83 protein-coding genes, 2 pseudogenes and 1 riboswitch (1 of these 86 only partly in view) are annotated in these 86,361 nt (G+C 44.2%); of the genes and pseudogenes, 74 read left to right on the plus strand and 11 right to left on the minus strand.

What is annotated here, in order from left to right:
• The 50 genes from CARFE_RS0100935 to tsaD form a co-directional block, all read left to right on the plus strand.
• On the plus strand, positions 1-2,028 hold the 3' portion of the coding sequence (locus tag CARFE_RS0100935; protein WP_028051411.1) for an adenosylcobalamin-dependent ribonucleoside-diphosphate reductase. The gene continues 1,275 nt to the left of window position 1, outside the view; 2,028 of the gene's 3,303 nt are visible here — the last part of the coding sequence; its start codon lies beyond the left edge, outside the window; the stop codon is at positions 2,026-2,028.
• Positions 2,029-2,378: 350 nt separating this feature from the next.
• Positions 2,379-3,203 (plus strand): cupin domain-containing protein, encoded by an 825-nt coding sequence (locus tag CARFE_RS15405; protein WP_051250078.1) that lies wholly within the window; start codon positions 2,379-2,381, stop codon positions 3,201-3,203.
• A 58-nt stretch (positions 3,204-3,261) separates the two neighbouring features.
• A complete protein-coding gene (gene allB, locus CARFE_RS0100945; RefSeq protein WP_011343609.1) occupies positions 3,262-4,677 on the plus strand; it encodes an allantoinase AllB in 1,416 nt (471 codons plus the stop codon).
• A gap of 51 nt (positions 4,678-4,728) precedes the next feature.
• Positions 4,729-5,304, plus strand: a complete 576-nt coding sequence (locus CARFE_RS13805; protein ID WP_011343610.1) for a cysteine hydrolase family protein — start codon at positions 4,729-4,731, stop codon at positions 5,302-5,304.
• A gap of 67 nt (positions 5,305-5,371) precedes the next feature.
• Positions 5,372-5,923, plus strand: a complete 552-nt coding sequence (locus CARFE_RS0100955; protein WP_028051412.1) for a UbiX family flavin prenyltransferase — start codon at positions 5,372-5,374, stop codon at positions 5,921-5,923.
• Positions 5,924-5,944: 21 nt separating this feature from the next.
• Positions 5,945-7,297, plus strand: coding sequence for a UbiD family decarboxylase (locus CARFE_RS0100960; RefSeq protein ID WP_028051413.1), 1,353 nt, complete (start codon positions 5,945-5,947; stop codon positions 7,295-7,297).
• A gap of 13 nt (positions 7,298-7,310) precedes the next feature.
• Entirely contained in the window at positions 7,311-7,583 is a 273-nt protein-coding gene (locus tag CARFE_RS0100965; RefSeq protein ID WP_028051414.1) for a BMC domain-containing protein, read from the plus strand.
• A gap of 14 nt (positions 7,584-7,597) precedes the next feature.
• Complete coding sequence (gene pduB, locus CARFE_RS13810; protein ID WP_210432915.1) at positions 7,598-8,572, plus strand: propanediol utilization microcompartment protein PduB; 975 nt, start codon at positions 7,598-7,600, stop codon at positions 8,570-8,572.
• Positions 8,573-8,586: 14 nt separating this feature from the next.
• Positions 8,587-8,940, plus strand: coding sequence for a BMC domain-containing protein (locus CARFE_RS0100975; RefSeq protein WP_011343615.1), 354 nt, complete (start codon positions 8,587-8,589; stop codon positions 8,938-8,940).
• Positions 8,941-8,961: 21 nt separating this feature from the next.
• Positions 8,962-9,249 (plus strand): BMC domain-containing protein, encoded by a 288-nt coding sequence (locus CARFE_RS0100980; RefSeq protein ID WP_226986737.1) that lies wholly within the window; start codon positions 8,962-8,964, stop codon positions 9,247-9,249.
• A gap of 48 nt (positions 9,250-9,297) precedes the next feature.
• Positions 9,298-10,107: an ethanolamine utilization protein EutJ gene (eutJ, locus tag CARFE_RS0100985; protein ID WP_028051415.1), complete on the plus strand. Its 810-nt coding sequence runs from the start codon at positions 9,298-9,300 to the stop codon at positions 10,105-10,107.
• 10 nt (positions 10,108-10,117) lie between these two features.
• A complete protein-coding gene (gene pduM, locus CARFE_RS0100990) occupies positions 10,118-10,879 on the plus strand; it encodes a microcompartment protein PduM (RefSeq protein ID WP_028051416.1) in 762 nt (253 codons plus the stop codon).
• Between the two features lie 11 nt (positions 10,880-10,890).
• The gene (locus tag CARFE_RS0100995; RefSeq protein WP_011343619.1) at positions 10,891-11,163 is read left to right on the plus strand and encodes a EutN/CcmL family microcompartment protein; all 273 of its coding nucleotides are present in this window, start codon (positions 10,891-10,893) and stop codon (positions 11,161-11,163) included.
• Between the two features lie 14 nt (positions 11,164-11,177).
• Positions 11,178-12,989: an adenine deaminase gene (ade, locus tag CARFE_RS0101000; protein ID WP_028051417.1), complete on the plus strand. Its 1,812-nt coding sequence runs from the start codon at positions 11,178-11,180 to the stop codon at positions 12,987-12,989.
• Positions 12,990-13,003: 14 nt separating this feature from the next.
• Complete coding sequence (locus tag CARFE_RS0101005) at positions 13,004-13,864, plus strand: FAD binding domain-containing protein (protein WP_028051418.1); 861 nt, start codon at positions 13,004-13,006, stop codon at positions 13,862-13,864.
• A gap of 11 nt (positions 13,865-13,875) precedes the next feature.
• On the plus strand, positions 13,876-14,343 hold the full coding sequence (locus CARFE_RS0101010; protein ID WP_028051419.1) for a (2Fe-2S)-binding protein: 468 nt from the start codon (positions 13,876-13,878) through the stop codon (positions 14,341-14,343).
• Positions 14,344-15,609, plus strand: coding sequence for a xanthine dehydrogenase family protein molybdopterin-binding subunit (locus CARFE_RS16645; protein ID WP_028051420.1), 1,266 nt, complete (start codon positions 14,344-14,346; stop codon positions 15,607-15,609). It abuts the gene before it with no gap.
• Between the two features lie 13 nt (positions 15,610-15,622).
• Positions 15,623-16,624 (plus strand): xanthine dehydrogenase family protein molybdopterin-binding subunit, encoded by a 1,002-nt coding sequence (locus CARFE_RS16650; RefSeq protein WP_028051421.1) that lies wholly within the window; start codon positions 15,623-15,625, stop codon positions 16,622-16,624.
• On the plus strand, positions 16,617-17,297 hold the full coding sequence (gene yqeC / locus CARFE_RS0101025) for a selenium cofactor biosynthesis protein YqeC (RefSeq protein ID WP_028051422.1): 681 nt from the start codon (positions 16,617-16,619) through the stop codon (positions 17,295-17,297). The genes CARFE_RS16650 and yqeC overlap by 8 nt, the downstream gene beginning before the upstream one ends.
• A gap of 14 nt (positions 17,298-17,311) precedes the next feature.
• Positions 17,312-18,604, plus strand: coding sequence for a selenium-dependent molybdenum cofactor biosynthesis protein YqeB (gene yqeB, locus CARFE_RS15845; RefSeq protein ID WP_161625126.1), 1,293 nt, complete (start codon positions 17,312-17,314; stop codon positions 18,602-18,604).
• 28 nt (positions 18,605-18,632) lie between these two features.
• Complete coding sequence (gene ftcD, locus CARFE_RS0101035) at positions 18,633-19,550, plus strand: glutamate formimidoyltransferase (RefSeq protein ID WP_011343625.1); 918 nt, start codon at positions 18,633-18,635, stop codon at positions 19,548-19,550.
• A gap of 56 nt (positions 19,551-19,606) precedes the next feature.
• Positions 19,607-20,230 carry a cyclodeaminase/cyclohydrolase family protein gene (locus tag CARFE_RS0101040; protein WP_028051424.1) on the plus strand — a complete coding sequence of 208 codons (624 nt, stop codon included), beginning with the start codon at positions 19,607-19,609 and terminating at the stop codon, positions 20,228-20,230.
• 274 nt (positions 20,231-20,504) lie between these two features.
• The gene (locus CARFE_RS0101045) at positions 20,505-21,833 is read left to right on the plus strand and encodes an NCS2 family permease (RefSeq protein ID WP_011343627.1); all 1,329 of its coding nucleotides are present in this window, start codon (positions 20,505-20,507) and stop codon (positions 21,831-21,833) included.
• Positions 21,834-21,955: 122 nt separating this feature from the next.
• Positions 21,956-23,290, plus strand: coding sequence for a 5'-deoxyadenosine deaminase (locus tag CARFE_RS0101050; RefSeq protein ID WP_028051426.1), 1,335 nt, complete (start codon positions 21,956-21,958; stop codon positions 23,288-23,290).
• 9 nt (positions 23,291-23,299) lie between these two features.
• Complete coding sequence (ade, locus tag CARFE_RS0101055; RefSeq protein WP_011343629.1) at positions 23,300-25,012, plus strand: adenine deaminase; 1,713 nt, start codon at positions 23,300-23,302, stop codon at positions 25,010-25,012.
• Positions 25,013-25,030: 18 nt separating this feature from the next.
• Positions 25,031-25,687, plus strand: a complete 657-nt coding sequence (sdaAB, locus tag CARFE_RS0101060) for an L-serine ammonia-lyase, iron-sulfur-dependent subunit beta (protein WP_028051427.1) — start codon at positions 25,031-25,033, stop codon at positions 25,685-25,687.
• A gap of 11 nt (positions 25,688-25,698) precedes the next feature.
• Entirely contained in the window at positions 25,699-26,598 is a 900-nt protein-coding gene (gene sdaAA, locus CARFE_RS0101065) for an L-serine ammonia-lyase, iron-sulfur-dependent, subunit alpha (RefSeq protein WP_028051428.1), read from the plus strand.
• The gene (locus CARFE_RS0101070) at positions 26,582-27,262 is read left to right on the plus strand and encodes a cyclase family protein (protein WP_028051429.1); all 681 of its coding nucleotides are present in this window, start codon (positions 26,582-26,584) and stop codon (positions 27,260-27,262) included. The genes sdaAA and CARFE_RS0101070 overlap by 17 nt, the downstream gene beginning before the upstream one ends.
• 170 nt (positions 27,263-27,432) lie before the next feature.
• Positions 27,433-28,020 carry an ANTAR domain-containing response regulator gene (locus CARFE_RS0101075; RefSeq protein WP_028051430.1) on the plus strand — a complete coding sequence of 196 codons (588 nt, stop codon included), beginning with the start codon at positions 27,433-27,435 and terminating at the stop codon, positions 28,018-28,020.
• Between the two features lie 13 nt (positions 28,021-28,033).
• A complete protein-coding gene (glnA, locus tag CARFE_RS0101080) occupies positions 28,034-29,362 on the plus strand; it encodes a type I glutamate--ammonia ligase (protein WP_028051431.1) in 1,329 nt (442 codons plus the stop codon).
• Positions 29,363-29,458: 96 nt separating this feature from the next.
• The gene (locus CARFE_RS15410; RefSeq protein ID WP_051250080.1) at positions 29,459-31,420 is read left to right on the plus strand and encodes a sensor domain-containing diguanylate cyclase; all 1,962 of its coding nucleotides are present in this window, start codon (positions 29,459-29,461) and stop codon (positions 31,418-31,420) included.
• Between the two features lie 194 nt (positions 31,421-31,614).
• A complete protein-coding gene (locus CARFE_RS0101090) occupies positions 31,615-32,706 on the plus strand; it encodes a class II glutamine amidotransferase (protein ID WP_011343636.1) in 1,092 nt (363 codons plus the stop codon).
• Position 32,707: 1 nt separating this feature from the next.
• Complete coding sequence (locus CARFE_RS0101095; RefSeq protein WP_028051432.1) at positions 32,708-34,210, plus strand: glutamate synthase-related protein; 1,503 nt, start codon at positions 32,708-32,710, stop codon at positions 34,208-34,210.
• Between the two features lie 10 nt (positions 34,211-34,220).
• The gene (locus CARFE_RS0101100) at positions 34,221-34,955 is read left to right on the plus strand and encodes a GltB/FmdC/FwdC-like GXGXG domain-containing protein (protein ID WP_034541399.1); all 735 of its coding nucleotides are present in this window, start codon (positions 34,221-34,223) and stop codon (positions 34,953-34,955) included.
• A gap of 73 nt (positions 34,956-35,028) precedes the next feature.
• On the plus strand, positions 35,029-35,601 hold the full coding sequence (locus CARFE_RS0101105) for an ANTAR domain-containing response regulator (protein WP_028051434.1): 573 nt from the start codon (positions 35,029-35,031) through the stop codon (positions 35,599-35,601).
• Positions 35,602-35,757: 156 nt separating this feature from the next.
• Positions 35,758-36,822: a type I glutamate--ammonia ligase gene (locus CARFE_RS0101110; RefSeq protein WP_028051435.1), complete on the plus strand. Its 1,065-nt coding sequence runs from the start codon at positions 35,758-35,760 to the stop codon at positions 36,820-36,822.
• Positions 36,823-36,861: 39 nt separating this feature from the next.
• Positions 36,862-38,442, plus strand: coding sequence for an FMN-binding glutamate synthase family protein (locus CARFE_RS0101115; protein WP_028051436.1), 1,581 nt, complete (start codon positions 36,862-36,864; stop codon positions 38,440-38,442).
• A 160-nt stretch (positions 38,443-38,602) separates the two neighbouring features.
• Entirely contained in the window at positions 38,603-39,934 is a 1,332-nt protein-coding gene (glnA, locus tag CARFE_RS0101120; RefSeq protein WP_028051437.1) for a type I glutamate--ammonia ligase, read from the plus strand.
• A 117-nt stretch (positions 39,935-40,051) separates the two neighbouring features.
• Positions 40,052-41,422 carry a dihydrolipoyl dehydrogenase gene (gene lpdA / locus CARFE_RS0101125; protein ID WP_028051438.1) on the plus strand — a complete coding sequence of 457 codons (1,371 nt, stop codon included), beginning with the start codon at positions 40,052-40,054 and terminating at the stop codon, positions 41,420-41,422.
• Between the two features lie 20 nt (positions 41,423-41,442).
• Entirely contained in the window at positions 41,443-42,738 is a 1,296-nt protein-coding gene (locus CARFE_RS13825; RefSeq protein ID WP_051250082.1) for a heterodisulfide reductase-related iron-sulfur binding cluster, read from the plus strand.
• A 71-nt stretch (positions 42,739-42,809) separates the two neighbouring features.
• A complete protein-coding gene (locus CARFE_RS0101135) occupies positions 42,810-43,064 on the plus strand; it encodes a CopG family ribbon-helix-helix protein (protein WP_011343645.1) in 255 nt (84 codons plus the stop codon).
• Complete coding sequence (locus CARFE_RS0101140) at positions 43,064-43,414, plus strand: type II toxin-antitoxin system PemK/MazF family toxin (protein WP_011343646.1); 351 nt, start codon at positions 43,064-43,066, stop codon at positions 43,412-43,414. Before CARFE_RS0101135 ends, CARFE_RS0101140 begins: the two co-directional genes overlap by 1 nt.
• A gap of 42 nt (positions 43,415-43,456) precedes the next feature.
• Positions 43,457-44,122, plus strand: a complete 666-nt coding sequence (locus CARFE_RS0101145; RefSeq protein WP_028051439.1) for a gamma-glutamyl-gamma-aminobutyrate hydrolase family protein — start codon at positions 43,457-43,459, stop codon at positions 44,120-44,122.
• Positions 44,119-45,249 carry an amidohydrolase gene (locus tag CARFE_RS0101150; protein WP_028051440.1) on the plus strand — a complete coding sequence of 377 codons (1,131 nt, stop codon included), beginning with the start codon at positions 44,119-44,121 and terminating at the stop codon, positions 45,247-45,249. The genes CARFE_RS0101145 and CARFE_RS0101150 overlap by 4 nt, the downstream gene beginning before the upstream one ends.
• 109 nt (positions 45,250-45,358) lie before the next feature.
• Positions 45,359-45,742 (plus strand): response regulator, encoded by a 384-nt coding sequence (locus tag CARFE_RS13830; RefSeq protein ID WP_011343649.1) that lies wholly within the window; start codon positions 45,359-45,361, stop codon positions 45,740-45,742.
• Between the two features lie 49 nt (positions 45,743-45,791).
• Positions 45,792-45,977: a hypothetical protein gene (locus CARFE_RS0101160; protein WP_011343650.1), complete on the plus strand. Its 186-nt coding sequence runs from the start codon at positions 45,792-45,794 to the stop codon at positions 45,975-45,977.
• 98 nt (positions 45,978-46,075) lie between these two features.
• On the plus strand, positions 46,076-46,537 hold the full coding sequence (gene tsaE / locus CARFE_RS0101165) for a tRNA (adenosine(37)-N6)-threonylcarbamoyltransferase complex ATPase subunit type 1 TsaE (RefSeq protein WP_028051441.1): 462 nt from the start codon (positions 46,076-46,078) through the stop codon (positions 46,535-46,537).
• On the plus strand, positions 46,528-47,181 hold the full coding sequence (gene tsaB, locus CARFE_RS0101170) for a tRNA (adenosine(37)-N6)-threonylcarbamoyltransferase complex dimerization subunit type 1 TsaB (RefSeq protein ID WP_028051442.1): 654 nt from the start codon (positions 46,528-46,530) through the stop codon (positions 47,179-47,181). Before tsaE ends, tsaB begins: the two co-directional genes overlap by 10 nt.
• Positions 47,182-47,183: 2 nt before the next feature.
• The gene (rimI, locus tag CARFE_RS0101175; RefSeq protein ID WP_245570738.1) at positions 47,184-47,633 is read left to right on the plus strand and encodes a ribosomal protein S18-alanine N-acetyltransferase; all 450 of its coding nucleotides are present in this window, start codon (positions 47,184-47,186) and stop codon (positions 47,631-47,633) included.
• Entirely contained in the window at positions 47,634-48,635 is a 1,002-nt protein-coding gene (gene tsaD / locus CARFE_RS0101180; protein WP_028051444.1) for a tRNA (adenosine(37)-N6)-threonylcarbamoyltransferase complex transferase subunit TsaD, read from the plus strand.
• Positions 48,636-48,716: 81 nt separating this feature from the next.
• Here tsaD and CARFE_RS0101185 read toward each other — a convergent pair whose 3' ends face one another.
• A complete protein-coding gene (locus CARFE_RS0101185) occupies positions 48,717-49,337 on the minus strand; it encodes a beta/alpha barrel domain-containing protein (protein WP_210432918.1) in 621 nt (206 codons plus the stop codon).
• A gap of 143 nt (positions 49,338-49,480) precedes the next feature.
• On the opposite strand from CARFE_RS0101185, the gene CARFE_RS0101190 reads away from it, so the two are divergent.
• The 17 genes and pseudogenes from CARFE_RS0101190 to CARFE_RS0101275 all read left to right on the plus strand — a co-directional run bounded on the left by CARFE_RS0101190 (position 49,481) and on the right by CARFE_RS0101275 (position 65,764).
• Complete coding sequence (locus CARFE_RS0101190) at positions 49,481-50,779, plus strand: radical SAM protein (RefSeq protein WP_028051446.1); 1,299 nt, start codon at positions 49,481-49,483, stop codon at positions 50,777-50,779.
• 85 nt (positions 50,780-50,864) lie between these two features.
• On the plus strand, positions 50,865-52,145 hold the full coding sequence (locus tag CARFE_RS0101195) for a phenylacetate--CoA ligase family protein (RefSeq protein ID WP_028051447.1): 1,281 nt from the start codon (positions 50,865-50,867) through the stop codon (positions 52,143-52,145).
• Between the two features lie 14 nt (positions 52,146-52,159).
• Positions 52,160-52,591 carry an ACT domain-containing protein gene (locus CARFE_RS0101200; protein WP_011343659.1) on the plus strand — a complete coding sequence of 144 codons (432 nt, stop codon included), beginning with the start codon at positions 52,160-52,162 and terminating at the stop codon, positions 52,589-52,591.
• Positions 52,592-52,725: 134 nt separating this feature from the next.
• A complete protein-coding gene (locus CARFE_RS0101205) occupies positions 52,726-53,304 on the plus strand; it encodes a 5-formyltetrahydrofolate cyclo-ligase (protein ID WP_028051448.1) in 579 nt (192 codons plus the stop codon).
• 173 nt (positions 53,305-53,477) lie between these two features.
• On the plus strand, positions 53,478-53,963 hold the full coding sequence (gene nuoE, locus CARFE_RS0101210; protein ID WP_011343661.1) for an NADH-quinone oxidoreductase subunit NuoE: 486 nt from the start codon (positions 53,478-53,480) through the stop codon (positions 53,961-53,963).
• 10 nt (positions 53,964-53,973) lie between these two features.
• Entirely contained in the window at positions 53,974-55,752 is a 1,779-nt protein-coding gene (nuoF, locus tag CARFE_RS0101215; protein ID WP_028051449.1) for an NADH-quinone oxidoreductase subunit NuoF, read from the plus strand.
• 13 nt (positions 55,753-55,765) lie between these two features.
• A complete protein-coding gene (gene fdhF, locus CARFE_RS15850) occupies positions 55,766-58,447 on the plus strand; it encodes a formate dehydrogenase subunit alpha (protein WP_084138684.1) in 2,682 nt (893 codons plus the stop codon).
• An 82-nt stretch (positions 58,448-58,529) separates the two neighbouring features.
• A complete protein-coding gene (locus CARFE_RS0101230) occupies positions 58,530-58,718 on the plus strand; it encodes a 4-oxalocrotonate tautomerase (RefSeq protein ID WP_011343664.1) in 189 nt (62 codons plus the stop codon).
• Between the two features lie 131 nt (positions 58,719-58,849).
• Positions 58,850-59,335 carry a 4Fe-4S dicluster domain-containing protein gene (locus CARFE_RS0101235; RefSeq protein WP_028051452.1) on the plus strand — a complete coding sequence of 162 codons (486 nt, stop codon included), beginning with the start codon at positions 58,850-58,852 and terminating at the stop codon, positions 59,333-59,335.
• A gap of 4 nt (positions 59,336-59,339) precedes the next feature.
• Positions 59,340-61,241, plus strand: a complete 1,902-nt coding sequence (gene cooS / locus CARFE_RS0101240) for an anaerobic carbon-monoxide dehydrogenase catalytic subunit (protein ID WP_028051453.1) — start codon at positions 59,340-59,342, stop codon at positions 61,239-61,241.
• Between the two features lie 13 nt (positions 61,242-61,254).
• Positions 61,255-62,439, plus strand: coding sequence for an NAD(P)/FAD-dependent oxidoreductase (locus CARFE_RS0101245; protein ID WP_028051454.1), 1,185 nt, complete (start codon positions 61,255-61,257; stop codon positions 62,437-62,439).
• 51 nt (positions 62,440-62,490) lie between these two features.
• On the plus strand, positions 62,491-62,988 hold the full coding sequence (locus tag CARFE_RS0101250) for a rubrerythrin family protein (protein WP_028051455.1): 498 nt from the start codon (positions 62,491-62,493) through the stop codon (positions 62,986-62,988).
• Positions 62,989-63,194: 206 nt separating this feature from the next.
• Entirely contained in the window at positions 63,195-63,635 is a 441-nt protein-coding gene (locus tag CARFE_RS13835) for a thioredoxin family protein (protein ID WP_049752062.1), read from the plus strand.
• Between the two features lie 12 nt (positions 63,636-63,647).
• Positions 63,648-63,851: pseudogene (locus CARFE_RS16405) on the plus strand (thioredoxin family protein); the annotation flags it as partial.
• Between the two features lie 86 nt (positions 63,852-63,937).
• Positions 63,938-64,597, plus strand: a complete 660-nt coding sequence (locus CARFE_RS0101265; protein ID WP_028051456.1) for a phospholipase C/P1 nuclease family protein — start codon at positions 63,938-63,940, stop codon at positions 64,595-64,597.
• A 149-nt stretch (positions 64,598-64,746) separates the two neighbouring features.
• On the plus strand, positions 64,747-65,385 hold the full coding sequence (locus CARFE_RS13840; RefSeq protein ID WP_034541403.1) for a YigZ family protein: 639 nt from the start codon (positions 64,747-64,749) through the stop codon (positions 65,383-65,385).
• 10 nt (positions 65,386-65,395) lie between these two features.
• Complete coding sequence (locus CARFE_RS0101275; RefSeq protein ID WP_028051457.1) at positions 65,396-65,764, plus strand: gamma-glutamylcyclotransferase family protein; 369 nt, start codon at positions 65,396-65,398, stop codon at positions 65,762-65,764.
• 422 nt (positions 65,765-66,186) lie between these two features.
• On the opposite strand, the gene CARFE_RS0101285 is transcribed toward CARFE_RS0101275, so the two are convergent.
• The 6 genes from CARFE_RS0101285 to acs all read right to left on the minus strand — a co-directional run bounded on the left by CARFE_RS0101285 (position 66,187) and on the right by acs (position 74,559).
• Positions 66,187-66,672 (minus strand): Zn-ribbon domain-containing OB-fold protein, encoded by a 486-nt coding sequence (locus CARFE_RS0101285; RefSeq protein WP_028051458.1) that lies wholly within the window; start codon positions 66,670-66,672, stop codon positions 66,187-66,189.
• A 1-nt stretch (position 66,673) separates the two neighbouring features.
• Positions 66,674-67,927 (minus strand): thiolase domain-containing protein, encoded by a 1,254-nt coding sequence (locus tag CARFE_RS0101290; RefSeq protein ID WP_028051459.1) that lies wholly within the window; start codon positions 67,925-67,927, stop codon positions 66,674-66,676.
• Between the two features lie 23 nt (positions 67,928-67,950).
• The gene (locus CARFE_RS0101295) at positions 67,951-69,096 is read right to left on the minus strand and encodes an acyl-CoA dehydrogenase (protein ID WP_028051460.1); all 1,146 of its coding nucleotides are present in this window, start codon (positions 69,094-69,096) and stop codon (positions 67,951-67,953) included.
• Position 69,097: 1 nt separating this feature from the next.
• A complete protein-coding gene (locus tag CARFE_RS0101300) occupies positions 69,098-71,023 on the minus strand; it encodes an AMP-binding protein (RefSeq protein WP_028051461.1) in 1,926 nt (641 codons plus the stop codon).
• 158 nt (positions 71,024-71,181) lie between these two features.
• Positions 71,182-72,564 carry a sigma 54-interacting transcriptional regulator gene (locus CARFE_RS13845; protein WP_051250089.1) on the minus strand — a complete coding sequence of 461 codons (1,383 nt, stop codon included), beginning with the start codon at positions 72,562-72,564 and terminating at the stop codon, positions 71,182-71,184.
• A gap of 36 nt (positions 72,565-72,600) precedes the next feature.
• Positions 72,601-74,559 carry an acetate--CoA ligase gene (acs, locus tag CARFE_RS0101315; protein WP_028051462.1) on the minus strand — a complete coding sequence of 653 codons (1,959 nt, stop codon included), beginning with the start codon at positions 74,557-74,559 and terminating at the stop codon, positions 72,601-72,603.
• A 183-nt stretch (positions 74,560-74,742) separates the two neighbouring features.
• A riboswitch (TPP riboswitch) is annotated at positions 74,743-74,856 on the plus strand.
• A gap of 58 nt (positions 74,857-74,914) precedes the next feature.
• Between acs and CARFE_RS0101320 the strand changes: the two genes are divergently transcribed.
• From CARFE_RS0101320 to CARFE_RS13850, 5 genes are read left to right on the plus strand one after another with little or no spacing between them, the layout of a single operon-like run.
• Entirely contained in the window at positions 74,915-75,943 is a 1,029-nt protein-coding gene (locus CARFE_RS0101320) for a thiamine phosphate synthase (RefSeq protein WP_028051463.1), read from the plus strand.
• Positions 75,944-75,949: 6 nt separating this feature from the next.
• Positions 75,950-77,239, plus strand: a complete 1,290-nt coding sequence (gene thiC, locus CARFE_RS0101325; protein WP_028051464.1) for a phosphomethylpyrimidine synthase ThiC — start codon at positions 75,950-75,952, stop codon at positions 77,237-77,239.
• Positions 77,232-78,035 (plus strand): hydroxyethylthiazole kinase, encoded by an 804-nt coding sequence (gene thiM, locus CARFE_RS0101330; protein WP_028051465.1) that lies wholly within the window; start codon positions 77,232-77,234, stop codon positions 78,033-78,035. The genes thiC and thiM overlap by 8 nt, the downstream gene beginning before the upstream one ends.
• 4 nt (positions 78,036-78,039) lie before the next feature.
• Positions 78,040-79,020 (plus strand): thiamine-phosphate kinase, encoded by a 981-nt coding sequence (gene thiL / locus CARFE_RS0101335; RefSeq protein WP_028051466.1) that lies wholly within the window; start codon positions 78,040-78,042, stop codon positions 79,018-79,020.
• Between the two features lie 18 nt (positions 79,021-79,038).
• Positions 79,039-79,962 carry a CapA family protein gene (locus CARFE_RS13850; protein WP_051250091.1) on the plus strand — a complete coding sequence of 308 codons (924 nt, stop codon included), beginning with the start codon at positions 79,039-79,041 and terminating at the stop codon, positions 79,960-79,962.
• Between the two features lie 30 nt (positions 79,963-79,992).
• On the opposite strand, the gene CARFE_RS0101345 is transcribed toward CARFE_RS13850, so the two are convergent.
• Both CARFE_RS0101345 and CARFE_RS0101350 read right to left on the minus strand, forming a co-directional pair.
• A complete protein-coding gene (locus CARFE_RS0101345; RefSeq protein WP_028051467.1) occupies positions 79,993-81,270 on the minus strand; it encodes a TrpB-like pyridoxal phosphate-dependent enzyme in 1,278 nt (425 codons plus the stop codon).
• A gap of 194 nt (positions 81,271-81,464) precedes the next feature.
• On the minus strand, positions 81,465-82,670 hold the full coding sequence (locus tag CARFE_RS0101350; protein WP_028051468.1) for an ISL3 family transposase: 1,206 nt from the start codon (positions 82,668-82,670) through the stop codon (positions 81,465-81,467).
• A gap of 99 nt (positions 82,671-82,769) precedes the next feature.
• Here CARFE_RS0101350 and CARFE_RS0101355 point away from each other — a divergent pair, with 99 nt between their 5' ends.
• Entirely contained in the window at positions 82,770-83,294 is a 525-nt protein-coding gene (locus CARFE_RS0101355; RefSeq protein ID WP_011343682.1) for a nitroreductase family protein, read from the plus strand.
• Positions 83,295-83,603: 309 nt separating this feature from the next.
• Here CARFE_RS0101355 and CARFE_RS0101365 read toward each other — a convergent pair whose 3' ends face one another.
• Positions 83,604-84,506, minus strand: coding sequence for a selenium metabolism-associated LysR family transcriptional regulator (locus CARFE_RS0101365; RefSeq protein WP_028051469.1), 903 nt, complete (start codon positions 84,504-84,506; stop codon positions 83,604-83,606).
• A 114-nt stretch (positions 84,507-84,620) separates the two neighbouring features.
• Between CARFE_RS0101365 and CARFE_RS0101370 the strand changes: the two genes are divergently transcribed.
• A complete protein-coding gene (locus tag CARFE_RS0101370) occupies positions 84,621-84,953 on the plus strand; it encodes a CGGC domain-containing protein (protein WP_028051470.1) in 333 nt (110 codons plus the stop codon).
• 25 nt (positions 84,954-84,978) lie between these two features.
• Here CARFE_RS0101370 and CARFE_RS13855 read toward each other — a convergent pair.
• Positions 84,979-86,204 (minus strand): annotated as a pseudogene (locus tag CARFE_RS13855) (IS1182 family transposase); the annotation flags it as partial.
• Positions 86,205-86,361 lie beyond the last annotated feature (157 nt).

Raw genomic sequence — 86,361 nt, forward strand, 5'->3', positions numbered from 1 at the left:
ATCGATGTCCATAGAAAAGAGTTTGCGGAAAAGATAAAGAAAATTTTTGGTATAGAAATCACCGACAGCAAAGAAAAAGATATTCCCTCTTCCTTGCTTGCGGTGAATAGCGAAGCTATGAAAGCTCTTTTACGAGGCCTCTTTTCTGCCGATGGTTCGGTTTATGATGCTAACGGTTCGATTACTGTTGCCCTGTCGTCTACCTCTTATCCGTTATTAAGAAAGGTTCAGATTTTACTGTTATCCCTTGGAATTCCATCTACCCTTACCGGTGAGAAAGACCAGGACGTAAAAATAATTAAGGGCAATGAGTACGAAACGCTACCGACTTACCGGTTAATTATTTCCGGAGAACGGGCTTCGTTATTTTTTAACAAGATTGGCCTAATTGGGGAAAAGAAAAAGAAATTTTTAGAATTAATGGCTGGAAAAACGACCTACTCGACATTAAATAATCATCTCTACCAGGAGATAGTAAGCATCGAACCTGCGGGGGAGGAAGAAGTATTTGATATAACTGCCCCACCAAAATATACCTGGATCACCAATGGCATATTGAGTTTAGACTGCGGCGAGCAACCTTTACTGCCCTACGAATCCTGCAACCTGGGTTCTATTAACCTTGCCAATATGGTAAAAGACGGAGAGATTGACTGGGAACATTTGGAAAAAACCGTGAAACTGGCGGTACGTTTCCTAGATAATGTTATTGATGTTAACCATTACCCCTTACCGGAAATTGAAAAGATGACCAAAAAGACCCGGAAAATTGGTCTTGGCGTGATGGGTTTTGCTGATATGTTAATTAAATTAAACATTCCCTACGATTCGGAAGAAGCCTTGAATTTAGCCGATAAAGTGATGGAGTTTATTAATAAAAAGTCCAAGGAAGCTTCGGCAGAACTCGCCCGGGTTCGGGGTACTTTCCCCGCCTGGAAAAAGAGTGTCTGGGCTAAAAAAGGATTAAAACTTAGAAATGCTACTACCACTACGATTGCTCCTACCGGGTCGATAAGTATAATAGCCGGGGTATCGTCGGGAATAGAACCGGTTTTTGCCCTGGCGTTTAAACGCCATATTTTGGACCGAAAGGACATTGTGGAAGTGCATCGCCTGTTTGAGCAGCACGCCAGGGAAAACGGCTATTACAGTGAAAAGCTCATGATTGAGGTGGCCAAAACCGGGCGGATTACCGGTATTGCCGGGGTTCCGGAAGAGGCAAAGAGACTTTTCGTTACTGCCTTGGATATTGCCCCGGAATGGCACGTCAAAATGCAGGCGGTATTCCAGAAACATACCGATAATGCCGTGTCCAAAACGATAAACATGCCCAATTCCGCTACGGTGGAGGACGTTAAGGAAAGTTACCTTTTAGCGTATAAGCTGGGGTGCAAGGGGCTTACCGTTTACCGGGATGGCAGTCGCGAGGAGCAGGTGTTAAATGCCGGTCTTAACGAAACTAAAAAAGACGAGAAGCCCGAAGAGTTAAAAACCTATAAAGTTGTACCCCGGCCGCGACCAACGGTCACTTACGGCATAACGGAAAAAGTTAAAATTGGCTGTGGCAACTTATACATTACCGTTAACCGGGATGAACAGGGAATTTGTGAGGTGTTCACCAACCTGGGGCGAGCCGGGGGATGTCCTTCCCAGTCGGAAGCAACCAGCCGCCTGGTTTCCTTGGCGTTACGCTCGGGAATTGATGTGACCGAGATAATCGGGCAGTTAAAAGGTATAAGGTGTCATTCAACCTTAAGGCAGATGGGTAACGGTAAGGACATCAAAGTTTTGTCCTGTCCCGACGCTATTGGAAAGGCTATGGAAAAAGTTTTAAAGGATGCTTATGGTTTTAAAGGTAAGATAGAAGTAGATGCACCGCCGGTGGTGATCAGTAACGAGGGGGATGTTTACATTCCCGAAGACGAAGGCGAAAGGAAAAATGGCTACTGTCCCGAGTGCCACAGCAAGTTAGAACATGAAGGCGGCTGCGTAGTTTGTCGCAATTGCGGTTATTCTAAATGCGGTTAAAAAGCCTTGCAGCTTTTGCTGCAGGGCTTTTTCCTTTTTTGCATTTTTTGAGGTTGATATGTCCAAATTAATAGGTGAAGCTGAAATGTTTGGTTATGGCAAAAAAACAGTGTAAAACATTAATAAAAAAGTTTGTAACGATAGACAAAGAAGTAGTTTAGTAACAAACTTAATAAAAAAATAAAAAAATTTTTTCAATCGCGGTAAAGTTAGCAGGAAAATCAAAAAAAAGAGCGAATATAAAATAATGTCGAAAAAAGACGAGAATCCCGAAAAGGCAATTTGTGAATATTTATACAAAAACATTTAAAAAGCTTTTTATATGTTGCGGAAAGGAAGGAGAATTCCTGATGTCTCCGGGTAAAACCTTTTTTACAATTGGTGATGCGGCAAAGCTAATTGGGGTGGTGCCAGCAACCCTTAGAAACTGGGAAAAGGCGGGATTGGTAAAACCGGGTCGACAAAATGGGAACTACCGTATTTATTCCCTTAAAGATATTGAAAGGCTCAAAAAAATTAAGTACTTAATGCGGGTTAAGGGTTTTAATATCGTTGGAGTGAAGGAATACCTGGCCGCGCAGGGGGAAGAATTGCCGGCAGAACCGGTTAAGATTGAGAAAAAGGGACCGAGGATAGCGGTCGGACAAAAATTAAAGGCGCTTAGAGAAAAAAAGGGTCTTACCCTGGAGGAAGTTTCCCAGGGAACTGGAGTTTCGGTTTCGTATTTAAGCCGAATTGAAACGGGCCAAGTAAACGTTTCTATCGCTACCCTCCAGAAACTCGCCACCTTTTACGAAAAAAATCTCCTGTATTTTTTTGAGGGAATGGATACCAAAGAGCAAAAATTGGTGCGGGCGGGCCTGGGTCAGGTGCTGGAAACTGACGAAGAGGGGATTAAGGTTGAGCTTTTGACTGCTTTAAGTGAACCGGCTATGGAGCCGCTCCTTTACACCGTAGCTCCGGGGGCGGGAAGAAATGAAAATATTTCCCATGAAGGGGAAGAGTTCGTTTACGTTTTAAAAGGGGTTTTAGAAGTGTGGCTTGATGAAACCGAACGTTACGTGGTTGGGCCGGGGGATAGCCTTTATTTTAAAAGTACCCAGCAACACCGTTGGCGTAATATTGGCGATGAAGAACTGGTAGCCCTCTGGATTAATACTCCGCCTACCTTCTAAAGGGGTTATAAGCCCGAAAGGGCTCTAAATACCTAAAAAACTTAAAGGGGGTTTTAAAATGGGTTTTGATTTGGTTTTAAAAAATGCCAAAATCCCTCAAGGCAACCGGACTGTGGACACCCACATCCTGGTGAAGGACGGTAAAATTGCCGGTTTTACCAATGACCTTACCGGGATTGAGGTTGCCGAAGTAATTGATGCTGAAAATAACCTTGTATTGCCTGGGTGCATTGACTCCCACACTCACTTTAATGATCCCGGCTTTACCCACCGGGAGAATTTTGCTACCGGTACTCAAGCTGCTGCGGCTGGTGGGGTTACAACCATCATTGATATGCCCTGCTGTAGCATACCGTCGGTAAGGAGTGTGGATAACCTTGAAGCAAAGTTAGAAGTAATCAAGGACAAAGCGTATGTAGACTATGCCATGTGGGGCGGGGCTACCGGCGAAGATGTGCGGAACAATGCCCTCTACAACATTAAAGAACAAGCCGATTATGGAGTAGTAGCTTTTAAAGTTTACATGACTCCATCAGTTCCAACTTATCCGCCGGCAAGCGATGCGGAGATGCTGGAAATTTTCCGGGAAGTAGCTAAGACCGGACTACCCGTTGGCATTCACGCGGAAAACTTGGACCTTTGCACTTATCACGTTAACAAATTAAGAAATGAAGGCCGTTTTGATGGGCCGGCCTGGGCGGAAGCACGGTTGGAACTTGCGGAAAAAGTTGCTATTCAAATGGCCATTAGTTTTGCGGAAGAAACCGGTGCCCGGTTACATATCGTCCACATGAGCACCGGCATCGGTGGTGTGCTTGTAGGAGAAGCTAAGAAACGGGGTCTTGATGTAACTGCCGAAACTTGTCCCCACTACCTGGTCTTAAATGCCTATGAATCAATGACCAAATGGCGTCAATTTGCCAAGATTGCACCGCCTTTAAGAACTACCAGAGACAATGAAATGCTCTGGGAACAATTAGCTGATGGGCGGGTAGACTTTATTGCTACTGACCATGCACCTTATGAAATTGCTACCGAAAAAGAAGCTGAAGGCATGGACATCTGGACGGCGTTCCCGGGGATTCCGGGGGTAGAAACCATGGTACCGATTATTATCAGCGAAGGTTATAATAAAGGACGTCTTTCCTTATCCCGGTTAGTTGATGTTCTTTCCCGGAACGCAGCAATTCATTACGGTCTGTATCCGAAGAAAGGTGCCCTGGAAATTGGCTCCGATGCAGACTTTACCGTAATTGACCTTGACTATGAATGGACCATTGATAAAGATAAGATGTACACCATGGCCAAGTACACGCCGTTTCATGGTATGAAGCTTAAAGGCAAACCTGTTAAGACCATCGTTCGCGGTAAACTCGTTTATGACGATAAGAACGGTATTGTTGGTAAGCCAGGATACGGTCAATTCGTAAAGCGGCAAACGATTTCTAAATTAGAACGCTGGATTAAGTTTTAACCTGTAAAAAGGTTAAAAATATCATTACGAATTATCAAAGGAGGAGAAAATATGAAAGGTGACAGACACTGTATAGTTATCATTGACATGTTAAACGACTTCATTGGACCCAATGCTCCTTTAAGATGCCCCGATGGGGAAAAAATCGTTCCCAACTTGCAAAAGCTTGTAGAATTTGCCCACGAAAACGGTATTAACGTTGTTTTTGTGCAGGAAGCACACCGGAAAAACGATGCTGACTTTAGAGTACGTCCGGTTCATGCTGTTAAAGGTACGTGGGGTTCTGACTTTATTCCGGAACTTCGTCCCGATGAAGAAAAAGGTGATTACATTGTGCAAAAGCGCCGTCACAGTGCTTTTGCTTACACTGACTTAGACCTCTACCTCAGAGAAGAAAAAATCGACACCGTAGTAGTTACCGGTGTATGGACCAACGTTTGCGTAAGAAGCACCGCTTCCGATGCTCTTTATCATGCTTACAACGTAATTGCCATATCCGACTGTTGCGCTTCTGCTAACGAAGAAATGCATCAAGCAGGCTTGAGAGACATGGCGTTGTTTGCCGAAGTTATGACTTTAGAAGAATACATGAAAGAATGGCCCAATCGGGAAGGTGCCAAGAAGTAACTGTCTTTTAAGGGAAAGGTCTAAATTGGGCCTTTCCCGTCTTTACATTCTAAGGAGGCTTTTTTAAATGCGCATTGTAGTAGGGGTAACCGGGGCAAGTGGGGCCATTTACGGCTATACGCTAATCCAGGTACTGGCCCAGATGGGGATTGAAGTTCATGCGGTTTATACCGAAATGGGTGAGAAAGTTTTAAATCACGAATGCGGTGTTGATTTGGCGGAAGTCGCTAAATATGCCCGGCTGTACCATAATTCCGACCTGTTTGCCCCGATTGCCAGCGGGTCGTTTAAAACCCAGGGGATGGTGGTGGTTCCCTGCTCCATGCATACCCTGGGAGCGATGGCCAACGGTACGGGAGAGGATTTATTAACCAGGGCCGCGGATGTTACTTTAAAGGAAGGTCGGAGGTTAGTAGTTGTACCGCGGGAAACTCCAGTGACCGTTATACATCTGGAAAATATGCTCCGCTTGTCCAGGGTGGGGGCAGTAATTTTACCTGCTTCTCCGGCGTTTTACTTTGGTCCCCAGACCTTAAGCGATTTAGTGGCTTTCATAATAGGGAAAATTTTAGATGCCCTTGGAATTGAACACAATTTGTTTAAACGCTGGGGGGAGTAGTACGAGAGGAGGTTTTAACTTTTGGCTGCATCGCTGAGGAGTTTTTTAGAGCAATTAAAACGGCAAAACTCATTATATTTAGTGAAAAAACCGGTAAACCCCAGATTTGAACTGGGAGCACTCCTGAAAAAAACCAAGGGAACTGTTCCCATGTTTTTTCAAAACATTGAAGGCTACGATGTACCGGCGGTAGGTGGCATTGTTGGTACCAGGGAAAATTTTGCTCAAGCTTTAAGGATAAACAAATCCGAGTTGTTAGCCAAAATAACCGAAGCAATCACTAATCCTGGTGAAACCCGGTTACTGCCGTCCGGTCCGGTACAGGAAAATGTCTTGACCAAAGGTTTTGATATCGGAAAAATGTTTCCAATTCCTACTTTTCACGAAAAAGATTCCGGAGCGTTTATAACAGCGGGTATCGTTGTAGCCAAAGATCCCATTTACGGACGGCGTTTTACCTCTATTCGCCGGATGCAGTTAAACGGACCCAACAACTTGAGCATTTTAATTGAATCGCCGGGGTTAATTGAACAATACTATGAATTTGAAAGACGTGGCCAGGCCATGGAAGTGGCCATAGTTTTGGGTGTTCATCCGGCCATAACTTTATCCAGCCAACTTTCGACCCAAACCTTTGGTTTAGATAAATACAATGTGGCCAGCCGGCTCATAGGCGAGCCGCTTCCGGTGGTAAAATGCAAAACCATTGATTTAGAAGTTCCGGCCGATGCGGAAATAGTGCTGGAAGGACGGATGTTACCGTATGTTCGTCATCCCGAAGGACCCTTTGGCGAATTAATGGGCTACTACGGACCGCAAACAATGCAGCCGGTGGTGGAGGTCACCGCGGTAACCTTCAGAAACAACCCGATTTTCCAAGTTATCTTCCCTTCTAGCTACGAACATAAATTACCAAATGCTTTGATGCGGGAAGTAGTCTTATTTAACCACGTTCGCCACGTTGTGCCAACGGTTCAGGATGTTCACCTCACCATGGCCGGCGGTGGACGCTGCCATGCGATTATTTCCATTAAAAAGACGACCGAAGGGCAAGGAAAGCAGGCAATTTTTGCAGCTCTGGCCAGCAATAAGGATGTCAAACACGTAGTGGTGGTTAATGACGATGTGGATATCTTTGATCCGGAAGATGTAGAATGGGCCATTGCCACCAGGGTGCAAGCGGATCAAGATGTAATAATTATCCCCGGGGCGCAGGGAACACCCTTAGAGCCCTCCCATAATTTAAGAGGGGTATCGGCCAAAATGGGAATTGATGCGACCTATCCCCTGGCGGAAAAAGAACGATTTGCCCGTACCCGGATACCGGGATATGAACGAATCCGGCTGGAAGATTACTTAACCCTGGAGTGGTAGGAGGTAATGTTTAATGGGTAATGCAATTGGCTTTGTTGAAACCCGGGGGCTTACAGCAGCAATTGAAGCAGCGGATGCGATGGTGAAAGCGGCCAATGTTCGAATTATTGAATACCGGCTGGTTGGCTCAGGCCTTGTAAATATTACCGTCCAAGGAGATGTAGCGGCGGTAAAAGCGGCGGTGGATGCCGGTGTGGCAGCGGCGCAAAAAGTGGGAGAAATAGTATCCTTTAACGTTATCCCCAGACCCCATGAAGAGATGCTGAAGGTTATACCCGTGAAATAAAGGGGTGAAAAAGTTTGGAAAACCTTGTAGATAAAATTGTGTCTGAGGTTTTAAATCGGCAGAGCCGAGAAACTACTACGATTTTTAGCCAACCCAATATAAGCCGTCCCAATTATCAGCGGGAAAAAGGCAAGGAACGGCTTTTAGGAATTAAAGCACCGGAAAGTGGCAATAAACCAGGTCAATCCTTTTTTCCCCAGTTAAATCCCAGCGGAACCCTTTTTACCATTTCCATGAAACCACCGGAGAAAATTAATACCGGATTCACGCCCGTGGACGAGCAAATAGAAGTTAAAGCCAAAGTCAGGGGTTCGGAAATTACGGAGAAAAGTTTTGGGCAAGCAAAATTTATCGGGGTTTCGGCGGGAAACACCGTTGGTTACGTAATTCCCAATCTTGAACCGGGGCTTAGCCAATACCTCCAGGCTAACAGAACCTTAAGGGCTATTGGGGTAATTAGCTCCCGGGTGGGGGCTGCGGCGCAAATCATGGCAGCCGATGAAGCGGTCAAGAAGACCAATTCCGAATTAATTCGGTTAGAGCTTGCCCGTGATGAATTAGGTGGTCCGGGACATGGAGTATTTGCCCTTTTTGGGGCAGAAGATGTGGCAGATGTTATCCGGGCAGTGGAAATTGCCCTCAAGGCCACGGAAGAGTACTACCAGAACATAAAAAATACGCCGGCAGGAAAAATTGAAACCCATTACACGGCTCGCGCAGCGGCAGCATTAAACAAGGCTTTTGGGGCGCCGTTAAATCAGGCCTTTGGCATTATTATAGGGGCTCCGGCAGGGGTAGGATTATTGATGAGTGATACCGCCTTAAAAACTGCCCATGTGACCATGGTATCGTTCTGGGGGCCCTCGGTAGCTCAGGCTTTTGCCAACGAGGTATGGTTTACAGTAACCGGCGATTCAGCAGCGGTTAAAAATGCCTTAGAAGCAGCTCGGGAAGTTGGATTGCAGGTTTTGGCGGAATTTAGGGCTTAAAGGAGGTTTATTCGATGAATAAAGCCCTTGGTCTAATTGAAGCAATTGGTTACTCTACCGCTATGACGGCTTTAGATGCTGCTGTAAAAGCTGCCAACGTTACCTTTTTGGGCTTTGAACGGGTTATAGGGGCTGGAAAAAAAATTTCCGTTACCATAAAGCTTGAAGGGGAGGTTGCGGCGGTAAAAGCTGCGGTTGATGCAGGTGTTGCGGCGGCTCAAAGAGTGGGCGAAGTTTTAACTTCGCATGTAATTCCTCGACCCCATCAGGAGTTAGATAAAATCATTTTTAGCAGTGAAACCCAAGAATCGTTGTTAAAGCCTAAAAATCCTGCGGAAAAAAATAAGGATAATAAAAAATCTAAGTAAAAATTTTAAGGAGGTAATTTAATCATGGGTGAAGCTTTAGGTTTAATTGAAACTAAAGGTTTAGTGGCGGCGATTGAAGCGGCGGACGCGATGGTCAAGGCTGCCAATGTTACTATTGTTGGCTATGAAAAAATTGGCTTTGGTCTTGTCACCATTATGGTGCGGGGCGATGTAGGTGCGGTCAAAGCTGCTACCGATGCCGGGGCTGCTGCTGCTCAGAAGGTTGGCGAGCTGGTAGCGGTACACGTCATTCCGCGGCCACACACTGAAGTTGAAACGCAAATTTTAGCCAAAATTCAAGGGAAATAGTCCGGGAGTGATCCCGGTACTATCCCCTGCCTTGTTAGGAGGGGTTAGGTGGAGCTCGAACAAAAACTTAACTTGTTAAATGATTTAATTGTCAGAGAAAGAGTAAATCCGCTGCCACCACCCTATAAAGTTGGCGTTGACCTCGGAACTGCAGATATCGTTTTGGTGGTCACCGACCAGGAAGGAATACCTGTTGCTGGAGCATTAAAGTGGGCCAGTGTGGTTAAAGATGGCTTGGTGGTCGATTACATTGGAGCAATACAGATTGTGCGGGAACTAAAAGCCAAAGTGGAAAGGCTTTTAGGGAGTGAACTTTTTCAAGCAGCCACGGCCATTCCTCCGGGAACTGTAGGTCGGAATGCTGAAGCTTGTGGTCATGTAGTTGCCGGGGCCGGATTGGAGCTGGTAACACTGGTGGATGAGCCGGTAGCTGCCGCACGGGCCCTTGGGATAAATGATGGTATTGTAGTAGACATAGGTGGCGGTACCACCGGTATTGCGGTAATTGAAAAAGGGAAAATTACCGCAACCTTTGATGAACCAACAGGAGGAACTCATCTTTCCCTGGTCTTAGCAGGAAGTTACAAGATTCCTTTTGAGGAAGCAGAAACCATCAAAAAAGATTTTAGCCGTCATCGGGAAATTATGCCGGTAGTTCGTCCAGTTATTGAAAAAATGGCGCTTATAGTTAAAGAGGTAATTAAAAATTACGATCAAACTTTACCGGTTTATGTGGTGGGTGGTACTGCTTACCTAACAGGTTTTAGCGAAGAGTTTTCCAGATTTCTTGGAAAAGAGGTACAGGTACCTATCCATCCGCTGTTGGTAACCCCTTTAGGGATTGCGCTTTTTGGATAGGGGTGAAAAAATGTCCATTTATCTTACTGCAATGAAAAACTATTTGGAGCAGCAAAATAGCTTAAACAGTTCAAAGCCAAAAGCACTAATTTTGGTTGCTGGAGCGACCGGTGGGGCGCAAGAAGGCTTTCAAGCTTTAGAACGTTTAAGGGAAAGCTATGAAATAATAGTTGTAGCCAGTCAAGCGGCTTTGGATCTTTACGGTGAAGAAAATCTTAAATCCCTTACCGGAACAGCAAAAATTTACCAGGGTAAGGAGTTTAAAATTTATGACTTTTTAAAAGTTGTGAACATAGTGTTTTTACCGGTGGTGTCTTCCAACCTGGTGGGCAAGTTAGCCCATGGCATTTATGATGAACCGTTAGCTTCATTAATTTTTCATGCCAAGCTTGCGGGCAAACCGGTTATAGGTGTTGTGGATGGAGCTTTACCCGATGGTGATGGATTTAAAAGCCGGGGATTTACCAATCCCCCTCCGGGTTTGGTAAAGCTTATTAATGAAAATATCGAAAAACTACGGGCCCAGGAGATCTATCTCTATAAAGGTAAAACGATTTTAGAAAAGCTTTCTCCCTACCTTGGACCGCAAACAGCAGAAACTTCTGTTGTTTCATCAAAGACGGGAGTTACTTTAAATAAACGGGTTATTACCCGTGAAGATCTTTTAGAACTTGCCAATCAAACTGTTACTGTGTCACAAAAAACAATTATCACCGACCTTGCCCGGGAATATGCTGTCCAAAATAATATAAAAATTAATTTTGCTGAATAGGCGGTGAGGGGATGTTACTGGGAAAAGTTATTGGTAACGTAGTTGCCACGCGGAAAGATGAAACATTGGTCGGGACAAAAATGCTCATTACCCTGCCGGTAGACTTAGATGGTAATCCCGCAGGCCAGCCGTTTGTTGCTGTGGATACGGTGGGAGCTGGAGTTGGCGAGTTGGTGCTGTATGTTACCGGAAGTGTTGCTCCCTTTGCGGTACGCCGGGGGGAGGTACCTATTGATGCGGCGATTATCGGTATTGTGGATAAGCTTGAATGGCAACGAAGTTAAAGAGGAGGTTTTTTATGGATGCCCAAACCTTTAAGACCGCAATTGTCCGGCGTCGCTTAGTTGATGTTTTAATGAATCCGGAATTAAAAGCGACGTTGGTCTTAAAAAACGGTCTGGTAATCAATGTTGTAACTCGGGAGATCTATCCGGCAGACGTGGCAGTTTACGATGAATACATTTTAAAAGTGGGAGATGCTTCCGACCTAATTGGCCCGGAAACAGAAGTGGTGGATTTACAGGGAAAATATTACGTATCTCCAGGATTTATCGACTCCCACATGCATTTTGAAAGCAGTATGCTAACCATTTCCGAGTTTAGCCGGTTGTCTATTCCTTCGGGAACCACTACTTTAGTGGCGGACCCCCACGAAATTGGCAACGCGCTGGGGCCTGTTGGTATTAAAGCTATGGCCGAAGAAACAAAGGTAGTTCCCAACAGGGTATATTTGGTAGTGCCGGCTTTAACTCCCGACTGTCCGGGATTAGAAACCGCGGGCTATGATATTACTTCCAGGGATATGCCGGAAATACTAAATTACCCCAATGTCATCGGCATCGGGGAACTTCAGGGCTTTTCCAATGCTAAGTATGTTTATAAATACACACCGGAAATTATTACCGACTTAATTGCCTCAACAACCTACGCCAAGTCCATTGGCAAAATAGTGGATGGTAACGCTCCCGAGCTTTTTGGCAGCGAATTAGCTGCTCATTTAATTGCTGCCGGAACCGAGGCTTCCTGTCACGAAACCACCACCAAGGAAGAATGCGTGGAAAAACTTCGCTACGGTATGTATGTTTTCATGCGGGAAGGTTCTACCCAGAAAAACATGGCCGAATGTATCCGGGCGGTTACCGAGGAAGGTCTGGATTCCCGGCGGTTAATTGGGGCTACCGATGATATGGTGGCTGAGGATTTAGCCAAAAATGGCCACATGAACTGGGTAGTAGCCCGGATCATTAAACAAGGGATTGATCCGGTGGAAGCAATCCAAATGGTAACCATTAACCCAGCTACCTACTTTGGCTTAAAACACGTTGGGGTTTTAGCTCCGGGGAAGATGGCCGATATCGTGGTTATTTCCGACTTAATGGACATGAAAGTGGAAAAAGTTTATATCGGTGGAAAATTAGTGGCCGAAAAGGGCAAAATGGTAGTTAACATCCCGAAATACACCTACCCCGAAGAGGTAAAACATTCGGTTAAGTGTAAACCGGTAACAGCTGAAGCCCTGGAAATCAAAGCTACTGGTAGTAATGCGGTAGTGCGCACCATTGGGTTGATTCCCGACCAGAACCTTACCGAGTCCTTTGAATTTACCGTTCCGGTTAGTGGGGGTGTGGCACAACCGGATTTAACCCAGGACGTACTACCGATTGCGGTGGTGGAAAGATACGGACGAAATGGCAGTATTGGACGGGCTTTTGTTAAAGGTTTTGGGTTAAAGGGCGGTGCCTTTGCGGAAAGTGTCAGTCACGACGCCCACAACATCATTGTGGTCGGAACCAGCTACCAGGATATGGCTTTAGCGGTTAACCGGGTTATTGAAATGGGCGGTGGCGTGGCGGTGGTGAAAAACGGCAGGGTTTTAGGCGACCTTCGCCTGCCGGTAGGAGGTTTAATTACCGACGAGTTAGATGGCTATGAATTATCCCGGAAGATTGCCGAACTTCACCGTTTAACCGCCCTGGAGCTTGGTTGTACCGTTCATGCACCGTTTATGCATCTGTCGTTTTTAGCCCTGACCACCAGTCCCAAGTGGAAAATTACCGACCAGGGTTTAATTGATGTTAATAGTTTTGCCATCATTCCGCCGGTTAAGTAAGGAGGGGCACTTATATGCAAAAGGTTGATTATTTTCGTCCCGAAACCATAGAGGAAGCCCTGGAGCTTTTAGCCGCTGGTCGGGAAGAGTATAAAATTCTCGCTGGCGGTACCGACCTGGTGCTTCATTTACGGGAGAGGAAAGTTAGTCCTAAGGCTTTGGTGGATATCACTCATATTTCTGCTCTTCGGGGCATTAGAGAAGAACAAGGAAAAATTATTATTAAAGCGGCAACAACCTTTACGGAAGTTGCCACCTCCTCAATTATTTTAGAAAAAATCCCGGCCCTTGCCGATGCCTGTAAGGTTGTGGGCTCACCGCAAATTCGCAATCAAGGGACTATTGGGGGCAATATAGTAAACGCCTCTCCAGCCGCCGATTCGGTACCGGCGTTGGTGCTGTTTGATGGGGTAGCCAAACTTAAGAGTAAAAGAGGTACCCGGGAGATTTTACTTACCGAGCTTCTCCAGGGAGCCGGAAAAACAGCAATTGAACCGGATGAGTTGTTAGAAGAGGTTATTTTAACCCCGTATCCGGGAAGTGTCAGCGGTTTTTACAAACTCGGGCGACGGAATGCCCTGGCGATATCGCGGATTTCTGGAGCGGTGGAGCTTGTTTTTGCCGGCAGCAAAATTGAAAAGGCAAGAGTGGCCCTGGGTTCGGTTGCTCCCAATCCATTTCGGGCAGCAGAATTAGAACAGTTTTTAAGCGGTCGGGAATTTAACGAAGAAACCAAAGAAGAGCTTATCGTTCTTGCCAAAAAGTTGGTGGCGGATAAGCTTGGCAGTCGTGCATCGGCGCCCTACAAACGCGAAGCGATTGCCGGAGTTATGCGGGAAATTTTAAATCTCATTGAACAGCGCCGGGGGAGGTAGCGGCCGTGGAGATGAAAAAGCTTTCCATTACTGTTAACGGAAAATTAATTGAAAGGGAAGTACCAACCAACATCCGCCTTCTCGATTTCCTTAGAGATTACCTACACCTGACCGGTACCAAGGAAGGTTGCGGTGAAGGAGAGTGCGGTGCTTGCACCGTATTACTGGATGGAAAACCGATCAACTCTTGCTTGGTAATGGCCCATTCGGCTCACGGGCGGGAAGTGATTACCATTGAGGGCATAGGTACCCCGGATAAACTTCATCCCATTCAAGAGGCTTTTTTGGAGGCAGGAGCGGTGCAGTGTGGTTATTGTACTCCCGGAATGGTACTGGCTGCCTATGCTTTATTAAAAGAAAATCCCAATCCAACCCGGGAGGAAATAAAAGTGGCAATTTCCGGGAACCTCTGCCGTTGTACCGGTTACAACAAAATTGTTGATGCAGTGGAACTTGCTGCCCGAAAGGAGGGAAAGTAAATGCAGGAGCGGATTGTGGGGCAATCTCCTTGGAGGGTAGATGGCATAGCTAAGGTTACCGGAAAAGCGGTTTTTCCGCAGGATATATACCTTCCCGGAATGGTATACGGTAAAACCGTTCGTTCCAAGTATCCTCATGCAAAAATAACCAAACTTGATACTTCTAAAGCCGAGGCGCTACCAGGAGTTTTAAAAGTATTCACCGCAAAAGATGTACCCGGTCATAACGGTCACGGGGTTTTACATCCGGATATCCCGGTTTTTGCCGACGGTAAAGTTACTTCTATAAATGATGCTATTTGTTTGGTAGTAGCTGAAACTCAAGATATTGCCGAGGAAGCAGCGCTTTTAATTGACGTGGAATACGAAGAATTGCCGGCGGTTTTTGATCCCCGGGAGGCAATGAAGGAAACGGCTCCCAAACTTCGTGAAAACGGTAACATTGCTTATCACTTAAAAATACGCAAAGGGGATGTGGAAAAGGGTTTTGCCCAGGCTGATGTCATTGTTGAACAGAGCTTTAAGACGTCCATGGTAGACCAGGCGTTTTTGCAGCCGGAAGCAGGAGTGGCTACGGTTGACGAACGGGGACATATTGTTATTTATGTTGCCACCCAGTATCCCCACTGGGATAGAACGGAAATTGCCCGGGCCTTGGGTGTTTCACAGAATATGGTCAGAGTAGTGACCACTGCTGTGGGTGGTGCTTTTGGCGGCCGGGAAGACATGACGGTACAAATTCATGCCTGCCTGGCAGCGATGGTATTAAAACGGCCTGTAAAAATTGTATATGACCGGAGCGAATCTTTTAAAGCTCATAGCAAACGCCACCCCATGTATATGGATTACAAGGTGGGTGCAACCCGGGATGGTAAATTGGTGGCCTTAGAGGCGACGATTATCGGGGATGCCGGGGCATACCTTTCCTGGTCGCCGAACATTTTAAGGAAAGCTGCGGTACACGCCACCGGTCCGTATTATATCCCCAATGTTAAAGTTGACTCTTATGCCGTTCACACCAACAATCCTTTTACCGGAGCAATGCGCGGATTTGGTGCGGCGCAGCCTCCAATGGCTTATGAAGCTATAATGGATATGCTGGCGGAAAAGTTAAATCTTCATCCGTTTACTATTCGCTGGCGGAATGCCTTTGAACGGGGTTCGGAAACGGCCACCGGTCAAATTTTGGATATGAGCGTTGGGCTTAAGGAAACGATGCTTGAGGCCGCCAGGCATTTTGGCTGGAACGTCGAAGAGCTGAAATAAGGAGGTGGGAGCGGTGAAAAAACGGGGTATCGGAATGGCTTCAATTTTTTACGGTACCGGTTATGGTAACGGCTTTCCTGATGTCTCCAGTGCAGTGGTGGAAATCCACGATGACGGGAGTGCTACCGTTTTAACCGGTGCTGCGGACTGCGGTCAGGGTTCCAACACGGTGCTGGCCCAAATTGCCGCAGAAGAACTGGGGATTCCGATTGAAAAGATTACCTTAATTTCGGCGGATACCGACTGTACGCCGGACGCCGGGACTANGGCAGCTACCCGGCAAACTTATACCTCCGGCAATGCTGTTAAATTAGCAGCGGCTAAAGCGAAAAAAATTCTTTTGGATTTTGCTGCCGGAGTTTTAGCGGTTAATACCATTGATGGTCTTGATATTAAAGACGGTTATGTTTATGTGAAAACCTTCCCCAAAAAACGGATATCTGTTGCAGAGCTGGCCAGCCATGCTCGTTTTAAAGGCAACCGCTTAATTGGGGAAGCAAGCTTTACCACCCATTCCACCATGGTTGATCCGGAAACGGGGCAGGGAGCTCCCTATTACCCTTATGCCTTTGCTACGCAGATTGCCGAAGTGGAAGTGGATACTGAGACCGGTAAAGTGGATGTAATTCGGGTTGTAGCAGCGCACGATGTAGGTCGGGCTATCAATAAGATTGCTGTGGAGGGCCAAATCCAGGGAGGTGTGGCCCAAGGGGTGGGCTGGGCCTTAACCGAAGAAGTGGAACTGAAAAACGGCCAAATTCAAAACCCCAGCTTTACCGAATATTTAATACCCACTGCTTTAGACATGCCGGAAGTAACCCCGGTAATTGTCGAAACTTATGAAGAAACCGGCCCTTACGGGGCCAAAGGGGTTGGGGAGCCGGCAATGCTGCCCACAATGCCTGCCATCTTAAATGCTATTTACAATGCGGTAGGCGTCAGAATTACCGAACTTCCGGCCACTCCGGAAAAGATCTTAAAAGCCCTAAAAGAAAAAGAGCAGAAAAATGCTTAACTTTGCCGGTTACCAATTAAGTTATCCCGTGTGGTTAACCGGAGGCGGGGGCAAAACATCGCTAATGTATTATTTAGCTGGCAGTCAGAAAGGTCCCCTTATTCTTACCACTTCTACGAAACTTGCTTACCCGCCCCGGGAGGAACTCCCCTTTTACCAGTTACAAAAATTAGAAGAAGCGTTACCACTGGTAAAAGACGAAAGAAAAATATTAGTAGGAAGCCGGGTAGAAAAGGAAAAAATCATTGGCTTTAGCCCGAAAGAATTAGACGCATTTTACCGGCAGTACAAGATTCCGCTTATAATCGAAGCCGATGGCAGTAATCGTCGGCCGTTGAAAATTCACTGGTTCCATGAGCCCGCTCTGCCAGAAGTTCCGGAAACGGTTATTGCTGTGGTCGGATTATCTGCTTTAAATAAACCTTATAGCGGCGAGTACATTCACCGCGCCGAAGAGGTGCAGGGTAGATTAATTACTCCTGAACTTTTATTAAAGCTTGTTTTGGAGGGGAAATATTTTGCCCCCCATACAAAAAAGAAAGTTGTTTTTCTAAATCAGGCAGATCTTGTGGACGCCAAACTGTTAAGGAATGTTGTGTATCTGTTTAAATCTTTTACCGATGTTCTCGTAACTTACGGATCGCTCAGGGAGGGTTACATCTTGCCGGGGTAGTGGGGGTTCTTATTTTGGCCGGGGGAAGTTCCCGGAGGATGGGGAAGGACAAATTGTCATTACCGTTATTTAGCAAAACGATATTGGAGCAAACCGTCGCAATATACCGCCGGGTTTTTGCCGAAGTTGAGGTGATAACGAAGGATAGGATCGGTGAAAGCTTTGCTTTAGAAGGAATGGGAGGGACTTTACGGGAAGCAGCTCGACTACTCCCGGACCACTGGCAGGGTGTGGTGATAGCCCTCGGTGATATGCCGTTTGTAGGAATTAGCAGTTTACAGGCTCTTTTGCGAGCTATTGCAAGCAACCCGGAAGAAGTTTGGTGTTTAAGTTATCGGGGACAACGAGGACATCCGGTCTATCTGCCCGGAAAATATTTTTCCTGTTTAAAAAGGCTTACCGGAGACACAGGTTTACGGGACTTACTTCCGGAGTTAAGTCCTAAGTACATTGATACGGAGGATTACGGTGTGCTTTTTGATATAGATAAATCCGATGATTACCTTCCTTTTCAGCGGCTTGTAGTGGTCAAAGGTGCCGGAGACATTGCAACGGGCATAATTTGGCGTTTGCATCAAGCGGGATTTAAAGTAGTGGCAACGGAACTTTCCAAACCTACAGCAATTCGTCGGATGGTAGCCTTTGCCCAGGCAATATATACGGGAGAGCATACGGTTGAAGGTATTACTGCACGCCGGTCTAACCTTTTTGAGGTTCCAAATTTACTGGTAAATGATTTTATTCCCGTTATCCCCGATGAAGAAGGTATTGTGGTAAAAGAGCTAAAACCCTGGGCGGTGGTTGATGCGCGGCTTGCCAAGAAAAACCTGGGGACTAAAAAAGAGGAAGCGAAAATTGTTATTGGTGTTGGGCCAGGTTTTACTGCGCCCGAGGAAGTACATGCAGTTATTGAGACAAAACGGGGACATTACCTGGGACGTGCTATTTATCAGGGTTCAGCTTTGCCCAATACCGGTATCCCCGGCGAAATCGGGGGTCATACCAGTAAAAGGGTAATTTATTCTCCGGGAAGGGGGAGGGTTTACTGGTATTATGATATTGGTCAAATGGTAGAAGCCGGAGAAGAAATAGGAATTATTGGGGAGCACAAAATAGTTGCAGAGATTTCCGGAGTTATTCGGGGCCTCATTCACCCGGAAGTCTGGGTGGAGGAAGGAATGAAAATTGGCGATATTGATCCGCGAGGAATAAAAGAGTATGCGTTTACCATTTCCGAAAAAGCGCTGGCGATTGCTGGCGGAGTTTTAGAAGTGCTTTTAAAGCTGGGTAACACCAGCTTAAAATAAAAAAATTAAAAGAAGGAGGAGGATAAGTATGAATAAGTACGTTCATGCAGTACCTAACTTTTCTGAAGGACGGCGGAAAGAGGTAGTTGAAGCCATTGTAGACCAGGTGAGAAACGTCCCTGGAGTTAAACTAATCGGGTATTTCCCCGATGCCGACTTTAACCGAACAGTGGTGGAGCTGATTGGTAAGCCCGAACCTTTAAAAGAAGCTTTAATTAACATGGCGGCCAAAGCCATTGAATTAATCGATATGGAACAGCAAAGAGGTAACCATCCGCGAATTGGAGCGCAGGACACAATTCCCATTTTCCCCATGAGAAACATTACTCTGGAAGAATGCATTCAATTAGCTGAAGAAATCGGTGTAGAATTAAATAAACGTACCGGTGTGCCTATTTTCTTCTCCGGGGAAAATGCCCGGATTCCCGAAAGAAAGGCCCTTGACTTTATCCGGAAAGGTCAGTATGAAGGTTTACGGGACTTGCTCCTATCGGAAAATCCGGATCCCAAGCGTCTACCGGATATCGGCGATGTCAAAGAGTTTGTCCACAAAGGTGGTACCATTGTTAGTGCTGGAACTAACCCGTTAGTGGCGTTTAACGTTATCCTCGGAACCGATAACCTGGAAATTGCCAAGCAAATTGCCAAAGCCGTAAGAGGACCTTCCGGTGGCTTTACCTCGGTGCGGGCGGTAGCCTTGAAGTTTACCGAAAGAAATCAGGTGGTCGTTTCCATGAACATGTTTGACCACGAAGCTTGCCCACTTTATCGAACTTACAATTTTGTAAAATCCGAGGCAGCCCGGTGGGGTGTACCCGTTGTTGGCACTGAATTAATTGGTACCGTGCCGCAGGAAGCTTTGGTTCGGGTAGCCGAGTACTTCCTGCAGTTAGAAAACTTTAACCGCGACCAGATTCGGGAAAACCACATTCCTGACTTACTGTAAGAAAACCGGGCAGGGTTTACCCCTGCCCTTCCCCTAATTAAACAGGAGGTGTAATAATGCTAACGGACTTGTCCATACGTGGGTTTATAATGGAATTAGCTTCTTCTTCTCCAGCACCCGGTGGAGGCAGTGTTTCAGCCTTAGCCGGAGCTAACGGTGCTGCCCTTTTAAATATGGTGTTAAATTTAACCCTTGGCCGGGAAAAATTTGCCGACGTTGAAGCGGAACTTGCTCCTTTAAAGGATAAAACCGAAGCTTTATACGAACGTTTGGTTAATTTAATTGATATCGATACCGAAGTTTTTAACGAAGTAATGGCGGCGTTTAAGCTTCCCAAAGATACCGAAGAGCAGAAAAAAGAGCGTTCGGTGAAAATTCAAGAAGCCTATAAAAAAGCGGCCGACGTTCCCTTGGAAGTAGCCGAAAGGTGCCTGGAAGTTTTACGCCTGTGTCCAATTATTGCTGAAAAAGGAAATCCCAATGCTCTTTCCGATGCCGGAGTTGCTGCGCAAATGGCTTATGCGGGCCTTGAAGGGGCAGTTATGAATGTGAAAATTAACCTTAGTTCCATCAAAGATGAGGAGTATGTAGCCGCTGCCCGAGAAAAAGTAGCAGCTTTCTTAAAAGAGGGTGCCGAGATTAAAGACAGGGTAGCCAATTATGTAAATGAAAGATTATAAACAAAATTATAAAGCATAAAGGAAATCAATTCTACAAAATGCGACAAAAAAATATTTTTTCTGAAAATTAAAGAAGGAATTTTAAAATCCGTGTCGAATAAGTATTTTTAGAAAATGATAATGCAAAAGATAAGAATGTTAAAGTGAACTTTAAAGAATTAACTGAAAAAAATATGTAAATTGTTTTTATAAGGTTATGGGTAATAACCCGCAAGGGTTATTATATATGGGGCACCGGAGGATTTATAAAAATTATTAAGAAAGGGGTATGGTTATGGCATCAAATCAAGGAGTGCTCGAACGTATTTTCAAGTTGAGCCAGAAGGGGACCAACGTTAAAACCGAAATTTTAGCTGGTGTTACTACTTTCGTGACGTTGGCCTACATTATCTTTGTTAACCCGAACATTCTGGCCGATGCCGGGATTCCCAAAGAAGCAGCCATTGCGGCAACAATTTGGGCTACTGCAGTGGCGACAACCCTGATGGGGCTCTGGGCTAACTTCCCGGTGGCGGTAGCACCTGGAATGGGTCTAAACGCTTTCTTTGCGTACTTTGTGGTGGCTCAGTTAAAACTACCCTGGCAGGTAGGTCTTGGTGCAGTATTTTTCTCTGGTATTTTCTTCTTAATTTTAACCATTGGCGGTATCCGTCAGGCAATCGTTAATGCGGTGCCCAATAACTTAAAAGCCGCTATTGGAGTTGGTATTGGTTTATTCATTGCATTTATTGGATTAAAAAATGCTGGTATTGTAGTGGCAGACCAAGCTACATTTGTGACTTTAGGTCATCTTACCAAACCTGAGCCTTTGTTGGCAATTGTCGGTTTAATTTTAACAGCGGTTTTACTGTCCCGGAATGTTAAAGGAGCAATGTTAATTGGCATTATAACTACTACCATTTTAGGAATGATTTTTGGTGTAGTACCGGTGCCCAAAGGGATTAGCGGAATTATGAGCTTTAATATGCCTAGCCTTAAGCCGACATTCTTACATCTTGATATCGCCGGTGCCTGGAAGTTTGGAATATTTAATATCATCTTTACCATGACAATGGTTGAACTTTTTGACAACATGGGTACCTTAATTGGATTAACCCGGAAAGCGGGCTTAATGGATGAAAATGGCAAGATCGAAAACTTGGACCGCGCTCTTACTACCGACGCTATTGGCACGATTATCAGTGCGATTCTTGGTACCACTACCGTTACTTCGTATATTGAAAGTGCAGCAGGTATTGCTGAAGGCGGTAAAACCGGTTTAACGGCAATTGTCGTGGCAATTCTCTTTGTTGTAGCCTTAATCTTCGCGCCGCTTATTGGATTGGTACCAGCATTTGCAACTGCACCAGCACTTATTCTGGTAGGTGCTTTGATGCTGGCGGAAATCCGACATGTTGAATTTGACGACTTTACTGAAGCATTCCCGGCCTTTATGACCATTATCATGATGCCTCTTACCTACAGTATTGCAAATGGTTTTGCCTTTGGTTTTGTTTCGTACACATTGGTAAAAGCTTTAACCGGTAAGTTCAAGGATATTAGCTGGGTAATGTGGATTGTCTCCATTGCTTTTGTCATAAACTTCTACATGCGGCTCCACTAAAGAAAAAATAAGCTCCTGCAAGGAAAGGCCAGGCGTAATGCCTGGTCTTTAATCCTTGTGAGAAAAGTTGCAAATTTAATTTACAATGCCAGGCCCAAACTGTTTCCAAGGGAGTGACGGTTATGTCAATTTTAATTAAAAACGGAACAATTGTAACCATGAACGAAAAACGGGAAATTTTAAAAGGCGATTTATACATCGAGGGAAATATCATTAAGGATATTGGCCCTTCTTTAGATGTTCAGACGGACAAAGTTATCGATGCTGCCGGCAAAGTGGTGATTCCAGGTCTAATCCAGACCCACATTCACCTCTGCCAAACCCTTTTCCGGGGGCAAGCGGATGATCTGGAACTTTTGGATTGGTTGAAACTCCGGATCTGGCCTTTAGAAGGAGGACACGATCCCGAATCTCTGTATTATTCGGCAATGCTCGGAATTGGCGAACTGTTTAAAGGCGGAACCACTGCAATTGTCGATATGGCAACGGTTAACCATACCGATTCTAACTTCCAGGCCATTTATGATAGCGGGATTCGGGCGATTTCCGGAAAGTGCATGATGGATTACGGGACGGAAGTACCCAAGTCCATGCAGGATACTACCGAAAATGCCATTGATGAAAGCGTGCAGCTCCTGGAAAAATGGCACGGCAAGGACAACGGCCGCATCTTGTACGCGTTTACTCCGCGCTTTGCGGTTTCTTGCACCGAAGATTTATTAAAAGAAGTTGTCAAGTTAGCTGAGCAGTACAAAGTAAGGGTTCATACCCATGCTTCCGAAAATAAAGGAGAAGTGGAGCTTGTCTTAAAGGAAAGAGGCATGAGAAACGTTCTGTACTTAGAAAAGTTAGGGATGACGGCTCCAAACCTGATCCTTGCCCATTGTATTCATTTAGACGAACGGGAAATGAAGGTCTTGGCTGAGTCCAAAACCAAAATTGCCCACTGTCCCTCTTCTAACTTAAAATTAGCATCGGGCATTGCCAAAATTCCCGAACTTTTAGAAATGGGCGCGGAAATTTCCATCGCCGCCGATGGCGCTCCGTGCAACAATAACCTGGATGCCTTTATTGAGATGCGGATGGCCGCACTTATTCAAAAGCCGTTCTACGGTCCAACTTCAATGCCTGCCCAGAAAGTTTTTGAATTAGCTACCATTGGCGGTGCCCGGGCTATGGGTCTGGAAGACCAAATTGGCAGCCTGGAAGTGGGTAAAAAAGCAGACGTGGTCATTGTAGACCTGGATGAAATGAGAACGACCCCAAACGAAGGGGTAAATATATACACCCAGCTCGTTTATCAAGCCCAGAGCAGTAATGTTTTAACGACCATTGTTGACGGTAAAATCGTAATGGAGAACCGGGTCTTAAAGACCATAGATGAGGTGGAAGTACGCCGGAAAGCCAACGAAAGCTTAAAACGAATAGCTGACCGGGTTGGGGTTAGCTTAGAATAGGTGAGAGCGATGAAACCGATAAAGGATTTGGTGGAAGTAGCGTTGGGGAAAAAGCCTGCGGACCTGGTTTTAAAAAATGCTCAAGTGTTTAATAGCTTTACGGGAGAGTTTGTTACCGGCGATGTAGCGGTGGTGGCTGGCTACATCGCCGGCACTGGTGAATATGAAGGAAAGACTACCTACGATTTACAGGGAGCGTATGTCACCCCGGGATTCATTGACGGGCACGTGCACATTGAAAGTTCTATGGTGGCGCCGGCAGAGTTTGCCCGGGCGTTGGTACCGGCCGGCACCCTTACAGCCGTGGTGGATCCCCATGAAATAGCCAACGTTAGCGGAACTGCGGGAATTCGGTACATGCTGGAAGCAAGCAGTAATCTTCCGATAAACATTTATCTGATGCTTCCTTCATGCGTTCCGGCAACTTCGCTGGAAACGGCCGGAGCAGTATTAACCGCCCGGGAGCTTTCGGAATTTATCAATCACCCGCGGGTTTTAGGGTTAGGGGAGCTGATGGATTATCCTGGCGTCTTAAATACTCATGAGGAAATGCTGAAAAAATTAGCTGTGACAGAAGGAAAGCTAATCGATGGCCATGCCCCGGGGATTTCCGGAAAAGAGCTTACTGCTTATATAGCTGCCGGTGTAAATTCGGAGCATGAGTGCACCACCGCTGAAGAGGCTCGGGAAAGATTATCCCGGGGGATGTACTTAATGCTCCGGGAAGGTTCGGCGACGAAAAATTTATTGGACCTTTTACCGGCGGTAGACCGTTATACTGCTTCTCGCTGTTTCTTTGTTACCGATGATCGGCATCCGGAAGATTTAATTAAACTTGGTTCTATTAATCACATGGTTAAATTGGCGGTTTCGGCTGGAGCTGATTTACCAACGGTTTTGCAGATGGCAACCATCAATGCCGCCAATTACTTTAGACTGTACGACTTAGGTGCTATTGCTCCTGGTTATCGGGCTGATATTTTAGTATTTGAAGATTTACAAGAATTCAAGCCCAAGTATGTGTTTAAAGATGGTAAATTAGTAGCGGAAAACGGAAAGCCGCTTTTTACCGGCTATCCGGTGGACGACCGGGCTGTTCGGAATACGATGCGCTTAAAAGAAATCAACCCGGAAAAACTAAAAATACCTGCTAAATCCAACAGGGCCCGGGTCATAGGGTTAATTCCTCACCAAATTGTCACCAAAAAGTTAGAATTAGAGGTTCCGGTGGAGGGAGGATACTTTAAAACTTCAACGGAAAAGGATATTGCCAAACTGGCAGTTTTTGAACGGCACAATTATACCGGTAATGTTGGGGTGGGTTTAATCCACGGCCTGGGGCTTAAAAAAGGAGCTATTGCCTCCACCGTTGCTCATGACTCCCACAACTTGGTAGTAGCCGGAATGAGCGATGAAGATATTATTGCCGCGGTGGAGGAACTAAAGCGCATTGGCGGTGGGCTCACGGTTGTTGCCGATGGCCAGGTCCTGGGAAGTTTGCCGCTTCCCATTGCCGGTTTAATGTCCGACCGCACCCTTTATGAAGTCCAGGAAGAACTGGAGAAACTTCACCGCATAGTAAGAAACCTTGGCGTTTCTGAAAATTACGACCCATTTATGACCTTAGCCTTTTTAAGCCTTCCGGTGATACCGGAATTAAAACTTACGGACCTAGGTTTAGTTGATGTCTCTACTTTTTCGGTAGTTCCCGTATCCCTGTAAAAGGACGGTAGAGAAAAGATGGATTTACTGGATATCATAGGGCCGGTGATGATTGGGCCCTCCAGCTCCCATACTGCCGGAGCGGTGCGGTTAGGGAGGGTTGGGCGCCTTGTCTTGGGGGAGGAGCCAAAAAAAGCTAAAATCTTTTTGCACGGCTCCTTCAAAGAAACGTACCGAGGCCATGGTACCGATCGTGCTATTATTGCCGGTCTTTTGGGCTTTGATACCAGTGATCCCCGTATTCGGGAAAGCTTGAAGATTGCCAAAGAACTCGGTTTAAACTATGAATTTTTGCCAATAGATTTGCCGGAAGCTCACCCCAATACTGCTTACATGGAACTCTGGGGGGATACCAGCATTGCGAGGGTTACTGGATGCTCGATTGGTGGGGGAGCGGTGTTAATTACCGATATTAACGGGTATCCAGTCAGGATTACGGCCAAATACCCAACATTAATTGTTCCCCATAACGATCAGCCGGGAGCAGTAGCCAAAGTGACGTCGGTAATAGCATGGCACGGTATAAACATTGCCCAAATGAGTGTGGCTCGCCAAAAAAAGGGAGCGGAAGCCCTGATGGTTATTGAAACAGACCAGCCCATTGACGAAGAAACCTTCAAAGAAATCAAAAGACTGCCCGGAATTACCGGTGGCTTTATCATTCCACCCCTTTAAGGAGGAAGCCGATGTATTTAGAGTCAATTGAGCAGTTAATTAAAATTGCAAAGGAAAATGGCCAAACCTTGGGGCGCATGGCCTTAATCTTAGAGGCCAAAGACCGGGAAGTTCCGGAAGAACAACTTTTAAATATCATGCGGGAAAGACTTCAAGTTATGCAATCTGCGGTGACAGAAGGCCTTCAGGGAAATCGTTCGGTGGGAGGTCTTGTTGGGGGGCAGGCTTTAAAGTATCAGGCCTGGTTTAATTCCGGTAAATCATTAGCTTCGGGGGTTTTTGGTAAGGCAATAACCTATGCTTTGGCGGTTAGTGAAGCCAATGCTTCGATGGGATTAATTGTGGCAGCACCTACTGCCGGTTCGGCAGGGGTGATACCAGGGGTGCTTTTAAGTATAATGGAAGAGTATGAAATTCCCGAAGAAAAAGTAATCGAAGGTTTGTATGCCGCCGGGGCGGTGGGGTTGGTGATAGCTTATAAAGCTTCCCTTTCCGGAGCCCAGGGGGGCTGTCAGGCGGAATGCGGTTCAGCGGCAGCAATGGCGGCGGTGGCAGCAACGGAACTTTTAGGGGGAAGCCCCGAACAGGCCGCCCATGCCGGAGCCATTGCCCTGAAAGGTATGTTAGGGCTGGTTTGTGATCCCGTGGCAGGTCTTGTGGAAGTACCCTGTGTAAAACGAAATGTCTCGGCTGCAGTACAAGCCTTAGCGGCGGTGGATTTGGCTTTAGCCGGGATAACTTCCGCCATTCCTTTGGATGAAGTTATTGGGGCGATGGGGGAAATTGGGCGGGAATTACCGTTATCCCTTAAGGAGACTGCCCAGGGGGGACTTGCGGCAACCCCTACCGGGAAGGCTTTAGCTCAAAAAATTTTTGGAGGAAAGGAGGAAAAAAATGGCGAAAATAATTGATTTATCCCAGGAAATTTATCAGGGAATGCCGGTTTTTCCCCTGCACCTTACTACGTACATCTTCCAAAACATAACCCATGAAGAGAGTATTAAAAAGATTGGCTTTCCCTTTGCTACCCGTAACTTACTGATGAACGAACACGGACCAACCCATTGTGATGCGGTGTACGAGTATAATCCTCAGGGTCCGACCATAGATAAAATGCCGTTGGAGTATTTCTTAGGTCCGGCGATTTGTCTTGATGTATCCCATGTTCCGTACGAGCGTTACATTGAAATTTACGATTTAGAGGGGGCATTACGGAAACACGGACTTACCATTGAACGTGGAGATATTGTTCTGCTTTATACCGGGCATTATAATCGCCACTACGGCACGGATAAGTGGCTAACTACCTATTCCGGTTTAAGCTATGCGGCGGCGGAATGGCTGGCCCAAAAGGGAGTAGTAAATATTGGAGTAGATGCTCCGGCTATTGACCATCCCGACGATCCCAACTACTCTGGTCATGCGGTTTGTGCGAAATACGGCCTTACCAACACGGAAAATTTAGCCAATCTCGATAAAGTGGCCGGAAAACGCTTTTTGTATATTGGTCTACCGTTAAAAATTCGGGATGGTACAGGCTCTCCGGTGCGAGCGGTAGCTTTGTTAAACGAATAAGTTATGAATACAAAAAACATGCAAAATCCCCATTGACAAAAAAATATTAATAAATTATTTTCTAAGTATAGAAATGCATATTTGGGCACAAGGGTGTGTCCGCTTCCTGAGTTAGCTGGCAATGGTGCCTTATTTAAGGCGCCATTTTCTATTTTTGGGACGGTGACAGAATGTTTGGTGCAACTGTGATTATTGCTTCCGCGGACAGCAATTTTCGGCAAATTGCTAAATCAGCGGTTAAAAATCTCGACTACATTGTGGTGGGCGAGTGCGCTGATGGGCCGACCGCTCTAAAAATGGCCCGGAATTTTCAACCGGATATGTTTATCATTGATGATCACCTGATAGGTGTTCCTGGCCGGGAGATTGCCAAAATCCTGTCTTTTGACCGCCAGTGTGCGGTAGTTTTAGCTATGGAGTTTGAAATTGATAAACTCGATGAGTTTTTAGGAGAAATGGGTGTGGTTGGGGTTGTGATTAAACCCTTAGAAGAAGAACAGTTAATCATGACCGTCCAGGTAACCGAACATAATTATCAGCGGATTAAAGAATTAGAAAAAGAAATTGAAAGTTTAAAGGATGCCTTGGAAACCCGCAAGCTTGTGGAAAAAGCTAAAGGTATTTTAATGGAAAGCTTGGGGATTTCCGAAAAAGAAGCGTTTAGGAAGATTCAAAAGCAAAGCATGGATAAACGGATTTCCATGCGGGCGGTGGCGGAAGCCATCATCTTAGCGTATGACGTTAATCAAAAAAAATAAAGGGGGATTTTGGATGAGTTACACCAAAAACGATATTATGGATATGGTGCGGGAGCAAAATGTTAAGTTTATCCGGCTCCAGTTTACCGACATCTTTGGTGTTCTAAAAAATGTGGCCATTCCGGTGGAACAGTTAGAAAAGGCCTTAAACAATGAGCTAATGTTTGACGGCTCCAGTATTGAAGGTTTTGTCCGTATTGAAGAATCGGATATGTACTTGCGTCCGGACCCCAATACTTTTGCCGTATTTCCCTGGCGGCCCAGAAACGGTGCGGTAGCCCGGCTGATTTGCGATGTGTACAATCCCGATGGTACTCCCTTTGAGGGCGACCCCCGCTATGTTTTGAAAAAAGCTTTGGCGGAAGCCAAAGAGCTGGGTTACACCATGTACGTTGGTCCGGAATTAGAGTTTTTCCTTTTCCAGGTAGATGCAGAGGGAAAACCCACCCTGGTGACCCATGACAATGCCGGCTATTTTGATTTAAGTCCGGTAGATTTGGGCGAAAACGCCCGGCGGGATATGGTGTTAGCTTTGGAACAAATGGGGTATGAAGTCGAAGCATCCCACCACGAAGTTGCTCCGGGACAGCACGAAATTGACTTTAAGTATTCCGATGCTTTAGATGTGGCCGATAAAATTGTTACCTTTAAAGTAGTTGTACGTTCCATTGCCCAAAGGCACGGACTTCATGCAACCTTCATGCCCAAACCGCTTTTTGGGGTAAATGGTTCGGGAATGCACACCAACCAGTCGCTGTTTAAAGACGGTCAAAACGCTTTTTATGATCCCAATGGAGAATTGCAATTATCCGAAACCGCTTACTACTATATTGGCGGTATTATGAAGCATATTAAAGCTATCACTGCCATTGCCAATCCGGTGGTAAACTCCTATAAGCGTTTGGTTCCGGGCTATGAAGCACCGGTTTACATTGCTTGGTCGGCAAGAAACCGTAGCCCCTTAATCCGGATTCCGGCCAAAAGAGGCTCCTCCACCCGGATTGAGTTAAGAAGTCCGGACCCGTCGGCAAATCCGTATCTTGCCTTAGCGGTTATGCTTAAAGCGGGCTTGGATGGAATTAAAAATAAAATTAAGCCACCGGCGCCGGTTAACCAAAACCTTTATGAAATGACTGCTGAAGAACGAAAGGCTCTGGGAGTTGATACCTTACCCGGTAGCTTAAAAGAAGCCATTGATTGTCTTTTAGAAGATAAGGTAATCCAGGAAGCTTTAGGTAAACACGTATTTGAGCGGTTTGTGGAAGCTAAATTAAAAGAGTGGGATGAGTACCGGGTTCAGGTTCACGACTGGGAAGTGAAAAAATATCTCACCATGTATTAAAAAGGCTGCCTGATTTAGGGGCAGCCCCTTTTTTTATGTTGTTTTTTAGTATATTATATAGTTAAATTATAGCTATTTTTTTATCCGGTGAGAAAAATGCCGAAAACGATTAAATACCGTTTAATTTTCTTTCTAACATTGACACCGGTAATTGTGGGAATTATCAGTTTTGGTTTTACCCACTATCGTGAAATAAAAGTGGCTGAAGAACTGGGGCTTAGTGCGTCCCGGGAGCTGGCCAATTTATTTAGGGAACGAATGAATAACTTGGCTAATATAGCTTTTGAAGATATCTGGTGGAGTTATGATTTGGCGGAGGGTCTTTTAAAAGGTCTACCCTCGAATGAGTATTACCGGGAAATTGAAAACAAAATTATTAAAACCATGGCGGCCCGGAAAGGTTTTATCGAGGTTATCGATGACCAGGGCAATGTTATTTACAGTCAGGGGCTAAAGCTTGATCCGGCGTATTTTAAATATTTGGTATACAAGCCTGCAATGATGGGCAGTGTTTCTGGATTTTATGAAATCGCCGACCTTTTGGGAAAAAAGCATATAACGTATCTCAGGGCTGAGCAGGTTTTAAATGAAAAAGGAAAACCTCTGGGAGTAATAGTTGTCGGATACAGTTTGGAGGAAAACCAGGTCCTCTTTACGGAGTTATTTACCCAGGGATTGCAAAAACAAAAATTATTGCCGGGTTTAATCCTGTACTGGAAAAATAAGCCTTTATGGCATTTTGGAGATGTCAGATTTGAACCGCTTCTCGGAGAGCAGATTAAGAAACTGCAAAAGGAGAACATGTTGACGGAAATTCGGATAATTGACGGTAAAAGATTTTACGTTTCCTATCTACCGCTGGAAAACCGCAATTCGAGTTTACTAACGTTAGGGGTATTTTTACCTGCCGATTTATTGGTCAGGCCTTATAGAATAAGTTTTTGGCAGGGGTTACTGATTTATATTATTCTTCTGGGTTTACTGGTGGTACTGGGGATTTATGTAATCATCGGTCGCCAATTGGAAAAGCCCTTAAACGAGTTAATGGAGGTACTTATCGACTGGATTGAGGGGAAGGATTTAAACTTTACGGAGTATCAGGAAAAATATCCGGAGTATAAAAAGCTTTTTAAGCGAATTTACGACTTAAAAACTACCAAAGAAAAAATAGCCAATCAATGGTACCGGCTGGCCGAAGGAGTTTATAATTTAGGCGAAGCGGCCAATGACGGAGATTTGGTCAAGAAGCTGGTTTTTCATATTAAATTACTGGTAGAAGTGAAGGGAATAAAAATATTCCTAAAAAATTTGAAAAGCGACGAATATTTTCCCCTTTATACAGAAGGGCAGGTGGCAACCGGGCACCCGGCGTTTTGCTCGGATAACGGGGAATATCAAGACGGTACTTACTGTTACCCCATTACCCTGGGAAGCGAGAAACTGGGGTTTATTATTATTGCGGCTGATAAGGACAAACTTACCGAGGAATCACGGGAATTTTTAAACAACTTGATCCTAATGAGCGGACCTCTGGTAAAGCTTTATCTTTTAAAAAATTACCTGGCGGAAATTTCGCTGCGAGATCCGCTAACGCAAGCGTTTAACCGGAGATTTTTGGAAGATGCGATTTTGGAAAACAGGGATTGCAATTATTCCCTTATTTTCATCGACCTTGATAAGTTTAAAGAAATTAACGATACTTACGGCCATAATGCTGGCGATCTGGTTTTAATTAAGCTTACCCAAAAAATTAGGGAAAATTTAAGAAGCCAGGACCAGGTAATCAGGATGGGTGGGGATGAGATTTTAATTTACCTTCCCAATACCCCTATTGAACTCACCCGGGAAATAGCCAACCGCATAATGGAATTAATTAGAAAGGAACAGTTTACGGTTATGAAAGATACCAAAACGGTTACCTTCAAAGTTTCGGCCAGTATAGGTATCGGAAGTTGCCGGGAAGGAGAAAGTTTTGAGGAAGTTTTAGCGCGGGTGGATAAAGCCCTTTACCGGGCCAAAGAACTGGGTAGAAACCAAATTGTGGTGGCCGCTGATTAAGTTAATGTATACAAGATATTTTTTGAATTAACCTTGTCATAAAATTAAATATTCATTATAATTTTACTACAACTTACCGGCACAACGGCGTGTCGGAAATGCAGGGCATTGGCGCCTTCCTATCTCTCTGTAGGTATTCTTGTGCCTATAGAGGGGGGAAGGTTTTTTAATTTATAGATGGGAGGAAATGGAAAATGGACCGGACTTTTGAACGGATCCCTTCCGGATGTGCCATAAGCGGTATCATGAGTGTTACGGGTAAACGAATTTCGGGAGAAAAAATTATTGCTTCGATTTCCCTGATGCATGACCGGAGTAATGGTTTAGGAGGAGGTTTTGCCGCTTACGGCATTTATCCGGAATTTGCCGACCATTATGCCTTTCATTTAATGTATCAGTCGGAGAGGGGTAGAACTTTAACCGAGGAATTTTTAAATAAACATTTTATCATTGAGCGCGGGGAACCAATCCCAACCCGTCCGGTTGCGACCATTACCGATCCTCCACTTTTGTGGCGGTATTTTCTAAAGGTACCGGAAGAGCGCCTTTACAAAAACCACGAACCGATGGATGAACGGGATTATGTGGTGGAAAAGGTTATGTACATTAACGACAACATTCCCGATAGTTATGTGGCCTCTTCCGGGAAAAACATGGGTGCTTTTAAAGGAGTCGGCTATCCCGAAGACATTGGGCGATTTTTCCGTTTGGAAGAGTATGAAGGTTATTTGTGGACGGCTCATGGGCGTTTTCCCACCAATACCCCGGGCTGGTGGGGTGGAGCCCATCCTTTTACCCTGTTAGACTGGTCGGTGGTGCATAATGGCGAAATTTCTTCTTATGGTATAAATAAGCGGTATCTTGAGATGTTTGGCTATAAATGTACCTTAATGACCGACACCGAAGTGGTAGCTTATGCAGTGGATTTATTGCACCGCCGGCACGATTTACCTTTAGAAATTGTGGCTAAAGTGTTGGCTGCTCCCTTTTGGAAAGATATAGAGAAGATGGAGGAAGAAGATCGGAAACTTTATACGGCCCTACGGCAGGTGTACGGTTCTGCCCTTTTAAACGGACCCTTTAGCATCATCGTAGCCAACAGCAAAGTGATGATGGGCTTAAACGACCGGATTAAGCTTCGGCCCATGGTCTGGGGACGACGGGGTGACTTTTATTATATGGCTTCCGAAGAAAGTGCCATTTATGAAATTGAACCGGCTTTAGACGAAGTTCATGTGTCTAAAGGCGGTGAGCCGGTAATCGTCCGGCTAAAGGAGGGTGAATAAAATGGCGAACTTAATACCACCCCGGTTTAAAGTAGTAATTGATTATGAAAGATGCCGGAAATGCAAAAGATGTGTTATAAACTGCGGTTTTGGCGTATATAGTTTTGCGGACAGGGTTATTCCCGATCATAAAAAGTGCGTTTCCTGCCAGCGGTGTGTGGCTTTTTGTCCGGAAGAGGCGATAACGATCATTGAAAACCCCAATGTTTTTCGGCCCAATAGCTACTGGACGATGGAAGAACGGATTAATATTATGAAGCAAGCTTCTTCCAGCGGTATGCTTTTAACCGGTATGGGGAATGACCGGCCTTATAAAAATTACTTTGACCATTTGTTAATCGATGCCTGCCAGGTAACGAACCCGTCCATTGACCCTTTAAGGGAACCGATGGAACTTACCACTTACCTTGGCAAAAAGCCGGATGCGGTAAAGGTTAAGGTGGAAAACGGTAAGGTAAAACTTGATACCCAAATTGCGCCGCAAATAAAGCTCGATACTCCGATTATCTTTTCTCCCATGTCCTACGGTTCGATTAGTCTGAATGCGCACAAAGCGTTGGCCCGGGCGGCCAAAGAGTGCGGGATTTTAATGAATACCGGTGAAGGTGGTCTTCATAAAGAGCTGTATCCTTATAAAGACTGGATAATCGTGCAGGTGGCATCCGGCCGTTTTGGGGTAAATCAGGAGTATCTCGACCATTCGGCGGTAGTTGAAATTAAAATAGGCCAGGGAGCAAAACCGGGTATTGGCGGACACCTTCCCGGGGAAAAGGTAAACCGGGAAGTTTCGGAAACCCGGATGATACCCGAAGGTACCGATGCCTTAAGCCCCGCTCCCCATCATGATATTTATTCCATTGAAGATTTAGCTCAGCTTATCTATGCCTTAAAAGAAGCTACCCATTACGAAAAACCGGTTTCGGTGAAAATTGCAGCCGTGCATAACGTGGCGGCTATTGCCAGCGGTATTGCCCGGGCCGGAGCCGATATTATTTATATAGACGGTTTCCGGGGCGGTACCGGGGCAGCACCAACTGTAATCCGGGATCATATCGGCATTCCGATTGAACTGGCCATTGCGGCGGTGGATGACCGCCTGCGGGCCGAAGGTATTAGAAACAGCGTGTCCATAGTGGCAGCCGGCGGCATCAGGCATTCGGGGGATGTAGCAAAGGCCATTGCTCTCGGAGCCGATGCGGTGGCAATTGGTACCGCGGCTTTAATAGCTATGGGTTGCCATGTTTGCCAGATGTGTCACACCGGTAATTGTTCCTGGGGGATTGCCACCCAGCGGCCGGAGTTGACCCAGCGGCTTGACCCCGACTGGGCTGCTCAGCAGTTAATTAATCTCGTAAAAAGCTGGTCCTTGGAGTTAAAAGAAATTTTAGGAGCTCTTGGATTAAATGCTATTGAAAGCTTGAGGGGCAGCCGGGAGAGGTTAAGAGGTATAGGGCTTACCGATACTGAACTGGCTATTTTAGGCGTAAAACATGCCGGAAGGTAGGGTGATTGCTATGGAAATAAACGCAAAAGGCATGTATTACCGGGATTTAAACAATCTTTTAAGGGAAAAAGTGGCCGAGGGAGTAACTGAATTTACTCTTCAGGGGATAAACGGCCAGCGGTATCTCGGAACGGGATTAAAAGGTAAGGTTAAAATAGAAGTATATGGTACTCCGGGGAATGACCTGGGGGCGTTTATGGATGGACCGGAAATTATAGTTTACGGTAACGGTCAGGACGGTATTGCCAATACGATGAACGATGGGCGTGTTGTGGTTCACGGCCATGCGGGGGACGTCTTGGGTTACGGCATGCGAGGGGGAGAGCTTTACATCCGGGACTCGGTGGGTTACCGGGTGGGTATTCACATGAAGGAATATAAAAAGCAGGTGCCGGTAATCGTTGTGGGCGGTACCGCCGGGGCCTTTTTTGGCGAATACATGGCAGGAGGAATTCTGGTGGTGCTGGGTTTAAATAAAAAAGAGGGAGAGCCGCTAACCGGAGATTATCTTGGTACCGGAATGCATGGAGGGGTCATTTATCTAAGAGGAGAAGTGGAAAAAGATATTTTAGGAAAAGAAGTGGCCGAATTTGAATTAACCGAGGAAGATTATAAGAGGTTAAATCCCTTACTGGAGAATTATGCAAATTTTTTCAATGTTCCCTTGGACGAAATAAAAAAAGTTCCCTTTAAAAAATTGGTACCGGTTTCCCACCGGCCTTACGGCAAATTGTATACTTACTAACCGCAATGCATAACTGCTTGCGGTTTTTACTTTTTTTATTATAAGATATTGAAAAAAAGCTGAGGGATTTATTTTGGAAAATTTGAAGGTGGTTTTGGGGATCAGGGATTATACTGAGAGAAAAAAGTTTAAGGAAATATTAAGAACCATGGGAATTTTAATAGTAGGCGAGGGAGAGGAAATCCGAGCTTTGATAAATTTATCCTCCCGGGTTTGTCCCGATTTAGTAATCTTGGACGAAAAGCTGGGGACTACCAAAACCCTTCCCTATACCAAAATATTTTATGAAAGCCGGCTGTGTCCGGTAATTTTGTATGTGGAGCAACTTGAGTGGGAATACCTTGAAGATTTTAAAAAAGGCCCTACTTTAAGCCTATTGGTAAAGCCGGTAACGGCGTTAAGCTTAATGGGAGCAATTTATACCGCTTTAACCAACTTTAACACTTATTTAGACCTGGTTACCCAGAAAGAAGATCTGGAAAAACGTTTAGAGGAAAGGCGTTTAATTGACCGGGCTAAAGCATTGTTGATTCAATGGGAAAATTTAACGGAAGATGAGGCTTACCGTTATCTTCGGGAGGAAAGTCGGAAGCACAATATTTCCATGGGTAAGATAGCCAAAAAGATTATTGAAATGTATACATAATTCAATTTAAGAAAATATTGTAATTGATTAAGATATTTTGTAAAATAAGTTGCGAGTTTAGGTCTAAAAAAGCCATAGTTTGGGGCGATGAAGTCCCGCAAGGAAAGGTTTTTACCTTTCTTTGTAGGGCTTTTTTATTTTTGGAGGTATAGACCAATGGAACATATGGAGTTTCTCGAACAGTTAAATACTTATAGTATAAAGTTTTTACGGCTGCAGTTTGTCGATGTTGCCGGAAATTTAAAAAATGTGGCGGTAACTTCGGAAAATGTGGGTGAAGTCTTAAAAAAGGAAATGACCTTTATCCATAATGGGGAGAAGGTTTTGTTTGAACCGGATTTAGAAAGTCTAACGGTTTTACCCTGGCGGCCGCGGGAAGGGGCGGTGGGAAGAATCTATGGTAATTTGCTCCTTCCGAATGATGAACAAAAGATAATTTGCCCGCGTAAATTTTTTACCCGGTTTAATTTACCCCTTGAGGTAGCGGTAGAATTTTCCTTTTATCTTCAGGAAAAAGCTCAGGAGAAAACGCCGGTCGATCACGCCGGGCTTTGGGATGTATCTCCTCTGGATTTGGGAGAAAATTTACGCCGGGATGTGGTTTTAACTCTGGAGAAAATGGGAATAGGGATTAAATATTCGGGACATGGGGCGAATCCTGGGGAACAGGTGCTCGGCTTAAAGCCGGTTAAAGGGAACAAGCTTCCCGATATTTTAACCACCGCCAAGTTTGTGGTTCGCACAATTGCCGAGCGCCACGGGCTTAACGCTTCCTTTTTCCCGTACCATCATAAAAAGCCCGGGCTTTCGGTTAAATACACCTTTTTTGGCGAAAAAGAAGAGACAGAGAAGCTTTATCAAAAAATCGTTACCCTTTTGCCCGAGGCGGAAATAATTTTCCGGCCCTTAATTAACGATTATTACGGTTATCCGCAAAAACTGGAAAACTTTATTTTTTATGATGGGGACAATATAGTTTTGATAGTAAGTCCTAAAGCCAATCCCTATTTAGTTTTAAGTTTACTGGTGATAGAAGCTAATATAAATGCTCAAAATCCTGTTCTGGCCGCGGATTTTGGGCAGGCTTTACGCCGTTTTTCCGAAAGTACCAAATTACGGGAATTTTTTGGTGAACTATTCTGGCGGTACTTAAAAATAAAGCAAAAAAGCTATTTCGATTTTTGGTCAAGGGTTCATGAGGAAGGCGATAATGGAGATTAATAAAAAAATTTTCAATAAAACTTTAAGGAGGGGTTACCTATGACTTTTAGCCTTGGCTTGAACGGTACCGAGGCCACCAGGACCAAGAGGCGAACCGGAGGGGATTTTAGTCCCTACAGCGGGATGTGCGTTACCTGTCTTGACGGGTGCGTAGGCTACTGCGAAATCGCCAAATCGGCCATCCGCGGTAAAGAGGTGATTTATCCGCAGCCCTTCGGGACTACCACTTCGGCATCCCAGAAGAACTACCCGGTTGATTACTCCCACTTTAATATCATGGGTACGGCGGTAGGGGCTGTAGGCATTGAAGCTGACCCGGATAAAGCGATTTTTCCGGCAGCCAACATTGAAACCGCTATTGGAGCTAATAAAGACATTAAGTGTCGCTTCCCGGCGGTGATTGCGGGTATGGGTTCCACCAATGTGGCCGCCAATAACTGGGAGCATTTAGCGGCGGGAGCAGCATTGGCGGGAGTACCCATCGTTATTGGGGAAAACGTTTGCGGCATGGATCCGGATTTAGAACTGGAAAATGGGCGGGTAAAACGTTCCCCGGCTCTGGAAAAAAGGGTTAAAGCGTTTACCGAGTGGTATCAAGGCTACGGAATTGTTGCTGTTCAGGCAAACGTGGAAGATACCCGTTTAGGGGTTCAGGAGTATGCTATAGAAAAACTTGGCGTTGAAGCGGTAGAGATTAAATGGGGACAGGGTGCCAAAGATATTGGCGGTGAGGTTAAATTAAATACCCTCGAGCGGGCACTGCAGCTTAAAAGCCGGGGCTATATCGTTCTGCCCGATCCGGAAGATCCAACGGTCCAGGAAGCTTACAAAAAAGGAGCTTTTAAAGAATTTGAACGCCACTCCCGGATTGGCATGGTAGATGAGGAAAGCTTCCACAAGCGGGTAGAGGAATTAAGAAAAGCTGGGGCTAAATATATCTTCTTAAAAACCGGTGCATACAGACCGGCGGATTTAGCCCGGGCGGTGAAGTTTGCGTCCGATGCCAGGCTTGATCTATTGACGGTGGACGGTGCCGGCGGTGGAACCGGAATGAGCCCCTGGCGGATGATGAACGAGTGGGGTATTCCGACCGTTTACATTCAGGCTTTACTTACCAAATACTTGGACCGTTTAGCCGAAAAAGGAGCTTACATTCCTCCGGTAGCTATTGCCGGGGGCATTAGCCTGGAAGACCAGGTGTTTAAAGGTATTGCCCTTTCCGCTCCCCACGTCAAGGTAGTGGGTATGGCACGGGGACCTTTAGCTGCAGCTATGGTTGGTAAAACCGTGGGTGAGCGGGTTAAAGCCGGAAAAGTACCTACCGAATACCAAAAATACGGCGAATCCCTGGAGCAGGTGTTTATCTTTGCCGAAGAGCTTAAAAATAAATTAGGGGCCGATTTATTTGCTAAGCTCCCTGTAGGGGCAATTGGCGTCTACTCCTATTTTGAACGGATGGCCCAGGGATTAAAGCAGTTCATGACCGGTGCCCGGAAGTTTAACTTAGACGCTATTACCCGGGACGATGTGGCTGCCTTAACCCGGGAAGCAGCAGAAATTACCGGCATTAAGTACATCATGGATATCGACGCCGAAGAAGCTATGAAAATCTTGGGCTAAATGCCTAATTCAGGGACGGTTCTATTTACGTTTATACGCCTAAAAAAAGAACCGTTCCTCTTTTTGGCGGTTGTATGGATACTGGATACATAAGGAGTGAATAAAAAATTTTGGCAAAAATATGTTATAATAAGTGCAAATTGGGGTAAGGAGGTTCAAAATGAGTCCTACCAAAGATGATATTTTAAAAATAGTCCAGGAGAAAGGCATACGTTTTATCCGACTGCAATTTACCGATATTTACGGGATTCCCAAAAATGTGGCCATAACTGCGGAGCAGTTAGAGAAAGCTTTGGATGGGGAGTTAATGTTTGATGGCTCCTCGATTGATGGTTTTGTTCGCATTGAAGAGTCGGATATGTACTTAAAGCCCGACCCTTCTACTTTCATGATTTTGCCCTGGGCGGACCAGCGGTATGCGGAAGCGAGATTAATTTGCGATATTTATACCTATGATGGGAAGCCTTTTTCCGGCTGTCCCCGGGGAAATTTAAAGAGAATCCTCCAGGAAGCAAAACAAATGGGGATTGATGAAATGTATGTGGGGCCGGAAGCGGAATTTTTCCTCTTTCAAACCAAAGAAGACGGTACCCTTACCACGGTTACCCATGATGAAGCCGGCTACTTTGATTTAGCACCGGTAGACCGCGGAGAAAATGCCCGGCGGGATATGGTCCTGGCTTTAGAACAAATGGGCTTTGAAGTGGAAGCTTCCCACCATGAAGTGGCGCCCGGTCAGCACGAGATCGACTTTAAATACGACTCGGCGGTGCGAACCGCCGATAAAGTTATTACCTTCAAGACAGTGGTACGGAAGATTGCCAAAAAACACGGGTTACATGCTACATTTATGCCAAAGCCCGTTTACGGCATTGCCGGTTCGGGAATGCATTTAAATATTTCCCTGGCGGCTAAAGGACAAAATATCTTTTACGATCCCAGTACCCCCCATCAGTTAAGCGATATAGCCTTGTATTTTATCGGTGGCTTATTAAAGCATGCCCGGGCAATTTCGGCCATAACCAATCCTCTGGTAAACTCGTATAAGCGCCTGGTTTCCGGTTTTGAAGCTCCGGTTTATATTGCCTGGTCGTTTAGAAACAGAAGTCCTTTAATCCGGATTCCGGCTAAAAGAGGACCTTCGACCCGGATTGAGCTTAGAAGTCCTGATCCTTCGGCCAATCCTTACCTGGCGTTTGCCGTCTGCTTAAAAGCGGGATTGGATGGCATTAAAAATAAGATTATGCCTCCGCCGCCCTGCGATCGGAATATTTATCATATGAATGAGGAAGAGAGAAAAGCCTTGGGGATTGGTAATCTACCCGCCAGTTTAGGCGAAGCTTTAAAGGAATTGGAGCAGGATGAAGTAATGCGCGAAGCGCTGGGGGAACATATTTTTGAACGGTATATGGAAGGCAAACGCCTGGAATGGGATACTTACCGCATGCAGGTTCACGAATGGGAATTAAAGGAGTATTTAGTGAAGTATTAAACGGGTTTAACCCGTTTTTTTCTTAATTCAAAAAAATAAAAATTTTTGGGTAAATTTGTGGTATAATAATATATATTAAAGCAAATACATTATACACACATTGCTGGGGGGTTTAAGATGTACGACGTAGCAATCTTAGGTGGCGGACCCGGTGGTTATGTGGCAGCAATTAGAGCTGCTCAACTGGGGTTATCAGTAGTAGTAGTGGAAAAAGATGAACTGGGTGGTACCTGTTTAAACCGTGGCTGTATTCCTACAAAAGCACTTGTTTCGGTAGCTGAACGGCTTCATCAAATAAAAAATTCTGAGGTTTTTGGGATTGAGGTTTCCGGTTACAATTTTAATTTTAAAAAAGCTGCCGAACGGAAAAACCAGGTGGTAGAACGCTTGGTTAAAGGAATTCACTATCTTTTTAAGAAGAACAAAATTACCTTGATTAAAGGAACCGGAAGATTAACCGGTAAAAATGAGATAACGGTCGAAACTTCTGATGGCCTGGAAAAGGTAGAAGCCAAAAATATAATCTTAGCCACTGGCTCAAAACCGGCGTTAATTTCAGCTCTTGGCTACGATGGGGAAAGGGTTATTACCAGTGATGAAGCTTTAAACCTGGAAAAACTTCCCGCGGAAATGGTCATCATTGGTGGAGGGGTAATTGGGTCGGAATTTGCCACGATTTTTTCCGAAATGGGTGTTAAAGTGACCATTGTGGAACTTTTGCCATCAATCTTGGCAAATACCGATAAAGAGGTAAGCCGTTATTTAACCACTTTATTTAAGAAACGGGGAATTCAGGTTAAAACCAAAGTAGCGGTTAAAGAAGTTAAAAAAGGTGAAAAAATTACGGTGGTTTTAGAAACCGGCGAGGAACTTGTTACCGACATGGTCTTAATTTCCATTGGCCGCGTATTAAATACCAAAGACATTGGTCTGGAGGAAGTGGGAGTAGCTCTGGGTCCCAAGGGAGAAGTTTTAGTGGATGAATATTTAAGAACAAATGTCGAAAACATCTATGCCATTGGCGATATAACCAGTAAAATGCAGTTAGCTCATGTGGCTTCGGCCCAGGGGATCCGGGTGGTGGAAAACTTAGTCGGTGAACCCCAACCAATGAGTTACGATGTAGTTCCCGGTTGTATTTTTACTTTACCGGAAATAGCCATGGTGGGTTTGACCAGCCAGGAAGCGGAAGAAAAAGGACTTAAAATTATTACCGGTAAGTTTCCCTTTCAGGCTTCCGGAAAAGCGGTGGCGATGGAAGAAATGGAAGGTTTTGTAAAAATTATCGCAGACTATGATACCCACCGGATTTTAGGCGGCCACATCGTTGGGCCTCATGCCACGGACTTAATTGGCGAGATAGCGCTGGGGGTTCAGAAAGGATTGACCCTGGAGGAAATTGCCCATACCATTCACGCCCATCCGAGCTTACCGGAAGCGGTGATGGAAGCGGCGGAAGCGGCTTTAAATAGAGCTATTCACATTTAAAGCAGGACGGGAGGGCTTTTATGAAAAAAATTACAGTCTTTTGGGGGTGCCAAATCCCCGGTCGCCTGGCTTTTTTGGAAAAAAGCACTAGGATTGGTTTAAACGCTTTGGGATATGAAATTAATGACATTCCGGAGTTTGGCTGCTGTCCGGAAAAAAGCTTAATAAAAAATGAAGATGAGAAGCTCTGGCTTTTAACTGCTGCTCGCAACCTGGCATTGGCGGAAAGGGAAGGGTATCCTTTAGTGGTAGCCTGTAACGGGTGTTCTTCATCCTTGAAAACCGCTTATGTAAAATTAAAAGGTAACCCCGGGCTTTTAGCTGAAGTAAATGAAAAGCTTAAGGAATATGGGTTAAGAATAACGGGAAGTTTAAAAGTATTTCATTTAATTGAGTTTTTAGCCGATGAGGTCGGGGCGGGGGTAATAAAACAGCGGGTGCAAAAACCTTTACGCGGTCTGAAAATAGGGGTGCATCCCGGCTGTCACCAGAACCGGCCATCGCCTGCAGCTGCCTTTGAAGACCCGTTAAATCCCCAGAAATATGATACTTTAGTACAAGCATTAGGGGCTACCACCATTGAATATCAATCAAAGTTAATGTGCTGTGGCAATAACTTAACTTTAGCGGGAAAATTAGACGACGGCTGGCGGATGGCTCGGGTGAAAATTCAGGAGCTTACCAACCTCAGAGCCGATGCTTTAACGGTTACCTGCCCGGCATGTTTTATGCAGTTTGACCAGAAGCAGGCGCTTTATGCCCGGCAGGGAGATATTCTTAATTTACCGGTTTTGACTTACATGGAGCTGTTAGCTTTAGCTTTAGGGATTGAAGCGGAAGAATTAAATTTAAAAGAACATCGGATTGACCCATCCCCCGTCTTACGAAAAGCAGGAATAATTAACGAGACCCTTCCCTTTAATGAAGAAGTGCTAAAACGGTGCTTAACCTGCGGTGCCTGTGAATACGATTGTCCTTCAGCTCGCACGGGAGTGATGTCGCCCCAGGGAATAATTAAACGGTTTTTAAACGGAGAGATTGAAGAACTTATTAATTCTTCGGAAATATGGGAATGCGTTGAATGCCATACTTGTTTGGAATACTGTCCGCAAAGATTTGGCATGGAAAAGGTATTTACCTGGTTAAAACACCAGGCGATGGGGCGGGATGTGTATCCTAATTCCTTGAAATCGGGTTATGAAATGTTTGTAAAAACCGGTAGGCTGGCGAAAATTGATGACCGTCAGCGACAAAAGCTGGAACTTCCTTCCCTTTCCTCCCAGGAACCGAGGCAATTTGTAGAAAAGCTGCTGTAGCCTTTGTTTTTTTTGCTTTTTGGTGTATAATTAGGAAGGGCGGCATCACGTTTTTAAGGAGGAATAGTTAAGTGGCATCATTAAAAAAAGTTGTGGTGGCTGTACCTTCAAATCTTTTGGAAGAAGTTGATAAAACTGCGGCGTTGGAGAAAATCAGTCGAAGTGAAGTTGTCCGTCAGGCTTTAAAGTTATATTTGGATGAAAAAAAACGTAAAATGTTAAGGGAAGAGATGATTAAGGGCTATAAGGAAATGGCCAAGATCAACCTGAACTTAGCTTTAGAAGGTTTTTATTACGAAGCGGACGGTTATATGGAGGTTAAATAATGGAGATCAGACGGGGAGATATTTTTTACGCGAATTTAAGCCCCGTAGTTGGTTCGGAACAGGGCGGTACCCGTCCGGTGTTAATTTTGCAAAATGATATTGGCAATTTGTACAGCCCAACTACCATTATTGCCGCAATAACTTCCCAAATTAACAAAGCCAAGCTGCCAACCCATGTGGAAATCTCGGCGGAGGAATCCGGGTTGGAGAAAGATTCGGTAATATTATTGGAACAGATTCGCACCATAGACAAAAGCCGTCTTAAAGAAAAGGTTTCTTCATTAAATAAAGAATTAATGCGGAAGGTCAATCAAGCACTGGAAATAAGCCTCGGACTGGTGGAAATTTAGCCTTTTTCCGGGGCTTTATTTTTTTTTAAGGAGGGGGGCCCCATGTATATAGGAATTCCTGTCTGGCCGGAGGACGGTTTTTATAAAATCCGCCAGAGTTACGTGCAAAAAATACTAAAAGCAGGGGCTAAACCATTTTTTATTCTCCCGGAGCACGATTTAGCCGGGGTATTTAAGGTAATAACGGGAGTTTTAATTCCCGGCGGTGGGGATATCGCTCCGGAATTGTTTGGTGAAGAACCGCGGCCGGAAATTCGAAGTTATAGCAGACAAAAAGACTTATTTGAAATTAACCTTATTAAAGAAGCCCACAAACACGCGTTACCGATTTTAGGAATATGTCGGGGCATGCAGTTAATCGGGGTAGCTTTTGGGGCCGGTATGTATCAGGACCTTTTTACGGAAAGAGAAGGAGTTTTGGCCCATGAGCAAAAAGCCCCGCCGCAAGAGCCAACCCACCTGATAACTTTAAGCCCCGAGGGACGTTTAAGGGAAATTTTTGGCGCCGCAAGGGTGCGGGTAAATAGCTTTCACCACCAGGCATTAAAAAATGCCGGGACGTTTCTTAGCGTTGAAGCGGTTGCGGAAGATGGGGTTATTGAAGCAATTAGTGGACCGAAAATTTTAGGAGTGCAGTGGCATCCGGAGCTTTTAGAAAGTCATGATGGTTTATTTTTCTGGCTTATAGAGGAGGGAGGTACTAAATGAAGCTTTTAAAAAATGGGGTTATCGTTTTAGCTTCCGGTGAACAGCTTAAAGGCGACCTTTTAATTGATGACGAAGGAAAAATTGTTAAAATCGGTGAAGAAATTTTTATCGAGGGAGGGGAAGTAATAGACCTTAAAGGGCAGTATGTTTACCCTGCTTTAATTGATGCGCATACCCATATAGGGTTAATGGAAGAAGGAATCGATTTTGTAGGGGAAGATATCAACGAATATTATGACCCGGTCACTCCCCAGGCGCGGGCCATTGATGGTATTTACCCTTTTGATGTAGCTTTTCGTGAAGCGTATCAAGAGGGGGTTTTAGCCGTCGGGGTTTTGCCGGGTAGCAGTAATCCTGTGGGGGGGACCGGTTATGCCCTTTCTACCCGGGGAAAGACCGTTGACCGTATGGCTTTTGGACCATGCGGGCTGAAGATTGCCTTTGGGGAAAACCCTAAAAAAAATTACGCAGGCCAGAAACGTTTACCCGCCACCCGGATGGGTACGGCAATGCTGATTCGGGAAAACCTGCTTTACGCCCGGGAGTATTTAAGTAAAAAAGAAAAGGGGGAAAAGGTGGAGTTTGATTTAAAAAAGGAAGCGTTTATTCCGGTGCTGAAAAGGGAAATTCCTTTAAGGGCCCATGCCCATCGGGCGGACGATATAATGACGGCAATCCGCATAGCCCGGGAAGTTGAAGTAGACGTAGTGATCGAACACTGCACCGAAGGTCATTTAATTATTGAGGAGCTTAAAGAAGCCCGGGTGCCGGTGGTGGTAGGGCCTACCTTAACCGGTCGTTCAAAATACGAATTAAGGGAGCTTGGCTGGGAAACTCCGGTAAACCTAATAAAAGCTGGAGTAAAAACGGCAATAATGACCGATCATCCAGTTATCCCCTTAAAATACCTGCGTTTACTGGGTTTTCTTTTACAAAATTACGGACTGACGGAGAAGGAGATTTTGCCGTTATTTACCAAAAACCCTGCCGAAATTTTGCAGATTAACTCCTTTGTTGGCGATATACAACCGAATTTGTGGGCCAATTTAATCGTGACGGAAAAGCCGCTTTTTGCTCTGGGAAAAATATCGATGGTATTTTTTAAGGGTGAAAAAATCGTCGGATAAGGTAGAAAGAAAACGACAAGTTTTTTACCAGAGGAAAAGGATTTTTTATATCTTTGACGAAAAAAGTATATGGTAATAAATGGGGATGGGGGGGAAACCCGTGGATATCATGCAGGTTTTGGTTGCCGATGACCAGCCGGGGATCAGAATGCTTTTAAAAATTATTTTGGAGCAGATGGGCTTTGGGGTACATGAAGCAAAAAACGGCCAGGAAGCAGTGGAAAAAGCTTTAAATATTCGACCGGGTCTAATTATTATGGATATGCGCATGCCCTATAAAAGCGGTGATGAAGCCATTGCGGAAATTCACTCTTTTCTTCCGCAAACAGATTTTATTGTAATGACTGCTTATACAGCTCCCGAAGTGTTGGAAAGGATTGATAGAAAAAAAGTTTTTGAGGTTGTTGCCAAACCTTTTGATGTTGAGGAGTTTAAGATGATACTTAATAAATACCTCAAAGAAAAATTTCCCTGGAAATATTCTTTTGTGTAGAAATCTTTCTAAATTCAATTTAAAATGAAGGAACAGGGGGAGTGGTGTTATGGGAGATATTAAATGCGCGAACTGTGAGCTTTGCGGTCGGGAGGTACCAGCGGATTTAATGTGTACTTTGATCTTAACCGATGAAAATAAGGTGGAAGAAGCCTGCTGGTGCATCTGTCCCGAGTGCCGGGAAAAATTTAAAAAGAATATTGCGGAAGTTTATAAGGCGCTTTTGGAAAAATAAAACCGGGTTTAGTTCCCGGTTTTTTTGTTGTTTGGTTGATTTACCAGAATATAAAAGCTATAATGTTTTTGAATTCTCTGCAAAAGGAATGGGGTTTAATGGTTGAGCTTATAAGCAAGACACCGGAAAAAACCAAAAATTTTGGAGAATATATCGGGAAAAATCTTCCTCCGGGAAGCATAATAATTTTAAGCGGTAATTTGGGAGCGGGTAAGACCCTTTTGGTATCAGGGATTGTGGCAGGACTTGGGATAAAAGCCAGGGTAAAAAGCCCAACTTTTAACCTTGTTCACACTTACCCGGGAGAAAAAGGTAACGTTAATCATTTTGATTTGTACCGAATTTCTGCCCAGGAATTTTTGGCTCTGGGTATGGATGAATATTTCACCGATTATGATATTAATCTTTTGGAATGGGGAGAAAAAATAGAAGAGGAGTTAAAGAAAGATTATTTAAAAATTACCCTGGAAAATATCGCAGAGGGAGAGCGGAAAATCAGAGTTGAGGCTTTTGGCGAAAAGTTTAACGAATTAATGGAGGCGCTAATAAAATGGAGTTAGCCGTAGTTGCCGCTACCAGAAGTATTTCCCTGGCTTTACGAAAAAATGATGAGATTATTTTTGAAATAAACGACCGGTTAAAGGAACCCCATGCGGCAGGTTTAATGCCCTTAATTGATTTTGCGTTAAAAAGGGTTTTGGCTAAACCTGAAGATTTAACCGCCATTTATACCGTTCTGGGACCTGGTTCCTTTACCAGTTTAAGAATTAATCTTGCTACCACTCTTGGATTGGCTCAAGCTCTTGGTATTCCCGTTTATGCTACCGATACTTTACGCTTAATTGCGGCCAATGCCGGAGCTTACCGGGGGGAAGTTATGGTTTTAATGGAAGTAAACCGGGAAGAAGTATATTTTGGACATTTTTACAATGATTTTGTGCCCAAACCACTGGAGCAGCTTAAAGTTATCACCTTAAAAGAAGCCCAGGAGAAAGTTTACAATTTTACCGGACTGTTAATCGGCGATGGAGTGGAAAAGTTAGGAGAGATTCCCGAAAATTTAATCTATCTGAAAAAGGCAAGCGAACCTATTGCCAGCAATTTATTTTTTCTGGATTTAGAGTTAATAAATATCTTAGAGGTAAAACCGCTCTATTTAAGAAAATCCCAGGCGGAAATTATGCGGGAGGCAAGGGGCGAATAAAATTGGAATTAAAACTTATGGAATTAAAAGACCTCCCTCAGGTGTTAGATATTGAAAAACTGTCTTATACAAATCCCTGGAGTAAGGCAAGTTTCATGTACGAAATAACCGAAAATCCGTTAGCAACTTATCTGGTAGCTCGTGAGGGGGATAAAGTAATAGGATACGGGGGTATCTGGATTGTATTGGATGAAGCTCATATAACTACTTTAGCTGTTCATCCGGCTTACCGCAGAAACGGGGTAGGAAAAAGTTTATTGAATGCGTTACTTGATGTGGCTAAAAATAGAAAGGTGAGAAATATTATTTTAGAAGTTCGCGCTTCAAATTTTCCGGCACAGAACTTATACCAGAAGTTCGGTTTTAAACCAATAGGAATTAGAAAAAAATATTATTCCCGTCCGGAAGAAGATGCCATTGTAATGAGCCTGGAGTTAAAGGAGGATTATTAATTGGGTAAGGTTATCTTAGGCATTGAAACATCCTGCGATGAGACGGCAGTTTCCTTAGTGGAAGATGGTAGAAAGGTGTTAATTTCTTTACTTTCTTCTCAGGTTGATCTTCACCGGCTGTACGGTGGTGTAGTACCCGAAATAGCATCCCGCAGGCATTTAGAACTGATTTTTCCCCTGTTAGATGAAGCCTTTCGGAATTTCCCCAGGGAAAAAATAGATGCGGTAGCGGTTACGTACGGTCCCGGACTTGTAGGAGCTTTACTGGTTGGCCTTTCGGTAGCCAAAAGTTTAAGCTATGCCTTAAACGTTCCGTTAATTGGAGTTAATCACATGGAAGGGCATATTTTTGCCAATTTTCTTGAAGATGCAAATCCGGTTTTTCCGGCACTGGTGCTGGTGGTTTCGGGGGGACATACCGATTTAATTTTCATGCGGGGCTTCGGGGATTACGAGCTTTTGGGGGAAACCATTGACGATGCTGCCGGGGAGTGTTTTGATAAAGTGGGCCGGGTATTAAACTTACCCTATCCCGCGGGGCCGGTTATTGACCGGTTGAGTAAAAAGGGAAAACCCATTTATAAGTTTCCGGTAGCTCGTTTAAAAGAGGAAGGATATAACTTTAGCTTTAGCGGTTTAAAAACTGCGGTAAGAGTTTTCCGGGAAAAAAATCCCGAGGCTAAAGTTGAAGACATTGCCGCGTCTTTTCAGGAAGCTCTGGTCAGAGCTTTGGTGGAAAATACCGAAAAAGCTTTAAAAGAATGCATGCCGGCTAAGCTTTACTTAGCCGGTGGCGTTGCGGCTAACTCAAGGTTGAGAGAAGAGTTTTTAAATCTTGGTAAAACCTATAATGTTCCGGTGCATTTTCCTTCCCTTCAGTACTGTACAGATAATGCAGCAATGATTGCTGCCGCCGGTTATCACCGCTATCTTTCGGGGAAGTATGCACCGCTTAATTTAAACGCCTACCCTTCGCTGATGCTCGGGGAGGAAAGATATTAATCCTGTGGAAAACTACCTGTGGATAATGTGGATAACTTTGTTGATAACTTGAGATTAAAGGGTTTGTCCTGTTGATAACTTTTAAAAATTTGTCAAAGTACTCCGGTATTTGTTCATAAGATGTCGCATGAGCTCGGCGTTTGACGGTGGAGTGTAGGTGATGGCGTTAGCTCCGGCTTCAATGGTTTTTAAAATTGAGTCGTTGTTTGGGCCACCGGTGGCAATGATGGGAACCTGGGGATAGTTTTTTCTAATTTCCCGTACCACTTGCGGGGTGCTGGGACCGGCGGAAACATTTAAAATATCGGCTCCATTTGCTAAACGTCCTTCGATATTTTCTTCCGGTGAGATTACGGTAACGATTATCGGAATACTCACCGTTTGTCGAACCATTTTTAAGGAATGATTATCGATGGGGCTGTTTAAGACAACTCCTAAAGCTCCCTGAAATTCTGCATCTAAGGCTAAGTTAACTACCCTTCGCCCGCGGGTGGTACCGCCTCCAACCCCTATGAAAACCGGCTGATCGGCAGCACTAATAATTGCATGGGTGATTATCGGCTGGGCCGTAAAAGGGTAGACGGCCATGATGGCATCAGCGTTGTTGTTCCGTATTAATACGAGGTCGGTAGTAAAGATGATGGATTGAATATGTTTTCCCAGGATATCAATCCCGGAAGCTTCTTTAATTACTTCCGGCATTTTTATTATATTGCCCCTTAAAACGGAAGTAACGGCAGGAATAATTCTATCCAAAGTAATCGCTCCCGTAATTTTTTATTTTTAGTTTTACAAATTTATTATAGCGTTAATGAAAAATCTGTAAAGAAGCCTGGTGGGAATCTATGGAAAAGTATTTGGCTGATGCAGTAAAAAGAAACGTGCTACCAATTACTTCTCGCTGTAATGTCCGCTGCCTTTTCTGCAGTCATACCGGAAACCCGTTAGAAGTTAATACCGTATCCTTCCCCCACCTACCTTTCGCAAAAATTAACGAATTCCTTCCCTTTTTAGATCCCGGGAAAAAAATTGTTTTAGGAGAGTCGGCTACAATTATAAACGAAGGAGAACCTTTATTCCATCCGGATTTTAAAAAAATATTGCTTAAAATACGGGAATTATTTCCGAAAACTCCTCTTTCCATTACCACCAATGGCCTTCTTTTAACCCGGGAGATGGTGGACTTTTTAACTTCTCTGGGGGAAGTTGAGCTGGTAATTTCGGTAAATGCGCTAACTCCTGCCAAAAGAAAATTAATTTTCGGTTTTTATTCGGATATTTATCCTAACCTTTACTATCTGTCAGGGAAAATACCATTTACCGCAAGTTTTGTTTTTATGCCTCACGTGGTGGGTTATGAGGAATACGTTTTGAGTATTAAAAAATTAATGCAGTTGGGGGTAGAGGCGGTCAGGGTTTTCCTTCCGGGTTTTACGGAAAAAAATAAACAATTAATTAATGCTCCTCGGGATTTAGAGAAACTTTCGCAAAAACTTTTCGCAGAGTTTTTGGAGGAAAGAACACCGGTGATTATTGAACCAAAGCGTCTAACGGATTTTAGAGCCGAGGTTTTAGGGGTAACCCCCGGAGGTATGGCCTATTTTTTAAAGAAAAAAGATATTATTTTAAAAATAAATGGCCAACCCCCTTTTAGCCGGATGGAAGCCCATAAACTTTTAAATACCCCCGGCGAGAAGCTTTTAGAAATCTTCCGGCAAGGAGAGTTATTGACTTTTAATTTTTCGTTAAAACCCGGGCAAAAAGCAGGAGCGGTTTTTTACCGGGATATTGAGAAAGAAAGGCTCTTGGGGATAATTAGCAAAGTAGAAAAAGCTTTAGCGAAATCCCCCCTTATTTTAACTTCTTATTTAGCCACTACCTTAATCAAGAAGGGGTTACAAAAGCTTGGAGCCAATTACTTGGTTTTACCGGTTAAAAGCCGGTTTTTTGGCGGAAATATTGGCTGTGCCGGTCTTTTAACGGTAGAAGATTACCTTTGGGCGGTAACAAAGGTGCTTAAAGTGCGAAAACCGGATTATCTCCTTTTACCCGGTATTTCTTTTGACGACCGGGGCCGGGATTTAACCGGTAGAAGTTATCTCGAAATTGAAGATTATTTTAAAATTAAGACGGAAATTTTCTAAAAAAGTTTTAAGCCAAAAGGAAAAATTTTTGTTTTGTCGAATACATAAAAAAATTTTATCTATTTCGAGGGGGGTAACCTGGAAAATGTTTCGCAATCGGGAAGAAATTAAAGAAATACAGCTTCACCGCTTGAAAGAGCTGGTTAAAAGGGTATACGAACGGGTGCCTTTTTACCGGCAGAAATTAGATGCCATTGGTTTTACACCGGACAAACTAAAATCCTTGGAAGATCTTCGGCATCTTCCTTTTACTACCAAACAGGACCTGCGGGATAACTACCCCTTTGGCCTTTTTGCGGTAAGCCAGGAAGAAATTGTGAGAATTCATGCTTCTTCCGGTACCACCGGCAAACCCACGGTGGTGGGTTATACCAAAAATGATATTGACCTCTGGAGTGAATTAATGGCAAGGTCAATGAGAAATGCCGGGGTAACTTCCCGCGATATCATTCACAATGCTTATGGCTACGGGCTTTTTACCGGTGGACTGGGTTTTCATTACGGCGCTGAAAAATTAGGGGCAACGGTGGTGCCGGTTTCCGGGGGTAACAGCAAACGCCAGCTGATGCTAATGGAGGACTTTGGAGCTACGGTTTTAACCTGTACCCCCTCTTATGCTTTGCATTTGGCCGAAGAAATGGAAGAGCAGGGCATTTCCCGGGACAGGTTAAAATTGCGACTGGGGATTTTTGGTGCCGAGCCCTGGAGTGAAGAATTAAGGGCCAAAATTGAAGAAAAGCTGAAAATAAAAGCCATTGACGTTTACGGCTTAAGTGAAATCCTGGGACCGGGAGTAGCAATGGAGTGCCAGGAGCAAAAAGGCTTGCACATTAATGAAGACCATTTCCTTCCGGAAATCATTGACCCGGATACCGGTGAGGTATTGCCGTACGGGGAAAAAGGGGAGCTGGTAATAACCACTCTGACCAAGGAAGGAATTCCCCTTTTAAGGTACCGCACCAGGGATATTACCGCCCTTTATCCGGAACCGTGTGCCTGCGGGAATGGCTTAATTAGAATGGACCGGGTAACCGGCAGAAGCGATGATATGTTGATTATTCGCGGTGTTAACGTCTTTCCTTCCCAAATTGAAACGGTGCTTTTATCTCTGGGTTATACCGAGCCCCACTACATGATTGTGGTGGATAAAAAAGGAGCCTTGGACCAGTTAGAAGTTTGGGTAGAACTGTCGGAACAGTTCTTTTCCGATGAAATAAAGAAGCTTGAACAATGGGAAAAGAAAGTGGAAGGAGAACTTTTCACGGTCCTGGGGATTAATGCTAAAGTGCGGTTAGTGGAGCCCCGCAGTATTCCGCGCAGTGAAGGTAAGGCCAAGCGGATTTGGGATAGAAGAGAGTTAAAATAAAAGGAGGGAGTTAGATGATTGTTAAGCAGCTGTCGGTTTTTTTGGAAAACAAATCGGGAAGACTTGCCCGGGTGACCGAGATTTTAGGGGAAAATAACATCAATATTCGGGCTTTATCCATTGCCGATACTACCGATTTTGGTATTTTAAGGCTTATTGTGAACAAGCCCAATGAAGCTTATAAGCTGTTAAAAGAAGAACAGTTTATGGTAAGTTTAACCGATGTTATTGCTGTGGAAGTGCCCGATAAGCCCGGGGGACTGGCCGGGGTTTTAAAAATTTTAGAGCCCTACAACATCAATATCGAATACTTATATGCTTTTGTGGAGAAATCTTCTAATAATGCCCTGGTGGTTTTTCGGGTAGAAGAGCTTGAAAAAGCAATTAAAATTTTAACCGATAATGGAGTCAAAGTGCTGGCGGGTAACGAGGTTTATAGTTTGTAACCGGCAAAATTTGCCGGTTTTTTTGTTAATTTAGTTTTAAAAATGATTAAAAGTAGCAGGAATATTAACGAATAAAGAGAATACTTAAACAGTTAGTCTATTTTTGAAAAATCTGAAAATAAGGAAGATCATGGATGGATGATAAAAAAATTTTAAGAAAGGAAATATTAAACAAAAGAGCTGCTCAATCACCTGAAGAAATAACTGCAAAAAGCGCTAAAATTTTAGAGCTTTTAAAAGTCTTTCAACCCTATCAACAGGCGCAAACGGTAATGGTATACCTGGATTTTCGCGGGGAGGTTAAAACCCTGGAAATTATCAGGGACTTATGGGCTTATGGTAAAAAAGTGGTAATACCGGTAACAGTACTTTCGGAAAAAAAGCTTTTACCGGTTTACTTTAGAGATTTTGGGGATTTGGTAGAAGGAACTTACGGAATCCTGGAGCCTAAAGAGGAAGCAAGAACGATTGCGGAGCCGGAAGTAATTGATTTGGTCCTGGTACCGGGAGTAGCTTTTGACTTAAAAGGAAATCGCCTGGGATACGGAGCCGGTTTTTACGACCGATTTTTACCCAATCTTCGGCCCGCGGTAAAAAAGGTGGCTTTAGCCTTCGAACTACAAATAGTACCCAAAATTCCGACCGGACCCCACGATATCCCAATGGATTATATCATAACCGAAGAGCGCATTATAAACTGCCGCCTTTATTAAAAAGTTTATAAAGGTTTATTTATTAATGTTTTCTCCAACTTCTAACATCTAACTTCCAATATCTAAGTTGTTTTTATCAAAAGGTTATAAAAGGTTATTATGGTTTATTATTTAATGTTTTTTCCAACATCCAATCTCTAACTTCCAACATCTAATTAGGGGGTGTATTTTCTTTGGTTTGTGCCTGCGGGAAGGAAGTAGTTGATCCCAAAAAAGAAAAACTAAAAGAACTGCTTTCTCAGTATCAAGGGCAAAAAGGGGCTCTGATTCCGGTTTTACAGGGTGCTCAGGAAATTTATGGCTATCTTCCCAGAGAGGTTATGGAAGAAATAAGTCGTAGTCTTAAAATTCCTTTTAGCAAGGTTTATGGAGTGGCAACCTTCTATGCTCAGTTTCATCTAAAGCCTCGCGGGCGCAATGTGATTCGCGCCTGTCTGGGTACTGCCTGCCATGTACGCGGTGGAGCGAAAGTGTTTGAGACCCTAAAGAATGAACTGGGAATTGGTGATGGGGAGACGACTCCCGATTTACGGTTTACCCTGGAATCGGTAGCCTGCATTGGAGCCTGCGGGTTAGCTCCGGTAATTATGGTCAACAATGATACTTACGGCCGGCTTACCCCGGATAAGGTAAAAGAAATTCTTGCCAAGTACGAATAGGGGGTGCCTTATGAGAAAGGTTTTGATTTGTGCGGGGACTGGTTGCATTTCGTCCGGTTCACCTAAAGTTACCGAAAAGTTTCGGGAAGAACTATCAAAAAGAGGTATTACCGATATAGAGGTTTACAATACCGGCTGTCACGGTTTTTGCGAACAGGGACCAATTGTAATCATTGAGCCCGATAAAACTTTTTACTGCCGGGTAGAGGTGGACGATGTACCGGAAATTATCGAAAAGCACCTTTTAGGCGGACAAATTGTGGAAAAAGTTTTATTCCACGAACCCCAGGTAGACAAAAAGGTGGAAAAGTACACCGATATCTCTTTTTATGCCAAACAACAGCGGCTGGTCCTCCATAACTGCGGGCATATTAACCCGGAACGGATTGAAGATTATGTAGCAAATGGTGGTTATGAAGCATTAAGAAAGGTACTTACTTCCATGTCGCCGCAGGAAGTGGTTGATGAAATTAAAAAATCCGGCTTACGCGGACGGGGTGGCGGCGGTTTTCCGACCGGTTTGAAGTGGCAGTTTACCAGGGATGCCAAAGGGGATAAAAAATACGTGGTATGTAACGCCGACGAAGGCGACCCGGGAGCTTTTATGGACCGGTCCGTGTTAGAAGGAGATCCCCACGCGGTTTTAGAAGGGATGGCCATTTGCGGCTATGCGGTGGGGGCTGACGAAGGTTATATCTACGTGCGGGCTGAGTACCCTCTGGCCATAAAACGCTTGCAAATTGCCATAAAACAGGCGGAAGAAAAAGGCTATTTAGGAGAAAATATCTTTGGTAGCGGCTTTAATTTCCGGATAAAAATTAAAGCTGGTGCGGGAGCTTTTGTTTGCGGTGAAGAAACCGCCCTTTTGACTTCCATTGAAGGAAATAGAGGAATGCCAAGACCGCGGCCGCCTTTTCCGGCGGTAAAAGGTCTCTGGGGCAAGCCAACCAATATCAATAACGTCGAAACATTTGCCAACGTGCCCTTAATCATCAAAAACGGCGCCGACTGGTATGCCTCCATGGGTACCGAAGGAAGTAAAGGAACAAAGATTTTTGCTTTAACCGGTAAGGTTAATAATACCGGTCTGGTGGAAGTACCGATGGGCATTACCATGCGCCAGATAATTTTTGATATTGGCGGTGGCATTAAGGGAGGTCGGAAGTTTAAAGCGGTACAAATTGGGGGTCCATCAGGTGGGTGCTTGCCGGAAGAACTTTTAGACTTACCGGTAGATTATGACTCTTTAATTAAAGCCGGGGCGATGATGGGTTCCGGCGGGCTTGTGGTAATGGACGAAACTACCTGCATGGTGGACGTGGCCAAGTTTTTCTTAAGATTTACCCAAAAGGAATCGTGCGGGAAATGCGTTCCCTGCCGGGAAGGAACTAAACGGATGTTAGAAATCTTAGAAAAAATCACCGAAGGGAAAGGCGAACCCGGGGATCTTGAAACCTTAGAAAAACTTGCCTATAACATTAAGAACTCCAGCCTTTGCGGTCTGGGCCAAACGGCACCCAATCCGGTTTTATCAACTTTGAGGTATTTCCGGCATGAGTACGAGGCTCATATTTACGATAAAAAGTGTCCGGCCGGCGTTTGCTCGGCGCTCTTAGAATATAAGATCCTTGAAGATAAATGTGTCGGTTGCGGCGCCTGTGCCCGGGTTTGCCCCGTGGGAGCAATCTCCGGCGAAAGAAAACAGCCGCACAAGATTGACCCTGAAAAGTGCATTAAGTGCGGTTCGTGTATGGAAAAATGTAAGTTTGGCGCAATAGTTAAAGGTTAAAGGGGGGATACGGATGGCAGACGTTACTTTGAAAATAAACGGTATAGAAGTGACGGTGCCCGAAGGCACGACGATTTTGGAAGCGGCTCAAACTGCTGGCTTTAAGATTCCAACCCTCTGCTACGACCCGGAGCTTTCTAAACCCGGAGCTTGCAGGATATGTGTGGTCGAGGTTAAGGGAGCGAGAAACTTAGTTGCTTCCTGTGTTACTCCGGTGGCTCCGGGAATGGAGGTTTTAACCCATTCGGAGCCGGTAATCAATGCCCGGAGGGAAATTTTGGACCTTCTTTTAAGCAATCACCCGGAAGACTGTTTGACCTGTGATAAAATGGGAGAATGTGCCCTTGCCGATTATGCTTATGAGTACGGGGTGCGCCGGGGAAGTTATCAGGGAGAAAAAAATGTCTACCCCATTGAAGACAACAACCCGTTTATTGTTCGGGACATGAACAAGTGTATTCTTTGCGGCAAATGCGTCCGGGTTTGCGACGAGATTATTGGTTATTCGGTAATAGACTTTATTAACCGGGGCTTTAAAACCAAAGTGGCACCGCCGTATGACGGGACTTTGGCGGAGTCCAACTGTGTCTTTTGCGGAAGCTGCGTTACCGTTTGTCCTACCGGAGCTTTGACGGTCAAAGATACCCGGGGGAAATTTAGACCCTGGGAGGTAAAACGGGTAAAAACCACCTGTCCCTACTGCGGGGTTGGCTGTAACTTTGACCTTCTGGTAAAAGATGATAAGGTGGTAGGAGTAGCTCCGAATCCTACCTCCGAAGTAAATGGCCGGTTTATGTGTGTTAAGGGACGTTTTGGGTACAAGTTTATCCATAGCAATGACCGGCTGACCAAACCGCTAATTAAGAAAAATGGCGAGCTGACAGAAGCTTCCTGGGATGAAGCATTAACTTTGGTAGCGGAAAAACTCGGGGAGATAAAAGCCAAATACGGTAGTGATTCGATTGGGGTACTGGCTTCGGCCAAGTGTACCAACGAAGAAAATTATCTTTTAAGCAAATTTACCCGGGCGGTGCTTGGTACCAATAATATTGACCACTGTGCCCGGCTCTGACACTCGCCTTCGGTGGCAGGTCTTGCCGCCGCTTTTGGCAGTGGTGCCATGACCAATAGCTTTGAAGACATAATGGAAACGGAATTAATTATGTTAATTGGCTCCAATACTACCGAATCCCATCCTGTAGCCGGTTACAAAATTAAGCAGGCGGTGAAGAAAGGGGCCAAACTCATAGTCATTGACCCCAGAAATATTGAGCTGGCAAGTTATGCGGATCTTCACCTCCAGTTAAAGCCGGGAACGAATCTGCCTTTGTTAAATGCTATGGCCCATGTGATAATTGAGGAGGGACTTTACAACGAACAATTTATCCGGGAGCGCACCGAAGGCTTTGACTCGTATAAGGATACGGTTAAAGATTATTCACCGGAAGCGGTAGCAGAAATTTGTGGCGTTCCCGCCGAAAAAATCCGGGAAGCGGCCCGAATGTATGCCAAGGCCGGAAAAGCCATGATTTTATACACCATGGGGGTTACCCAGTTTAGCTTTGGTACCTACGGAGTACTGGCGGTGGCCAATTTAGCCATGCTTACCGGTCATGTAGGTAAGGATGGTGCCGGGGTAAACCCGCTTAGGGGTCAAAATAATGTTCAGGGCGCCTGCGATATGGGCGGCCTTCCCAACGTTTTTACGGGATATCAGCGGGTAGATGATCCGGCCGCCAACGAAAAATTCTCCAAAGCCTGGGGAGTTAAGCTTCCGGAAAAGCCGGGATTGACCCTGGGGGAAATGTTTGATGGGGCGTTAAAGGGCAATATTAAAGCCATGTATATTATGGGAGAAAACCCGGTTTTATCCGATCCCGATGCCCGGCATATTGAAGAAGCTTTAAAGAAGCTTGATTTCCTGGTGGTGCAGGATATTTTCTTAACCGAAACGGCAAGATTTGCCGATGTAGTATTGCCGGCAGCAACCTTTGCCGAAAAAGATGGTACCTTTACCAATACCGAACGTCGGGTACAAAGGGTAAGGAAAGCAATTCCCTGTGTAGGGGAAGCCAAACCCGACTGGGAGATTATAGCCCGGCTGGCCACCAAAATGGGTTATCCGATGAATTATTCTTCGGCGGAAGAAATCTTTGACGAAATGCGGACCCTTACTCCCAGCTATGCGGGGATTACCTATGAACGCCTGGAGAAAAAGAGCATCCAGTGGCCGTGTCCGGCTCCAGACCATCCGGGAACCAAGTTTCTCCACAGCGATAAATTTGTGCGCGGCAAAGGCCTGTTCCACCCAATTCCGTTCAAGGAACCGGAGGAAAAACCGGACGGCGAGTATCCCTTTACTTTAATTACCGGCCGCCGGCTTTACCACTACCATACCGGAACGATGAGCCGCCGGTCCATGATGGGCGAACATGTACCGGAAGATCATTTAGAAATGAACCCCGCCGATGCTAAGAAACTTAATGTTAATGATGGAGATAGGGTAAGGGTAACCACTCGCCGGGGAAGTGTGGAAATTAAGGTAGCGCTCACCGATAAAGTACCGGAAGGAACCGTCTTTGCTTCCTTCCACTTCTTCGAAAGTCCGGTCAACCAGGTTACCAATCCTGTCCGGGACCCAATGGCCAAAACGCCGGAGCTAAAATATTCTGCAGCCAAAATTGAGAAACTTTAAGGGACGGTTCTGTAAACCACCATTTTACAATGAATAGAAAGTGGTGGCTGTAAGAACCGTCCCTGTAGGAGGAGGTATAAAAATGCCGATTATTCAAATTGAACTTTTAGAAGGTAGAACTGTTGAGCAAAAACGGGAACTGGTAAAAAGGATTACCGAGGTAACTGTTGATGTTGTAAAATGTCCACCGGAAGCGGTGAAAATTATCATCAGGGAAATGAAACCGGAAAATTACGGTGATGGTGGAGTGTTACGGGCAGATAAAAAATAGAGAAAAAAGGCGGCTTTAAAAGGCCGTCTTTTTTCTTGGAATAAAAATCTAAAAATTTTGAAAAATAATTGCAGGAATTGGCAAAAAGATTTAGAAATATATACTTAGTACAAACTTTTGGAGGTGATAATTTGCGTGAGATTTTAGTTGATTTAGAAAAATGCCTTGGTTGTAAAACCTGTGAACTGGTTTGTGCTACCTCCCATTCTAAGACTAAAGAGCTATATACAGCAATCTCAGAAAATCCCCGACCGCAAAGACGGATTTTTGTTGAAGCCAATGGTTCCACCAATTTCCCTTTGATGTGCCGGCATTGTGAAGACGCTCCCTGTGTTACCGCTTGCATGAGCGGAGCTTTAACCAAAGATGAGCTAACCGGTGAAGTGGTGTTAAACTCCCAAAGGTGTATTGGCTGTTTTATGTGCGTGATGGTTTGTCCTTTCGGAGTAATTGTCGAAAACCAGCATAAAGCCGCTAAATGTGACCGCTGTGCTGAAATTGGCTATCCCCAGTGTGTTTTAGCCTGTCCCACCAAAGCCCTGTCCTTTGCAGAAGTTCCCGTTTATGCCAAAAAGGAACGAAAGAAATACTTAACAAATTTTTTGGTAAAGGAGTGATTTTATGGATAAAAGCAAATTATCGGTAGACCCGGTAATTCCCAATCTTTATCGGAAAGCCCGGGAAGAAGGGATTTCCACCGTTTTTGACCGGTATGAAGCGCAGCAGCCTCAGTGCGGTTTTGGCTTAACAGGCCTTTGCTGTCGTCACTGCGTCCAGGGACCGTGCCGGATCGACCCCTTTGGGGAAGGACCGCAAGCGGGAATTTGCGGGGCAACGGCCGAAGTAATAACGGCAAGAAATCTACTGCGTCAGGTAACTGCCGGTGCTGCCGCTCATGTGGACCATGCCTATGATGTTCTGGAAGTTTTGGAACAAATTGCCCAAGGTACGGAAAGCTACAGTATTAAGGATCAGGAAAAATTAAAGCAGGTAGCTTTTACCTTAGGTATAGATACAGCTAATAAAACAGAGCAGGAAATTGTTGAAGAAATGTGCCAAATTATCTACCGGGATTTTGCCAATTCCGGCGCAACTCCCATGACCTACCTGAAAGCCAATTCTCCGCGGGAGCGGCTGGAAACCTGGGAAAAGTTAGGAGTACTGCCGCGAAACCCGGACAGGGAAATTAGAGAAGCTTTGCACCAGACTACAATGGGGATGGATGCGGACCCGGTAAATTTAATCTTAAAGACTATCCGGCTTGGTCTGGTGGATGGTTTTGCGGGACTCAAGCTGGCCACGGACTTACAGGACATAATATTTGGAACTCCCCAGCCGGTGGTAACAGAAGCCAACCTGGGTGTACTTAAAGAAGACTACGTCAATATCATTGTCCATGGCCACGTACCTTTGCTTTCGGAAAAAATTGTTGAGTGGAGCAGAAAATTGGAAGATGAGGCGAAAAAGGCAGGGGCAAAAGGAATCAATCTTGCCGGGATATGCTGTACCGGTAATGAAGTGCTAATGCGGCAGGGGATTCCCCTGGCGACTAACTTCCTGGCCCAGGAATTGGCGATTATTACCGGCGCTGTGGATTTAATGGTAGTGGATGTTCAGTGCATTATGCCGTCTCTAGCGGAAATTGCTGCTTGCTACCATACCCGCCTGGTCACTACTATGCCTATTGTCAAAATTCCCGGAGCGGAACACGTACCTTTTACCACCGAAACTGCCGATGAAGCCTCCCAGCAGATTGTCCGGATGGCTATTGAAAGTTACCAAAAAAGAAATCCAGCCAAGGTCTATATTCCCAGGGAAAAAGCCAAAGTAGTAGCAGGATTTAGCGTGGAAGCAATAGTAAAAGCTTTAGCGAAACTAAATCCTGATGACCCGTTAAAGCCCTTAATTGACAATATTGTTTCTGGCAATATTCTGGGGGTAGTGGCTACCGTAGGTTGTAATAACGTCAAAGTAAAACACGATTGGTTTCATATAGAACTGGTAAAAGAATTAATTAAAAACAACGTTTTAGTAGTTACTACCGGCTGTTCCGCTCATGCCTTAGCTAAAGCAGGATTGATGGATCCCGCAGCAGCCGAATGGGCTGGCGAAGGGTTAAGAGCTGTCTTAACGGCAATAGGTACGGCCAATGATTTGGGAGGACCGCTGCCTCCGGTTTTGCACATGGGAAGCTGTGTGGATAATTCCCGAATCGGGGATTTAGTCATAGCCGTAGCTAATTACCTTAAAGTTAGTCCCAAAGACCTGCCAATTGCTGCTTCTGCCCCGGAATACCAGCATGAAAAAGCTTTGAGCATTGGAACCTGGGCGGTGGCGATGGGAATAATGACCCACCTGGGAGTTGTTCCGCCGGTTGTTGGAAGTCCTAAAGTTACCCGGATTTTAACCCAGGATGCCGAAGCTTTAATTGGCGGTAAGTTTTACGTGGAAACGGATCCTTATAAAGCAGCAGCCGGTATTATTGAACATATTAAAGCTAAACGGGCTTTGTTAAACCTTTAGGGGGTTAACCTTAATGAAATACTTAATTATTGGAAACAGTGCTGCAGGAATTTTTGCGGCAGAAAGTTTAAGAAAGTTGGACCCAGCGGGCGAAATCACCGTTTTAACCGATGAGCCGTACGAGGTTTACGGGCGCTGTTTAACATCTTACTTTATTGCCGGGGACATAGTTGAGGAGCAAATCTTTATCCGTCCCAAGGATTTTTACGAAAAAAACCGGATAAATCTTAAAAAAGGTGAAAAAGTAGTAAGAATTGATTTTAATGAAAAAAAAGTCATAACTTTCGAAAATTCTTACCAATATGACCGGCTTTTAATTGCGAGCGGTGCAAGGGCCAAAAAGCTTTCGCTCCCGGGAAGTAATTTACCCGGAGTTTTCACCTTACGAACCCTGGATGATGCCAAAAATATCCTGGATTATTCCCGCAAAGCTGAACAAGCTGTTATAGTGGGGGGAGGACTGGTTAGCTTAAAAGGGGCTTACGGTTTATTAAAGAGGGGGGTTAAAGTTACCGTTGTGGTGGCTTCCCGCCAGATTTTATCCCAGGTTCTGGATTACGAAGCGGCCGGGTTGGTGCAGCAAAACTTAGAGAAACAGGGGATGAAATTTCTTTTAGGGGAAGATGTTTTGGAGTTTTTAGGAGAAGACAAAATTTTCGAAGTAAAACTTACTAACGGACAGGTTATAAAAGCTGATTTAGTTTTAATTGGTAAAGGTGTTACCCCCAATGTCGATTTTTTACCGGAACCGGAGAAATTTTTGGAAGGTATACCGGTGGACCAGTATTTAAGGACTCCCTGGGAGGGTGTTTGGGCAGCGGGGGATGTGGCGAAAACTTTTGATGTTGCTCATGGTAAATACAGAGTTAATGCTCTCTGGCCAATTGCCGCCGAGCAGGGAAGGGTGGCAGCAATGAATATGGTCGGACAAAATTATGTGTATCAAGGTTCCATAGGCATGAATTCCCTGGAGTTTTTTGGGTACAATACCATTGCAGCGGGAATTACCCGGCAGGAAGAAGGTTATACGGTTATCAAACGAAGACAGGGAGCCAACTATTTAAAGCTCGTATTGGAGGGCGAAAAACTAAAAGGGTACATTTTAAGCGGGGAGGTGCGGGGAGCCGGAAGACTTACCCAGCTTATCCGTTCCGGTAGCAAAATAAAACAATTTCCCTCCTTTTTAAAAATATTTTAAAAACAATAAATTTCTGGTAAAATGTAGATAAAAATCAAAGGAGGGAAGACAATGAACCAAAAAACCTTAGAAAATTTAATGGCTGCTTTTGCCGGAGAATCCCAGGCCAACCGCAAATACTTAGCTTTTGCCAAAAAAGCTGAAGAAGAAGGTTATCCTAATATTGCCAGGCTTTTTAGAAGTGCGGCGGAAGCCGAAACCATTCATGCTTTAAAGCACCTTGAAGTTGCCGGTAAAATTGGTTCTACCCTGGAGAACCTGAAAGCAGCGGTAGCCGGTGAAACTTACGAGTTTACCGAAATGTACCCGGAGTTTATTAAAGAAGCTGAAGCTTCCGGAGAAAATAATGCCGCCAGAAGCTTTACCTTCGCTTCCAGGGCAGAAGAGGTCCATGCCCGGCTGTACCAGGAAGCTTTAAAGGCGTTAGAAGAAGGCAAAGATGTGGAGGGCGAATTCTACATATGCCCCGTTTGTGGCAATATTGAAAAAGCAAGACCCGAACGCTGCCCGATTTGCGGTGTAGCTGGCGAGCGGTTTTTCCAGGTTTAACTTAAATGCCTTTGGGGGAGGGCAGTTTTCCTCCCTCAAAGGCTGTTTCAATATATGCCAAAATACTTTTTTTATTTGCTGGGAAAATTAAATTTAGAAAAAAATGATTGACAAAAATTAGTTTTAGAAGTATTATTTTTAAAGATATAAAAATACTATAAAAAAGTTTCGCAAAAACTTAAAAAAGAGTAAAGGAGTGATAGTTGATGGCCTTTTTACAGGAAAAGGATATCCAGTTTCTTAAAGAAAAATTTGCCAAAGAAATGGTCAATGATGTGACCATTCACTTTTTTACCAAAAGCCCGGTATTAGCCCAGGATTGTCCTTACTGTGACCATACCAAGCAGCTTTTAGAAGAGTTAGCAGCTACCAGTGAAAAAATAAAGCTCATGGTTCACACTTATCCCACCGAAAAAGAAGCTGTGGAAAAATACGGGATTGATAAGATTCCGGCAATCGTCTTCGAAGGTACGGAAGATGTGGGTATTCGTTTTTATGGAATACCGTCCGGTTATGAATTTTCTACCGTTATCGAGACAATTATTGATCTCTCTAAAGGAAAACCGGAGTTGCCGGATAACGTTTTGGCAGAACTGGCCAAGGTAACTTCACCGGTTACCATTAAAGTTTTTGTCACCCCTACCTGACCGTACTGCCCACGGGCTGCAGTTGCAGCCAACCGGTTTGCGATGGCTAATGCCAATATTCGCGCCGAAGTTATCGAAGTTAGCGAGTTTCCGGAATTAGGGGATAAATACAACGTCTTTGGAGTTCCCAAGTCGGTGATTAACGAAACGGTAGAAATTGAAGGAGCAGCACCGGAAACGATGTTTGTGCAAAAAGTGCTGGAGGCGGTCCAGTAGAAAAGCTGCGGGCAAACCCGCAGCTTTTTGTATATTAAACCACTGCCTTGCCAAAATATTAATAAATCGCTGCCGGAGGCAAGGTGATGGTGGAAAAAGCTTTAAAGATTATTTCACCCCTGCAGGGGTTTTTGGATAATGTTGAACCAACCCACGGTTTTCTCCTGAATAAAGCGCTAATTCAATTGCAGGAAAAAAACTATAAGACAAGTTATTATGAGAGATACTACCGGCAAATTTACTGCGGCTTATATGCAGCGGATAAAGGCTGGCAAAATGTTACCCATTATTTTAATCCCCAGACAAAGAAAGGTTTGTTTATTTTTTTATCGGCCAAGGAAGCTTTTTACCAGGAGTTAAAAAACTTTCATAAATTTTCCGAACAAAAAAACCCCAAAGCTTTCTGGCATTTCGGCCGGGCGGCACATATCTTGCAGGATCTTTGTGAACCGCATCATTTAAAACCCACCTTTTTAAACGGCCACAAAAAGTTTGAACGCTGGGTGGGGGATAATATAAAGATAATAATAAGGAAACTTTATTTGCCTCCGGCCCTGCGGCCGTGGCTTACCCTGGAGATAGAATCCTTTAGCAGTAAGATCTTGGATTACTACGAATTAGTAGTAGAAAAGGCTGGAGATATTAGTTACTTCTGTGCTGCTCAAGAATTGCTGGCGGCTGCGGTTAAGCTTACCATGGATTTGTTTTTGGAGAATGAAATTTATTTTAGGAAATTTTGGTACTAAAATTCATTGTTTATACATAACATTTTACTGGGGGCACAAAAGACTTAAAAATTAAAATTTAGCAAGGTTTAATAAGATGCGGCTGGGCAAGGAGACTTGCCCCCGTTTTTTGTTTTTTTGGTATAATGGAAGAAAAAACGGTGAGGGCAATGGAATTTGTTACTATTGAACATTATTCTGAAGAAAGGTTTACCGAAAGAAAGTCGTTATTTATTGGCCGGGCTCTCCCGGTAAACTCCGAAGATGAAGCAAGAAAGTTTATTGAAGAAATAAAAGAAAAACATAACGACGCAACCCATAACGTTTATGCTTATACTATTGAAAACAGGATTACCCGGATGAGTGACGATGGTGAGCCTTCCGGCACCGCCGGACGACCCGTTTTGGAAGCAATCATGCAGAAAAAGCTTACCAATGTGTGTGTAGTGGTAACGCGGTACTTTGGGGGAATTCTTTTAGGAGCTGGAGGCTTAATTCGGGCTTATCGGAAAGCTGCTGAGCTTTGCTTAAATAAAGCCACCATTATCACTATCAAAAAAATCCCGGTTTATGCAGTTACCGTTAGTTACGAACACTGGTCGCGGATTTTAAAGCTTGCCAATAATTTAGGTTTACCCCAAAAAGAGCCGGTATATCTTCAGGAAGTTACCGGGTATTTTGGAGTTTTACCTGAACTGGAAGAAAAGTTTTTGCGGGAAGTAATTGATTTATCGTTTGGACAGGCCAAAATCCAAAAAGAAGAGGAAATGCTTGTAAAGTATAAAGAAGGAAGGTATTTGCCCGTTTAGGGGGGAGAAGATGAAAGTATTTGTGTATGGCACGTTGATGCGAAACCACAGGGCGAACTTCCTGCTTTCCCGGCAAAAGTACATAGGTCCTGGTGAGATCTATGGTTTTTCGCTGTATAAAGTGTCTAATTGGTACCCGGGGGTGGTTCCGCAGGAGGGAGACCGGGTAAAAGGGGAAATTTATGAATTAATCCATGAAGAGGAAAAGACCTTGACCAGGCTCGATGATTATGAAGGAGAAGGAAGTTTGTATCAAAGGATTTTAACAAAAGCCGTTGACCAGAAAGGCGAAGAACACGAAGTCTTTGTCTATGTTTATAACGGTACCGTGGATGAGGAAAAATACATACCCTATGAACAGCAGCCCTGGCGGGGTTAAAATCAAAAAAAGCCCTAAAAGGCTATCGTTTGGGTTGTGGGGTTTTTTAAGGTTTACTCATACCTTTTAGGGCCATATTTAAGATTTCGACAAAAAAAGCAAAAACCCTTTTATTTTAAAGCTTGATAGTAAATTTTTTTTCTAAAAATAATTTTTTTTATTTTTCTTTTTTTAATTAATTCTTTTAAAACTTCCTGGACAAGACTGGGAGAAATATTAAAGTGGATGGCAATATCGGTTTTAGTTTGCGGTAGCATAAGCAGGTGAAGAACTGCTTTTTTTAGATAAGCTTGCCGACCGGGGCTTAGGTCGGCAAGCTTTTGTGCTTTAATATCGATAAAATTAGGATTTGTATTAAATTTTGTTAGAAAAAATAATCATCAAGGTTTTTGCCCAAAATTGCTGACCTCCTTTTGATTCTTTTATTCTGCGGGAACAAAATAAACATCAGTAGGTTTAAATTGAGAAAGTCGTTTAAACTTTGCTCTTACTTTCATGCCAATTTTTATTTCTCCTGGTTCAACACCAATTAGTCTTCCCAAGAAAAAGGTGTCTACTCCTGGCCATTCTACTAAAATTAAATGAAATGGTGTTTCCTTTAAAAATTCTTCACTACCATAATAACAAGTGGTATAAGTATGGACATAGCCTTCCTTTGGTAATTCAAACCATTCGGTTGGTTTTCCGCAATGCATACAGTGGGCGCGGGGAGTACCATACTTATAACCACAGTTGGGGCAGTAAGTACTTAAAAGTTTACCTTCGGACAATCCTCTGAAAAATGGTGTATCCTGGGCATAGCTGTGAATATAGTCAATTTCATAATGGTGTTTAATAATCAAAGGGTCTAAGTTAAAAACTATCGTTCCACTTTGTTCGCTTTCAGGTAATTTATAATTTTTTGCCATTCTAAAACCCCCTTTCCAAAATGGTGACGGTAATATAGGTACCTGTGCCGGCATGACTGTGAATTAATCCTCTTTTAGCGTTTTTAATTTGGAGTTTATCATTACCGAAATGTTTTCCAATGGTTCCCTGGAGTTGCCAGAAAGCAAAAACTGCCTGCATGAGTCCAGTAGCACCTACCGGGTGCCCGCACGCCAGAAGTCCGCCCGAAGGGTTTACCGGTACCTTGCCATCCAAATCGGCATAACCACTTTCGACAAATTTACCGCCCTCTCCGTATCTGCAGAGACCGAGGTCTTCATAGGTTTGAATTTCAGAAGAGGTGTAAGCGTCATGAAGTTCAATAAAATCAAGCTCTTTTAAAGGATTGGTTATTCCTGCCATTTTATACGCCTGCAAGGCAGCCATCCGGCCACCCCGGAAAGAGTGAACTCCTGGATATTTTAAGTTTTTATAATCATCTTCTTTTTCGTGGGGTAATAAGGGAACTTTACCCGAGGGGCGATCAGCTAAGCGCATGGTATCGGTACCGGTACCAACACCTGTGATTTTAACCGGTTTGTCGGTGAGTTTATAGGCCATTTCTTCCGATGCGAGGATGGCTACTGCAGCACCGTCAGACATAACGCAAATATCGAGTCTTTTCAAGGGATCTGCAACCATTTCTGACTTTAAAACATCCTCAACTGTTAACTCGGCGGGGAATTGGGCGTAAGGGTTGTATATTGCATTGCGGTGGTTTTTTACCGAAACCATGGCTAATTGGCGCTCAGTTGTTCCAAATTCGTACATGTGTCGCCGGGCCATTAAAGCATAGTAACCGGTGTAAAATCCGCCTACGGGATAGTCAAAATTTGTATCTGAAGCATGAGCAATAAATTCGTTTCCTTTCCAGGTATTAACGTGAGACATAGTTTCAAAGCCATAAGCCACGCAGACTTCAGCCCTACCGGAAGCTATGGTTTCCCAGGCGGTTTGAAAGCATAATCCTCCAGTTGCACCTCCGCCTTCAATTCTTTTGGACATTTTGGGAACTAAACCTAAATAATCCTGGACCATAATTCCGGCCATTAACTGCCGGGTAAAATGGTCGGAAAAATACGAAGCTACTGTGGCATCAATTTGCTCGAGGTCTAATTTTGGGATGTCACTCATAGCATAATCGAAAGCTTCTTTAACCATGTAACGAAAATCCTTTTCGGGGTTTGCTTTTTTAAATTTGGTAATTCCTCCGGCCACCATATAAACTGGACGCATTGAAAACCCTCCTTTTTAGTAATTTATACCGGACAGCCAAGCTGCCGGGCGATGATCAGCCTTTGAATTTCTGACGTACCTTCACCGATGGTTAAAAGCTTGGCATCTCTTAAAAACATTTCTACCGGGTACTCGGTAATGTAACCGTAACCACCGTGGATTTGCACTGCATCTAAGGCTACTTCCACGGCAATTTCCGAAGCGAACAGTTTGGCCATCGCCGCTTCTTTGGCAAAGGGCTGATTGTTTTCCTTAAGCCAGGCGGCTTTATAGGTAAGGTTTCTGGCAAGTTCAATCTTGGTAGCCATGTCTGCCAGTTTAAATGCAATCGCCTGGTTAGCAGCGATCGGTTTTTTGAACTGAATTCGGGTATTGGCATAGGACAGCGCCTGTTCAAAGGCACCCTGGGCTAATCCTACCGAAAGGGCAGCAATGCCGATGCGTCCGTTGTTTAAAACCTGCAGAAACTGTTTGAAACCTTCTCCGGGTTTACCCAAAAGGTTTTCTTTAGGTATCCGGACATCTTCAAAAACCAGTTCGGTGGTGTTGGAACCTCGCATACCCAGCTTTTCAAAATTGTCAATTATGGTAAAGCCTGGAGTCCCTACTGGTACGATAAAGGCTGAAATTCCTTTGGTACCTTTAGTGCGGTCGGTGACGGCGGTAATGGTTACGTATTTAGCGTAACTGGCATTGGTTATAAACATCTTGCTGCCGTTTATCACGTAATGATCTCCGTCTAAAACGGCGGTGGTTTGAGTTCCGCCGGCGTCTGATCCGGCATTGGGCTCGGTAAGCCCAAAAGCTCCCAAATACTTGCCGAGAGTTAAAGGGGGCAGATAAGTTTCCTTTTGTTCTTCTGTTCCAAAAAGTAAAATTGGCATTGCTCCCAGGGAGATATGGGCCGAATAGGAAAGGGCCACGGAAGGACAAACCCTTGCTAATTCCTCTACGGCTATAACAAAACTTAGATAATCCGCTCCGGTACCTCCGTATTTTTCCGGAATTGGAAGACCCATTAAGCCAAGTTCGCCCATTTGCCACCAGATTTCTTCTGGAATTTTACCGTTTTTGTCGATCTCCCGGACTTTGGGTTTTAAAACTTCCTCGGCAAACTTCCTTACGGTGGCCTGGAGAAGTTTATGTTCTTCGGAAAGCTCAAAATTCACCTCACTCCCTCCTTTCTCTCCGAATTTCCGCTAAAGCCTGGGGATTTTCCAGGGAAGAGGTGTCACTTTTTACTTCTCCCAAGTAACTTTCCCGGATTAACCGGCGTAATATTTTACCGTTTCTGGTTTTGGGCAGGGCTTTTACGATTAATACGTCTTCGGGAGACAAGGCCTTGGAAAGTTTGGTCGCGATTTGGTTTTTGATTTTTTGGATAAGTTCCTCTTTGACAAAATCTGTTTTGCTTGGTACGGCAACTACGACTAAAGCTTCTCCCTTTATCGGATGAGGTACCCCAAAAGCTGCCGATTCGGCTATTTCGGGAAGAGCGTTTACAATGTTTTCAACTTCGGCGGGGCCCAGCCGCTTACCGGCAACTTTTATCGTATCGTCAGACCTTCCTAAAATGTACCAGTAACCGTTTTCATCGATTTTTGCCCAGTCGCCGTGAGCCCAGAGGTCGGGACCAAAGCGGGAAAAGTAGGTTTGTTCAAAACGCTCCGGTTCGTTAAAAAATCCCCGGGTAATACCGTTCCAGGGCCCTTTAATTACCAGTTCTCCCACCCTGTTTCTTACCGGTTTCCCATTTTCATCGACCACATCGGCATTAATTCCCGGCAAAACTCCGGTAAAAGCGCAGGGAGGAATTTTATGAATCGGGTAGGAAGCCAGTATTCCTCCGGAAATCTCGGTGCCCCCGGAGTAATTAATGATTGGCAGCTTCTTTTTTCCTACTTTTGCAAAAAACCATTGCCAGGCTTCTTCGGTCCAGGGTTCGCCGGTGGAACCTAAAATTCTAAGGCTTTTTAGTCTAAAGTTTTCCGGGTCAGCATCGGGAAAAGTCATGAGTAGCCGGATTAAGGTTGGAGAGAGGCCCAGAACGGATATTTGATGTTTTTCTATTAGTTCCCAAAGCCGGGTGCGGCTTGGGTAATCGGGAGATCCTTCGTAAAGAACTACTGTACCGCCAATCAGCAAAGTCCCGTAAATCAACCAGGGACCCATCATCCAGCCCAAATCGGTTATCCAAAAAACTTTATCTGCAGGACCGATATCAAAGGCAAAAAGCATGTCAATAGCACTTTTTACCGGGAAACCGATATGGGTATGGAGGGTTCCCTTGGGTTTTCCGGTTGTTCCGGAGGTATAGATGATTAAGAGCGGATCTTCGGTTCTGGTACTTGCAATGGAAATTTCCTGAGCAAACTGTTGCTTTAATTCGTTGTACCAGTAGAGCTTTTCATAATCAGGGGAAAGTTTTGGGGTATTTAAATTTGTAACCGCCAGAATAGCAATATTAAGGTCTTTTACTGCTTCAAGAGCGGTATTTAAAAGAGGTACTTCCTGGCCCCGGCGGGAAAAGCCGTCAGCGGTGATTAACAGTTTGGCGCCGGAAAGGATAACCCTTTCCCGGACTGCCTCAAAGCCGTACCCGGAGAAAACCGGTACGGCAACAGCCCCAATGTAAGCTAAAGCTAAAAGGAAAATTGGTGTTTCTTTAATCATTGGCAAATAAATTGCAACCCTATCGCCAGGGGAAATTCCCAGATTTGCAAGAACCGTTGCTGCTTTCTTGATTTCCTGGTAAAGTTGTTGATAACTCAAAGTTTCGAAGGTAGAGTTTTCTTTTTCAGCAATAATTGCCGGTTTTTCACCATTGTTCAGGGCTTTTTTTACAACCGCATCGTAGGCGATATTAAAACCTGCATTATTAAAATATTTAGGATAGTGCCAGCCACGGCTTAAGTCTTCTATTTTTTCGTAGGGAGTGAAAAAAGTTAAGTCCAGTTGTTTGGCCATTTCCGAATAAAACCAATCGGGATAGCTATATGCTGCTTTGATTAACTCCTCAAAGTTTTTAAAGTGCCAGCGGGCCATAAAGCGAGCAATAAAACTTTCCTTTAAATGGTGTTCCTCCGGGATAAACAATCTCTCACCTCCTTTTTAGAATTTTCTAAAAATTTAAAAAGCAAATTTTGTGCCAATACCAAAACTGCTCCCCAAAAAAATAGCTGCTTCATTTTTGAAGCAGTTATTTCAAAAATACCCGAATTATTTTTGCAGCGGCGCTTCAAAATTGAAGCACCCTAAAAGCCGGTTTTAATACCGTGTTTGCGGGCTTTTCTGATAAGCGATGCCTGGCTTATTCCCAGAGCTTTAGCGGCTTTTCGGGTTGAGCCGTAGGTTTCCAGGGCTTTTAAAAGAAGACTTTTTTCCACGTTATCGAGTTTTTTTGCTAAAGACAAATCTTCGTGGTTTTCTTTTATTTTAGACGAAGGAGCGGTCAGGTTTTGGTAATCTTCCAAAGTTATGATATTTCCTCTTGAAATGATTATCAGACGCTCTACGGTATTGCTGAGCTCCCGGACATTTCCGGGCCAGGGCTGTTCGGTTAAAAAATCGACCAATTCGGGGGCAAAAATTTTATTATAACCGTGCTTTTTGTTAAATACCTCCAGGAAATAATTAATTAGGGGCGGGATATCTTCGCGCCGTTCCCGCAAGGGGGGAATTACGATAGGAATAACGTTTAAACGATAATAAAGGTCTTCCCGAAAAGTTTTGTTTTTCACCATTTGGGCGAGATCTTTATTGGTAGCGGCAATTATTCTAACGTCTAACTTTCTTGGAGTGGTACCTCCTAACCGGTAAATTTCCTTGTCCTGGAGAACCCTTAAAAGTTTTGCTTGTAGCTGTTGGGGAAGATCGCCGATTTCATCTAAAAAAATTGTTCCGTGATTGGCCAGTTCAAAAAGACCGGGTTTACCGTTTTTATTGGCGCCGGAAAAAGCTCCCTGCTCGTAGCCGAAAAGCTCTGACTCTAAAAGGTTTTCTGGTATGGCAGAACAATTTATTTTAATAAAATTTTCCGTGCGGCGCCTGCTTTCCTGGTGAATGAGGGAGGCAATTACTTCCTTGCCGGAACCGGATTCTCCCAAAATAAGCACCGTAGCATCTATATCTGCAACGCGGCGGGCCAGTTCCACTACCTGTTCCATAGCGGAACTTTTATAAATTACCGGTTGCTGGTATTGGCTTTCCCTGAAGTGTTTGAGAGCTTCCCGGTAATTTTCCACGCGTTCGTTTAGGATTAAATTTAGCCTTTTTAATTCTTTGTAATAACTGCGGATTAAATCGGTACGGGTGACAATACCAATAATTTTGCCTTCATTATCTACTACCGGTACCCTGCCTACCGGTACTTCCCAGGTTTTATCGGCATCATCCTCCGGGGTAAAGGTAAAAAGTTCTGTAATCATCAGGTTTTTTACCGGCGTATCGGCTGGTATGTTATTAAGGAAAGCATCCAGGACGTGACTTTTAGTAATTAGCCCTAAAAGTTTATAATCCTGGTCCACCACCGGTAAAGCATCAACTTTATTAAGACGCATGAGATGCGTAGCTTCCCGTAAAGTACCGTCGGGCTTTATGGTAACCAGGTTGGTAGTCATTATTTGCTTTATTTGCATGGATGTCACCCCTTCCTGCTAAAAAAGGGCGGTATTTTACCGCCCGCTAATAATTTCCTTAATTTTTTCTAAAGTAGTTACATCCTCCAGACTGGTAACATCGCCTTTAACTTCACCCTTGGTTACAAGCTCTTTTAATAAACGGCGCATAATTTTACCGCTGGCAGTCTTGGGCATAACCGGTGTAAAGTAGATTTTGGCCGGTTCGGCGATCTTTCCGATTTTCTCCACAACTATTTTTCGAATCTTTTCTTCTAATTGGGGAGTAGCTTCGTAGCCTTGACGCAAAGTTACAAAGGCAATCGGAACTAAACCCTTGATTTCATCGGGAGCACCTACCACTGCCACTTCGGCAACTCCTTCCACTTCAATGATGGCACTTTCCATTTCCATGGTACTGAGGCGGTGACCGGCAACGTTAATTACATCATCGATACGACCGGTAACCCAAAAGTGGCCATCCTTATCCTTTACTGCACCATCATTGGTGAAATAAGCTCCCGGTACCCGACTGAAATAGCTTCTAAGATAAAGATCGTGTTCCTTCCAGAGGGTACGTACCAGCATAGGAATTGGTCTTGTCATAATTAAATTACCGGGAGTTTCCGGAGGTACCGGATTTCCTTCTTCGTCAACCACTTCTAACTTTGCCCCTAAAAACTGAATACCGCAGGATCCCGGCTTCATCGGGGTAATCCAGGCTGCACCGGCCAGAGGGGTGCCCGCCGTTTCCGTTTGTCCCCAGGTATTGTTAATGTAAATTTTTTCTTTACCTAAATTTTTATACATCCAGTACCAGGCTTCGGGATTGAGCGGTTCTCCCACCGTGCAAATCACATCCAGGCAGGAAAGGTCGTAGGGTTCCATATACTGTTCGCCGTAACGCATTAGCATTCGTACGGCAGTTGGTGCGGTAAATAATTTATTTACCCGGTATTTATGGATTATCTGATAAAAACGATCGGGTTTAGGGTAGTCGATAGCTCCTTCGTAAAAAATGGTAGTAATACCGTTGGTGAGGGCGCCGACAATACCCCAGATATGCATTGTAAGCCAGCCGATGTCCGCCGTGCACCATAAAATATCTTCGGGGTGCAGGTCTAAGTGATATTTGGCGTAAATGTAATTGTTTACCGTAAAGGCCACACCGGAATGAACCACACCTTTGGGTTTTCCGGTAGTGCCGCTGGTATAAAATACCAGACCCTGTTCGTTAGCTTCGATGGGTTCCGGTGGACAGTCTATTGGGGCTTTTTGCATTAATTCATCCCACCAGTAATCCCTGCCCGGAACCATCTTAACCGGTGTGTTGGTTCTTTTAACTACCACCACTTTCTGGATACTGCTGATTCCTTCGATAGCCTGATCAGCTTTGGGTTTTAAGGGTATTTCTTTACCCCGGCGATAGCCACCATCGGCGGTAACTAAGACCTGCGGCTCATAATGAATGAGCCGGTCCCGTAAGGCCTGTTCGGAAAAACCGGAAAAAACGGTATTGAAAATAATGCCGGTGCGGTAGCAGGCTAAAACGGCAATGACCGTTTCGGCCAGGTTGGGAAGATAAATGGCCACCCGGTCGCCTTTTTTGAGGCCAAAGCTTTTTAAGACGTTGGCAAAACGGTTAACTTCGGCCCAGAGCATGCGGTAGGTGTAAAATTTTGTTTCATAATTTTCACCTTCCCAGATAAGCGCCAGTTTATTGTCTGCTCCTTTTTCCAGGTGGCGATCCAGCATGTTGTAAGCTGGATTGGTAATACCACCAATAAAGTAGCGAAAATCAGGAAGACTTCCTTCAAAAGTTTTTTCCCAGGGATGAAGCCACCACAGTTCACGCGCCACATCATCCCAGAACTTTTCCGGGTTATCCCAGGATAGTTTTAAAAGTTCGTTGAATTTTTCAATACTGCCCGCTACCGATTTTTTTACTTTTTCCGGATTGGGATAAAAAATCTTACTTTCTTTAATCATTTTTAACTCTTCGGTTAATTCTGTCATCCAGATCCCCCCTGGAGTTTTTTTTATAATTTTAAATAAGGAGAATCGGTTTGAGGTAAAAAAAGGGTTAAATGTTAAAATGCAGAGTTGAAATGCTAAAATCTGCTTTTTATTGGTCAGAAAAATGGTGGTCTGTTAGATTATCTTGACAATTTATAGTTATTTAGATAAATTAAAAATAACAAAAAACCTCAGGGGTGCCGGATGAGCCCGGCTGAGAAGGCTTCGCGATGAAGAAGTCTACCCTTTGAACCTGCTCTGGGTAATGCCAGCGGAGGGAGAGGAAATAATGATAAGTTACCACCAACCTCTTCCATCTTCTGGAAGGGGTTTATTTTTTTCGGGGAGGTATTTGATGGAAATTTACCGGATTATTGATGTTAATTTAAACCGGGCCCGGGAAGGAATCCGGGTGCTGGAGGAAGTAGCTCGCTTTGGTTTGGTGAGCAGAAAATTATTTGAGGAATTTAAACATTTGCGACATTTTATCAAAGAAATAGAAAAAAGTCTTGCTGGAAATCCCTTGTGGTATCGGGATGCTCAAAACGACCCGGGACAGGAACTAAGCTCAGAGGAGATGGCCAGGAATAATTTGCGGGAGGTGGTGTTAGCCAACGCCAAAAGAGCCCAGGAAAGCCTGAGGGTTTTAGAAGAATTTGGGAAGCTGTTAGATGCTGCGATTGTCCTTAATGCCAAAAAAGCAAGGTTTTTACTTTATGAGCTGGAAAAAGAAGTTTTAACCTTGATTAAGCCTTCGGTGGATTTAACCTTATACGTACTTACCGATGATGCTTACCTTAACGAAGAAAAGTTCTGGAGGGTTGTCGAAGATTGCCTGAAAAATGGAGTGACGGCTTTCCAGTACCGGGCAAAAGGAAAAAAGGGAGCCGAAATGTACCGGGAGGGGCTAAGGCTGAAAGAGCTTTGTGCAAAATATGGGGTTTCGTTTTTTGTAAACGACCGGCTGGACCTGGGAATTGCTTTAAATGCCGATGGGGTACATCTGGGACAGGAGGATTTACCCCTGGAGGTGGCAAGAAAGCATTTTCCCGGAAAAATTGTCGGGCTTTCGGCTACCAATTATGAAGAAGGGGTTTTAGGAATAAAGGCGGGAGCCGATTATCTTGGGCTTGGGCCAATTTTTCCTACAACCACCAAGGAAGATGCCGCACCGCCCTGCGGGGTAGAAGTGATTCAGAAGCTTAAAGAGGAGTTTCCCAATACCCCGGTAATAGCTATTGGGGGTATTGATCGGGAAAAGGTTTTTGAGGTTATTCGTGCCGGGGCCGATGGGATTGCGGTAATTTCGGCTGTATTTGGAGCGGAAAGTCCGGCGCGGGCAGTTTATGAACTACGGGAAACAATAATTAAAGCAAGGGAGTGAGCGATAATGACTCAGCTTTTAAAAGCAAAAGAGGGAGTTATTACCAGGGAAATGGAAGTAGTGGCGGCGGAGGAAGGAAAATCGCCGGAAGAAATCCGGCAAAAGGTAGCTCTGGGGGAAGTGGTAATACCTGCTAATGTTAATCACCGGAATTTGCATCCCAAAGGTATTGGAGCGGGGCTTAAAGTAAAAGTAAATGCTAACCTTGGGACTTCGGAAAATCGCTGTTTTTACGAAGATGAACTAAAAAAAGTAAAGGTGGCTATTAAAGCGGGAGCCGATGCAATAATGGACTTAAGTACCGGCGGAAATCTTGATGAAATTCGAAGGGCGATTATCAAAGAAAGTTCGGTGCCGGTAGGGACCGTACCTTTATACCAGGCGGCGGCTGAAACGCTAAATAAATACGGTGATATAAGTCGTTTGGATCCGGAACTGCTGTTTGACGTTATCGAAAGACAGGCAACTGACGGCGTAGACTTTATGACGGTGCATGTGGGGGTGACCCGGGAAATCCTTAAGGTTCTTGACCGTTTTCCCAGGGTAACGGAGGTGGTAAGCCGGGGAGGCTCACTAACCATTGCCTGGATGGAGAAAAACGGAAGAGAAAATCCTTTGTATGAACAGTTCGACCGGCTTTTAGCTATTTGCCGGAAATACGACGTTACCTTAAGCCTGGGGGACGGTTTAAGACCGGGAAGTATTGCGGATGCTACTGACCAGCTGCAAATTATGGAATTAATGAAGCTCGGCGAACTGGTTAAGTACGCCCAAAATCAAGGCGTCCAGGTTATGGTGGAAGGCCCCGGGCATGTGCCCATCAATCAAATTGAAATGAACGTAAAGCTTATGAAGCGGCTTTGCGCCAATGCTCCCTTTTATGTATTAGGGCCACTGGTTACCGACATTGCTCCGGGATACGACCATATTACTGCGGCGATTGGTGGCGCCTGGGCTGCGTACTTTGGGGCGGATTTCCTCTGCTACGTTACTCCAGCGGAACATTTAGGATTGCCCACGGTGGAAGATGTAGAAGAAGGGGTAATTGCCTTAAAAATTGCGGCCCATGCAGCCGATTTGGCCCGGGGGAACCGGGAAGCCTGGAACCGGGATTATGAAATGAGTGTAGCCCGAAAAGAGTTAAACTGGGAACGGCAGTTTGAACTGGCAATAAATCCCGAGCGGGCCAGGAAAATGCGAATAGAGCGCGGCTCTCAAGACATAAAGAGCTGTTCCATGTGCGGGGAACTTTGTGCCATGAAAATTATGAATGAAAGGGGCGGAAAAAATGCTTAACACCCTATGGGAAATCCGGGAGAAGGTCCGGGACTTATCTCCTCTGGTGGTAAATTTAACCAATAATGTGGTGACTAATTTTACCGCAAACGTACTTTTAGCGGCCGGGGCTTCGCCGATTATGTCGAAGGGGATAGAAGAAGCTGATGAATTGGTCAAAATTGCTAATGCAGTAGTCATAAATATCGGAACCCTTCACTCCCGTCAGGTTGAGTATTTTAAGAAAGCAGTTTATTTGGCCAATAAATATCAAAAGCCTTTGCTGTTAGACCCGGTGGGTTTGGGAGCAACCAATTATCGTAATGATACGGTATTTGAACTGTTAGCTACCGGCAATTTTACCTTGGTTCGGGGTAATTACGGAGAGATAAGTTTTTTGAGGGGAAACTCCGGTCAGGTAAAAGGGGTGGACAGCCAGGCGTCCGATTTTGCAGCCGAAAATCTTACGGAAGTGGCTAAACGCTACAAAACTGTTGTGGTGGCAACTGGGCCGGTAGATTACGTTATTGCTGAAGGAGAATTGTATTTAAACCGTACCGGGGATATAATGCTTCAAAAAGTGACCGGAACCGGGTGTGCTCTCACCTCTTTAATTGGTGCTTTTGTTGGGGTAACTGATGAACCGGCTCTTGCGGCCTTAGCGGCTTTAGCTTTTTACGGAGCGGCTTCCGAAAAAGCCCGGAAAATAAGTGCCGGCCCCGGAAGTTTTCTGGTAAATTTTATAGATTCTCTTTATAATTTAACTAAAGAAGAGTTTTTGGAGTTAACTTCGGAAAAAGTTCAAGCGCTACGGTGAGAAAATGGAAATAACGAAGATTGGGGAAGAAGGGGTTATAGCTATTGCCCAGAAAGCTACTGAAGTATCCCCCGGGGTTATTTTGGGAATCGGGGATGATGCAGCGGTAGTTGAAATTAAGGGAAAGCTCCTTGTTACCACTGATTTACTGGTGGAAAACATCCATTTTAAGCGAAGTTACACGAAGCCGGAAATATTGGGGAAAAAGGCTTTAGCGGTAAATTTAAGCGACATTGCGGCAATGGGCGGCATACCTCGCTTTTGTCTGGTGAGCCTGGCTTTGCCCAAAACCACTGAAGTTAATTTTGTTGAAGGCTTTTACCAGGGATTAAAAAGTATGGCTAAAGAGTATGGGGTTACTTTAATTGGTGGCGATACTACCGGAGCTGGCAGCGAAATAATGGTGGCGGTTACGGTACTGGGGGAAGCCTTAGAAAAAGGAGTTTTAACCCGAAGCGGAGCAAAACCCGGGGATGGGGTATATGTCTCCGGTTATCTCGGAGATAGCGCGGCAGGACTTTATTTGCTTTTAAAGGAAAAATTGGGTTTATTGCCGGAAGAAGTGGAAAAATATCTGATATCCCGGCACCTGGAACCCGAACCCAGATTGGAATTAGGCCAGCTTCTCTGCCGGGAAAAATTTGCTACTTCTACCAATGATTTAAGTGACGGTCTTGTGAAAAAACTTCAGGAAATAGCACGGGCTTCCGGGGTTGAAATTACGATTAACCGGGAAAAAATACCTTTGTCTTATGCTCTTTTAACATTCTGCCAGCAATTTACCTTAAAACCTTTGGATTTGGCTTTACACGGCGGCGAAGATTACGAACTTTTGTTTACCGTGCCTGCCGAAAAGGAGGAAGAGCTTTTTAAACTGGACTTACCGCTGTTTAAAATTGGTATGGTTACGGGATATGACGAGCGGGGAAGGGTAAAAGCTGAAGATGGGGTAGTCTTGCAGGATAGGGGTTTTCAGCATTTTTAATTATGAGGTGGAAGATATTTGAGCAGGTTAAAAATTATTTTTTTAACATTTTTACTGGCAATTACCTTAACTAAAGCTTTTGCCAGTGCAGCTTCTCCGGCAAAGGAAATTAAACTTGTCTTTTTGGGTGATGTCTTAGCCGGCGGCAACTTAAATTATTACTACCAAAAATACGGCTATGATTATCCCTGGCAGAAGGTTAAAAAGTATTTTCAGGGTAAGCTTGTTTTTGCCAATTTAGAAAGCTGTATTTCTCTTCGGGGAAAGCCCGAAAGGAAAAAATACACTTTTCGGGGTCGACCGGAATTTTTAAAGGCTATGAAAAAGGCAGGAGTTACGGCGGTTTCGGTTGCCAATAACCACTCTGCGGATTATGGGCTGATAAGTCTTTATGATACCCTTGGCTACTTACGTCAAGAAGGGATTTACTACTCAGGGGCAGGAAGGGATGTTTATATTACGGAAATCCCCTGGCAGGGATATAAAATTGGTTTTCTTGCTTTTTCCCGGGTTATCCCTTCAACAACCTGCGTGGCAAGCCCCAAAAAAACGGGAATCTGGTCTATTTATGAGCCGAATGTTGGTAAAATCTTAAAGTTAATCTGCGAAAATGATGCTAAATACGATCTTTTAGTGGTAAGCGTTCACTGGGGAGTGGAGAGGGATTTAACCCCAAATCCGCCTGAAATAAAACTTGCCCATAAATTAGTTGAAGCGGGAGCCGATGTGGTGATGGGCCATCACCCGCATGTAGTGCAAAGGTATGAAATTTATAAAGGCAGACCAATCTTTTACAGCCTGGGTAACTTTATATTTACTTCCAGTAGTAATAAAGAGACTGCAAAAACTGTTATTGCTGAAGCGGTATTTACGGGAAGGAAACTAAAAAGTGTGGAGGTTAAGCATGGAGAAATAAAAAGAGGCCAGCCGGTCATTAAATAATAATCCCCGGTTTTTACCGGGGATTTTTCCTCAATCTTTAAGTTTGCCAGCAAAATATGCTTCATACGCGGACAAGTCAAAATAGCCGTGCCCGCTTAAATTAAAGACAATAGTTTTGGCAACACCTTCTTCCCGGCATTTAATTGCTTCATCAATAGCTGCGGCGATAGCGTGGGAAGATTCCGGTGCCGGGATGATGCCTTCGGTACGGGCAAAGGTTACTCCAGCTTCAAATACCTTTAACTGGGGATAAGCTTTAGCAGAAATAATTTTATTTTTGTAAAGAAGGCTTACCAAAGGTGAATCGCCGTGGTACCGAAGTCCTCCCGCATGGATGCCCGGCGGGATAAAGTCGTAGCCTAAAGTATACATCGGCATTTTAGGAGTAAGGCCGGCAACATCGCCAAAATCGTATTTATATTCCCCTTCGGTAAGGGTTGGGCAGGCCTTTGGCTCTACAGCAATTATTTCAATATTTTCACCTTTTAATTTTTCCCGCACAAAAGGAAAGGTAAAGCCACCAAAGTTACTGCCACCGCCCACGCAGGCAATCAAAACATCGGGCTTTTCTCCCAAAAGGGATAATTCCTCATAAACCTCTTGCCCGATTACCGTCTGGTGTAAAAGGACGTGGTCCAAAACACTTCCCAAAGCGTACTTGGTTTTGGGGTCACTCATTGCTACTTCTACCGCTTCGCTGATAGCTATCCCAAGGCTTCCCGGAGAATTAGGGTCTGCTTCTAAAACCTTACGTCCGGCAGCAGTTTCCTGGCTTGGGCTTTTTACCACCCGGGCGCCGAAAGTTTCCATGAAAATCCTCCGGTACGGCTTTTGGTCATAGCTTATACCTACCATATATACGGTTAACTTCAGCCCGAAAAAATTGGTGGCATAAGCTAAAGCGCTCCCCCACTGACCGGCTCCGGTTTCGGTGGTAAGCTGTTCGGTTCCATCCAGCTTGTTGAAATAAGCCTGGGCCAGAGCGGTATTAAGCTTGTGACTGCCGGAAGCGTTGGTCCCTTCGTACTTAAAGTAAATTCTGGCGGGAGTATTTAGATACTTTTCTAACTTTTTAGCCCTTTTAAGTGGGGTTGGACGGTATTCGGCGTAAGCTTCTCGGACTTTTTCGGGAATTTCAATGAAACGTTCGGTAGAAATCTCCTGTTCAATTAAACTTTTAGGAAAAAGACCCTCTAAATCCGCTGGCGAGATGGGCTGACCGGTAACGGGATGAAGAGGCGGAGGTGGAAGTTCGGGAAGGTCTGCCTTAAGGTTGTAGTAATACTTGGGTAAACTTACCTTGCTCATCTAAACTCACCTCTTCTAATATTAATTTCTAACATTATAGCAATTTAATGCAAAAATTGGCAAGGAAATTTTAAAAATTTCTCGAAAAGTTAATTGATCCTGGTTCGGTACCATCCCCGGGTTGCGGTCAATGTTTAAAAGTATTAAACTTTAAAATAGACCGATTCCTCGCTATTTTGTGGGGGTAAGGGAAATTAAAATTCAAGGTTTAGTTTACCACCAACCAAATAAATCATAGTTGCAAAATTTTTTAATGATCTATAGCCCCGGGCTTTCCTTTTTGCTGCTTGAATTACACTATTTAAACCTTCAAGAATGCCATTATTTAAATTTGAGGAAAACCAATTTAAAACGCCATTCCAGTGATTTTTTATAATTTTTGCAGCTTCAATAATTGGCTCAAGACGGCTATGAGTAGCCCAAAAGTACCACTTTTTCAAAAATTGTTCTGCTTCCACCCGAGATAACTGCCAAAGTTCTTGAAAACTTAACTTTATGTTATAGGCTTTTGCGGTTTTTATATTCCGATTTTTTAAGGATAACAGCTTCTCTTTTTGATTTTTTGTTAAATTTTTAATGTTTTTCAACCAAAGATATTTTGTACCTTTTAGTTCTGGACGTTCCTTTTGTTCTGCCCGGCGAACTCTGTCTACTGCTTCATTGATGATTTTCATTACATGAAATTTATCAAAGGTTAAATTAGCTTTTGGGAAAAATAAACGAGCTCCTTTAATAAAAGCAGGGGACATATCAATGCAGATTTCTTTTATTTTCTCTGGATTACCATTATGCAATACTAACTCATTTCTGAATTTTTCAAGGGTTTCATAGTCTTTTCCGGGGGCTACAAAAAGTATTTTAGAATGTTCTAAGTCAGCAAATATAGTTACATAATCGTGTCCCCGCTTAAATGATGTCTCATCTACCCCTATCTTTGTTACATTTGAATAATCTTCTTTTTGCCGTGCTCTTGAAACATAATAAGAAAGAATTCGCCAAAGCCTGGTATCGTGTTCATTAACCATTCGGGCAATAGCTTTTACTGGCATTTCTTTGGCTAAGGTCATAATATAAGCTTCAAAAAGTAAGGTAAAACCGGAACCTGGTCTTGCCCACGGAACATTAACAGTTTTTACACCACAATCAGGGCAATTTATTCTGGGAACCCGGGCATGTAAGTAGGCTTTATATTGAAAAAAATCAAGATGCCTCCAGGTTTTTTCCTCAGTATCGTAAGCTTTACATCCGGATTTGCCGCATACGGGACAAACAAATGTCCCACCTTTTTGAAAGTCTATGTAAATATCTAACTGGTTTTTTTCAAGATTTAGTTCGCTTTTTGTAACAATCCAGGGGGGTGTTAGTCCTAATGCTAATTGAAAAATATCGATATCTCTCATTCTCATCACCTCTAATGTGATAATACCACATCAGAGGCTTTTACCCATACTATTTAGCGAAGAGCCAATAGACCTAATTATTATCCAGGAGGGGATATGATGGAAAAATTTCTGGAAGTTTTAAACACCCGACGCAGCATTAGAAAATTTCTTGATCATCCGGTGGAGAAGGAGAAAATTTTAAAAATCCTGGAAGCGGGGATGAATGCGCCTTCGGCAGGTAACGAACAACCCTGGCATTTTGTCGTTGTAACCGACCGGCAAAAAATGCTGGCCATGAAAGAAAAGCATCCTTATGCAGCTATGCTTGCCGAAGCAGCAGCGGCAATTGCTGTGGTTGCTGATCCAAAACTACTGAAATATCCCGGTCCTGGGCAGGAATTGTGGATTCAGGACCTGTCTGCAGCAACGGAAAATATTCTCCTTGCTATACACGCTTTAGGGTTAGGCGGTGTTTGGCTGGCAGTACATCCTTTCGAAGAGCGGGAGCGCGAAATAGCTAAAATTTTAGAAATTCCCGAAGGCTATCGTATTTTAAACTTGATAGCTTTGGGTTATCCCAACCAAAAGCCCGATACGACTACCCGCTTCAAAGAAGAAAGGATTCACTGGGAAAAATGGTAAACTTCCCGGCAAAACCGGGAAGTTTTTTCTTTTAACCAAAACCGTTTAGTTAGAGGGGTTAGTGGATTAAGTGGTTTTTGAAGTTATTTTATTGTTTATTTTTGGTTTTGGTAGTTTAGCATGGAGAGTAAAGGTTTTTAACATTAAAAAAGATAGTGATGGAATCGGATAGCGAAGGAAAGTATAAGGAAAGTATAAGGAAAGTATTATGAATTATTTTATTTTTATGAGGATTGTTCTGAAAGCCATGTAGGTACACGCTAAAATATTGGTCCTATATGGTCAAGACACCTCATCCATGGCGTCTTTTTATGTGCTACATTTTGGGGTCAGCCTTTCTTGTAACAGGCGCAAAAAGGCCTGAACCTGGGCTGAGGGTTTATTATCTTTATGACGTAGCAGTTTAATTTCTCTTCTTATGGTTAATTCAGGAATTTTAAGTATATGCAGGCGCCCGGCGCAAACTTCTTGGTCGATGACAAACCTTGATAATAGGGCAATGCCCAGGTTGGCGGCCACTGCCTGTTTAATTGCCTCTAGGCTGCTAAACTGCATTGCTACCTTGATTTTTTTGCCCAGTTGTTGTAATCGCTGTTCTAAAGCAATTCGTGTGCTGGATCCAGGTTCCCGTAAAATAAAGGGTTCGGTCAAAATTTGGTCCAAGGTAACCGCTGACTTGCGGGCTAGAGGATGATCTTCAGCAACGACTATAACTAATTCATCGTGGGTTATGGTTTTTGCCTCAATTTGAGGATGAACAATTCCTTCGCCGCCACAGAAAGCAATTTCCAGCTCATGGTGCAGTAGCTTTTGTTCAATTTCATGGGAGTTGCTTATATCTAATACTACTTCAATGCCTGGATAGAGCTTGCGATATTGTCCTAATATCTCGGGTAATACATAAATGCCGGGAGTTGTACTGGCTCCCACCAACAAACGGCCTTTGCCCAATCCCTTTAAATCCCGGAGTGCATTTTCTGCTTCCTCTAACTGGTTAAAAATTTTTGTAGTGTATTGATACAGAGTTTGCCCGGCTTCGGTTAAATAGACTTTTCGGCCCAACTTTTGAAATAATTCTAAGCCGAGCTCCTGTTCCAGATTTTTTATTTGAACAGAAATGGTTGGTTGACTAATCAGTAATTCTTCTGCCGCTTTAGTAAACCCTTGGTGCTTAGCAACAGTATGAAAGATTTTTAGATAGTTTAAATTCATTCTGCACACACCTGGCTTACATAGATATTTTCAATTGATAACATTGAAAAGATATATTTGTATTATAATTCATTTTTCGATAAAATTAAAGCAAAAAACAAGGGGGAAGTGTAGATGAAGGTAGGTATTATTCGTTGTCAACAGACAGAAGATATGTGCCCCGGCAATACTGACTTTGCCGTGGCGCGGGAGAACAAAGGCGTGTTTGCCACTAGCAATGAGCCTGTTGAGGTGATCGGTTTTGTTTCCTGCGGCGGTTGCCCGGGGAAGAAGAGCGTTACTCGGGCGGAAATGATGGTAAACCGGGGGGCGCAAGTGGTTGTGTTGGCATCTTGTATAACGAGAGGGAATCCGATCGGTTTTGCCTGTCCCCATCGAGATAACATATTGGCAGCAATTAAAAAAAGAATTGGAGAAAAAGCGGAAATCTGGGATTGGACTCATTAAAAATATCTGAAAATTTATGGAAGTTTTAAATACCCGGCAAACTCCCAATACAACTATACGCTTCAAAGAAGTAAGGATTCATTGGGAAAATGGTAAACTTCCCGGCAAAACCGGGAAGTTTCAGCTTGTAGACAAACACCGCTTTTAAGCTGCGGCTTGAAAGCGGTGTTTTATTAAAGGTAAAGATTTTATGAATTTTAGATAAAAACGAAGAAAAAGCAGGCACTGCGGGTGGCAGTGTACCTTGTTTTTTCTTCCAGGTGGCTAACTTTTTTAAATTCATGCATGTGAAAAGAAGCGTGAGGTAATGCTTAACTTTCCTCAAGCCTCGCAAATGAGTATAACGCATTCCGTGCTTTTCTTTGGCATCTGCAAAAACCCTTTCGATGGTTTCTCCACGCTTTTTGTATAATTCTTTTCCCCAATAAGTATGCCTTATATCTTCCGCTATTTCCAGGTAATGTTCCCACACATGTCTGGTAACTACTTTTGTATAATTATTGCTTTGGGTACACTTTGAGCGCACAGGACATTCACGACATATTTTCGGGTCACTTTTATACTCTCGGTATCCATTCCGGTTGGTAGTACTGTATTTTAAAACTTGGTTGTTGGGGCAAAGATAACAATCATAATATTCATCATAAACATAATCGCGTTTTTTAAAGTAGCCTTTTTTAGTCATTGGTCGTTTATAAGGCATAACGGGCAGTGCACCTGCTTTAATTATTTCTCTACATACAGCGGGACTTATGTATCCGGCATCAAGCACAACCGCTTCTATTCCAGGATGTCTTTTTTTAACCCTCTTAAACAAATCAGGAAATACTTGAGTATCGTGAACATTGCCAGGGGCTACTTCTAAATCAAGAACAAAAGCATTTTTAGTACAAGCTACAGATACAGAATAGGCAAAACAGCGTTCTTTTTCTCCTTTTACAAACAATCCACTTTCGGGATCTGTTGTACTTACTATTATTTCTTGAGTATTTCCAGTATTTTCTTTTAACTCTTCTTTTTCCTGATTATTGTTAATATTAACATTACTATCTTGGTTGTTGTCGTTATTATTGATGTTATCGTCATTTTCATCTTTTTCTTCTTCGATATCTTCAAAGGGTTTTTTTCCATGGGCTTCCCGGTCAGCATTTATTTCTCGCAATAATTCTTCTTTATATTTGCTGGTCTTCTGTTGTGCAATTTTTTTACATACTTATTTTTATTAGCACTAGCTTTTACATGGGTAGAGTTGTTTATGGCAAAATAAAAGTGCAGAGTTTGGCAAGATAAAAGTGCAGAGTTAGGAATAGTAAAAAAAACCATTGCCAGCAGTCCCAAAATCTAATAACCTCTTGTTTGTAGACCAATACGAACAGGAGGTATAGAAAGGATGCTAGCAATGGCTGAT

The organism is Carboxydothermus ferrireducens DSM 11255, from assembly GCF_000427565.1.
Classification (GTDB): Bacteria; Bacillota; Z-2901; order Carboxydothermales; family Carboxydothermaceae; genus Carboxydothermus; species Carboxydothermus hydrogenoformans.

Coding starts and splice junctions, on each gene's coding strand:
- CARFE_RS0101005 (WP_028051418.1), top strand. CDS start 13,004: ATGCAAAAGGTTGATTATTTTCGTCCCGAAACCATAGAGGAAGCCCTG.
- CARFE_RS0101350 (WP_028051468.1), bottom strand. CDS start 82,670: ATGAGAGATATCGATATTTTTCAATTAGCATTAGGACTAACACCCCCC.
- CARFE_RS0101320 (WP_028051463.1), top strand. CDS start 74,915: ATGGAAATTTACCGGATTATTGATGTTAATTTAAACCGGGCCCGGGAA.
- thiC (WP_028051464.1), top strand. CDS start 75,950: ATGACTCAGCTTTTAAAAGCAAAAGAGGGAGTTATTACCAGGGAAATG.
- CARFE_RS0100975 (WP_011343615.1), top strand. CDS start 8,587: ATGAATAAAGCCCTTGGTCTAATTGAAGCAATTGGTTACTCTACCGCT.
- allB (WP_011343609.1), top strand. CDS start 3,262: ATGGGTTTTGATTTGGTTTTAAAAAATGCCAAAATCCCTCAAGGCAAC.
- sdaAB (WP_028051427.1), top strand. CDS start 25,031: ATGGATTTACTGGATATCATAGGGCCGGTGATGATTGGGCCCTCCAGC.
- nuoF (WP_028051449.1), top strand. CDS start 53,974: ATGAGAAAGGTTTTGATTTGTGCGGGGACTGGTTGCATTTCGTCCGGT.
- CARFE_RS0101095 (WP_028051432.1), top strand. CDS start 32,708: ATGGCGAACTTAATACCACCCCGGTTTAAAGTAGTAATTGATTATGAA.
- thiL (WP_028051466.1), top strand. CDS start 78,040: ATGGAAATAACGAAGATTGGGGAAGAAGGGGTTATAGCTATTGCCCAG.
- CARFE_RS13825 (WP_051250082.1), top strand. CDS start 41,443: ATGAAAAAAATTACAGTCTTTTGGGGGTGCCAAATCCCCGGTCGCCTG.
- CARFE_RS0101230 (WP_011343664.1), top strand. CDS start 58,530: ATGCCGATTATTCAAATTGAACTTTTAGAAGGTAGAACTGTTGAGCAA.
- CARFE_RS16645 (WP_028051420.1), top strand. CDS start 14,344: ATGCAGGAGCGGATTGTGGGGCAATCTCCTTGGAGGGTAGATGGCATA.
- CARFE_RS0101145 (WP_028051439.1), top strand. CDS start 43,457: ATGTATATAGGAATTCCTGTCTGGCCGGAGGACGGTTTTTATAAAATC.
- CARFE_RS0101275 (WP_028051457.1), top strand. CDS start 65,396: ATGAAAGTATTTGTGTATGGCACGTTGATGCGAAACCACAGGGCGAAC.
- CARFE_RS0101150 (WP_028051440.1), top strand. CDS start 44,119: ATGAAGCTTTTAAAAAATGGGGTTATCGTTTTAGCTTCCGGTGAACAG.
- CARFE_RS0101285 (WP_028051458.1), bottom strand. CDS start 66,672: ATGGCAAAAAATTATAAATTACCTGAAAGCGAACAAAGTGGAACGATA.
- acs (WP_028051462.1), bottom strand. CDS start 74,559: ATGACAGAATTAACCGAAGAGTTAAAAATGATTAAAGAAAGTAAGATT.
- CARFE_RS0101010 (WP_028051419.1), top strand. CDS start 13,876: ATGAAAAAGCTTTCCATTACTGTTAACGGAAAATTAATTGAAAGGGAA.
- CARFE_RS0101070 (WP_028051429.1), top strand. CDS start 26,582: ATGGCGAAAATAATTGATTTATCCCAGGAAATTTATCAGGGAATGCCG.
- CARFE_RS0101195 (WP_028051447.1), top strand. CDS start 50,865: ATGTTTCGCAATCGGGAAGAAATTAAAGAAATACAGCTTCACCGCTTG.
- CARFE_RS13805 (WP_011343610.1), top strand. CDS start 4,729: ATGAAAGGTGACAGACACTGTATAGTTATCATTGACATGTTAAACGAC.
- cooS (WP_028051453.1), top strand. CDS start 59,340: ATGGATAAAAGCAAATTATCGGTAGACCCGGTAATTCCCAATCTTTAT.
- CARFE_RS0101040 (WP_028051424.1), top strand. CDS start 19,607: ATGCTAACGGACTTGTCCATACGTGGGTTTATAATGGAATTAGCTTCT.
- CARFE_RS0101365 (WP_028051469.1), bottom strand. CDS start 84,506: ATGAATTTAAACTATCTAAAAATCTTTCATACTGTTGCTAAGCACCAA.
- sdaAA (WP_028051428.1), top strand. CDS start 25,699: ATGTATTTAGAGTCAATTGAGCAGTTAATTAAAATTGCAAAGGAAAAT.
- CARFE_RS15410 (WP_051250080.1), top strand. CDS start 29,459: ATGCCGAAAACGATTAAATACCGTTTAATTTTCTTTCTAACATTGACA.
- CARFE_RS0101205 (WP_028051448.1), top strand. CDS start 52,726: ATGGATGATAAAAAAATTTTAAGAAAGGAAATATTAAACAAAAGAGCT.
- CARFE_RS0101115 (WP_028051436.1), top strand. CDS start 36,862: ATGACTTTTAGCCTTGGCTTGAACGGTACCGAGGCCACCAGGACCAAG.
- CARFE_RS0101190 (WP_028051446.1), top strand. CDS start 49,481: ATGGAAAAGTATTTGGCTGATGCAGTAAAAAGAAACGTGCTACCAATT.
- ade (WP_028051417.1), top strand. CDS start 11,178: ATGGATGCCCAAACCTTTAAGACCGCAATTGTCCGGCGTCGCTTAGTT.
- ade (WP_011343629.1), top strand. CDS start 23,300: ATGAAACCGATAAAGGATTTGGTGGAAGTAGCGTTGGGGAAAAAGCCT.
- tsaE (WP_028051441.1), top strand. CDS start 46,076: ATGGTTGAGCTTATAAGCAAGACACCGGAAAAAACCAAAAATTTTGGA.
- CARFE_RS0101345 (WP_028051467.1), bottom strand. CDS start 81,270: ATGAGCAAGGTAAGTTTACCCAAGTATTACTACAACCTTAAGGCAGAC.
- CARFE_RS0101290 (WP_028051459.1), bottom strand. CDS start 67,927: ATGCGTCCAGTTTATATGGTGGCCGGAGGAATTACCAAATTTAAAAAA.
- CARFE_RS0100965 (WP_028051414.1), top strand. CDS start 7,311: ATGGGTAATGCAATTGGCTTTGTTGAAACCCGGGGGCTTACAGCAGCA.
- CARFE_RS0101110 (WP_028051435.1), top strand. CDS start 35,758: ATGGAACATATGGAGTTTCTCGAACAGTTAAATACTTATAGTATAAAG.
- CARFE_RS0100995 (WP_011343619.1), top strand. CDS start 10,891: ATGTTACTGGGAAAAGTTATTGGTAACGTAGTTGCCACGCGGAAAGAT.
- ftcD (WP_011343625.1), top strand. CDS start 18,633: ATGAATAAGTACGTTCATGCAGTACCTAACTTTTCTGAAGGACGGCGG.
- CARFE_RS13835 (WP_049752062.1), top strand. CDS start 63,195: ATGGCCTTTTTACAGGAAAAGGATATCCAGTTTCTTAAAGAAAAATTT.
- CARFE_RS0101050 (WP_028051426.1), top strand. CDS start 21,956: ATGTCAATTTTAATTAAAAACGGAACAATTGTAACCATGAACGAAAAA.
- glnA (WP_028051431.1), top strand. CDS start 28,034: ATGAGTTACACCAAAAACGATATTATGGATATGGTGCGGGAGCAAAAT.
- CARFE_RS15405 (WP_051250078.1), top strand. CDS start 2,379: ATGTCTCCGGGTAAAACCTTTTTTACAATTGGTGATGCGGCAAAGCTA.
- CARFE_RS0101355 (WP_011343682.1), top strand. CDS start 82,770: ATGGAAAAATTTCTGGAAGTTTTAAACACCCGACGCAGCATTAGAAAA.
- CARFE_RS13845 (WP_051250089.1), bottom strand. CDS start 72,564: ATGCAAATAAAGCAAATAATGACTACCAACCTGGTTACCATAAAGCCC.
- CARFE_RS0100955 (WP_028051412.1), top strand. CDS start 5,372: ATGCGCATTGTAGTAGGGGTAACCGGGGCAAGTGGGGCCATTTACGGC.
- CARFE_RS0101045 (WP_011343627.1), top strand. CDS start 20,505: ATGGCATCAAATCAAGGAGTGCTCGAACGTATTTTCAAGTTGAGCCAG.
- pduM (WP_028051416.1), top strand. CDS start 10,118: ATGTCCATTTATCTTACTGCAATGAAAAACTATTTGGAGCAGCAAAAT.
- CARFE_RS0101370 (WP_028051470.1), top strand. CDS start 84,621: ATGAAGGTAGGTATTATTCGTTGTCAACAGACAGAAGATATGTGCCCC.
- tsaB (WP_028051442.1), top strand. CDS start 46,528: ATGGAGTTAGCCGTAGTTGCCGCTACCAGAAGTATTTCCCTGGCTTTA.
- CARFE_RS13830 (WP_011343649.1), top strand. CDS start 45,359: ATGCAGGTTTTGGTTGCCGATGACCAGCCGGGGATCAGAATGCTTTTA.
- lpdA (WP_028051438.1), top strand. CDS start 40,052: ATGTACGACGTAGCAATCTTAGGTGGCGGACCCGGTGGTTATGTGGCA.
- CARFE_RS0101245 (WP_028051454.1), top strand. CDS start 61,255: ATGAAATACTTAATTATTGGAAACAGTGCTGCAGGAATTTTTGCGGCA.
- CARFE_RS0101160 (WP_011343650.1), top strand. CDS start 45,792: ATGGGAGATATTAAATGCGCGAACTGTGAGCTTTGCGGTCGGGAGGTA.
- yqeC (WP_028051422.1), top strand. CDS start 16,617: ATGCTTAACTTTGCCGGTTACCAATTAAGTTATCCCGTGTGGTTAACC.
- CARFE_RS0101140 (WP_011343646.1), top strand. CDS start 43,064: ATGGAGATCAGACGGGGAGATATTTTTTACGCGAATTTAAGCCCCGTA.
- CARFE_RS0101200 (WP_011343659.1), top strand. CDS start 52,160: ATGATTGTTAAGCAGCTGTCGGTTTTTTTGGAAAACAAATCGGGAAGA.
- thiM (WP_028051465.1), top strand. CDS start 77,232: ATGCTTAACACCCTATGGGAAATCCGGGAGAAGGTCCGGGACTTATCT.
- CARFE_RS0101185 (WP_210432918.1), bottom strand. CDS start 49,337: ATGCCGGAAGTAATTAAAGAAGCTTCCGGGATTGATATCCTGGGAAAA.
- CARFE_RS0101075 (WP_028051430.1), top strand. CDS start 27,433: ATGTTTGGTGCAACTGTGATTATTGCTTCCGCGGACAGCAATTTTCGG.
- CARFE_RS0101265 (WP_028051456.1), top strand. CDS start 63,938: ATGGTGGAAAAAGCTTTAAAGATTATTTCACCCCTGCAGGGGTTTTTG.
- CARFE_RS0101090 (WP_011343636.1), top strand. CDS start 31,615: ATGGACCGGACTTTTGAACGGATCCCTTCCGGATGTGCCATAAGCGGT.
- CARFE_RS13840 (WP_034541403.1), top strand. CDS start 64,747: ATGGAATTTGTTACTATTGAACATTATTCTGAAGAAAGGTTTACCGAA.
- glnA (WP_028051437.1), top strand. CDS start 38,603: ATGAGTCCTACCAAAGATGATATTTTAAAAATAGTCCAGGAGAAAGGC.
- CARFE_RS0101100 (WP_034541399.1), top strand. CDS start 34,221: ATGGAAATAAACGCAAAAGGCATGTATTACCGGGATTTAAACAATCTT.
- CARFE_RS0101250 (WP_028051455.1), top strand. CDS start 62,491: ATGAACCAAAAAACCTTAGAAAATTTAATGGCTGCTTTTGCCGGAGAA.